The sequence below is a fragment of the Nocardia sp. BMG111209 genome (assembly GCF_000381925.1).
Lineage (GTDB): Bacteria > Actinomycetota > Actinomycetes > Mycobacteriales > Mycobacteriaceae > Nocardia.
This window is the reverse complement of the sequence record NZ_KB907307.1, coordinates 4,251,412-4,366,754: the sequence shown is the minus strand read 5'-3', so window position 1 is coordinate 4,366,754 and position 115,343 is coordinate 4,251,412. Positions and strand designations below refer to the sequence as shown.

Sequence of the window (115,343 nt, the reverse complement as noted above, 5' to 3'; positions counted from 1 at the left end):
TTCGTAGCACGCGTCGATGGGCAGCAGGACACAGCCGCCGTCGCCGCCGCCGCGTTCCGGCATCCGGATCAGCAGGGCCTCGACATCGTCGGCGACCGTGTCCAGTTGCGGGTGCCGGTCCAGGATCGCCTGCCAATGTGCCAGCGGCAGTTCGGATTCGGTGGCGCCGGCCGGGCCCGGATAGACCGCGACGGTGCGGTCCAGGGTCGAGTTGCGGAAGAAGAACGCCAGTCCGACCGGGATCTCCAGGGCATTCCAGGCGGCCTGATCGACGACGACCTCCGGGAAGGCGCGGCAGCGATCGGGCACGGCCCGGTAGCGCAGGGCCGCGTCCGGGTCGGTGAACAACAGATAGCAACCGCGGCACACGCACATCAGTTGCCGCCCTTCGAGATCCACGACGTGCTGATGGGCGTCGCCGATCGACTCGGTACACATCTCGCAGCGTTCCCCGGCGGCGGTGGCGGGGGCCGCGGCGGCCAGCCGCCGCAGCACACCGAGCGAGGCGCTCACCCCACCACCTCCGCGGGGACCGCGACCGACATCTGCCCGGCCCGCACCAGCATCGGCAGCGGATCGAGATGACCGTCCCCGTCCAGCCGGGCGCCGGCGTGCACCGCGTCGTACTGTGCGGGACATCCGGGGCAGCGCAGCACGCTGTCATCCGCGGGAGAGTCCGGGCCGCCGTGCAATTCGGCTCCGGCCAGCGATCGCTCGCAGGCCGGGCAGCGATCCCGGTACACGTACAGGTCCGTGCCGACCCGGCACACCAGCACCGGGACGCCGCCGACCGCGAATCCGCCGACCTCGCCGGGCCGCAGATCCGCGAACTCGGGGACCTCGACCCAGGCCGCGGCCGCCGGTGCGGCCCGATTCACCTGTGCGAACAGCGATTCCGCGGGAATCACCGACGTGGTCTCGGGTGCGGTGTCGACCTCGATGGTGTCGATCTCCGGCGCCGCGGCCTGAACCGCCTCGCGCACAGCCAGGTCCAGCGTCACCGAGGAGGACGGGCAGCTGCGGCAACTACCCGCCAGCCGCAGCCGCACCACCGATCCCCGTACCTCCAGCAGGGATACGTCGCCGCCGTGCGAACCCAGATACGGACGGACCTGGTCGAGGGCGGTCCGTACCCGGGTGCGCACGTCGTGCGGGTGCAGGCTGTGCACGAGCAGCAGGCTCGCCACCAGGTCGTCGCGGACCAGTTCCTCGGCCGCCTCATCGCCGAGGAGCTCCAGGATCCGCGACAGCCCGGCGCCGTACAGGTCGACGACCTCGTGTACCAGCTGCTCGGCCCGCTCCCGCGCCGTCGCGCCGTGGGCCGACATGGCATCGAGCAGCGACTCGATGCGCTCGCCGGCGGCCCGGCTGTGCGCGTCGCTACTCACCGGTCAGCGCCTGTGTCGGCGAGTGCAGGGCCTTCAGGGTCTTGCCGTCGCCGAGGTACATGTGGACGCCGCACGGCAGGCACGGATCGAAACTGCGCACGGTGCGCATGATGTCGATGCCCTTGAAGGTGTCGCGGCCGTTCTCCTCGAAGATCGGCTGGCCCTGGACGGCGTCCTCGTACGGGCCGGGGGTGCCGTAACTGTCGCGCGGGCTGGCATTCCACGGCGTCGGCGGATACGGGTGATAGTTCGCGATCTTGCCGTCCCGGATCACCATGTGATGCGACAGCACGCCGCGCACCGCCTCGGTGAAGCCGCAGCCGATGCCCTCGTCGGGCACCTCGAACTTCTCCCAGGTCTTGGTGCGGCCGGCCCGGATCTCCGCGAGCGCCTTCTCCGCGAAATGCAGCGCGCACGCCGCCGCGTAGGCCTGGAAGTAGGTCCGGGCCCGGTCGCGCTCCAGGGTGTTGCTGCCGAATTGCGGGATCTTCCATTCCAATTCGACGGGACCCTTCAGCGCGGTCTTCGGCAGGTTGATCTGCACGCTGTGCCCGGTGGATTTCACGTAACCGATGTCGACCAGTCCGGCCAGCGCCGTGGTCCACAACCGGGCCAGCGGTCCGCCGCCGGTGTCGAGGGCCAGATGATCCTTGCCGTCGAACCAGCGCGGCGACATCACCCAGCTGTACTTGTCCTCCAGATCGCGCTTGTGCGGATGCGGATTCGTGTGCTGATTCCAGGGATGGCGGCGGTCCACCGGATTGCCCAGCGGATCGCGGCTCACGAACATCTCCTGATCGGTCCAGTCGTCGTAGTACGAACTGCCGAGCAGAATGCGCAGGCCCAGATTGATGTCGACCAGGGAGGTGGTGACGAGTTTGCCGTCCACCACCACACCCGGGGTGACGAACATCTTCCGGCCCCAGTCCTCCATGTCCCGATAGCGGAAATTGCAGACCTCGGGATCCTGGAACGAACCCCAGCAGCCGAGCAGCGTGCGGCGCAGGCCCACCTGTTCGTAGCCGGGCAGCGCCTCGTAGAAGAAATCGAAGAGGTCGTCGTGCATCGGCACGGTCTTCTTCATGAATTCGACGTACCGCATCAGCCGCGTCATGTAGTCGGTCATCAGCTGGACGGTCGCGACCGTGCCGACACCGCCGGGATACAGCGTCGACGGGTGCACGTGCCGGCCCTCCATGAGGCAGAACATCTCCCGGGTGTAGCGGCTGACCTGCAGTGCCTCCCGGTAGAACTCGCCGCTGAAGGGATTCAGCGCCCGCATGATGTCGGCGATGGTGCGGTAACCGTGTGCGTCCGAATGCGGGGCGAGGGTCTTCTCGGCGCGGGCCAGTACGCCCGGATTCGTCTCCGCGACCATCTTCTCGCAGAAGTCCACGCCGACCAGATTCTCCTGGAAGATGTTGTGGTCGAACATGTATTCCGCGGCCTCGCCGAGATTCACGATCCACTCGCCCAGATGCGGCGGTTTCACGCCGTAGGCCATGTTCTGGCAGTAGCAGGAACAGGTGGCGTGGTTGTCACCGCAGATACCGCAGATGCGGCTGGTGATGAAATGCGCGTCGCGAGGATCCTTGCCGCGCATGAAGATCGAGTAACCGCGGAAGATGGACGAGGTGCTGTGACACTCGACCACCTCGCGATTGGCGAAGTCGATCTTGGTGTAGATGCCCAGGCTGCCGACGATCCGGGTGATCGGATCCCACGCCATCTCGACGAGGGCGGACGGTTCGGTCGGGTGCTGCGAGGGCCGTGGGATGATCTGGGTCATCGAAGTCCTCTCCTACCAGGTGCGAGTGGCGCCGGTCAGCAGTTCTTTCCCCTTGTGCCGCCAGTGCGGTTCCTTGTCGACGGTCCGCTCGGTGATGTGCCGCAGATTGCGGACCACCGAGCCGTACAGCCCCGATGCGACGGACGAGAATTTGCCGCCGGGCGGCTCGTCCATGAACGGCATGAACTTGTCCGGGAAACCGGGCATCGTGCAGCCGATGCAGATGCCGCCCACGTTCGGGCAGCCGCCCACCCCGTTGATCCAACCCCGTTTGGGCACATTGCATTTCACCACCGGACCCCAGCACCCCAGTTTCACGATGCATTTCGGGGATCCGTACTCGGTGGCGAAATCGCCCTGCTCGTAATATCCGGCCCGGTCACAGCCCTCGTGCACGGTCGCGCCGAACAGCCATTTCGGCCGCAACGCGTCGTCCAGCGGAATCATCGGCGCCTGACCGGTCGCCTGATAGAGCAGATAGGTCAGCGTCTCGGCGAGGTTGTCGGGCTGGATCGGACAGCCCGGCACGCACACGATCGGAATGCCCGCCTTGGATTTCCACCCCCACCCGAGATAGTCGGGCACACCCATGGCGCCGGTCGGATTGCCGGCCATCGCGTGGATGCCGCCGTATGTGGCGCAGGTGCCGACGGCCACCACGGCGGTCGCCTTGGGCGCCAGCCGATCCAGCCACGCGCTGGTCGGCATCGGCTGTCCCGTATCCGGATCGTTGCCGAAACCGCACCAATAGCCTTCGCTGTGCAACTGCTCGTTCGGGATGGACCCCTCCACGACCAGAACGAACGGCTCCAATTCGCCGCGATCGGCCTTGAAGAACCACTCGAGGAAGTTGTCCGCACCACCGGAGGGCCCGCATTCGAAATCGATCAGCGGCCAGTGCACGGCGATCTTCGGCAGGCCCGGCAGGGCGCCGAGCGCGATTTCCTCGATGCTGGGCTGGGTGGCGGCGGTCAACGCGACCGAATCGCCGTCACAACTGAGCCCCGCGTTGATCCACAGCACATGAATGAGCGTTTCTTCGGCTTCGACAGCTTCTCGAGTCGGCATGGACCGCCACCCTTCGGAAGTGCGGTTCGTCGGCGGGCGTCCCGGGGCCGGAACGCCGAATTATGACCCGGATCACATCAGCGTCCGTAGTCTAGGCACGCGCGCGATAACGGCTCAAGAGCATTCCGGAAACCGGGCCCCGACGCCGCATTTCCCACCGCGGACGCGATACCCGGCCGTGACCTGCGTCGTTCCGCCCCTATTTCGGCGCGTCCGCGCCGGCGGCGATCGTGGTCTTGCCTTGACGCCGGTGACAAGGTCTAGCGTTGCCGGGGCAACTCTCGGGAGGAGGCCACATGCTGATCGGAGAACTGGCCGAGCGCGCCGGCACGAGTGCACGCACGGTGCGCTATTACGAGCAGCACGGACTCGTGCAACCCGGGCGGTCGGCCAACGGCTACCGGGTGTACGACGAGCACGAACTCGACATCGTGCGGAAGATCCGTGGATTGCTGGAATTGGGTTTCGATCTCGTCGACGCCCGGCCGTTCGTCACCTGCCTGCGCGCGGGCCATCGATCCGGCGACGAATGCCCGGAATCGGTGGAGTCCCTGCGGCGCAGGCTCGCCGAGATCGATGACGCGATGGACGCGCTCTCCACCGCGCGGCGGGAACTGAGCGCGCGGATCAGCGCGGTGGCCGGCCCACCCCCGAAATGTGAATTCTCTCCGGAAGGCACCATCTGATGCGGTTCGCGGTCAGCTACAACGCGGCATTCAACGGCACCGACCCCGATCGCCTCGTGGCATTCGCGCAGCATGCCGAAGCGCTCGGATTCGAGGCACTGTACGTGCAGGACCACATTGCGCTGTATCCCGGCGCCGATTACGGCGCGGGCGAGTTGCCGCCGACGCTGCCGTATTTCGATCCGGTGGATCTCCTGAGTTTCGTGGCCGGGACCACCCGGCGGATTCTGCTCGGTACCGGTGTACTGCTGCTGCCGTATCGGCATCCGGTGGTCCTGGCCAAGCGGCTGGCCACCGTCGACGTGCTGTCCCGGGGCCGGATGCGCCTGCTCACCGTGGGCCTCGGCGCCCTGCCCGGGGAAGCCGCCGCGCTGGGTGTCGACTTCCGCAGCCGCGGCCGGCGAGCGGACGAGGCCATCGATGTACTGCGCCTGCTGTGGTCGGGTGGCCCGGAGGGGGTCGGCCATCGGGGCGAGTTCTTCGCCTTCGACAACCTGTGCAGCTATCCGAAACCCCACGAGACGACCGCGCTGCCGATCCATATCGGCGGCTCCAGCGCGGCGGCGGCGCGGCGGGCCGGGCGGCGCGGTGACGGTTACTTCGCCGGCGGCATGCTCACCGAAGACGAACGTGATCGCCAGATCGAACTGGCCCGCAAGGCCGCCACCGACGCCGGACGCGATCCGGACGCCGTCGAATACACCCGCTGGGGAGCGGCCGACATCACCGCCGAACGCGTCGGGCAACTCGCCGAACACGGTGTGGACCGGATCGTCGTCGGCTTCGCGGGCGCCGACCCCGGGCGACAACACGACCTGATGTCCGAATTCGCCGAACGATTCGCGTTGTCGCACCGGGACTCGGACGGTTACCGCTCCCGGACCGCGTAGGTCAGGTGGGTCACCCGCTGGGTCGGCCGCGACCGGATCTGTTCCAGGGCAATGCGACTCGCGTCCACGGCGTCGAACAGGCGGATCCCGGTGCCGAACAGTACGGGGGAGAGGGCGATCGAGAACTCGTCGATCAGACCCGCGTTCAGGTACTGCACGATGGTCGCGCCGCCGCCCGCGATGCGGACGTCCCGGTCGCCGGCCGCCGTCCGGGCCAGGTCGAGCGCGGTCTCGATACCCTCGTTCACGAAGTGGAAGGTGGTGCCGCCCGGGCGTTCCCACGGGTCGCGCTTCTCGTGCGTCACGACGAACACCGGTGTGTGGAACGGCGCCTCCGCCGGCCACGCCGTTTCGCCGGCGTCGAACATGCGCTTACCCATCACGCTCACGCCGGTGCGCTCGAACGTCTCCCGCGCGATGTCGTTGTCGGGTCCTTCCTCGCCGCCCTTACCGAGTTTCAGGCTCTCCCGGAAGAACCGCTGCGGAAATATCCACTGCTGCAGTTCCATCCACTGCTGCCCCATCAACTCCTCGGCGGATTCGGGTGCGATGAACCCGTCCACCGACATCGACACACTGAAGAAAACTTTCCCGGCCATCAGCCCTCCACTCCGTTCGCAACGATTCCGCCGATATAGGCGGCCAGGTTGCCCAGCGTCTGCCGGCCACCCTCGATGACGTGGTACTTCTCGACTGCCTCGTCGCGCAGCTGCTTGGTGGGGAACACCGTGCGCATCTCGATCCGGGTCGCCTCGCCGTCGGGCGCGAATGTCACGACCGACTCGAAGGCGTCCGGGTCGCCACGAAACTCACCGTGCAGCAACGCGATTCGCTCCGGCGGGACGATCTCGGTCCAGGAGATCCACTCCCGGTAGTCCGTCCCGTCCGGTCCGTGCATCACGAACTCCCACTCGCCGCCGGCGCGGAACTCGAATGCCCTTGTGGTGGTGGTGAATCCGTCCGGCCCCCACCACTGCGACAGATGCCGGACCTCGGTGAACGCCTCGAACACCAGATCCGGTGGGGCACCGATGTTCCGGGTGATCACGATCTCACGGTCGGCGGTATCGTCGGTCACTTCTCCTGCCTTTCCTGTCGGAGGTCCTGCACGTACCGGTCCAGCCGGTCGAAGGTCTCGTTCCAGAACTGCTCGAACCCGCCGGTCCACTCGTGGATCGGCCGCAGCCCGCGAGCGTCGAGGCCGTACAGGCGCTGTTTGCCCGCCCGGCGGTCGCGCACCAGCCCCACCTCCCGCAGCACCCGCAGGTGTTTGGACGCCCCGGGCTGGGTGATGCCCAGCTCCTGGGCCAACTCGGTCACCGGCCGCTCACCGGCCCGCAGCAACACCAGGATCTCCCGGCGCTGCGGCTCGGCGATGGCGTTGAAGACGTCCGACGTCGTCGCTAGTCGTGCCATGCGCTAGATCATATTCCTATATGGGTATGCGTCAAGTCGGCCGCCGAACGGACCGAACCGCACCAACGTGATCTGTCCGGCGGACGGCCGCGGAAAGCTCCGGGGATGTCATCATTGCGAATATGGCATCGAGAGCTCGTCGTACCGAACAAATCCGGCACAGTAACCGCCGGTGACGATTCCGGCGGTGCCCGAGCATAGATAACTCACCCGCAACGAGATCTGTAAACCAACCTTCGAAGCACGTCTACCGGATTTGGAATGGTTGATGAATACATCGGATTCAGAGATAGTTCTGTCGGTCGTCGTTCCGGTTCTGAACGAGGCGGGAAATATCGAAAGAACGCTGCGGTGTCTGGTCGCCCAGGAAGCGATCGACGAGATCATCGTCGTGGACAACGGCAGCGAGGACGCCACTGTCGAGATCGTCCGCACCCTCGGCCTCGATCATCCCGAGATCGAACTCGTCCACGAGCCGGCCAGGGGAATCACCCCCGCGCGTAACGCCGGATTCGACCGGGCGCGCGGTATCTATATCGCCCGCACCGATGCGGACACCCTCGTCGCCGAGGATTGGGCCGCGACAATTCGCGAATTCTTCACCGAGCACCGGGAGACCGGCGCACTGACCGGGCTGTGCACGTACCACGATTCACCGGTCGGTTTCTTCCTGGAATTCGGCCAATGGCTGCTGATCCGCACCGGCAGAATGGGTGGCCGGGTCGGCAACATGTACGGACCGAATATGGCGATCCGCCGCGACGCGTGGCTGCAGGTTCGCGGCGACACACAGGTCCGCAGCGATGTCGCCGAAGATCTGGATCTGGCGATATGTCTGAGTAAACACGGTATCCGCATCGACCAGTTGACGAATATGCGCGCCCGGACCTCGGCCCGGCGACGCCGTTCGAGTCCGGCGAGCCGCTGGCATTTCCACGCCGTCGGCATGCGCACCCTCCGCCACCACGGCCTCAGCGTCCGCCCCATCCACCGAGCCGTCATCCTGATCGCCTGGCTCGCTCACACCATCCAATGGCCGATCTACCTGTTCTGGGACTTCGACCGACGGCGGTTCAGCCTCCGCCCCGGCACCGACCGTATCTCCTCCGTCGGCGGCTGAAAGCCGCAGGGGCAGGCCCGGACTACGTCCTCGACCTGCCCCGCTCCGGGTGGATCGAACGCTCCCGTGGCCATCACACCGGATGCGTAGCAGCATGTTTCGTATGCAGGCCCTGTGAGGTGCAAGTGAGTGGACAGTCACGTGACCGGGGAGAGTCGTCACGGCCGGCCCGGGAATCGAAGATGAAAGTAATGGACTGGTTCGCAGTCGGATTCGCGATGCTGTTCCTGGGCTTCGGTCTGATACTCGCGATCACCGTTCTGGTGGCGGGTTTCGATCGGTACCGAGGTCTGCCGTTCACCCTGATCTGTATCGGTGGCAGCGGGCTCACGCTTTTCATCGGCGCCTACAGCGCTGCGGTACTCAGTGACCCGCAGCACGAAGACAATGTGACCTGGTCGTTCAAGCCGTTGGTGCGCCGACGGTTCAACGAGGGTTTCTTCTTCGTCTCGGCGATCGCGGGTGCGCTGACGATCCTCGCCCTGCTCGGTGCCGGCGTCGCCTGGATCTGTTCCGCGATCGCTGCGGCCTGATCCCGAACAAAGACCGAGGGCAGGTCAAGGATTATGACCTCGACCTGCCCTCTCCGGGTGGACGACGGGACTCGAACCCGCGACAGCCAGGATCACAACCTGGTGCTCTACCAACTGAACTACGCCCACCATCGCTGGTTTTCACCAGCGCGCTAGATCGTAACGCCAACCCTCGGCGGATACCTAATCGGTGCCCGTCCGGGGGGTGTTCTTGCTGGTCCCGGAGGTGCTCAGGGCGGTGGAGACGGCCGCTATCTCGGCGGTGGAGGGGCCGGGGGCGGGGACGAAGGCGGTGCGGCGGTAGTACTCGAGTTCCCGGATGGATTCCTTGATGTCGGCGAGGGCCCGGTGGGCGAGGCCCTTCTCCGGCTGGCCGAAGTAGATGCGGGGGTACCAGCGGCGACAGAGTTCCTTGATGGAGCTCACGTCGACCATGCGGTAGTGCAGGTGGGCGTCGAGGGCGGGCATGTCGCGCGCGATGAAGCCGCGGTCGGTGGCGATGGAGTTACCGGCCAGCGGGACGATTCCGGCGGTGGGGGCGTGTTCGGTGATGTACGCGAGGATCTGCTGTTCGGCCTCGGCGAGGGTGACGGTGGAGCGGCGGACCTCCTCGGTGAGGCCGGAGCGGGCGTGCATGTCCTGCACGACCGGCGGCATCGCGGCCAGGGCTTCGTCGTCGGCGTGGATCACGATGTCCACGCCGTCGCCCAGGATGTTCAGGTCGCTGTCGGTCACGAGCGCGGCCACCTCGATCAGCTTGTCGCTGTCGAGCCGGAGGCCGGTCATCTCACAATCCATCCACACCATCAATTTGTCGGACACCCGAGCAACATTACGCGGCGCGGTTTCGCGGCCACGGCGATGTCACTCGGCGGTGTGATCACCGGATATATGGTTTTCGCGAATTCGTGCTCGGTTCGGGTCGGTCGGCTACAGGCGACGGTGGGACTTCGGCGGACGGAGGATCGGCGATGACTACTTCTCAGGACAGGGCGATTGCGGCTCGGAAGGCGGCCGAGGAGGCGGCCCGGATCGCGGCGGAGGCGGCCGCCGCGGCGGAGGCTGCGGAGCGGGAGGCGGCGGCGTCCGGCGGTGCGTCGGAGAGTGCGGCGCGGGTGATCGCCGCGGGGTACGCGGTCGGCGGGGCGGCGTTGGAACTGGGGGCGGTGGTGGTGGACGGTGTGGTGGATTCCGATGCGCGCGTGCGGATTCCGATGCGGACCATGAACCGGCACGGGTTGATCGCGGGGGCCACCGGTACGGGGAAGACGCGGACCGTGCAGGGGATCGCGGAGCAGCTGTCGGCGGCGGGGGTGCCGGTGGTGCTGGCCGATGTGAAGGGGGATCTGTCGGGGCTGGCGCTGGCGGGGGACAACAGCGAACAGGTGTCGGCGCGGGCCCGCGAATCCGGGGATGCGCAGTGGTCGCCCAGCGGATTTCCGGTGGAATTCGTCTCGCTGGGCACCGAGGGGATCGGGGTGCCGATCCGGGCCACGATCACCTCGTTCGGGCCGGTATTGCTGAGCAAGGTGCTCGGGTTGAACGAGACCCAGGAGTCCACGCTCGGGCTGATCTTCCATTGGGCCGATTCGCAGGGGCTGGCGCTGCTGGATCTGAAGGATCTGCGCGCGGTGATCCAGCATCTGACCAGTGCGGAGGGTAAGGCGGATCTGAAGGGTATCGGCGGGGTGTCGGCGGCGACCACCGGTGTGATTCTGCGAGCGCTGGTGAATCTGGAGGCCGAGGGCGGGGATACGTTCTTCGGGGAGCCGGAGCTGGATCCCGCGGATCTGCTGCGGACCGCCGGTGGTCGCGGGGTGATCACCGCCTTCGAACTGGGGGCGCAGTCGGCGCGGCCGGCGTTGTTCTCCACCTTCCTGATGTGGGTGCTGGCCGATCTGTTCCAGACGCTGCCGGAGGTCGGTGATGTGGACCGGCCGAAGCTGGTCTTCCTGTTCGACGAGGCGCATCTGTTGTTCCGGGACGCGTCGAAGGCATTCCTGGCGCAGGTGGAGCAGACGGTGAAGTTGATCCGGTCGAAGGGGGTGGGTGTGTTCTTCTGCACCCAGTTGCCGACCGATATCCCCAATCCGGTGCTGTCCCAACTGGGTTCGCGCATCCAGCATGCGCTGCGGACGTTCACGCCGGAGGATCAGAAGGCGCTGTCGAAGACCGTGCGCACCTATCCGAGAACCGATGTCTACGACCTGGAGCAGGCGCTGACCTCGCTGGGTACCGGTGAGGCGATCGTGACGGTGCTCTCCGAGCAGGGTGCGCCGACACCGGTCGCGTGGACCCGGTTGCGACCGCCGCGGTCGTCGATGGCCGGACTCGGTGACGATGCCGTTCGTGCTCGGGCACAGGCGGGTCCGTTGTGGGCGAAGTACGGCGAGACCGTCGATCGGGAGTCGGCCTACGAGATCATGGCGGCGAAAGTCGCTGCGGCACAACCGGAACCGCGACCGTCGGCGCGGCCCGAGGAGTCCGGGTCGTCCGCCGCCGACCGGATCATGAGCAATCCGGCGGTCAAGAGCTTCCTGCGCTCGGCGGCCACCGTCGCGGGGCGGGAGATCGGCCGCTCCCTCTTCGGCACCCGCCGCCGCTGAACCGGCGCCGGGGCGAACCCGGCGCCGGGCCGGGTCAACCCAGATCGCGGGCCAGGAGGTCGGCGGGGGTTTCGCGGCGGATCAACTGGCGGCTGCGGCCCGCGGTGACGGCGATGATCGGGGGGCGGCCGACGCCGTTGTACGAGGACGCCAGGCTGTGGTGGTAGGCGCCGGTGCAGGGGACGGCCAGCACCTCGCCGGGGCGGAGGTCGGCGGGCAGGATCACGTCGTGGGCGAGGATGTCGCCGGCCTCGCAGTAGCGGCCCGCGACGGTGGCGGTCATCCTGGCGCCGGTGGGGTGCCGGTTGACCAGGACCGCGTCGTATCGGGCCCCGTACAGCGCGACGCGGGGGTTGTCGTTCATGCCGCCGTCGACGATCACGTAGGTGTGGCCGCCCTGGATGTGCTTGATCGCCATCACCCGGTAGAGGGTCACGCCGGCGCGGGCGACGATCGCGCGGCCGGGTTCCAGGGCGATCCGGGGGCGCGGGAAGTGGTGCAGGGAACAGGCCGCGTCCAGCGCGTCCTCGACGATGTCGGCCAGGACCGGCAGCGACATCTCCGGGTCGCCGCCGCGGTAGGCGACGGCGTGGCCGCCGCCGAGGTCGAGTTGCGGGAGCAGGATGCCGTGCTCGCGGCGGACCCGGGCCATCTCGGCGACCATGCGGCGGACCGCCTCGCCGTAGAAGTCGGCGTCGTGGATCTGCGAGCCCAGATGGCAGTGGAAGCCGACCAGTTGCAGCATCGGCTGGCGCAGGATGCGTTCGATCGCCTCGGTCGCCTGGGTGCTGCCCAGCGGGAAGCCGAACTTCTGGTCGACGACACCCGTGCGGACGGCCGGGTGGCCGTGCACGTCGATATCGGGGGACAGGCGCAGCAGCACCTGCTGGGGGCGGGTCGCCAGGGCGGCCAGCAGCGTGATCTCGGTGAGGGAGTCGATCACGATGCGGCCCACACCCGCGGCGACGGCGGTCTCGAGTTCGGCGAACGGCTTACCGCTGCCGTGCAGCACGATGCGCCGCGGGTCCACGCCGGCGGCCAGCGCGATGGCGAGCTCACCGGCGGAACAGACGTCCACCGACAGGCCCTCCTCGGCCACCCAGGTCGCCACCGAGCGGATCATCAGGGCCTTCGCGGCGTAGATGATCTCCGCGTCCGGGAAGTATTTCCGATAGGCCCGGCAGCGGCGGCGCACCTCGCCCTCGTCCAGCACGTAGGTGGGGGTGCCGTACTGGTCGGCGACATCGCTGAGCGCCACGCCGCCGAGCGTGACGCGGCCCAGCTCGTCGTAGTGGGTGTCGCACGGCCAGACGCCGGAGTCCAGCCGGGGCGACGACATCCCCGCGCGCAAGGACGGGCAGATCTCGAGCAGTGTCAAGGTGTCTCCTGCTGTTCGCCCCGCTTTCGATGGTGCTGCGGGGTCAACGCCAGAACTACGCCTGGTAGTCGATCATCGGATCGGCCGGATACGGTCCTTTGATACGCGAGCTTGCGATCTTGACGCGCTGCTGACGACGGTGTGTTACCGGCCACCCATCCGCTTGTAGATCGCGCCGACCACCGGCGCGGTCAGCGCGCGCGGCGCGTACTGCCCGGTCACGCTCATACCCTTGCTGATCAGGCCCGGGACCACCCGCATCTTGTTGCGGGCCAGCGAATCGATGGACAGTTTGGCGGTGTGCGCGGCCGATACCCAGACGAATTCGGGGATCTTGGTACCGACGTCCTCCTGATTCGGATTCTGGGTGCGGACCGGGCCGGGAGCGAGCAGGGTGACGTTGACGCCGGTGCCGCCGAGCTCCCCGCGCAGCGATTCGGAGAACGAGTTGGTGAACGCCTTGGTGGCGGCGTAGGTGGCGTTGTTCGGGACGGCCATGTTGCCGGCGACGGAGCCGGTGATCAGGATGCCGCCGGAGTGCCGGGCCAGCATGCCGGGCAGCACCGACAGGGTGAGGTCGTGCACGGCGACGGAATTGAGCTCCACCAGGGCGCGTTCGTAGGCCGGGTCGAGCTTCGAGATCGGGCCGAAGGTGGCGACGCCGGCGTTGTTGCAGAGGATCGCGATCTCCCGCTCGGCCAGCTCGTTCGACAGCGGCGCGCGCTGCTCGCGATCGGACAGGTCGACGGCGCGCACCTCGGCGGTGACGCCGTAACGGTCGCCGAGCCGGGCCGCCAGCTCGGTCAGCAGTTCCTTGCGGCGGGCCACCAGGATCAGCGAATATCCGCGCCGCGCAAGCTCTTCGGCGAGCGCGGTACCGATGCCCTGGGAGGCTCCGGTGACGACGGCACGGTTGTCGGCGGTGGGTGCAGGCAGACTCACGCCCGGCAGCCTACCGTGACGTGCGGCGGTACTCGACCGTCGCACGGTGCGGCGACCGGCGAACGTGTGCGACCGGCGCCGTTCTCATCGGGGTTTCGGCTCCAGAAATGCGATGCCCCACTCGAGATGGCCGTGCCACACACTGGCGATGCGGCCACCCTGGACGGCGGGTTTCGGATCACCGATCGGGCCACCGGCCGCCCGGACCGCCGCGACGGTGGCGTCCAGGTCGGTGGTGCCGAAGGCGATCCCCGCCAGGATCGGCGGCCGGCCGGAGGAGACCACCTCCAGGAACGGCTTGCCGACGCGGTAGAACGCCATCTCGGGGCTGGACGGGCCGCGGGGATGGAAGCGGCGGCGCGGTTCGGTACCGAGCACGGCGTTCAGCGCGGTCACGGCGTCGTCCAGGTCGGGCACCCAGTAGACGAGGTGATCCACATAGCTCGAATGGTTGGGATGGCTTGCGGGCGGGTCGATTCCGGGCGGCGTGCTCGCGGTGGGGATCCGGTCCGGCACCGGAATTCCGAGCACCGCCGGATCGGCGTGCACCACGTCGAAGCCCCAGGCCGGTTCGGCGCCGACGGTGCAGGTCACCGCGCCGAGTGCGAAGCCGCCCGCGGCGAGGTCGAAACCCAGTGCCGTCCAGGCACTCTCGTCGCCGGGCAGGCCGATCCGGTCGAGCAGTGGTCCGGCGGTCACAGGCCCGCCGCCAATCGGGTGCCCTGGTCGATGGCGCGCTCGGCATCCAGTTCGGCGGCCAGTTCGGCGCCGCCGATGAGGTGGGTGGTGATGCCCGCGGCCGCCAGCGGCTCGACCAGATCGCGCACGGATTCCTGTCCGGCGCAGACGATCACGTTGTCGCAGTCGATCACGCGGGGATGCTGCCGCTTCTCGCCGAAGCTGATGTGCAGGCCCCGGTCGTCGATGCGCTCGTAGTTGACGCCGCCGAGTTGCTCGACGCCCTTGGCCTGCAACGCCGCCCGGTGCACCCAGCCGGTGGTCTTGCCGAGACTCTTCCCGAACGGGCCCGACTTCCGTTGCAGCAGCACCACTTCCCGAGCGGCCGGGGCGGGACGTGCGGTGGTGAGCTGTCCCCGCGCCTCGGGATCGTCGGCGGTGACGCCCCATTCCTCCTTCCACTCGTCGAGTTTCAGGGTGGGATGTCCCTCGACGGTGAGGAATTCGCTGACGTCGTAACCGATTCCGCCGGCGCCGATCACCGCCACCTTGCGGCCGACCGGTTTCTGCTCGCGGATCAGTTCGGCGTAGGTGAGCACCTTGGGATGGTCGATGCCCGGGATGTCCGGGATACGCGGGCGCACACCGGTGGCCAGCACCACGTGGTCGTACCGGCCCTCGACCAGTTCGGCCGCGGTGACCCGCCGGTTCAGGTGCACCCGGACGCCGCCGACCTCCAGTTTGCGGGTGAAATAGCGCAGGGTTTCGGCGAATTCCTCCTTGCCGGGGATGCGGCGGGCGATGTCGAACTGGCCGCCGATCCTGTCGTCGGCCTCGAACAGGTCGACCTCGTGGCCGCGTTCGGCGAGGTTCACCGCCGCCGACAGTCCGGCCGGGCCGGCGCCGACGACGGCGACGCGCTTACGCCGGCGGGTGGGCAGCAGCAGGAGTTCGGTCTCGTGCCCCGCGCGCGGATTGAGCAGGCAGGACACCGTCTTTCGCGCGAACGCGTGGTCCAGGCAGGCCTGGTTGCAGGCGATGCAGGTGTTGATCTCGTCCTCGCGGGTGTCCAGCGCCTTGTTCACCCAGTCCGGATCGGCGAGCAGCGGCCGGGCCAGCGACACCAGGTCGGCGTCGCCGCGGGTGAGGATCTCCTCCGCGGTCTCGGGCATGTTGATCCGGTTCGAGGCGCAGACCGGAATGCTCACCTGCGCGGTGATCTTCGCGGTGAACTCGGCGAACGCGGCGCGCGGCACCGAGGTGACGATGGTCGGTACCCGGGCCTCGTGCCAGCCGATGTCGGTGTTGAGGATCGAGACCCCGGCGGCCTCCAATTCCCTTGCCAGTTCCAAAATTTCGGTCTCGGTCTGGCCGTGCTCGACGAATTCCGCCATGGACAGGCGGAAGACGATGAGGAAGTCGGCGCCGACCGCGGCGCGGATGCGCCGCACGATCTCCAGCGCGAAGCGCCGCCGGTTCGCGGCCGTACCACCCCAGCGGTCGGTCCGTTTGTTGGTGCGCGGCGCGAGGAACTGGTTGATCAGGTAGCCCTCGCCGCCCATCACCTCGACGCCGTCGTAGCCCGCGAACTGCGCCAGCCGCGCGCAGCGCACATAGTCCTCGATGGTCCGTTCCACGCCGCGGTCCGACAGCGCCCGCGGCCGGAAGGGGTTGATCGGGGCCTTGATCGAGGAGGCGGACACGCTGAACGGCACATAGGCGTACCGGCCGGCGTGCAGGATCTGCAGGGCGATCCGGCCGCCCTCGGCGTGCACCGCCGCGGTGACGGCGCGGTGCCGGTAGGCCTCGGACCGGCCGGTGAGCTTGGCACCGAACGGCAACAGCCAGCCCTCGCGATTGGGGGAGTAGCCGCCGGTGATGATCAGCCCGACGCCGCCGCGCGCGCGTTCGGCGAAATACGCTGCGAGCCGGTGGATATCCCACGCGCGGTCCTCCAGCCCGGTGTGCATCGAGCCCATCACCACGCGATTGCGCAGGGTGACGGAGCCGACCGGCAGCGGTTCGGACAGGTGTGGATAACGGTTCACTGGTTCACCTTTCGCCCCGGGGCGGTAGTGCGGCGAGTACCTCGTCGCACCATTCGACGAAGCCGGCCTCCACCCGGACGCCGCCGCGCAGCACCAGATATTGGTGCAGCGCGGTGCCGGACAGGTTCGCCGGATCGGGGAAATCCCGTTTCTCGATGAGTCGGTAGACCTCGAGGCGCTGCGCGTGCGACTCGCGGTGGCGGGCCACCTCGGCCCGCAGGGCGGCCCGGTCGCCGTGGGCGGCGCCGCGGATCTTGACGCCGAGCTCGCTGCGCAGCGGCCCGAGGTCCTCCGAGGGCTCGGCGATCCAGCGGGCCAGCTCGGCCCGGCCGGCCGGGGCGACCGTGTAGACCTTCTTGTCCGGGCGGCCGGACTGGGCCACGGCCTCGCCGCTGATCCAGCCCTGTTCGGCCATCCGTCCGAGCACCCGATAGATCTGCTGATGCGTTGCGCTCCAGAAGAATCCGATGGATCGGTCGAAGCGCCGGGCCAGCTCGTAGCCCGAGCCGGCCCGCTCGCTCAGCGACACCAGCAGGGCGTGCTCGAGGGCCATATCGGCGAGGCTAGCCGACGATCTCGCTTCTATGCAACCAGGTGCATAGGGACAATTGGTAGTCGTTGGGTATCATCGGCTCCGGTGCTCGCACCATCTCGGATACGGGAAGGGCGTCGGACGGATCCGGGAGATCCGTGCGACGCCCTTCTGATGTTCCGGCCGGTTCACCGGACCGCGCGCGCCGCCAGTGCGACCGCGGCCAGGACCGTGATCCCGATGGCGATCGCGGTCACCCCGATCGCGTGCGCCGCCGTCCCGGTCAGCGACAGGAATACCGAGCCGAAGCTCGCCACTCCGATCACGATGCCCAGCTGCACACAGGTCACCAGGATGCCGCTGGCATCCGAGGCCGCCGCCGGTGGCACCTTCGACAGCGCGCGAGTCGTCAAGGGGCTGAAGGACACCGCGAAACCGAGCCCCATCGCGGCGTACACCAGCAGTTCCGGCACACCCATGCCGTGACCGGCGCCGAGCCGCAGGCCCAGCACCACCATGGTGGCGGCGCCGAGCAGCAGCCCGGACACGATCATCGCCGGATGCAGCCGCGCCGGCACCCGCGACCAGGTCATGCTGGCGACCGCGAACACCGTGCCCATCGGCGCCCCGACCAGTCCCGCGTGCAGGGCGCTGTAGTGCAGGGCCTCCTGCAGATACAGCGAGATCACGAACATCCAGCCGCCGAAGGTGCACATCACCACCAGCAGGTTGGCCGCGGTCGGGACCAGTCCGGGGGCGCGCAGCACGACATCGGCGAACAGCGGCTCGCCGCCGCGCCGGTGCACCCGCCGTTCGACGAGGACGAACGCCGCGAAGGCCACCACGGCGCCGGCCAGCGCCAGCCGGGTCCACAGCGGCCAGTGCTGCTCGTGGCCGAGCACCAGCGGCAGTACCAGCAACAGCACCGCCGCGGTCAGCACGGTCAGACCGGTCAGGTCGAGCCGGCGGTGCGCGCGCACGGTGGCCGGCAGCACCGCCGGCGCGGTCGCCAGCAGCGCCAGCCCGATCGGCACGTTCACCAGAAACACTCCGCGCCAACCGGTTCCGGCGACATCGCCGGTGACGATGAGTCCGCCGACGATCTGACCGGCCACCACGCCACCGGAGATCACGGCGGCGTAGGCCGACAGCGCGCGGGCTCGTGCCGGACCGGTGAAGGTGCGCTGGATCAGGGTCATCACCTGCGGCACCATGGCGGCCGCGCCGATACCCTGGAGGAAGCGGAACACGATGAGCGCCAGCCCGTTCCACGCCAGGCCACATGCCAGCGAGGCGATCGTGAACCAGGCCAGCCCGGCCAGGAACATCGTGCGCTGACCGAACCGGTCGCCCAGGCGCGCGCCGGTGACCAGCAGTACCGCGTAGGCGATGACGTAGCCGGAGACGATGAGTTGCAGCGCCGAACCGGTGGCGCCGAGCGAGGTACGGATCGAGGGGATCGCGACATTGACGATCGAGGCGTCGAGAACTGCCATGAACTGGCCCAGCAGAACCACCGCGAGGACACCGAGAGTCCTTCTGCGCGTTGGTGTCCCGGGCCCGGCGGGGGCCGGCGGTGGGGAGGTCAGCGTGCGTGTCATGGCAACGATCCTGCGCCGGGCCCGATCCCGGTAACAGGAGCCTGCTGATACTGGTAGTGCCACCACCTGGCTACCGAACGGATTTTCGATAACGATGGAAGCATGCCGGAGACGACCGTGAGTACCGATTCCCGTCTGCTGCGCAAGGCGCGGCGCGGGGAGTTGAGTGCCTTCCTGAAGACGCGCCGGGCCCGCATCGCCCCGAGCGAGGTCGGGCTGCCTTCCGGTGCGCGCCGCCGCACACCCGGGCTGCGGCGCGAGGAGGTCGCTCAGCTGGCCGGGGTCGGGGTCACCTGGTACACGTGGCTCGAACAGGGCCGCGACATCAATGTCAGCGTGCAGGTGCTCGACGCCGTGGCCCGCGCGCTCGCGCTGGACGCCGCCGAGCGAGCACATCTGTACCGGCTCGCCGATGTGCCGACGGTGCCCAGTGCGCACGCCGAGGAGCCGATTCCCGAAGAGCTGCAAGTGATCCTGGATCATCTGCTGCCGTTGCCGGGGGTGTTGCTGTCGTCCCGGTACGACGTGCTGGCGCACAACGAGGGTTTCGCCGCGCTGTGCCCGCTGTTCCTGTCCGGTGAGCGCAACGTGATCCGGCACGTGTTCACCACCCCGGCGTGCTGTAATCCGTACGCCGCCAGCGGCCTCGAGCGGCTCACGCGGATGGTCGGCTTCCTGCGCAGCGCCTATGCCAGGAATTTGCACGACCCCGAGTGGTTGCGTTTCATCGAGGATCTGCGCGGCCGCAGCGCGCAGTTCGCGGCGCTGTGGGAACGCAACGACGTCGCGGTGCCGCTGGCCCGCAACCAGGTCATCCGCAATGTCGCCACCGGGGATGTGACGATGATCCAGACCAGTATGTCGCTGCCGAGTATCGCCGGCGCCTGGCTGCAGATCTTCACGCCCGTCGATGCGGATGCCTGGACGAAACTCCGTGCGCTGCTGGCGATGTCGCCGGAGGAGCGGGAACGTCCGTGGCGCGAGCACCTCGTGCGCGACCACGACGTGCGCGTCGGCGCCTGACCTTCCGCGACGGCGGGCCGCTCAGGACCCCGCCGACCGCCAGGCCGCCATGCCGAGGGCGATCAGCCGCACCTGCCCGACCGCGCGGGCGACGATCCCGCCGCGGTCGGCGGGCCGGGCGATGACGTAACCCGCGATGTGCTCGGCGACGGTGCCGACGATGAGATCGGCCGCCAGCTCCAGATCGTCGGTGGACCAGTTGTCCAGTGCCGGAATGCGGGACAGATCGACCACCAGTTCCCGGGTGATCAACTGCAGCTCCACCGAGATCGCCTCGCGCAGCGCCGCCGAACCGCCGTGCCGTTCGCGAACCAGGAAGCCGTACAACGCTTCCCGGCCCGCGACCTGATCGAAGACGAAGTGCACGGTCTCGGTCAGCCGCGCATCGGGGGTGCGGCGCAATTGCCGTAGCGCCAGCCGCATCTGGCGCACACCCTCGTCGACGAGGACGGTGCCGACCTCGTCCAGTGAGGTGAAGTGCCGATAGAACGCGGTCGGCACGATACCGGCGGTCCGGGCGACCTCACGCAGGCTCAGCGCCGCGAAGCCGCGATCGGCGGCGAGGGCGAGGGTGCCGTCCAGCAGGGCCTGCCGGGTGCGCTCCTTGCGCTCGCCCCGGGTCTCCACCGCCTCGCTCATGTCGGTGAGCATACATCCGTTCACGAACACCCTTCCGTTCAGATTGTTGCGCCGGTCACAACCTGGATCGGTTGAATATCCGGCCGCTACCGGGGCACACTGGGTGAGTGTACAGATGTGCACCGAAATCCGGCGGGGGAGGCGCAAGAAGCCTTCGGAGTCCGGTGTCATACGAGCGAAGATGGGAATATCGCCATGGTGGGACTCGTCGACCTGGTGCAGACGTTGACCACGCCGCATGCGATCGACCGTTACCTCGAGCTGATCCGGCCGGCGCTGACGGTGCGTGACCTGCGCGCCGAGATCGTCCGGGTGCGGCACGACGCGAACGGTTCGGTCACCCTGCGGTTGCGGCCGACCCGGCGCTGGTCCGGCCACCTCGCCGGGCAGTATGTGCAGATCGCGGTCGTGATCGACGGCGTGAAGCACAGCCGGTGCTATTCGCCGGTCACCGTCGAGGGACGGACCCGCGAGCTGGAGCTCACGGTCCGGGCGCATCCGGACGGGCTGGTGTCGCACTATCTGTGGCGCGAGGCCCGGCCGGGCATGGTGGTCGATCTGACCCCGGCGGCCGGTACCTTTGTGCTGCCGGACCCGCGACCGGAGCGGATCGTGCTGATCAGCGGCGGCAGCGGCATCACGCCGGTGCTGTCGATGCTGCGCACGCTCGCCGCCGAGGACCATCCCGGCGAGGTACTGTTCCTGCACTACGCGCGGACGCCGGAGGCGGTGCCGCACCGTGCGGAACTGACCGCCCTCGCCCGGGAGCATCCGCGGCTGCGCGTCGAAATCCGTTGTCCGGGTGCGCAATCCGGTGCGTCCGGATACTTCGATCGGGACACGCTGGCCGGCGCCGCGCCGTGGTTCCGGGACGCGCAGGTCTACGTGTGCGGGCCGGAGCGGCTGATGGCCGCGGTGCGCGCGGTCTACGCCGCCGAGGGGCTCGAAACCTCGGTGCACACCGAGGAATTCACGCTGCCGACCATCACCACGGATCCCGCGGAGGTGACCGGCGCGACGAACTTCTCGGCCAGCGGCGTCCGGACCGACAACACCGGCGCCAGTCTGCTGGAACAGGCGGAGGCGGCCGGACTCACCCCCGAGTACGGCTGCCGGATGGGAATCTGCTTCTCCTGCACCGCGATCCGACGATCCGGCTGCACCCGCAACCGGCGCACCGGCGAACTGGACAGCGATCCGGACCAGCCGATCCAGCTCTGTATCAACGCCGCCGTCGGCGATGTCGACATCGCCGTCTGAGCCGACCCGAGATATCCAGGGGAGAACCATCATGACCATCATCGAACCGACGGCCACCCAACCGGCTGTCCTCGCCGAGACCGCGGACGGCCCACTGGTACTCGGCCCGGAACAGGTCGAGGAGATCGGCCGCCTGCTCGACGAGCTGCGCGATCGGCTCACCGCCGATCTGGGGCAGCGCGATCGCGAGTACATCTATTCGATCATCAAGGCGCAGCGCGGTTTCGAGCTCGCCGGTCGCGGCCTGTTGTTCCTCGGCTTCCTGCCGCCGTGCTGGCTGGCCGGCGTCGCGGCGCTGAGCATCTCCAAGATTCTCGACAACATGGAGATCGGCCACAACGTCATGCACGGCCAGTACGACTGGATGCGCGAGCCGGGCCTGAATTCCCGTGTCTTCGAATGGGATACGGTCTGCCCGGCCGACCAGTGGAAGCATTCGCACAACTTCGTGCACCACACCTACACCAACATCCACGGCCGCGATCGCGATATCGGCTACGGCATCCTGCGCATCGACGAGAGCCAGGAGTGGAAGCCCTACTACCTGGGCAATCCGCTCTACGCCTTCGCGCTGATGATGTTGTTCGAATGGGGCGTGATGCTGCACGACCTGGAGTTCGACAACATCGTCCGCGGTGAGCGGTCCTGGGGTGACGTGAAGCGCCTGCTGCGCGGCCAGTTCCGCAAGGCGGGCAAGCAGGTGCTCAAGGACTATGTGGTGTTCCCGCTGCTGTCCGGGCCGATGTTCGTGTCCACCCTGGCCGGGAACGTCGCGGCCAACCTGGTCCGCAACGTCTGGGCCTACACGATCATCTTCTGCGGCCATTTCCCCTCCGGAGTACAGACGTTCACCGAGGAGGAGACCGCCGACGAGACCCGCGGCGAATGGTATGTGCGGCAGATGCTGGGATCGGCGAACATCACCGGCAGCAGACTGTTCCACATCTTTTCCGGCAATCTCTCGCATCAGATCGAACACCATCTGTTCCCGGATCTGCCGGCGAATCGGTATCCGGAGATCGCTCCGGAGGTGCGCGCGCTGTGTGAGAAATACGGGCTGCCGTATCACACCGGGCCGCTGCGCAAGCAGATCGGCGAGGTATGGGGAAAGATCTTCCGGCTGGCGCTGCCGCCGTCGCTCGTTCCGTCGAAATCCGGGCCCGGTGTTATCGTGAGGCGCAAGCGTGAATCGAGCGAAGCGGACGGGTGATGTTCGGAAAATTCGAGCGCAACAAGGACCTGATTCAGGAATTGACGTCGTCCGGAGCGCGGCGCGTCGGCAATATCGCCACCATCATCACCGGCACGGTCGCCGAGGTTACGCGCGAGATCGGCGAATGGGTCACGGATGCGATCGAGATGCGCGAGGCGGCCGCCGCGGCCGAGGCCGACCGCCGGGCCGCCGCGCCGGTGAACCAGGGTCGCAGCGAGCCCGACGTCCTGCTCGACGACCCGGCCCCGGAGACCCACCCGACCGCCGCACAGCCCGTCATCGACGCCGAGACGGTCATCGTCGACCCGGACGGGCACTGACCGCCCGGCTCAGAACACGGGTAACCGCCGCCGTCGCTCGACCACGTCGGTGATCAGATCCCGGTAGCCGTCGACCAATTCGGCGAGGCGCACCCAGTGCAGGCGCGCCTCGCCGCTCACGCCGTGCTGCACCAGGCGCTGCCGGACACCGCCCGGCGTATCCGCCGGGGGTTCCGGCACCGCACTCGGGAGGCCCAGGGCCTGTTGTGCCGCAACCCATTTCGCGGCCAGCCGATCGATCACGGCGCCGAGGGTCTCGGTGTGCATCGAGGCGCCCTCCCGGTGCACGATGTGCTCGGCGACCCACGAGTCGATGCGGTCCACCTGCGACGCGCGGTCGCGGTCGATCTCGTCGAGTACGTGGCGGGCGGTCGCCACCCGTAGCTCCGACGCGTCCGGCGCCTGCGCGGCCTGCTGCGTGCGCCAGCGCAATTCGTGGCAGCGCGCCAGCCGGTGCGCGGCCTCGAGCAGCTGATGTCCGGAATGCCGATCGCCGGTCGGGCGGAATGCCTGTAGCACTTCCGTCGTGGACGGCAGCTCACCGGTTCCGGCGCGCACGCCGGGATACTCGGTCGCCATGATTTCCCACCCTCGAGACAGCGATCGACTGGATACGCCAGGGCCGAGGAGGTTTTCGGGGGAGGGGCGCTCCTCGGCTCCGGCGTAGTCCCGCGTGGTCCGGACACGATGACCACCCAGCAAACGCTCACGGTGCAGAAACCGGGAAATCCGCGACGATGCGGGAGGACGATCCGTCATAGCAGGACATAATCAGGAAAGCGCGTCGCACGGACCGGCGCAACGGGTCACCGGCGCAAAAGCCGAAGCTGCCTGGCAATCGTTATAGTCCATTACGGCACGGTCACATGATCGCCAAGAACGGAGATCGCCGCCCGGGGCGGGTCCCCGAGGGATTCCCCGGAGTGGTCCCGCCGAAACCGGTTTCGCTCGCCGGCTGGGCCCGGCCGGTCCGATAGCGTGGATCCTCGTGCCCGCCTACGTATCCTCGCCGGAACTGCGCTTCGGCTTCCTGTTCGCGCTGGAAGATCCGGAGCGGATCGCCGAGGTGGTCCGGAGCCTCGTGGAACGCCGCGCGGTATCGGTGTTCCGCCTGGCCCACATGTCCGGCGCGGACGGACCGCCGGAGCGCTACGTGGTGAATTGGGCGGCCGTCGGGTACATCTCGATCACCACCGCCGCCCCGGCGACCGAACAGCTGGCCGCGGACGGCACCATGCTGGTCAACGCGTTCCTGGGCGAGAGCGGGGAGGTCTCGCTGTACTCGTCGGACGGGCCCGGCGGCCGATGACGCCGGACCCGGGTCCGCTCAGCCGATCCGGGCCTGGGTGCCGGAGAGTCGTTGCAGCAGTACCTGTTCCAGCAGGGCCACCAGCACCTGCTTGACCGACTCCCGGTTGCGGGCGTCGCATTCGATCAGGCACAGCTCGTCGTCGAGGTCCAGCGCCTCCCGCACCTCGTCGAGATCGAAGCGGGAACCACCCTCGAACTTGTTGACCGCCACCACGAACGGGGTCTTGCGCTGCTCGAAGAAGTCCAGCACCGGGTAGCAGTCCTGCACCCGTGAGGTGTCGACGATGATGACCGCGCCCAGTGCGCCGTCGGCCAGGTCGTCCCACAGGAATTCGAAGCGTTCCTGGCCCGGTGTGCCGAACAGGTACAGCACCAGGGTGCGATCCAGGGTGATCCGGCCGAAGTCGAGTGCCACCGTGGTGGTGGTCTTGTTGGCCAGCACACCGGGATCGTCGACGCCGACCGACACCTCGGTCATCGCCGCTTCGGTGGCCAGCGGCTCGATCTCGGAGATCGCGCCGATGAAGGTCGTCTTCCCCACTCCGAAGCCGCCGCTGATGACAATTTTCACCGACGACGTCGTCGGCTGTGGTGGTGTGGGGCTGTCAGAGTGCCCGTACAAGGTCCCTGATCCTCTCGATGGCGTCGATGGACAATTCGTCGGCGGCGCTGACCGACACATATCCGGAGGTCACCAGATCGCTGACCACGACGCGGGCCACACCGATCGGAACGCGGAGCGCCGCGGAGACTTCGGCAACGGAGTGCGGCTGTTGACACAACCGCACCACCGCATGTTGTTCGAACCGCAGCGGCGCCGACAGCGCGGCGGGTGCAGCATAGACCATGGATTCCAGACGCAGACCATCGACCAACGGAATGGTCCGGCCACCGGTCATCAGGAAGGGACGGACCACGGGGCCCTGTTCCCCGGGCGCATACTCATCGTCCTGATCCGGTGCGCCGGACCAGGTTTCGGGACGACCGGGTGGACTCATCCGGGGGTCGGGCAGCCGCGGTGGCTCGGTCATCTGCGCAGGGACTCCCGGAGTTCGGAGATCAGGGCGGGGGTGAGCAGCGCGCCGGCGCGGTCGGCCAGCACCGCCATCTGATAGCCGATCAGCCCGACATCGCCCTCGCTGTCGGCGATCACGCCGATGCAGCTGCCGTCGGCGATCGCGGACACCAGCAGGAAGCCGCGGCGCATCTCGATCATGATCAGTTTCAGGCCGTCGAACTCGTAACTGCGCGAGGCACTCCGGCCGAGGCTCACCAATCCGGACACCATCGCGGCGAGGCGATCGGCGCCGGTGCGGTCCAGGCCGTCCGACATGGCCATCAGCAGGCCGTCCGAGGAGACCGCGACGGCGTCGCGAACTCCCGCGGTGGTACGGACGAAATCGGCCAGCAGCCAGTTGAAGGTATGCGGACCGGAGTCCTGGAGGTGCGTGGTCACCTGGTTTCCTCCTGGGTCGTCGAAGCAGGAATCCATTGCCGCTCATCGGCACGCGTGTCGGGCGCACCGGTGCGCTCGCCACGTTGGTGACCGGCCCGGAAGTCCGCCAGCATACCGCGTATCTGCTCGGGGGAGCGATCCGCGGCAGGATCGGCCGGCGGCCTAGGCGTACGCACAGTCCGGTCGGTAGGTACGTTATCGCGATTCTTCTTGGCGCGCTTGACGAGACCGTTGCGAGTTCGGGCGACGTCGGGGCCGCCCGGGACGCCCACGGCCGGCCAGGAACCGGTCCGGAACGATTCGGCCTCGTGCCGTTGCGTGACAGCGGCTTCCAGCTGGTCCTTGAACGGACCCGCGGGCATGGTCGGGAACGGATCGGGGCGGGGTCCGCGATCCGGATGAACGTGTCCGTTGATCGCGGGCACGGTGTCCTTCCGTGGTCGGTCCTGCGCTTGTTCCTGGTGTGGCCGATCCGCCAGCGGCGGTGCGTGGTCGGGGACGCGGTGGATGGCCTCGTCGTGCACGGTGAATCCGGTGGCGTCGATGACGAGCGCCTCGCCCGGCACGATCGTCCCGGCCGGGGATGCGGGTACGGGATCACCGAGCGGGGACAACGGTATCCCGGCGCGCGGCGGAACCGGCTCCGGCGCGGCCGGATTCGCGGCGGCCGGCCTCGGCTGGGGCCCGGGGCCGGCCGCGTGCGGCTCGGATGCGGCGCCCCGGTGCGGCTGGGCCGCAGTGGTTTTCCGTGGCTCGGACGTCGCGGACCGGTACGACCGGTCGGCAGCGACTCCGGGCGACTCGGCCGTGGTGGCGGTGCGCGACTCGGGTGCGGTCGCGGTGCGCGACTCCGGCACGGTGGTACCGCGCGATTCCGGCGCGGTGACGGCCCGCAGTTCGGCCGCGGTCGCGGCACGCAGCTCGGAGGCGGTGGCAGCGCGGGGCTCCGATGTCGTGGCACTGCGCAACTCCGCCGCGGCGGCGGTGCGCAAATCGGTCGCGGTGCCGTGGCGCGGTTCCGCCGCGGTGACCGATCGCGGTTCGGCCGCGGCGATTCTGCGGTGCCGGTCCGGGCCGGCCGGCTCGGTCCGCGCCGGCGGGCTCGACGGCGGCGCCGCCGGGATCGACTGCGGTTTCGCGATTCCCGGGAGCGACTCGGCCTTCACGCCCCGGAGCGGTTCCGGCTTACCCTCGGTGACCGCGGGCGGTTCGGCCAGGAGCTCGGCGGGCAGCAGCATCCGGGCCACCACGCCACTGACCGGCGACACCGTCAGCTCCACCTCCACCCCGAGCCGGGCGGCCAAGCGGCCGACGACGTAGTGGCCGAGGTAGCGGGTGGGCGCCAGCAGGAAGTCGGTCTCGCCGCGCAGCCGGGAGTTGGCCTCCGCCAGCGCCTCCGGCGGCATGCCGACGCCGTGGTCGACCACCGCGAGCATGTACTGGCGGCCGAGGCGGCGACCGTAGATCTCCACCTCCAGATCCGGTGGGGAGAAGGCCAATCCGTTCTCGATGAGCTCGGCGACCATATGCGCCAGCTCGCTGACCGACGAACCCGCGACCGGCACGTCGTCGACGCGGCGCAGGATCACCCGGCGATAGTCCTCGACCTCGGACAGCGCGGCGCGGATGACATCGGTCAGCGCGATCGACTCGGTCCAGCGCCGCGGACTGGCCTCACCCACCAGCACCAGCAGGCTTTCGGCGTTGCGGCGCATCCGAGTTGCCAGATGATCGAGCTCGAACATGTTGGCCAGGGCCTTGGGATCGAGCTCCTCCTGCTCGAACTGACTGATCAGGCCGAGCTGGCGGCGGACCAGATTCTGGTTGCGCCGCCCCAGATTCGCCAGCGATTCGGAGGTGTTGTGCCGCAACAACGCCTGCTGCGAGGCGAGTTCGAAGGCGGTGGTCTGCACCCGGTCGAGTGCCTGTGCGACGGAGGCGATCTCGGCGGAGGCGCGGGCCTTCGTGCGGATCGGTTCCGGTGGCGCCGGTTCGGCCTCGGCCTGCCAGGCCGAGATCAGTTCCGGCAGACGGTGGCCCGCGACCTCGTCCGCCTCGTTCGCCAGCGCGGTGAGCGGCCGTGCGATCGAGCGCACCGTCGCGATGGTCACCGCGATCTGCGCCAGCAGGGCCAGCAGCGCCACGGCCAGGCAGCCGATGAGCTGGATACCGGCCAGATTGCGCAGGTGCTCGGCGCGGTGCACGGTGTCGGCGGCGACCGAACGCTGCACGTCCCGTTCGGCGTCGATGAGCCCGGACATGTTGGCCCACCAGATGTTCGGGTCGATCGACCGGGTCAGCGGGCCGTCCGAGGAGGCGATCGCCACGCCCTCGGAAGCGGCTGCGCGACCGGCGTTCTCGCTGCGGAACACGGCGTCGAGCCGGGCCCGCTGCGCGGCGGTGGCATCGCGGACGAAATCGGCCTGCGCGGCCTGCCGCAGACCGCGGATATCGCTGAACTGGACGTATTCGCCCTGGTCGAACCCGTCCTTGGCGAAGACGCCGTTGAGGAAGCCACGGGTCTGGCCGGTGTACTCCTTCAGATCGCCGAGGGCGTACAGCGCCTGCAGATCCCGCCACAGATCGGTGTCGCGGGCCAGGTCGGCGCCCGGCCGCACCCGCTGCACGGCGGCGATGGCGTCGGTATAGAAACGGAAGACCCGGGTGGCGTCGATGCGATGGGTGTCGAGATCGGCCCGGGTGGCGGTGAGGCCGGCGAACTGCTGCAACGCCGAGCGCACCTCCGAGTTACCGGGCACGCCGCCGTCGGCGAGGGCGGTGTCGAGCGCGCGGCGGGCGGCGTCGACGGCGCCCCGCTGGCCGATCAGCTGGTCGTGCATCGAGTTCTGCCCGTCGGCCACGCCGACCGACAGCCCGCGCTCGCGCTGGGCCTCGTGCACGAAATCCTGCACCGCGGAGGCCAATCCGATCGCGCGCACGGTGTCCTGCGAGGCCCGGTAGCGGCCGGACACGTCCACGACGATCACGGCCAGCAGGGCGAGCACCAGCACCACCGACACCATCAGCATCCGGGTCAGCTGACCGCGGATGGTGGGCAGGCGCCTCCGCCGGCGGTCGCCATCGGCCGGCAACAGAGGTGCTCGACGGAATTGCACGTGTTCTCCTTGTTTCCCGCTGATACACGGCCTCCGGTCGCCCGGTCCGGAGAATCAGAAGCAACCTGACACATGCGGGTCGGATTTGCAAGACAGGCACCTCACCCGGGCCGAAGGCCCATGTGACACACTGAACTCGACACGCCGGACGCTATGGGCACAGTGCGGTGTCGACTGTGGCCGACCCGGTGTAGTGCGCGCGGGAATGCGAAACAATTGATTTCGCACGCGGGCTCATCGTCGAGCCCGAAATCCCTGGAGGTGCGCGATCATGTCTTCCGGCAGTCCCGTCTATCCGATTCGTGTCCGCGGTGATCTCGATCCGGCGCTCTCGCGCTGGCAATGGATCATCAAGTGGATTCTGGCGATTCCGCACATCGTGGTTCTGATTTTCCTGTACATCGCCTACTTCGTCGTCACCGTGATCGCGTTCTTCGCGATTCTGTTCACCGGCCGTTACCCGCGCGGCCTTTTCGACTTCAATGTGGGTGTGCTGCGCTGGAGTTGGCGGGTGCGGTTCTACGCGGGGGCGCTGGGCACCGACCGCTATCCGCCGTTCAGCCTCGGCGCGCGCGCCGATTATCCGGCCGATGTCGAGGTCGATTATCCGGAACGGCTCAATCGCTGGCTGGTCCTGATCAAATGGTGGCTGCTGGCGCTGCCGCAGTATCTGATCGTCGCGGCGCTCACCGGGGGCGGCATGCGCTGGATGGGCGGCGGCCACCATCATCATCACCACGGTGGCGGCGTTGCGATGATCTCGCTGGCGGCCGTGCTGTTCCTGGTGGCGGGATTCGCGCTGCTGTGCACCGGCCGGTACCCCGGTGGTGTCTTCGCGCTGCTGGTGGGCGTGTATCGGTGGTCGATCCGGGTGCGCGGCTACGCCTCGCTGTTCACCGACGAGTATCCGCCCTTCCGGCTGGATCAGGGCGCGCGTGAGCCGGCGCCGGAACCGGCGCAACCCGGGCCGGATACGACCGAACCGACTGAGCAACAGTAACTTTCGTCTACCTCCGCGCCCCGGTTCGCCGGGGCGCGGTCGTGTCGCCGGGCGGATTCAGCCGTGCGGCCGGCCCGGCGCGCGCAGCGGGGCGCGGGCGGCCGCGGCGGTGGCCACGGGCGCGACGATGCGGGCCGGTCGGAGGTCCGGCATGCGGGATTCGTAGATGCGCCGCACCACATCGTCGATATCGGGCTCCTCGATGGACAGATCGCGCACCTCGGCGCGTGCCGATACCGCGGTGAGAAGCTGTGCGGCGGTGGTGGTTTCGGCGTCGAACGCCAGCCGCTGCCGGATACCGCCGCCCTCGCTGGCGATCAGCTGGGCGCCGGGCAGGCCGTCGAGTTCGGCGGTGGGGCCGGTGAGGTCGACCACCAGCACCCGGCGCACCCCGACGGTGCGCGCGAGTCCGGTCAGCGTGCCGTCGTAGACCAGGCGGCCGTGGTCCACGACCAGTACCCGCTCGCACAGCCGCTCGATATCGCCCATGTCGTGGGTGGTCAGCAACAGGGTGGTGCCGCGCTGGATCCGCTCGTAGCTGAGGAATTCGCGTAGTCGTTGTTTGGACAGTACGTCGAGTCCGATGGTCGGCTCGTCGAGGATCAGTAACTCGGGCGAATGAAGAAGCGCCGCAGCGATTTCCGCGCGCATTCGCTGACCGAGCGAGAGCTGGCGGACGGGGGTGTCGAGGGTTTCGGCCATCTCCAGCTGCTCGACCAGTTCGTGGGTGCGCTTGCGGGCGCCGTCGGGTTCGAGCCGGTGGATCGCGGCGAGGATGGTGAACGATTCGCGCAGCGGCAGATCCCACCACAGTTGTGAGCGCTGGCCGAACACCACCCCGATCCGGCCCGCCAGCTCCCGGCGCTGCCGCACCGGTTCCAGGCCGCAGGTGTGCACCGTCCCCGCAGTCGGGACCAGGATGCCGGTGAGCATCTTGATGGTGGTGGACTTGCCGGCGCCGTTGGCGCCGATATAGCCGACGGCCGCGCCGGATTCGACGCTGAAGCTCATCCGGTCGACCGCCGTGATCGTCTCACGGCGCCTGCGCCTGCGCCCCTCGTCCCGTCGACGCAACACGAATTGTCTGGTGAGTTCCTGGATCTCGATAGCGTTCACCCGCCGCCTCCCTGATAGTGCCGTACACCCAGCTGCCAGAACGTCAGTGCAAAAGCCCAGATCCACAGTGCAGCACCCGGAGACGCCCACGCCAGTCCGGCGGGCAGCCAATCGGGGCCACGAAGGCCGAGCACGGCGATCGTGGGCAGATACGCGATGAAGGCGACGGGGACGGCGAATCCGAACAGTATCGCCAGCGGGAGGCCGAATACCGAGGTCGGCTGCTGGGCGGCGAAGGAACCGCCGTAGGTGAAGCTGTTGGTCAGTTCGGCGCCGTCGATCAGGAAGAACTGCAGGCCGGCGGCGGCCACGAACAATCCGGCGAAACTCGCGACCCCGGCCGGCAGGGAGACCGCCAGGAGAGCGAATTTGCTTACGGTCCAATGGATGTCGTTCTCGGCGAGACCGGCGGAGAGGACCGCCGCGGCGACCGCGGCCCGGGTGAGCCGGCGCAGGGAGATATCGCTGGTGATCAGTTGCAGCAGCAGTGGTTGCGGGCGCAGGTGGAAGGCGTCCAGGGTGCCCAGGCGGATGTAGGTGGGCAGGGTGTCGGTGTGGCCGACCGCGATCTGCGCGATCGCGAAGCTGAGGTTGCTCAGCCCGAACAGCAGCAGCATGCCCTTCATGTCCAGCCCGCCGAGGATCCGGACATTGTGGTAGATCACCCACACCTCGGCGAATTCGACGGCGCCGACCAGCAACGACGAGAGCATATCCGCCGCGAAGGACAGGGGGTAGGCCCGCTGGGACCGCATCCTGGACCGGAGCACGGCGCCGTAGGGCGTGAACCAGTTCCCGTACGGTGCCGCCGCCGACTCACCCACCCTGCACCTCCAGCTTCCGGCGGCCGGCGCGCAACAGAACGCGGCCGATGGCGAGGGCGGCGATCACCCAGAGAATCTGTACGACAAGAATTCCCGCAGCCTCTCCCCCGGTGGCATGCCCGGACAGCACGTCGATCGGTCCCTGTAGCTGGGACGGGAACGGGCTGAGGTTCGCCAGTGTACGCAGCCAGCCGGGAAACAGGTGGACGGGAACGAAAAGTCCCGCCAGGAATGTCGCGACGATCTGGTAGAGCAACCGGATGCCCCGGGTCTCCACCAGCCAGAATCCGGCCAGTGCGACGGCGAACAGCAGGAGGAACGAAATGCTCACCGCCAGTACGACACTGATCGCACCGAGCAGGTACGGCAGGATGGCGTGCGGCGGCTCCAGTTGCAGGAACAGCATGCCCGCGGCCACACTCGGCAGCCCGCGCAGCAGCAGCGTGCAGGCGGCCCGGCCGAGATCACCGGCCAGATAGCAGAATTGGATGTCGATCGGGCGCAGGAAGTCGATGGCCACGTCGCCGTTGCGGATCCGCTCGACCAGATCCAGCGGCGGGCCCATCACGCCGAGCGCGCCGAGCAGACCCTGCGACAGCCAGACGTACGCGCCGATCGAATCGGGGGTGTACCCGCCGAATCCGGCGGAGGTCCGCACCGCGGCCAGCATCACCGACGCGCGGACCAGACCGAACACCACATTGGTGAACATCCCCGCGAACATCGCCAGGCGATAGTGCCATTGCCTGCGGAAACCTGCTTCGACCAACCGAAAGTAGACGTCGGGTCGTGCGCGCACAATCACACCACGCTATGGTGCTCGGCTCGAGTTCACAACCGGTTTGCCGACTCCCGAATGTTCCGAAAGTGATACCGAGCGGTGGCCGGGGTGCGATCCTGGCGGTTCGCCGAAACTCTTGTGGCCACGCCCCGTTCAATGTTAGAAACAGGTACATTTCAGATTATTGGGGCCGGTCCCGGCTCCCGCTCGGCGAAGGACCGCCATGACCACAGTCTTCGAAGCACTCGAATCGAACGTGCGCAGTTACTGCCGGGCGTGGCCGACGGTCTTCGACACCGCCCGCGGCGCCTGGCTGCGCGACGAGAACGGCCGGGAATACCTGGACTTCTTCGCCGGCGCGGGTTCGCTCAACTACGGCCACAACAACCCGGTGCTGAAATCGGCTCTGCTGGAGTACTTGTCGCGCGACGGCATCACCCACGCGCTGGACATGAGCACCACCGCGAAACGCGATCTGCTGGCCGCGCTGCGCGATCTCGTGCTGGTGCCGCGGGGTTTGGACTACAAGGTGCAGTTCCCCGGGCCGACCGGGGCGAATGCGGTCGAGGCCGCACTCAAGCTGGCGCGCAAGGTCACCGGCCGCACCGCGATCTGGAACTTCACCAATTCCTTCCACGGCGTGAGCCTCGGCGCGCTCGCGGTCACCGGCAACGCCGCCAAGCGCGCCGCCGCCGGCGTACCGCTCGCCCACGCGGTGCCGATGCCCTACGACGGGTACCTCGGCGGCGATCCCGGCGCGGGCCCGGCCTGGATGCGGCGGGTGCTCGACGATTCCGCCTCCGGGCTGGACAAGCCCGCGGCGGTGATCGTGGAGACCGTCCAGGGGGAGGGCGGGGTGAACGTGGCGAGCGGGCAGTGGCTGCGCGCGCTCGCCGAATTGTGTTCCGCCCGAGGCATTCTGCTCATCGTTGACGATGTGCAGATGGGGTGCGGGCGGACCGGTCCGTTCTTCTCCTTCGAGACCGCCGGGATCACCCCCGACATCGTCGTGCTGTCCAAGTCGATCGGCGGCTACGGGCTGCCGATGGCGCTGGTGCTGCTGCGGCCGGAATGGGACCAGTGGGCGCCCGGCGAGCACAACGGCACCTTCCGTGGCAACAATCCGGCATTCGTCACCGCCCGCGTCGCGCTCGAGCACTACTGGTCCGGCGACGGCCTGACCGCGTCGACCCTGGCGCTGGGGGAGCGGGTGCGGCGCGCGCTCGACGATCTGGCCGCGCGGTACCCGGGGGTGTCGGCGCGTGGCCGCGGGCTGGTGCACGGGCTGGCCTTCACGGACGTGTCCGTGGCGGGCAAGGTTTCGCGGCTGGCCTTCGACCGGGGGTTGCTGGTGGAGACCTCCGGGCCCGACGACGAGGTCGTGAAACTGCTGCCGCCGCTGACCGTCACCGAGGACGAACTCGCCCACGGCCTGACCCTGCTCGCCGAGGTGGTGGACGAGATCTGCGCGGGGTCACCGGCGGTGAGCGACGTCGTGGCGACGGGGTTCACAGGCTGCAGCTAGGTTCGCCACAGCTGGAAGAGAATCTGCTCGGGCACAGTCGGCAGGCCACGGCACGGCGCCGGGCAACCGCTTCGCATCCGGCTCGGCTGAAGGACTCGCTCTCATGGCCAGATATTCCAACGGTGAATCCGTGCTCTCCCGGCTGGCGCGGTTGTTCGAGGCGTTCGGCCCGGAGACCCGGTCGTCGACGGTGTCCGAACTGTCCGAGCGCACCGGCATCCCGCTGCCGACGGTGTCGCGCATGGTCGCCGAACTCGTCGAACGCGGCTGGTTGCAGCGCGACGCCGACCGGCGGGTGTGGATCGGCGTGCGGATGTGGGAGATGGTCAGCCGGGCCGCGCCGATGCGGGAACTGTCCCGCACGGCCATGCCGTTCATGACCGAACTGCACGCCCGCATCGGCCAGCACGTCCATCTCGGCGTGCGCGAGGGGCACGAGGTGCTGATCGTCGAGCAGCTATCCGCGCCGATCGCGGTGCGCAGCGCGGTGTCGACCGCGAGCCGGCTGCCGCTGCACGCGTCCGCGCCGGGCCTGGTGCTGCTCGCGCACGCCCCCGCCGATGTGCAGGAGGCGGTGCTGGCCGAGCCGCTGCGCGCCTACACCCCGCACACCGTCACCGATCCCCGGGCGCTGCGGATGGTGCTGAGCCGGGTGCGCCGGGCCGGCGCGGCCTACTGCCCGGGGTTGATGGATCCCGTCGCGACCTCGATCGCCGTACCGTTGCGGGCCGCGGACGGCCAGGTGATGGCCGCGTTGTCGGTGGTGTTGCCCAATACCGAATCGGCGACGGCGATGGTGCCCGCGGTCCGGGCCGCCGGGGTGCGCATCTGCCGTGCGCTGGCGGATCGCCGGGTCAGCGAGCTGGCGGTGATGTCGGAGGATCCGCGCCCGCTGCGCACGGGCACATTGTGAGCTGAACCACACCGTTGCATAATTGTGACACTCGGTGAGCCGTGGGTCGCATATGTTGTTGGCTACAACATATGGCCGACGCCACATCCGTACCCGACGGGCCGGTGTTCGGCCGCCAGCTCGAAAGGTGCATCTGATGAGGACGAAAGCGCTCGGCGCCGTTGCCGTGGCCCTGGCCGGTCTGCTGACCCTGGCCGCGTGTGGTTCCAACTCCTCTTCCGGTAGCAGCTCCTCGACCGGTGGTTCCGGGGGTGGGGGCGGGAACGGCACCGTCGGTGTCATCCTGCCCGAGACCGCCACCTCGGCCCGCTGGGAGGGCTTCGACCGGCCGATGCTGCAGAAGGCGTTCAAGGCCCAGGGCTTCGACGCCGACATCCAGAACGCGCAGGGCGATGTGCAGAAGTTCAGCACCCTCGCCGACGGCATGATCGCCAAGGGGGTGAAGGTGCTGGTCATCGCGTCCATCAACAGCGAGGTCGGCACCGCCGTCGCCAACAAGGCGAAGAAGGCCGGTATCCCGACCATCGACTACGACCGGCTCAACCTCGGCGGTTCGTCGGACTACTACGTGTCCTTCGACAACGTCGGCGTCGGCCAGTTGCAGGGCCAGGGCCTGGCCACCGCGCTGAAGGACAAGCCCGGCGCGCAGGTGATCGAGATCGAGGGTGCCCCCACCGACAACAACGCCACCCTGTTCCACGACGGCCAGGAGAAGGTGCTCAAGCCGCTCTACGATTCCGGCGCGCTGAAGCTGGTGCACAGCCAGCCGATCGACGAGTGGGACAACCAGAAGGGCGGCCAGGTCTTCGAACAGCTGCTCACCGGTAACGGCGGCAAGGTCGACGGCGTCGTGGCGGCCAACGACGGCCTCGCCGGCGCCATCATCACCGTGCTGAAGAAGAACGGCCTGAACGGCAAGGTGCCGGTCACCGGTCAGGATGCCACCGCCGACGGCCTCAAGGCGATCCTGCGCGGCGACCAGTACATGACGGTGTTCAAGCCGATCCAGGACGAGGCCGACGCCGCCGCCAAGCTCGCGTCCGCACTGGTCAAGGGCGACAAGGCGAGCGCCGACGCGCTGGCCACCGCCGTCAGCAAGGACACCAAGGGCAACCGGGACGTGAAGTCGGTGCTGCTGACCCCGCACCTGGTCACCAAGGCCGAGGTCAAGCAGGTCGTCGACCAGGGCTACATCAAGGCGTCCGATCTGTGCTCCGGCGATGTGTCGGCGGCCTGCGGTCAGCTCGGGATCTCCTGAGTCGTCCGCATCGTCCATTCGAGGAAGACCATGAGCGAACCGCTGCTGCACATCACCGGGCTGAACAAGAGCTTCGGTGCCGTCCATGTCCTGCACGATGTCGAATTCACCGCTCCCGCAGGGGAAGTCACCGCACTGGTGGGTGACAACGGCGCCGGCAAGTCGACCCTGGTGAAATGTATCGCCGGAATCCATCCGGCCGATTCGGGCACCATCCGGTTCAACGGGGCCGACGTGCAGATGCGCGGGCCGAAGGACGCGGCGGAGCTGGGTATCGAGGTCGTCTACCAGGATCTGGCCCTGGCCGACAACCTCGACATCGTGCAGAACATGTTCCTCGGCCGGGAACGCGGCAAGCCGTGGTTCCTGGACGAGGCCGGCATGGAGGACGCGGCCCGGCGCACCCTCGCCTCGCTGGCGGTGCGCACGGTGAAATCCGTGCGCACGCCGGTGTCCGCACTGTCGGGCGGACAACGGCAGACCGTCGCGATCGCGAAAGCCGTGCTGTGGAACAGCAATCTGGTACTCCTCGACGAGCCGACCGCGGCGCTGGGCGTCGCCCAGACCCGGCAGGTGCTGGATCTGGTCCGGCGGCTGGCCGAACAGGGCCTGGGCGTGGTGCTGATCAGCCACAACCTGGCCGACGTGTTCGAGGTCGCCGACCGGATCGCGGTGCTGTACCTGGGGCGGATGGCGGCGCAGGTGCGCACCGCCGACGTCACCCAGAACCAGGTCGTGGAACTGATCACCGCGGGCCGCTCGGGCGAACTGGGCCTGGCCCGGCCCGAGTCCGCGGTGCTCTAGCAGGAAAGACAGTGTGATGACACAAGTTTCGGCCCCCGGCTCGAACGCCGACGGCTCCCCGGCCTCGGACACCAACCGCTCCGCGGCCTCGGACACCAACCGCTCCGCGGCAGAGCCCGCCGGTACCGATCCGGCCCAGTCCGCGATCGCCGATTTCGGCATCGACACCACCACCGTGTCCACGGCGGAGGCCGTGCGCGCCTATCTCGCCCGCGTGAGGGGCGGTGAGATAGGTTCGCTGCCTGCGATTCTCGGGCTGGTGGTGCTGATCGTGCTGTTCAGCGTGTTGTCGGATGTGTTCTTCTCGCTGAACAACATCGCCAACCTGCTGGCACAGGGCGCGGGCCAGACCATCATCGCGATGGGCATCGTGTACGTCCTGTTGCTCGGCGAGATCGACCTGTCCGCCGGCACCGCGTCCGGCGTGGCCGGCGCGGTGCTGGCCATGCACTACGTCGACAACGGGAATCTGTTGTCGGGCATGGGTAATACGGTCTTCGTCGTCTTCAATGCCCTGCTGGTGCTGGCGGCGGTGCTGGCCGGACTGCTGCGGATCTGGCCGGGTGTGGCGATGTCGCTGCTGGGTGTGGTGCTGACGGTGTGCGGATTCCATGCCAATCCGTGGATCGAGATGCTGCTGGCGGTGTGCGTGGGCACCGCGATCGGCTGTATCACCGGATTCCTCATCGCCCGGATCGGCATGCCGTCGTTCGTGGTGACGCTGGCGCTGTTCCTGGCCTGGCAGGGCGCCATCCTGCAGTTGATCGGCCAGGGCGGCGTGCTGGGGATCAGTTCCTCGCACGTGCTGGACGAGGTGGCCAACGGCAATCTGTCGGTGGCCGCGAGTTGGGTGCTGTTCGTCGTCGGTGCCGGCGGCTACGCGACGGTCACCCTGGTCGGCCACTTCCGCAGGCGGGCAAAGGGTCTGGTGACGCAGCCGACGCTGCTGGTGGTGCTCAAGGTGTCCGCGGTGGGTGTGCTGGCCGCGGTGGCCACGGCGCTGCTGTCGGTGAATCGCTCACCCAGCGCGCTGATCCGGATCTCCGGGGTGCCGTATGTGGTGCCGCTCATCCTGGTGCTGCTCGTGGTGGGCACCTATGTGCTCAACCGGACCACCTACGGCCGGCATCTCTACGCCACCGGCGGCAACAACGAGGCGGCGCGCCGGGCCGGGATCAACGTGGTCCGGTTGCGCGCCAGCGCCTTCGCGATCTGCTCCGGCTGTGCCGCGATCGGCGCCATCGTCTACTCGTCGAAGGTGGGTTCGGTGGATCCGCAGGCCGGCGGGTTGAACACACTGCTGTTCGCGGTCGGCGCGGCGGTGATCGGCGGTACCTCGCTGTTCGGCGGCCGGGGCCGGGTGGCGGACGCGGTCATCGGCGGCGCGGTGCTGGCCGTGGTGTCCAACGGGCTGGGTCTGTTGCGGCAGCCGGCGGCGGTCGTCTCGATCGTCACCGGTCTGGTGTTGTTGCTGGCGGCCACGGTCGACGCGCTGTCCCGGCGGCGGGCGGCGGCCACCGGTCGATGAGTGTGCGGGCGGCGAAACGGCCGGGGTGCCTGCGGATCGTCGGCGTTCGACCCGCCGGCACCCCGGCCGTTTCGCCGGATGCCCCGGCGGTCTTGTCCCGGTTGAGTTTTCGGCCGGGCGGTCCGCCGGGGCCCGCTCGCGTCCGGATTCGTGGTGGTGGCGGTGGCGAGATGAGGGGCCCGCAGTGCTATTGATGAGGCCATGACCGTCGCCCGTCCGGACGAGGTCCGCCGATTCAACCGGGCCAGCCTGCTGCGTCTGCTGCACACGGGTGGCCCGGCGACGCGTGCTGCGCTGGCAACGGAATTGGGCCTGAACCGGTCCACGATCAAGATGCTCGTCGACGGCCTGGCCGTCGACGGGGTGGTGGAGGAGCGGGTGCCGCGGCTGGCGCAGGGCGCGGGCCGGCCCTCGCTGCTGGTACTGCCGCAGGCCCAGGCCGTGGTGGTGCTCGCGGTGGATGTCCAGGTGGAACACGCCGGGGTCGCGCTGGTCGGGCTGGGCGGCCAGATCCTCGGCCGCAACAGCTGGAATCTGCATGGGCGGCAACGGGATCCGGAGGAGGTCGTGACGCATGTGGCCGAATCGGCCGCACTGCTGGTCAGCGATCTGGGAGTGCGCCCGGTGGCGGCGGGCATCTCGGTACCGGGCGTGGTGCGCCGCGGCGACGGACTCGTGCACGACGCGTCGAATCTGGGCTGGACGCAGGTGCCGTTCGGGGATCGGATGCGCACCGCCCTCGGAATACCGGTGGTGGTCGGCAACGACGCCGAATTCGGCGCGCTCGCAGAATATGTCCGCGGCGTCGGTCGCGGCGCCTCGGACGCGGTGTTCGTCTCGGCCGACGTAGGTGTCGGCGGCGGCATCATCGCGCAGGGCGGGCTGTTGCGCGGTTCGGCCGGCTATCTCGGCGAGATCGGCCACATGACCGTGAATCCCGGTGGCCGGCTGTGCCACTGCGGCAACGAGGGCTGCTGGGAGACCGAGGTCGGCGAGGCCGCGCTGCGCCGCACCCTCGGCCTCGACGCGATGGCCCCGCGCGGGGCGATCGTCGCGGAAATGCGCCGGCTGCAACGGGTTTCCGATCCGGCCGGCCGGCTCGGTGAATACCTCGACTGGCTGATCCTGGGACTGGTCAACGTGGTCAACATCCTGGGCCCGGAACTGGTGGTACTCGGCGACCTGTTCACGACGCTGCCCGACGCGGTGGTGACCCTCGCCGAACAGGAGATCCACCGCCGCAGCATGATCAGCCGCGCGATCGGCGGCATCCGCATCGAGAAGTCCAGTCTGGGAGCCGATCTCAAACTGCTCGGCGCGGCGGAAGCGGCCTTCGAGGACGTCCTCACCGCGGTCTGAACCCGGCTCACCGCCGGGCCCGAGTGTCACCGAAACTGTTGCGCCGCAGGACCTACGGCCATCGGGACCCGGACATGCGGACAGCCCCGCGCCACCCGGGCGCAGGGCTGTCCGCGGATCGGCTACTGTCCGGGCGGCGGCGGGCAGCCCGGCGGCGGACCCTGGGGATCACCCGGCGGGGGACCCTGCGGAGCGCCGGGCGGCGGACCCTGATGATCACCGGGCGGCGGGCCGCACTGCCCCTGCGGGGGCGGTCCGCCCGGACCGGGATCGGCATTCGCCACGGCCGCGCCGAAGCCCAGCGCGCTGAGCAACACACCACCGGCGACGGCGGTCTTCACCAGCTTCGCTTTGATAGCCATATACGTCCTCTCCTCGATCGGACCAGGTCCGAGTCCACCGGCCGACCACTGCCGCCCGGCGAACCCGAGTCTCTCGACGCCATGTCGGCCCGCACTTGGTACAAGCTGTGCAACGGTTATGGATGGCTGAGAGTCCGCTGATCCGGACACGATTCCCGGCTCAGAATTCCAGTTCGGCCCAGCGGATTTCGCTCTCGGATGCGTTCCGAGCGGCACAGCGGTGCAGGGCATCGCGTAGCGCAACCGCGTATCGGTGACGTTCGGCGTCGTCGGGATGGACTCGGACCACTCGACCTTCTGATCGGTCGGTGGCATCCTCGAATCGCTCCTCGGCGTCCCGGCGCGAGCTTTGGGTTGTGCCACGAATCGGATTCGTCGTCGCCATGCGGCAATAGCAACTGTCGGCGTGGCCGCCGATCATGGCACTCACGGACCGGCGTGCCGCGCTGTGGCGGGCGGCACACCGGTCGGTGGCTCGAACCGGATCGGCTGCGGACGGCGGCAGGGCATCGGATGGGAGAGTCGTCCTTCTCTCACGGTGTCGCCGAATCGCATTGGGCTCCTGCCGAACCGGCTCGGGTTGCTGCCGATTCGGCTCAGCCGGCGGTGGGGGGCTGGGCGCCGGGTGGGAGGGTCGGGACGTTGCCGTTGCCGAATTGGCCTGGGGCGTTGCCGAATTGGTTCGGGGTGTTGCCGGTTCGGCCGGGGGCGCCGAATCCGGGACCGCCGGATTGGTTGCCGGGGTCGGCCAGCGCGCCGTTTCCGCCTGCGCCGCGGCGGCCGGTGCCGAAGCCGCTGCCGTTACCGCCGGTGCCCTCGGTGATCGTGGTGGCGGTCGAGGTGCCGTTGGCGCCGGTGCCCAGGATGCGGATCGTGTCGCCGACCTTCACCGCCGAGGCGCCTGTGGTGGAGGCGGTGATGGTGTAGGTCTGGGTGTAGTCGTCGGCGCTCTTCGCCGTGATCGACTCCGCGGAGACCGCTGTGACGGTGCCGAGTTGGGTCGTCTCGGTCACGTAGGTGCTGCCTTCGGCCACCACGAACTGGCCGTGCAGGGCGGCGGCGAGGCCGGTGCCGCGGGCCGGTTCGGTCCGGCCGTCGGTGCCCTGTTGCCCGCGCTGGGACCGGCCGCCGGGGGCGCCGTTCATGGCCGTGCCCGGACCGCCGCCGGGGCCGTGTTCGGTGTTCGAGTGGCCGGAGGCGGCGTAGATCACGCCGGCGCCGCCCGCGGCGATGACGGCCGCTATGCCGACGGCGGCCAGGGACTTCTTCGCGGTCCCGGGGGAGGACGACTGTTGTGGGGCGCCCCAGGTTTGTTGTCCCGGGGGTGCGGGGATCGGTTCGGTCGGGTGGTGGGGGTCGGCGTATTCGGGTGTGCCGGGGCGGGGTTCGGGGCCGGACGGCTCGGTCGGAGGCTGGGTCATGGTCGTTGCTCCTCGGTTGCGGGATCGTCGCGGCATCGCCGGCCGCGCTTGGTCCCACCGTGGATGGCGAAGTTCTGCGGGTGCTGTGGCGGTCGTCCGGGTTGACTGTGCACGGCTGGGGATTCGCTGTGTGTATGGCATCCTGTGACGAGGCCCGATGTCACCACCAGGCATTTCACAGGTTGCGCACAGGTTCAGCCAAGCTGGCACCGAGCTCTCACATGAAGGATGTGCCGGGTGCCCACGAGCAGTACCAATACCCAGACCGAACGAACCGTGATGCGCCGCGCCGACGGTAGCCCGATCAGTGTTCTCGTCGTCGACGACGAGCCCATGCTGGCGGAGATGTTGTGCATGGCATTGCGGTACGAGGGCTGGGAGTCCGCGAGCGCCGGTGACGGACGATCGGCGATCTCGAAGGCCCGGGATCTGCGGCCCGACGTCGTGGTGCTGGATGTCATGCTGCCGGATATGACCGGGCTGGATGTGCTGCTGCGGTTGCGCAAGCACATCCCGCATCTGCCGGTGCTGCTGCTCACCGCCAAGGATTCGGTCGAGGACCGGATCGCTGGGCTGACCGCGGGCGGCGACGACTACGTCACCAAGCCGTTCAGCATCGAGGAGGTCGTGCTGCGGCTGCGGGCGTTGCTGCGGCGGACCGGCATCAGCGGCCGCGACGCCGGCGCGCAACTCGTGGTCGGCGATCTGGTGCTGGACGAGGACAGTCACGAGGTGACCCGCGACGGTGAGCCGATCCAGCTCACCTCCACCGAATTCGAACTGCTGCGATTCTTCATGCGCAATCCGAAGCGGGTGCTCAGCAAGGCTCAGATCCTGGACCGGGTGTGGAGTTACGACTTCGGTGGCCGCTCGAACATCGTGGAGTTGTATGTGTCCTATCTACGCAAGAAGATCGACAACGGCCGCGAGCCGATGATCCACACGCTGCGCGGATCCGGCTATGTGCTCAAGCCGGCCGGCTGAGTTCTCGCGCCGCTTCCGGCTCTGGCGGCCCTGGTCGCTGCGGCTGCGCCTGCTGATCGGGCAGGTACTGCTGCTGGTCGCCGTGGTGACCGGGGTCGGCGCGGTGACCGAGATCGCGTTGCAGCAGTTCCTCGTTCATCAACTCGATGTGCAGCTGTACGACCTGCAGAATCCGTCGCTGATGGATGTCGGCGGCGGTCCCCGGCTGGGACCGCGGCCCACCGAACTGCCGTGGCCTCCGGCGCCGGCCGCGGAGACGCAGACCGCGACGGTCGCACCGGCCGGGCCGGCGTCGCCGGCACCGGACACCGCCGAGGGTTCGGAGCCGGCCGCGCCGCCGGGCGGGGTGATCCGGCAGCCTCCGCTCGTCGGCGGGGATTACGACAACGGGCGGCCGCTGCCCCCGGATCCGCCCGGTGGACGGTCCGATGATCAGGCGAACGTGCCGCCGCCGGGAAATTCGCCGCCGGGGCGGGGCGGTAATGCCGGGAACGGTAACGGCGGTGGTTCCGGGAACGGCTCCGGCAATGGCGGTGGTTCGGGGAACGGTGGTGGTTCCGGCAACGGCGGCGGTTCCGGGAACGGTGACGGCGACGGGAACGGTTCCGGCAGTGGTGGTTCCGGGAACGGGGGCTCCGGGAACGGCGGCGGTTCCGGCGGTGGTGGTTCCGGGAACGGGGGCTCCGGGAACGGCGGCGGTTCCGGCGGTTCGGGCAACGGCGGGGGCTCCGGGCTCGGGACAGGAAGCAATCCCGGCCAGACAGGACCGGGCCTCGGCCCCGGCGGATTCGGATCCGTGCCGGGTGGCGGCCACGGCATGCCGGGTGGCGGTATGCGGGGGATCATCGCCGGTTCACCGGCCCCGGCCCGCACCGTGCCCGCCCAGGTGTCCCCGGACCCGAAGCCCGCGAATCAGCCTGTGCGCAGCGGTAATTCGGGCCCGTCCTTCCTGCATCGGGGTGGCATCCAATCCGGTTCGGTCGGCGCGATCCTCGACCACGGCATCGTCACCGCCGCGGGCCGCATCGGCGTCGACGGCACCCAGAGCGATCTGTCCGCCGCCGCGAAACGGCAACTCGCGCAGATGCCCGCCGACAGCGTGCCGATGACCGTGAGCCTCGACGGCGCCGGTCGCTACCGGATCATCGCCGACCCCACCTGGGACGGCACGGTGGTCGTCACCGGTCTGCCGATGGCCGGTGTGGACGCGATCCTGATGCGCGCGCTACTGGTGACCGTGGTCGTCACCGCGGTCGCGCTGAGTATCTCGATCACCCTCGGCGTCTGGCTGATCAGCCGGTCGCTGAACCCCCTGACCCGGGTCGCGGTGACCGCGTCGAAAGTCGCGGACCTGCAGCTGGATCGCGGTGAGGTGGCGCTGCCGGTACGGGTACCGAACGGTGACGCCGATCCGGCCACCGAGGTCGGCCGGCTCGGCGCCGCGGTGAACCGGATGCTCGATCACATCGCCGACGCGCTGTCGTCGCGGCACGCCAGCGAGACCCGTGTCCGGCAGTTCCTCGCCGACGCCAGCCACGAACTGCGTACCCCGCTGGCCGCCATCCGCGGCTATACCGAACTGGCACAACGGGATCGGCGCGACATGTCGGCTCAGGCCGCGGATGCGATGGACCGGGTCGACGCCGCCGCCCGCCGGATGTCGGCGCTGGTCGAGGACATGCTGCTGTTGGCGCGGCTGGATTCCGGCCGATCCCTGGAATGCGGTCCGGTGGATCTGTCCCAGCTCACCGTCGACGCCATCAGCGATGCCCACATCGCCGGTCGCGGGCATCGCTGGGATCTGGATCTGCCCGACGAGCCGGTGGTGGTGGCCGGCGACGGCGCCCGGCTGCATCAGGTGCTGTCGAATCTGCTGACCAACGCGCGCGTGCACACCCCGCCGGGGACCACGGTCACGGTATCGCTGGACTTCGCGGGCGACGGTGCGGTGTGGCGGGTGTGCGACGACGGTCCGGGCATTCCGGAGCATCTGCAACCCGAGGTGTTCGAGCGTTTCGCCCGCGGTGACTCGTCGCGGTCCCGCCAGGCCGGCAGTACCGGACTGGGGCTGGCCATCGTCGCGGCGGTGGTGAAGGCCCACGGCGGCACCATCGCCGTCGACAGTGTGCCCGGCGCTACGGCCTTCACCGTCCGGTTGCCCGGACAGGCGGGATCACCGGATTCGAATTGACCGGGGCTCACAGGGAACGCACAGCTTCGGCGCAGCCCGGTGGCACGAATCGTCCGCAGGATCGTGGATGTGACGACGACTGTATTGGAACCTGTGGCTCCGCCCGCCCGGTCGCCGCGGCCGGTGCGGGATCGGACGGCGATGTGGCGGCGGCTCTCGGTGACCGCGCTGCTCCTGGCTACCGCGGTGCTGTATCTGTGGGACCTCGGCGCCGGCGGCTGGGCCAACCAGTTCTACGCCGCGGCGGTGCAGGCGGGGTCGACGAGCTGGAAGGCCATGCTGTTCGGCTCCAGTGACGCGGCCGACGCGATCACCGTGGACAAGACCCCCGGCGCGCTGTGGGTGATGGATCTCTCGGCGCGCCTGTTCGGCTTCAACGCGTGGAGTCTGCTGGTGCCGCAGGCCCTGGAGGGCGTCGCGGCGGTGGCCGTCCTGTACGCCGCGGTGCGCCGGGTCGGCGGGCACGGCGCCGGGCTGCTCGCCGGCGCGATACTGGCCCTGACACCCGTGTCGGCGTTGATGTTCCGCTACGACAATCCGGATTCGCTGCTGGTGCTGATGCTCACGGTGGCGGCCTACTGCGTGCTGCGGGCGGTCGAGAAGGACGCCGCCGCATGGTGGTTACCGCTGGCCGGTGCGGCGGTCGGCTTCGCCTTCCTCGCCAAGATGATGCAGGCCTTCCTGGTGCTGCCGGCCTTCGCCGCCGCGTATCTGCTTGCGGCACACGGTGGTTGGGGTAAGCGGATGTGGCGCTCGGCGACCGCGCTGGCGGCGCTGGTGGTGTCGGCGGGGTGGTATCTACTGCTGGTGGCGCTGTGGCCCGCGAGCTCGCGGCCGTATATCGGCGGCTCCCAGCACAACAGCGTGCTCGAATTGGCGCTGGGTTACAACGGCGTCGGCCGCATCACCGGCAACGAGACCGGCGGATTGGGCAACACGAACTTCGACGTCGGCTGGGACCGGCTGTTCGGTGACGAGATGGGCGGCGACATCGCCTGGCTGATCCCGGCGGCGCTGATCCTGGGTGTGGCCGGACTGTGGGTGCTGCGCAAGGCGCCTCGCACCGACGTCGCGCGGGCGGCGCTGGTGCTGTGGCTGGGCTGGCTGCTCGTCACCGGCGCGGTCTTCAGCTACGCCAACGGAATTCTGCATCCCTACTACACCGTCGCGCTGGCACCGGCCGTCGGCGGCGCGGTGGGTGTGGGTGCGTACCTGATGTGGCAGCGCCGCAACGATATTCGTGCGACCGCCGTACTGTCGGGCACGCTGGTGGTGACGGTGGTGCTGGCCGACGTCCTGCTGCGCCGTACCCCGCAATGGAATTCGTGGCTGATGCCGGTGGTGACCATCGCGGGAGTCGCCGCGGCGGTGGCGGTGCTGTTCGCCGGACGGCTGCCGCGGGTGGTGGCGGCGATCGCGGTCCTGCTGGCCGTCGGCGCGGCGCTGGCCGGCCCCGCGGCCTACTCGATCGCGACAGCGGCGACGACCCACGGCGGTCCGATCCCGTCGGCGGGCCCGGGTGGCTTCGGCTTCGGCGGCCGGCACGGCCCGCCCGGTGGCGGCAATCGGAACGGCAACTCCGGCAAGGCTTTCGGTGGTTCGCGCACCGGCGGTGGTACGCCGGGTGTACCCGGCGGCCCGAATTCCGGCGGTGGTGCGCCGGGTGCGTCCGGCATCGGTGCGACCAGCAACGGCACAACCGGGCCCGGTGGACCGGGCGGGCCGATGGGCGGCATGTTCGGATCCGACAAGGCGAACACGCAGGTGGTCGCGGCGCTGGAAGCGAATGCGGGCGACTACACCTGGGTCGCGGCCACGGCGGGCTCCAACAACGCCGCCACCTATCAGCTGGCGACCCGTGATCCGGTCATGGCGATCGGCGGTTACAACGCCACCGATCCCGCCCCCACCCTGGATCAGTTCCGGAACTACGTGGCGCAGCACAGGATTCACTACTACATCGACGGATCGGTGATGGGTGGTATGCGCGGCGCGAACAGCGGCGGCAGCACCGAGTCGACGGAGATCGCCGCCTGGGTGAAGGCCAACTTCACCGCGCAGACGATCGACGGCGTCACGATCTACGACCTCACCACGGGGTCCTGACCGGCCGGACGAAAATACGGCGGCCCCGGAAGCGCGATGCTTCCGGGGCCACTGTGTGTGCGAGCGGATGACGGGATTCGAACCCGCGACCCTCACCTTGGCAAGGTGATGCGCTACCAACTGCGCTACATCCGCATGTCGCCTTCCGGCAACGAGAAAGAACGATAGCCCAAGCGCGAGTGAAACCGCGAATCACCAGGTCGCGCTGGTTCCCAGCGAACTCTCGGCGCGGACAAATCTCGGCCGTAACCGGCGGGCCGACGATGGAGTGGACGCAGGAGAGGACCTGATATGACGCTCATCGAAACCCCCGTGCGGCGGGCCCGTCCCGCCGATCCGGCACCCCCGCGACCGACCCGGCCGCGCCACCGATGGTTCTTCGGACCACCCGATCAGCCGCGCTGGGCACGGCCCGGATTGTTCGGCCTGCTGGTCGCGACCGCGACGCTGTATCTGGTCGGTCTCACCCGAAACGGTTGGGGCAACGACTATTACGCGGCCGCGGTGCAGGCCGGGACGAAGAGCTGGAAGGCGCTGCTGTTCGGTGCGCTGGACGCCGGCGACTCCATCACCGTCGACAAGCCGCCCGCGGCGCTGTGGGTGATGGGCCTGTCGGGCAGGCTGTTCGGATTCGGCTCCTTCGCCATGCTGCTGCCCGAGGCGCTGATGGGGGTGACCTCCGTCGCGCTGGTGTACGCGACCGTGCGCCGCTGGAACGGACCTGCCGCGGGCTTGCTGGCCGGTAGCCTGTTGGCGCTGACTCCGGTGGCGGCGTTGATGTTCCGGTTCAACAATCCGGATGCGCTGCTGGTGTTCCTGCTGTGCGCCGCCGCGTACTGCACCGTGCGGGCCACCGAGACCGGCAGCGGCCGCTGGCTGGCGCTGACCGGCGTGGCGCTGGGCTTCGGATTTCTGGCGAAGATGATGCAGGCGTTCCTGGTGCTGCCCGCCTTCGGCCTGGTGTTCCTGCTCGCCGCGCCGACCGGCCTGCGGCGGCGGGTGTTCGCCCTGGCGGGTGCGGTGCTCGCGCTGGTGGTGTCCGCCGGCTGGTTCGTCGCGCTGGTCGAACTGTGGCCGTCCGCGTCGCGGCCCTATATCGGTGGTTCCACCAGCAACAGCCTGTGGGAACTGGCGATGGACTACAACGGTCTCGGCCGGGTGTTCGGCGGATCGGGCAATCACGGCGGCGGTGGCGGTGGTGGCGGCAGTTTCGGCGGCGCCACCGGTCCGACCCGCCTGTTCGCCGACCAGATCGGTACCGAGATCTCCTGGCTGCTGCCCGCGGCGCTGATCGGCCTGGTGGCCGGGCTGTGGTTCACCCGCCGCGACCCGCGCACCGGACGCACCCGGGCCGCGCTGCTGCTGTGGGGCGGCTGGCTGATGGTCACCATGGTGGTGTTCAGCTACATGCAGGGCACGATGCACCCCTACTACACGGTCGCGCTGGCGCCGGCCATCGCCGCGGTGCTGGGTGTCGGCCTGACCGAATTGTGGCGTGGCCGTGCGACTCTCGGCGCGCGGGTGGTACTGGGCGCGATGCTCGCGGCCACCGGGATCTGGAACTGGGTGCTGCTGGACCGCACCCCGGACTGGTATCCGGCGCTGCGCTGGATCGTGCTGATCGGCGCGATCGTGGTCGCCGCGGTGACCATCGTGGGACTGCATCAGCTGGGCCGGTTGACGGTGATCGTGGCCGCGGCCGGACTGCTGTTCGGGCTGGCGGGATCGACCGCCTACACGATCGAGACGGTGGCGACCGCGCACACCGGCTCGATGCCCTCCTCGGGACCGAGCACCGGCCACGGCTTCGGCGGACCCGGCGGAATGGGTGCGCCGGGGGGTGGCACGGCACCCGGCGGTGGCAGCTCGAATGGTCCGGGCTCGAACAACGCAGGCACCGACAACGCCGCCGCCGACGGTTCGACCGGCACCGGTGCGAGTCGCGGCGGCTTCGGTGGCCCCGGCGGCAGCACCGACAACGCCGCCGTCGAGCAGTTGCTGACGAATTCCGGCGGGTTCCGCTGGGCGGCCGCCACCATCAGCGCTCAGTCCGCGGCGGGGCTGGAGCTGAACACCGGCGCCTCGGTGATGGCGATCGGCGGTTTCACCGGCAGCGACGCCTCGCCGACGCTGGCACAGTTCCAGCAGTACGTGGCCGACGGTGACGTCCACTACTTCGTCGCGGGCGGCGGCATGGGCCCCGGCGGTGGGTCGGGAGTGGCGTCCCAGATCACGGCGTGGGTGCAGCAGCACTACTCGGCGACCACGGTCGGCGGGACCGCGGTCTACGACCTGACCGCGCCGGCCTCCTGACGGCCGACGACACGAGGCCCGGCGCTCCGCGAGGAAGCGCCGGGCCTCTGGCTGTGGCGAGAATCAGAAAGGCAGCGGAATCCAGGTACCGAACAGCGAGAAACCGTGTCCCGGCTGACCCTGCGGCTGCAACTGCGGTGCCTGCTGGCTCGGCTGACCCGGCTGCGCCTGGCCCTGCTGCTGCGACTGACCCTGCTGAGCCTGCTGGCTCTGCTGGTCCTGCTGCTGGTTCGGTGACGACTGCTCCGCGTTCGGATCGGCGACGGCGATGCCCGCCCCCATCCCCAGCGCCGCCATCGCCACTCCACCGGCCAGGGCGGTTCGGGCAAGCGTCGACTTCACCTTCATGCACACGCTCCTCTTCATCGGTAGGACGTTCACAGCTACTTATGAGCTAGATGCCGATTGTGCCGATCCGAGCGGCATATGCCCATCGACTCGCCGAAGCGCTGGTAGCCGACGTAGCGATCTGCGTCACAAAAAGGTAACGGAAGGTGCTAGATTGCCGAATACTTGCCAGAGAGTGCCGGTCGAGGCTCGGTCCGCCGGTGCGTCCAAACGTCACACCGCACGGGTCGATTTTTCCGCCTCCGGAGTGTCAGCCGCGGCGTGTTGAAGTGAAAGGTCGACGAACGGATGCAGATGGGGAATTTCGACTCCACTCGGCGGCGGAAGCTGCCGAGAGTACGAGCCTGGGTATACGCGCTGGTGCTGGCGATGCTGGTCCCGGTGACCACGGCGCTGGTCGGATCGGGCACGGCCCTGATCGGCGCGGGTACCGCCGCGGCCGCCCTCGATCCGGACGGATTCGACTTCTACGTCGACTCCAGCATGGGTCCGATCAAGTCCCGGATCTTCCGGGCCGCGGACGGCAACACCAGCCGGGTGGTCTACGCGCTCGACGGTATGCGGGCCCGCGAGGACCTGAGCGGCTGGGAGATCAACACCGAGATCGCCCGCACGCTGACCGCCGCGAATATCAACGTCGTCATGCCGATCGGCGGCCAGTCCAGCTTCTACACCGACTGGAACGCGCCGAGCAGCTTCTTCGGCACCGGCTCCGGCAGCGGCTCGTCCGGTGGTTCGGGCAACGGCTCCTCCTCGGGGTCGTCGTCGGGCTCCGGCGGCCTGCAGGTGCTGGCCAACACCGGACCGGGCAAGTCCTACACCTACAAGTGGGAGACCTTCCTCACCCAGGACCTGCGCAACGCGCTGCGGGACCGGCTCGGCTTCGCCGCCGCCCGCAACGGCATCTTCGGCCTGTCCATGGGCGGCAGCGCCGCGCTGACCCTGGCGGCCTACCACCCGGACCAGTTCAGCTACGCCGGATCGTTCTCCGGCTACCTCAACCTGTCCGCACCCGGTATGCGGGATGCGATCCGGACCGCGATGATCGACGCCGGCGGCTACAACGTCGACTCGATGGCCCCGCCGTGGGACAAGAAGTGGCTGCGCATGGATCCGTTCGTCTTCGCACCGCAGCTGATCCACAACGGCACCCGAATGTGGGTGTCCGCGGCCAGCGGCCTGCCCGCCGCCGGTGACGGCCCGAACCTGAACACCGTCAACGGTATGGGCCTGGAGGCGCTGGCGCTGGTGAACACCCGCGCGTTCCAGGTGCGGATGGGCACCCTGGGCGGCTCGAACATCACCTACGACTTCCCGGCCGCCGGAATCCACGAGTGGAACAACTGGGCGGGTGAGGTCAACCGGATGGTGCCGGACCTGTCCGCGAACATCGGCTGATCACCCCGGCGCATCCGCCCGTCGCACCATCCGGTGGGTCGGGCGGATACGCGGCGCGATCCCCCTGCTGTCGTGCGGGTCGACGCGGTCGACGCACCTGCTCGTATCCGCGGACGGCGACATGTCCGAAGCAGAGCTCATACGCGGAGTATGTGAGATGACTCTGCGTAGGTCAATGCTGGACCGATGAGTATGCTTGACCCGTGTCGAACGTGAAGAGTCGTCGCGAGCTGTACTCCGAGGCCACCCGGGAAGCACTGCTCGACGAGGCCACCCGGTTGTTTGCCGAGAAGGGTTTCGCCGGTACCTCGCTCGACGAGATCGCGACCGCCGGCCTGCTGACCCGTGGTGCCGTCTATCACCATTTCGCAAGTAAGAAGGCGCTTTTCGAGGCGGTGCTGGATCGGCTGGGTACCGCGGTGGTGCAGCGCGTGACCCTGGTGGCGGCACAGTTCCCGGAGCCGGTGGTGGCCGCGACGGCCGCGCTCGACGCATTCCTCACCGAATCGTGCGATCCGGTGTACGGCAAGCTGGTCTGGCAGGAGGGTCCGCTGGCGCTGGGCTGGGAGGGCTGGCGCCGATGCGAGCACGAACATTCCTACGCCCTGGTCGAGGCGTTCGTACTCGCGTTGATGAACAACGGATATCTCGAGCGCCGGGCGGAGACCACCACGATCCGGTTGTTCTACGAGATGATCGGTGGCGCGGGCCTGGTGATCGCGGAGGCGGACCCGGCCGAGAAGGAACGGGTCCGCGCGGAATGTTCGGACGTGATGCTCCGGCTGCTGGGTGGGCTGCGCCGGACGGAGTGACGGGCGGGCCGCGCCGATCCCGGCCACCGGCGGATCACGGAATCCGGCTCGGCGGGTTTGCAGAATGGCTGTGGCGCAACGTGTTTCGCGACAGGTTCAGCCGTGTACGGTACTGTTTCCGGTAGGAGACAGGAGCTGCCGTGGTGAGCCGTTGGTTTTCGTTGTTCGTCTTCGTCTGGCTGATCCTCGGCCTCGTCGCCGCGCTCCAGCGCGGATATCTGACCCATCCGTCCGACAACTGCGCGGATTTCGCGACCGTCCTGCTGAATGTGGTAGCGGGACCGTTGAACTACATCGGCATCCACCCGAAGATGTCGGAATGCGTGCTGCCGCAACCGAGTCCGTAACAGTCTCGATTCCTTTGTGCTGAAACGCTTTTCGCAAACTATTGCGGAAGGCCCACGGCGGCCCGCATGGCGGCCCGTCCGCGTTCGGCCGCGTCGGGCTCGTCGAGCAGCTGGATCTCCTGGTTGACGGCCATCGAGATGCCGATGAGCACGGTCGCGGCCTCGTCCGGCGAGCGGTGCGCGGATTCGACTCGGGCGGCGGCGATTTCGCCGGACAGCCGGGAACGCCAGGTGGTGACCGCGGTGCGCAGGTGATCCCGCAGCGGTCCCGGCCGGCCGTCGAATTCGGTCGAGGCGGCGGTGACGAAACAGCCGCCGGGGAACGGACAGTCGGCGAGATAGCCGATCCACGCGTCGATCAGCCGGGCCAGCCGGTCTGGACCCGCCGGCAGTCCCGCCACCGGTTCGATCACCGCCGCCCGGAAGATTCCGCCCGCGCGGTCGAGCGCCTCGATCTGCAACTGCTCACGGGAGCCGAACGGGCCGACGATCCCGGACTTGCTCATGCCGAGCCCGTCGGCCAGGGTGCCGATGGTCAGCCCCTCCAGCCCGACCCGCGACGCCTCCGCGACGGCGTATCCGACGATCCGGTCGCGGGTGCGGGCGGCCTCGGCGAGGGAATGGCGGGGTGACATGGCTCCACTATAGCGTTCGATCGTTCGCTAATGTTAGATGGAGAACGACCGTACGCTATTTCTCCGAAGGTGGACCATGACTGCCCTGCTGCGACTCGACGCGACCGCCCTGGCCCTGATCGCCCACGATGTGGCGATGCTCACCGAGGCCGAACTCGACCGGCCGACCCCCTGTACCGGCTGGAACGTCGCGGATCTGCTGCGGCACATGAACGAGCGGCACGAGGCCGTCACCACCGCGATATTCGCCGATACCGCCGACGACGCCGCGGATCCCCGGGACGGATTCGCCCGTGTGGGCGGGCGCTGGCTGGCCGCCATGGAACGCACCGGTGACACCGTGCCGCTGCCGGACCGCGGCGCCGTGCCGGTCGATCGCGTGCTGTCGATCCATGTCGTCGACATGCTCGTCCATCGCTGGGACATCGCCCGCGCGCTGGATCGTCCCTGTCCCGTACCGGACCGGCTCACCGCCGCGGCGTTGCCGATGGCCCGTGTCGCGACCGCTGCGGGAAGTCCGCTCAACGGTCCGGACGGTGTCTACGCGGCGCGGCTGGCCGAGGATCCCGACCGCCCCGCGATGGACAACATCGCCGCACTCCTCGGCCGCGATCCGCGGTGGAGTGCGGTGACCGTCTAGCGGCCGAGGACGCGCTGGAACAGGTTCTTACCTGGGCCCGCCGCCGGGTGGCCGGGGCACCACTGCTCGGCCGGGACGGCGGCCCGGACCTGGTCGACGTGCTGGCCGCAACCGGCCCAGGTGGTCTTGCCACAGGTGGTGCAGGGAACGGGTTGGCACATGGAGATGAATCCTCTCGGCTCGGTCGGGGCGTCGCCCGCACTCGTCCCAGCCTGCCACGTCACCACGGACGAACGCGACGAACACCACGCCGGACCGGCCGATCACATGCCCTTGCACTCGATCAGCGGCGGCGGATACGACGGCGCCGCCATGGGTGCGCGCCACGGCCGGTGCACCGCGTCGTCGGGGACATCGGCCAGCTCCGGGATCCACCGGCGGACATACGCACCCTCGGGATCGTGCCGCTGTGCCTGCAGGATCGGATTGAGCACCCGGTTGGGCCGGGTGTCGGTTCCGGTGCCGGCGACCCACTGCCAGTTCAACTGGTTGTTGGCGACATCGGCGTCGACCAGCCAGTGCAGGAAATGCCGCGCGCCGACCCGCCAATCCACGCCCAGGGATTTGGTCAGGAAGCTGGCCGCGATCAACCGGGCGCGACCCGGCATCCATCCCTCGGCCCGCAATTGCCGCAGGCCCGCGTCGACCACGGGATATCCGGTGCGGCCCTCGCACCAGGCCGCCACGGCCGTGGGATCGGCGCGCCACCGGACATCGCGCGGCCGGTAGTCGTGCCAGGCCACCTCGGGCCGCGCGGAGAGCACCTGGTGATGGAAGTCACGCCAGGCCAGCTGCCGGACGAACGCCTCCGCGCCGGGCTGCGCGGTGTCGGCCCGGGACACGATCTCCGTCGCCGACAGGCAGCCGAAGTGCAGATACGGCGACAGATGCGAGGTGGCGTCGGCGCCCAGCTCGTCGTTGCGGGTGTCGTACTCCTCGATCGGGCCCGCCAGCCAGCGGTTCAGCAGTTTGCGACCGGTCGCCTCGCCGCCGACCCGGAGGCCGGGCGAACTGCCCTCGGCGCCGTCCGCGAAATCGGGCAGCGGATCCGACGGTATGCGCGGCACCACCAGGTCGTGCGGCGGCCGCATCGGTTTGCGCAGCGGGATCTCCTGCCACCGCCGGTAGTACGGGGTGAAGACGGCGAAATGATCCCGGCCCGTCGCCGGGGACAGGTCCGCGCGGTCCACGGCGGTGATCGACGAGCCGTGGGTGTGCAGCAGGCAGTTGCGCTCCTCCAGCCGTTCCCGCAACCGCTGCTCGCGGTGCCGGGAGTACCGGCTGACATCGATGGCGATGTGCACGCTCTCCGCATGCGCCTCCGCGGCGACCTGGTCGACCACGTCCACGACGTCGCCGTGCCGGACCACCAGGTGGCCGCCGTGCGCTCGCAGCCCCTCGTCGAGTTCGGCCAGCGCGGCGGCGAGGAATCGCATCCGGTTGGGTGCGGCGGCGGTGCGCTCGATCAATTCGTCGTCGACGACGAACAGCGGGACCACGGCGGCGCCCTCCCTGCATGCCGCCGCCAGCATCGGATTGTCGTGCACCCGCAGATCGCGGGTGAACAGGGCGATGGTCACGCACATCGACGTACTTCCTTCCGGGATTCGTTGTGCGGCCGGGGCGGGTGATCATGACGCGGATCCCGTCTCGCCGACGCGGTGCGGCCCGTGCCTGGACTCGACACCTCTGCTCCACCATAGCGCACTATCGATGCACAAACGATGCGTCCGTTCGGGGAACCACATCACCGGCCCGCAGGCACAATGAAGGCATGCCCGCCGGTTCCGTCTCAGATCCACGCGCCGGGTACACCGTCGGCGCGGTAGCCGAGCGGCTCGGCGTCCCGACGGCGACGCTGCGCAGCTGGACCCAGCGCTACGGCATCGGCCCCTCCGGACATCAGCCGGGCCGACACCGCCTGTACACCGAGACCGATATCGCCGCGCTGGAGCGCATGCTGCAGCTGGTCCGCGCCGGGGTCAGCCCCGCCGGCGCCGCGGAGGCGGCCCGCGGTCCGCTACCGGTGGTCGGCGACCACACCGCCCTGCTGGCCGCCGGATTCGCGCTGGACGCCGAGACCGTGACCCGGTTGCTCATCGCACACCTGCGGGCCTACGGGGTGATCGACACCTGGGAGGGCTTGTGCCGCCCGGCATTCGGCGAGATCGTCGCCGAACAGGCCCGTGGCACAGGCTGTATCGATGTCGAGCACCTGCTGTCGTGGTGTATCGCGTCGGCGTTCCAGCAGACCTTCCCCGCGTCGCCGGCGCGCACGGCGGTGATCCTGGCCTGCACCAGCGGCGAAACCCATTCGCTGCCACTGGAAGCGCTGCGCGCCGCGCTGGCCGAACGGGAGGTCGCCGCGCTGATGCTCGGCGCGAACGTGCCCACCGAGGCGCTGCGCGACGCCCTCGGCCGCACACCCGGCCCGGCCGCCGTACTGCTGTGGTCCCAGCAGGAATCGACGGCCCTGGTCTCGGCGATCCGTGCCTGCACCGATACCGGCGCGCGGGTGCTGGTCGGTGGGCCGGGCTGGTCGACGGCGCTGCTGCCCGACGGTGTCCGGCCGGTGGGATCGCTGCTCGAGGCGGTCGAATATCTGCTCTGAAGCCGGTGCGGCTCAGTCGTTCTCGTGCCGGGTACGGCCGAACAGGTGGCGCAGGGCCGGTTCGAGTTCGGGGGTGCGGAACCGGTGGCCCGCGGCCTGCAACCGAACGGGCAGCACCCGCTGGCTCGCGGTGGCCAGTTCGGCGGCGCCCTCCTTGCCCAGCAACAGTTCCGGGCCGAAGGACGGTACCGGCAGGACGGCGGGCCGGTGCAGCACCCGGGCCAGGACCGCGGTGTACTCGGAATTCCGAACCGGGTGTGGCGCAACGGCATCCACCGGGCCGGACAGGGATTCGTCCCACAGCGCGCGGTGGTAGACGTCCACCAGATCATCGATACCGATCCAGGGCAGCCAACCGCGGCCGTCCCCGATGCGGCCGCCGAGCCCGGCGGTGAACAGCGGTCGCAGCAGGCGCAGGGTGCCGCCGCGGGGTGATTGCACGATGCCGGTCCGTACCGTGACGGTCCGGACATCTCCGGCGGCGCGGGTGGCGCGCTCCCAGCGCTGGACCACGTCGGCCACGAAACCCGAACCGGGGGAACTGGTTTCGTCCAGCGGCTCGTCACCGCGATCGGCGCCGTAATAGCCGACCGCCGACGCGCCGACGAACACCCGGACCCGGGCCTCGGCCGCGCGGGCGGCCAGCCGTTCGGTCGGGCCGATGCGGCTGTCGGCCACCGCGCGCTTGTGCGCCTCGGTGAACCGGCCCGCGATGGACGCCCCGGCCAGGTGGATCACCGCGTCGACGCCGTCCAGGAGATCGGGTGCCGGATCGGCCGGATCCCAGCGCCGCTGCCCGGGCCCGGCCGGCCCGCGCACCAGGCGGATGACGGTGTGCCCGCCGGTGGTCAGGAAGGCGGCCAGTGCCGTGCCGACCAGGCCGGACGCGCCGGTGATCGCGATCGTCGCCGGTCCGTAGCCGTGTTCGGCCGCGGCCCGATGAGCGGCCAGATCATCCGCGAGCTGCCGATGGCGGTAATCGAACATCGGCCGCAGCACCGCGGCGGGTACGGGTGTCTCGACGCGATCCGATACCCGGGTCCGGTCCGGGCCGAGTTCGTCGAATTCGTGGATGTGCCGCCAGGGCAGCAGTCCGGTGGGTGCGGAGGCGATGTCGCGCACCGTGATCCGGTCGGCGAAGCGATGCGGCGGGTCGTAGTCCGCCGCCAGATGTTGCGCCACCCACCGCAATCCGCCGGGCAGGCGTAACACCGCGACCCCGTCGGCGAGCGAATCCGCTTCGGACGCAACGGTAACCGGCTGCCAGGGTGGCGCCAGCCGGGTGAACGCGCCCGGCCGGGTGTGCCAGGCGAACACCTCCGCCCGAGGCTCCGCGACGACGCTGGAACATTCGATGCCCACGAGCCGACTCTAACGCCGATCGGCGCTCATGAGTCGATTCTGCATCGATGGATGCCGATTCTTGACGCGATTTCAGTCGAAGGTGCAATCCGGCACGGGCTTGCCGTCGAGCCGGTCGACGATGTAACCGATCGCGCCGTTGGTGCCGTACCCGTCGATCAGTTCGGGTCCGAAGTGATTGGGCAGCGTGAAGCCGGGCAGGATCGGCGGCAGATGGTTCGTCCGGAACGTGACGGTGGCGCCGCTGCCACACCAGTCGGTGGCCAGTTGCCGGGCCTGGCCGTACGGGACGGTGTCGTCGTTGATCCCGCTCGTGATCAGGACCGGCGCGGTGGGGGTGCGGTCGCCGATGCGCTGCTCGCGCAGGATCTCCATCGCCGCGGGGATATCGCTCAGTTCGTCGAGCATCGGCCGGTGGTCGACGGTGATGGCGGTGGTGTGCTGGAAGGGATGCTCCAGGATGACATCCCCGATGCACTCGCCCTGCAACTCCTCGAGCAGTGCGCGGCCCTCGGGGGTGACGCGCTTGTCGAGTTCGGGTTGCAGTTCCGGATAGCGGGCGAGGAATCCGTTGAGGGCGTAGCCGGTCACGCCGCCGATCAGATTGCCGTCGACCTGTCCGAGCACCGCGGCGAGGTCGGCGACCGGCGCCCCGGCCCACACGCCCTTCAGCGCGAGTTCGGGTGCGTACGAGGGCTGCAACTCCGCCGCCGCGGCGGTGGCCCCACCGCCCTGGGAGTACCCCCAGAACGCCAGCGGCGTCTCCGGTCCGGTGCCGGAGAGGTTGTCGGCGGCGCGTGCGGCGTCGAGGACGGCGTGCGCCTCCTCGGCCCGGTTGACGTAGGTGTGCACGCCGGGGGTCCCGAGTCCGATGTAGTCGGTCACGAACACCCTGGCACCCAGCGCGTTCCACGCCAGCGCGGACAACGCCTCCTGGTTCGCGGAGATACTCGGCGGCGTGATCTGTGCGTAGAGCCCGGTGGCGAAGGCCAGCGAGGGGGCGCACTGCCGGCCCTGCCCGACCGTGCCGGGTGCGACGACGATCGTGGGCCGCGGTCCGGTGCCCTGCCAGGGACGGGTCGCCTCGATGTAGGTGCCGCTGACCGCGACCGGTACGTCGTCCTGGGTGCGCGAGGTGTACATCACCTTCTGCGCGTTCAGCGGCCACGGCCCGATACCCGGGGGAGCGAGGAAGATCGGCATCGGCTCGGACTTGATGACGGATCCGGGGTCGGTCGCGAATTGTGCCGGGGGAGTGTAGAAGTCGTCGATCGGGGCCGCCTCGCCCGGTCCCGTCGACACACCGGTCAGCGCGGCGCCGGCGCAGGCGGCGACACCGAGGGTCAGCGTCCGGCGCAGGCGTGCCCGGCGTCGCCGGGTGGGCTTCGAGGTGCTGCTCACCGATCGTCCCGGCAGTCCGGTCATGTCACGTCGCTCCGTTGCGTCGATCGAATCCGCCTAAATTACTGGGCGGTAGGAATTGTCGTCAACATATCGCCGGGGCCATTCGGGTACCAAGCGGTTCGTTACATCCGACAATTCGTGGTCGGGCGATTGGTTGCGGGCCACAGTCGGGCGGCCGTGACGGGTCCGCGCATCCGGTGGCGGGCCGGTCGCCCGGCGCGGCACATCCGGCGGGTCATCGTCTGCCGCCGGACCTCGGAAGTCCGGATGAACCTACGCCGGCCCGGATCTTGCGGCGGGTGAAGTCCGGGAATGACTCCGGCGACGAATATCGCGCGCATCCGGTGAATGACTTCGCGGCGAATCCCGCGCAGGTGGGAATGCGGTGCGGTTGCCGATATTCCGTCATCGGCGCGAACGCGTCGGGCAAACTCCCTCGGTGACGAACGTTCGCGTTCATGGGAAGTGCTGAGCAGCAACGTCGTTGTTGCTGCTCGAGGCCACGTGCGCCCCCGGCAGGAATCGAACCTGCGACCTAGGGATTAGAAGGCCCTTGCTCTATCCAACTGAGCTACGGAGGCAGTGTGCAAACACCAAACCACCTTGCCGCGTCTGTGGCTTGGTTGTCCAGCGGGTTGATTATAGCGACCGTCCAGATCATTCCCCGCAGTTTGCGGGCGAACGTTCGGCATGTCAGCTGGGTCACACCCCGGAACGAATTCCGCGCGACCCACAGGGTCGGCCCCGGACCACCGAACTAGGCTGAATCGCATGTCGTCACCGCAGGACCCGTCCGCCGCACCTGAATCACAGGCCGTCCGGTCCGAGTCCGCGGCGAGCCTCCCGGTACTGACGGTCCTGGCACCGGCGCTGACCGCCCTGGTCGCACCCCTGGTCGTGGCGCTGTCGGCGGCTCAGGCGCTGACGTTGCTGGGTATCCCCGACCCCGGTCCGCTGACCACCTACGGGCTGCCCGCCGTGCGCGCGCTGGCCGATCTGGCCGGTGCCGTCGCGGTCGGATCGCTGTTGTTCGCCGCGTTCCTGACCCCACCGCAGGCCGACGGGCTGCTGGACGTGGCCGGTTTCCGGGCATTGCGGCGAGCCGGGGTGGCGGCGCTGGGCTGGGCGGGTGCGGCGGTGTTGCTGCTACCGCTGACCCTGTCGGACACCAGCGGGCAACCCCTGCGGAACACGTTGCGACCGGAGCAGATCTGGGATGCGATCCCGAAGGTGGCGGTCGCCGGATCGTGGCGGACGACGGCGATCATGGCGCTGCTGCTCGCGATCGGCTGCCGGTTGGCGCTGCGCTGGGGCTGGATGCCGGTGCTGTTCGGCTGGTCGCTGCTGTGCCTGATGCCGATCGCGCTGACCGGGCACTCCTCCGCCGGCGGCGCGCACGATCTCGCCACCAACAGCCTCATCCTGCATCTGGTCGGGGTCGCGGTCTGGGTGGGCGGCCTGTTCGCGGTGCTGGTCCACGCGCTGCGCGACGGCGCGCACACCGGGCTGGCGGCGCGGCGCTTCTCGGTGGTCGCGGTCTGCGCCTTCGTCACCGTGGCGGCCAGCGGCGTCGTCAACGCCTGGTTGCGGGTGCCGTTCGGAGATCTGTTCGGCACGACATACGGCCGGTTGGTGCTCGGTAAGGCCGCGGCGCTGGGTGTGCTGGGCGTCCTGGGATATCTGCAGCGGCGTCGCGCGATTCCCGCGCTCATCGCCGACGGCCGCGACCGGTCGGCGCTGATCCGCTACGCCGGGGTCGAGATACTGCTGTTCGCGGCGACGATCGGGCTCGCGGTCGGCCTGGGCCGTACCCCGCCGCCGGATCTGCGGCACGTTCCCGCGCCGGACGAGGTCGCCCTCGGCTATCACCTCGCCGGGCCGCCGGCGGTCACGCGGCTGCTGTTCGACTGGCGTTTCGATCTGATCTTCGGCACCCTCGCCCTGGTCCTGGCCGGGCTGTATCTGGCCGGGGTGCGGCGACTGCACGCCCGCGGCGACGCCTGGCCGATCGGCCGGACCGCCGCCTGGCTGTGCGGTTGCGCGGCGCTGCTCATCGCCACCAGTTCCGGGGTGGGCCGGTACGCGCCCGCGATGTTCAGCGTCCACATGTTGCAGCACATGCTGTTGTCCATGCTCAGTCCGATTCTGCTGGCGCTCGGCGGACCGGTGCTGCTGGCGTTGCGCGCGCTGCCGCCGGCCGGGCGGGACGGGCCACCGGGACCGCGCGAATGGGTGCTGGCCGCGGTGCACAATCCGGTGTCGCGGGTGCTGACCCAGCCGGTGGTGGCGACGGGGCTGTTCGTGATCGGTTTCTACGCGCTGTACCTGGGCGGGATCTTCGACTCCGTCGTGGGTGAGCACGGCGCTCACCTGCTGATGAATCTGCACTTCCTGCTGTCGGGTTACCTGTTCTACTGGGTGGTCGTCGGGATCGACCCGAAGCCGCGGCAGACGCAGCCGCTGATGAAGGTCGGCATGGTGTTCGGTTCGCTGCCGTTCCATGCCTTCTTCGGGGTGGCGCTGATGAGTATGACCACGGTGCTGGGCGGCTGGTTCTACCGTTCGCTCGGCCTGACCTGGAACAGTGACCTGCTCGGCGATCAGCGCACCGGCGGCGGCCTGGCCTGGGCGCTGGGCGAGGTGCCGCTGGTGGTGGTGATGCTGGCCCTGCTGACCCAGTGGTCGCGCAGCGACGAGCGGCTCGCGGTCCGCCTGGATCGGGCGGCCGACCGGGACCACGACGCCGATCTGGCCGCGCACAACGCGATGTTCGCGCAGCTGGCCGAGAATGATCGGGAGACCCACCGGTGACCGATGCGGCCGCCGAGCCGAAGGTGAAGCGGCTCTACCGTTCCGATGTCCGGGCCGCCCGGCTGCGGCTGGGCCGCCGGATGCGCGTGACGCCGGTGTTCCATACCGAGGTGGTCGGTCCGCACGGACCGCTGCCGGTGACCTTCAAACTCGAATATCTGCAGCACGGCGGCACCTTCAAGGTGCGCGGCAGCCTCAACGCCCTGCTGGAGGCGCGCGACGACCAGCGGCCGGTGGTGATCGCCTCCGGCGGCAACGCCGGGATCGCCGCCGCACTGGCCTGCGCGATGCAGCAGCGGCCCTGCACGGTGGTGGTGCCCGAATCGGCGCCGCACACCAAGGTGGCCGCCATGTGGGCCAACGGCGCGGAAGTGCAGTGGTTCGGCACGAACTACGCCGAGGCGTTCCGGCGCGCCACCGAGGTGGCGGTCGAGCGCGGGGCGTTGCAGTTGCACGCCTACGACCTGCCGGCGGTGGTCGCGGGCGCCGGGGTGGTGGGGCTCGAGATCGAGAATCAGGTGCGCGGCCGGCCGCCGGTGCTGGTGGCCGTGGGTGGTGGCGGGCTGGCCGCCGGGATCGCCGCGGCGCTGGGCCTGCGCGGCCGGGTGGTCGGGGTGGAGCCGAAGGGCGCGCCGACCCTGCACGCCGCACTGGCCGCCGGGCGGCCGGTGGACGTGCAGGTGTCGAGCATCGCGGCCGACGCGCTGGGCGCCACCCGGATCGGCAACATCGCCTTCGAGATCGCGCAGCGCTACCGCATCACCTCGACGCTGGTCGCCGACGACGCGATCGCGATGGCCCGCGAATATCTGTGGCGCGAATTCCGGATCGTGGTGGAACCGGCGGGTGCCGCGGCGCTCGCGGCGCTGCAGACCGGCGCGTACGTACCCGAGCCGGGGGAGCGGCCGGTCATCGTGCTGTGCGGGGCGAACACCGATCTCGGCACGCTGTAGACCGGTCCGGAACATCCGGTGTCCACATTCGAATTTTCATCCACATTCTGCGATCCGGCCTGGTGCGGGCCGGTGCCGCTGGGCAGGCTGGAGGAGTCCTGGTCACAGCGCATCGGTCGAGGGGTGGAGTCATGTACGAGGCGAACACGGTCATCGTCGGCAATGTGGTGACGCATCCGGTGCGGCGTACGCTGCCTGGTGGGGATCAGGTGGTCACGTTCCGGATGGCCAGCAACTCCCGTCGGCTCGATCGCATCAGCGGGCAATGGGTGGACAACGGCACTCTGTATCTCACCGTGAACTGCTGGCGGCGGCTCGGCGAGGGGGTGGACGGATCGATCCGCCGGGGCGATCCGATCATCGCGTACGGTCAGCTCCGGTCGCACGAGTACCGCACCAAGGACGGCGTGGAGCGCCACGATCTGGAGATGCGGGCCTCCGCGCTCGGCCCGGACCTGAGCCGGTGCCGCGCGACGGTTCGTCGTCGCAGTCCCGTCGGTCACCTCCCGGGGCCGTCCGTGGCGGAGCCGAGCCCGCCCGGCCCGCCCGCCGAGGCCCCGGTAGAAGCCCGATAACCAGGTATTTTTCCGCTGGGCGGGAGGCGGTGGCTCCGCCTCTTCACCCACATCCCGACACGGATAGGCTTTCGAACATGGCTGAGTTCATCTACCAAATGCGCAAGGTTCGCAAGGCGCACGGCGACAAGGTCGTTCTCGACGATGTGACCTTGAATTTCCTCCCCGGCGCCAAGATCGGCGTAGTCGGTCCGAACGGCGCCGGTAAATCGAGCGTGCTGAAGATCATGGCCGGACTGGACCAGCCGAACAACGGTGACGCATTCCTCGCCCCCGGCGCGACCGTCGGAATCCTCCAGCAGGAGCCGCCGCTGAACGAGGAGAAAACCGTTCGCGGCAATGTCGAGGAGGGCCTCGGCGAGATCAAGTTGAAGCTGGACCGCTTCAACGAGATCGCGGAACTCATGGCCACCGACTACTCCGACGAGCTCATGGACGAAATGGGCAAGTTGCAGGAGGACCTCGACCACGCCGATGCGTGGGATATGGACTCGCAGCTCGAGCAGGCCATGGACGCGCTGCGCTGCCCGCCTCCGGACGAGCCGGTCACCCAGCTCTCCGGTGGTGAGCGCCGCCGGGTGGCGCTGTGCAAGCTGCTGCTGAGCAAGCCGGACCTGCTGCTGCTCGACGAGCCGACCAACCACCTCGACGCGGAGAGTGTCAACTGGCTGGAACAGCATCTGGCCGCATATCAGGGCGCCGTGCTGGCCGTCACCCACGACCGGTACTTCCTCGACAATGTGGCCGGCTGGATCATGGAGCTCGACCGCGGCCGGGCCTATCCGTACGAGGGCAACTACTCCACCTATCTGGAGAAGAAGGCCGAGCGGCTCGAGGTCCAGGGCAAGAAGGACCAGAAGCTGCAGAAGCGGCTGAAGGAGGAGCTGGCCTGGGTGCGCTCCGGCGCCAAGGCCCGTCAGGCCAAGAACAAGGCCCGCCTCGGCCGTTACGAGGAGATGGCCGCGGAGGCCGAGAAGATGCGGAAGCTGGACTTCGAGGAGATCCAGATTCCGGCCGGGCCGCGACTGGGCAGTGTGGTGGTCGAGGTCGACCATCTGGACAAGGGCTTCGGCGACCGCCCCTTGATCAAGGATCTGTCGTTCACGTTGCCGCGCAACGGAATCGTCGGCGTGATCGGCCCCAACGGTGTCGGCAAGACCACGCTGTTCAAGACGATCGTCGGGCTGGAGTCGCCGGACAGCGGCACGGTCCGCATCGGCGACACGGTCAAGCTGAGCTACGTCGACCAGAACCGCGCGGGTATCGACCCAGCCAAGACGGTGTGGCAGGTGGTGTCCGACGGCCTCGACTACATCGAGGTCGGCAATCAGGAGATGCCTTCCCGCGCTTATGTTTCCGCGTTCGGCTTCAAGGGCCCGGATCAGCAGAAGCCGGCCGGGGTGCTCTCCGGTGGTGAGCGCAACCGGCTGAACCTGGCGATGACCCTCAAGCAGGGCGGAAACCTGATCCTGCTCGACGAGCCGACCAACGACCTCGACGTCGAGACCCTCGGCTCGCTGGAGAACGCGTTGGAGAAGTTCCCCGGCTGTGCCGTGGTCATCTCCCACGACCGGTGGTTCCTGGACCGCACCTGCACCCACATCCTGGCGTGGGAGGGCGACGACGCCAATCCGGCCGAGTGGTTCTGGTTCGAGGGCAACTTCGAGGCCTACGAGGCGAACAAGGTGGAGCGCCTGGGTGCCGAGGCGGCCCGGCCGCACCGGGTCACCCATCGCAAGCTGACCCGCGACTGATCGTCCGGGGGTTCGGACCGTTCCGGAGCGCCGACACGCTCCGGAACGGCCCCTTCGATTACCTGGCAGCAAACCGGTTATCGGCCGGTTACCATCAGGCGAATTGTGTTGTTCGTCATATGTCGGACGTGCGCCAAAGTCGTATCGGCGCAACGTTTGTCGCTCGCTACCTGGTATTTCGGGTAGTGCGTGGGTGAGGTCGTACCGACCGGTCCGTCTTGATAACTGAACGACACCCCAGCTTTGGAAAGAATCCACTCCGCCTGCCGTGTCGCACAGCTACTCTCGACCCCGGCGTCACTTTGTTACGGAACCGAGTCCGAGGAGCTGGCGAAGAATGACAGTCTCGTCCGAATTGTCCACAGCCGCATGGGTTGCCGGTATGCCCGACCCCTTGCGCGGCGATCTCGCCACCCTGGAGGAGGCGTATTTCCGCCATGTGGACGCCGGCGATCTCGACTGTGCCATCACCGGTGATTCGATGGAAGTGTTCCGACGACACCTCGAGTTAGGTATGCAACGCCGGTCGGGGCAGGTCCGCATGCGCGTGTACCACCCCGACGACGGCACCGGTCTCGGCGCCGCCGTGCAACTCGTCACGGACGACATGCCGCTGCTGGTCGAATCCGTGACCGCCGCGCTGGCCCGCCGGGCCGTCAGCGTGAGCGAGGTGATCCATCCGATCTTCGAGGTGACCCGTGACGCCGACGGCCACCTCGTCTCGGCGGCGCCGCACGAGGTCGACGGCAACGGCGCGACCGGGCTGCGGGAGTCCTGGATGCATGTGCAACTGCATCCGGCCACGAGTCCGGAGTTGTTGTCCCGCATCGAATCCGATCTGCCGGACGTGCTGTCCGACGTGCGCCGCGTGATCGGTGACACCGAGGCGATGCGGACCGTGCAGGAGCGGCTCATCGGGCTGCTGGACGCCGCCGCCGACGCCGGCGCACCCCCGTTCCCGCCGGACGACCTGACCGACTGCGCGAATCTGCTGCGCTGGCTGGCCGACGGGCACTTCACGGTGCTCGGTTATGCCAGATTCCATCGCGCCGCACCGGGCGGGCCGGCGAAATCCGTTGTGGTACCGGACAGTTGCCTGGGCGTGCTGCGCCCGGACCAGGGCCGTGGCACCGACTTCGAGGTCCCGGTCAACGGCGGCGAGCGTCCGCTGCTGACCCTGACGCAGGGCCTGGTGCCCTCGACCGTGCACCGGACGGTGTATCCGTACTTCGTCGGGGTGGCCGAATCCGATCCGTCCGGCGCCATCGTCGGCGAGCATCTGTTCGTCGGCGTGTTCACCGTCACCGCGCTGCACGAGAACGTCCTGGAGATCCCGGTCGTCGAGCGCCGGGTGCGCACCGTGATCGAGCAGAGCGGGTTCGACCTGGACTCCTTCTCCGGTCAGGCGATGCTGGAGGTGATCCAGTCCTTCCCGCGCGCCGAACTGTTCTCCTCCGATGTGGAAACCCTGCGCCGCACCGCCGGTGCGGTCCTCAACGTGAGCATGCGCCGCCAGGTGCGGCTGTTCCTGCGCTCGGATTCCTACGGCCGCTTCGTGGCCTGCATGGTGTATCTGCCGCGTGACCGCTACACCACCCGGGCGCGGCTGGAGATGCAGGACATCCTGGTGCGCGAGTTCGGTGGCGTGTCCATCGAGTACTCGGCCCGTGTGTCCGAAAGCGACCTGGCCAGTGTGTATTTCACCGTCCGGATGCCCGGTCCGGGTGCGACGGTGGACACCTCGGAGGAGAACCGGCTGCGCATCCAGACGCTGCTGGCCGAGGCCACACACACCTGGGACGATCGCCTGCGCGACGAGGCGGCCACCTCCGCGGTCCTGGATCCCGCTGTCGTGCAACGCTATTCGGATGCCTTCCCGGAGGCGTACAAGCAGGACTTCGAACCGGTCCGGGCGCTGGCCGACATCGTCCGGCTGGAGCGGCTGGGCGACGACGGCATCCATCAGCACCTGTATCGCCGGGTCGGATCGGCGCCGGGCTCGTGGCGGTTCACCCTCTACATCGGCACCGGTATCTCGCTGAGCCAGGTGCTGCCGCTGTTGCAGAGTCTCGGCGTGGAGGTGGTCGACGAGCGGCCGTACCACCTGCAGCTCGCCGACGGAAACGAGTTCTGGATCTACGATTTCGGCCTGCAGGCCCGGCCGGATCTGCTGCGCGCCTCGCTGGATCGGGACATGGATTCCGAGTTGGTGGAGACCGCCGACCGGCTCGCCCTGCTCGACGCGCGCGAGCGCGGGCTGCGGGAGCGGTTCACCGCGGCGTTCGAGGCGCTGTGGTACGGCCGGGCCGAGGCCGACGCGCTCAACGAACTGGTGCTGCGCGCCGAACTGCCGTGGCGGTCGGTGTCGATCCTGCGTGCGTACTCGAAGTACTTGCAGCAGGCCGGTTTTCCCTACAGTCAGGCGAATACCGCGCGGGTACTGCTCGGCTCGCCGGATGCCGCGCGCGGTTTCGTGCAGTTGTTCGCGGCGCTGTTCGACCCGGATGCCGCATCGGCCCAGCGTGCGGTCGAACTGGAGACCGAGGTCCGCGCGCGTATCGACGACGTGGTGAGCCTGGACGCCGATCGCATTCTGCGCGCGGTGCTCAGCCTGGTGCGTGCGACGCTGCGCACCAACTACTTCGTCGTCGACGGTGAGGGCCGCTCACGCGACTATCTGTCGGTGAAGGTCGAACCGCAGGAGATCGCCGAGTTGCCGCGTCCGCGTCCGCAGTTCGAGATTTTCGTGTATTCGCCGCGGGTGGAGGGTGTGCATCTGCGGTTCGGTGCGGTGGCGCGTGGTGGGTTGCGGTGGTCGGATCGGTTGGAGGATTTCCGGACGGAGATTCTGGGTTTGGTGAAGGCGCAGGCGGTGAAGAATGCGGTGATCGTGCCGGTGGGTGCGAAGGGTGGTTTCGTGGTGAAGCAGCCCCCTGCGCCGACCGGTGATCCGGTCGCCGATCGGCAAGCGCTGCAAGCCGAGGGCGTCGCCTGCTACCGGACGCTGATCTCGGGCCTGCTGGATGTCACCGACAATGTGGACCGGCCCACCGGCCGGGTCGTGCCGCCGGCACGGGTGGTGCGCCGCGACGGCGACGACACCTATCTGGTGGTGGCGGCGGACAAGGGCACGGCGACGTTCTCGGATATCGCCAATGATGTTGCGGGGCAGTACGGTTTCTGGCTCGGTGATGCGTTCGCGTCGGGTGGTTCGGTGGGGTATGACCACAAGGCGATGGGGATCACCGCGCGTGGTGCGTGGGAGAGTGTGAAGCGGCATTTCGCGGAGTTGGGTGTGGATACCCAGTCCGAGGATTTCTCGGTGGTGGGTGTGGGGGACATGTCGGGCGACGTGTTCGGTAACGGCATGTTGTTGTCGGAGCACATCCGTCTGGTGGCGGCGTTCGATCATCGGCATATTTTTGTGGATCCGGATCCGGTGGCGGCGAGTTCGTTCCGGGAGCGGCAGCGGATGTTCGAGTTGCCGCGGTCCTCGTGGGCCGATTACGACACGTCCCTGATCAGCCCCGGTGGCGGCGTCTGGGATCGGACGGTCAAATCGGTGCCCGTCAGTCCCCAGATGTGCGAGGCGCTGGGACTGGCCGCGGACACCGAATCGCTGTCCCCGCCGGAACTTATCCGCGCCATCCTGCACTCCCCGGTCGACCTCCTGTGGAACGGCGGTATCGGCACCTACATCAAGGCGCACGGCGAGACCAACGCCGAGGTGGGCGACAAGTCCAACGACGCGGTCCGGGTGAACGCCGATCAACTGCGGGTGCGGGTCATCGGCGAGGGCGGCAACCTCGGCGTCACGGCCCTGGGCCGCATCGAGTTCTGCGCGCACGGCGGTAAGTGCAACACCGACGCTCTGGACAATTCCGCCGGTGTCGACTGCTCCGACCACGAGGTCAACATCAAGGTGCTGTTGGACACGGTCGTGTCGTCGGGTGAGCTGCCCGCCGCCGAGCGCAACGCACTGCTGGCATCGATGACCGACGAGGTGTCGGAACTCGTTCTCGCGGACAATATTTCGCAGAACTTCCTGATGGGTATGGCCCGCACCGAGGCGCCCCGGATGCTGAACGTGCACATGCGGCTGATCGACGATCTGGTGACCCGGCGCGGACTCGACCGGGAACTGGAGGCCCTGCCTTCGGACGCCGACATGCAGCAGCGTCTCGACGCCGGGGCCGGCCTCACCTCGCCGGAGCTGTCGAATCTGATGGCGCATGTGAAGCTGGCGCTGAAGTCGGATCTGCTCGACGGCGACCTGCCCGACAGCGCCTACTTCGCGGCCCGGCTGCCGTGGTACTTCCCGACGCCACTGCGCGACCGGTTCGCCGCCGCGATCAAGAAGCATCGCCTGCGCCGGGAGATCCTGGCCACCATGATGGTCAACGAGATGGTCGACTACGGCGGCATCACCTACGCCTTCCGGCTCGGTGAGGAGATCGGCGCCACCGGATCGGATGCCGTGCGCGCCTTCGCGGCCGCCACCACCATCTTCGACCTGTCCGCGGTCTGGGACCGGATCCGCGAGACCTCGGCACCCACCAAGGTCAAGGACGAACTGGAACTGGAGACCAAGCGGACCCTGGACCGGGCCTCGCGCTGGCTGCTGTCCAACCGGCCGCAGCCGGTCGCGGTCGGTGCCGAGATCCACCGGTACGCGGGCAAGGTCGCCGAACTGGCGCCGAAGGTGCCGGGCTGGCTGCGCGGCCACCATATCGACAGCCTCCAGCAGCAGTCCGCGGAACTGATCGCCCAAGGCGCCCCGGCGGATCTGGCGATCGAGGTGTTCGGGCTGCTCAACCTGTTCTCGCTGCTGGACGTGATCGATATCGCCGACATCACCGACCGCAGCGGCGAAGAGGTGGGCGCGCTGTACTACGCGCTCAACGAGCACCTCAAGATCGACTGGCTGCTGGCCGCGGTCAGTCATCTGGAACGCGGCGACCGGTGGCATTCGCTGGCCCGGCTCGCGCTGCGCGACGACATGTACGGGTCGCTGCGCTCGCTCACCCTCGACGTGCTCTCCGGTGGCGATCCGGAGGAGACGGCGGAGGAGAAGATCGCGTACTGGGAGTCGAAGAACCAGTCCCGGCTCGGCCGTGCCCGCGCGGCGCTGTCGGAGCTCTTCGAGTCCGGCACACACGATTTGGCGACGCTCTCGGTGGCCGCGCGGCAGGTGCGCAGCATGGTCAGCGGTGTGGGTGCGCAGTCCGAGGTACCGCGCTGACCTCACCCCCACGGGAAACCTTCCTGCGCCACCGCCATACTGGTGAGCCGTAGGAAGGTTTCCGGCCACTGCCCCGCCGGGACCGTCGGCGTGTGCCGTTTCCTGTGCACTGTGGCACGAACCGCGAATTGTCGAGCGGGGCGGTGATTTCATGGGAGGTAACGCATGTCGAATGTCGGTGCTCCGGTGACGAACGGACACGTGGCGAGCACTGCCCTGCTGCCCCAGCGATACCACGCCAAGGTCGAGGTCCGCTGGTCGGATATGGATGTGTTCCAGCACATCAACCATGCCCGCATGGTGACGCTGCTGGAGGAGGCGCGAATTCCCTGGCTGTTCGAGGACGATCGCCCGACCGCCGGTCTGCGGTCCGGCTGTGTGCTCACCGATCTGCACGTCCGCTACCGCGGCCAGCTCCGGCACCGCGACACCCCGCTGGACATCGCGATGTGGGTGGAGAAGCTGCGCGCCGTCGACTTCACGATCGGTTACGAGGTGCGCGCCAACGATGCCGCGCCGGATTCGCCGGCCGCGGTGATCGCCACCACGCAGCTGGCGGCCTTCGACATCGATACCCAGCGGTTGCGCCGGCTCACGGTTCCGGAGCGGGATTATCTGTCGTTGTGGAAGGTGTAGTGACACCCACCCTGTCTGTGCACGACCCCGCCGAACGGGAGAATCTGGCCACCTTCGCCGGTCACGCGGTGCGGCTGGATCCCGCGGCGGTGATCCGCCTCCGCCGTCGCGGAGAGCATTATGTCTCCGCTTGGGCGGCAACCGGTTTCGAGGTTCTCGCGGTCCGGACCGTGGTGGGTGAGCTGGCGCCGGACGACATCACCGTCGCCGGCGACGTCCTGCTGTCGAGTTTGTCCGGCCCGGCCGCGGGCGCCCCGATCGACCTGGGCTATTCGATGGATTCGGCCTGGCGGACCTCACTGCCGCCGGTGTCGGGTTTCGCGCACGTCGAGGATGTGCCGGCCCGCAGCCTGATCGAATTGGCCGAGCGCGGTGCGGAGGTGGCGGCAGAGCACGCGGGCGGTCACGGGCCGCCCGCGTCACTGCTCGATCAGATGGTCCTCACCGTCACCAACGGTGAGGATCGGGTCGAGGTGCCGATGCGCGTCGTCTTCGCCCTCACCGCCATGGATTTCATCCCGCACGGTGGCGACCGCACCGATTCCCGCCGGATCCCGGCCGACGAGATCGTCCGGGTCCGATCCACCACCGCGTGGCTGCGCCTGGACGCCCGCTACGGTTCGGTGGCCCGCCGCCGCGCCGGTGCCGGCCCCTCCCTGCGCGTCCTCAGTTAGCCTCCGGCAACCGATTCCATCGGCGCCGGTCCGGCAACGACCCGTGTCCGGGCTCCGACAGCCACTCGCTGTGGTCCATCTCCACGGCCGCGGCCCGGGTCGGTCGTTCCCGTGTTCCTCCGGCGGTCGTCCGCGTCGGCCTCAGGGCACTCCGCAGATGCGAAGCAGCGCAGTCGTTGCGGCCGCGGCGAGTACGACCACGATCAGTGGCACCCGCCGCCACGCCAGTACACCGGCGACCAGAACACCCGCGGGAAGGGCGAATCCGGCCCGATGCCCGCCCGCCGGCACGATCAGGGTCGCGGCCAGGGCCGTCAGCAGCACGACCGAGCCGATCTCCAGCAGTCGCGTGACCCGCGCCGGAACACTCATGCGCCGCCGCGCCATCGGCCCCGCGAACCGAATGAGGTACGTCCCCATCGAGAGCGCGGCCACCCCGGCGACCACCGGCCCGTTCATTCGCCGCCGCCGATGCCCGATCCAGTGCCGGGAACGGTGTTGTGCGCGAGCGTCTCCCGCTGTCCGTCGACCTCGGCAGGCACGGATTCACCTGCGGCCGAACATCTTTCATTGCACCGATCCTCCGGCGCCGCCTCCGCTCGGCCCGGGGCCGGGTTGCGGGTGAGCGCCACCGCGACCACCAGCGCGATCGGCAACGCCACCAGCACCGGCAGTCCGGCGGTCAGCAGCGGAACGGTGGCCGCCGCGACGGCGGCCCCGAGCAGCGCCGGCCATCGCGTGGCACGGTCGCCGCGGATCGCCGGAAGAACCAGCGCCACCAGCACCGCGGGGAAAACGGCGTCCAGCCCGAACGCGTCCGGGTCCGGAACCGCGGCGCCGATGGCGACGCCGAGCAATGCTCCCAGTGGCCAGACCAGCAGCACCCCGAGCCCGCACATCCAGTACGCCGCCCGCCGCCGATCCGGGTCGGGCTGGGCCAGCGCCACCGCGACCGCCTCGTCGTTCATGATGTGGGTCCCGAGCAGCCGTCGCCGGCCGGTGCCCACCACATCGGGCAACGACAGCCCGTACGGCAGATGCCGCGCATTGACCAGCAGACCGGCGAGTACGGCCGCGATCACACTGCCCCCGGCGGCCACGATGCCGATGAACAGCAACTCCGAACCGCCCGCCAGCACCAGCACGCTGAGCACCAGCGGCAGCCAGAACGGCAGACCGGACGTGACGGCCGTGGCGCCGTAGGACACGCCGATCATCCCCACCGCCAGGCAGACGGCGGCGATACCGGTGAGATCACCCCGATCCAGTGTTCGCCATATCGAACGCACGACTTCTATAATGAACATGCGTGCCGGGTTCGTCAACGTGGTCCCGGGCTCGTCCGGGTACTGTCGACAACCACCATGAGCGTGCCTGAAACCGCCGGGGGCCGGACCCCGCAGGAAGTGATCGCCGCCGCGCTGCGCCGCGAGCGCACCCGGTCCGGGCTGTCGCTGACCGAGGTGGCGCGCCGCGCCGGGATCGCGAAATCCACACTGTCACAACTGGAGTCGGGCTCCGGTAATCCGAGCATCGAAACCCTGTGGGCACTGTGCGTGGCGCTGGGCATCCCGTTCTCCGGACTGCTGGATTCGCCGCAGCCGACCGTGCAGGTGATCCGCGCGGGCGAGGGCCCGATGCTGGGATCGTCACAGGCGGACTACCACGCGACGGTGCTCGCGGCCTCCCGGCCCGGCAGCCCGCGCGATGTCTACCGCATCACCGCCGAACCCGGCGGCCGGCGCGTGTCGGACCCACATCAGCGCGGCGTGGTCGAACACGTGGTGCTGGCCGCGGGCCGCGCGCTCGTCGGCCCGGTGGACGCGCCGGTGGAACTGCGTCCGGGCGATTACATCTGTTACCCGGGCGATCTACCGCACGTCTTCGACGCCCTGGCGCCGGGCACCTGGGCGGTGATGGTCAGCGACTACCCGTGACTAGGCGGCACCCTCGCCCAGGTACTGCAGCCACACGGGGTCCAGATCACTGGTGGTCGACAGCAGTCGCCAGTGCGGGCCCTTGGGCGAGACCAGGGGTTGGTGGAGGGTCCAGCCCAGTTCGCTGAGCAGTTTGTCGGCCTTGTGATGATTGCAGGGCGCACACGACGCGACGCAATTCTCCCAGCTGTGGGCGCCGCCCCGGCTGCGTGGGATCACATGGTCGATGGTTTCGGCCTTACCGCCGCAATAAGCGCAGCGATATCGGTCACGATGCATGAGCGCGGCACGGGTCATCGGAACCCGGGCGCGATACGGAACACGGACATAGGTGCGCAGGCGGATCACCGACGGCAATGCGACGGACCACTCGGCGGAATGCACGACCGGACCTTCGGGATCGTCGTGGACGGGGTCGGCCTTGTCGCAGATCAGCAACACGATGGCGCGGCGCGCGGAAAGCGCGGTGAGCGGCTCGTAGGTGGCGTTCAGAAGCAACACCCGGCGCTTCACCCAGGTAGCGGTTGGGGTCTCGAGCGTTCGATGCGGCAGGGCACCGAGATGGGAATGTTCGGACATGACATGCAGCGGAGTGGCCCCCGACCCACGATTGTGGACGTCGGCGGGCTCGAGTTGTCGATGTGCTCGCGCCTCGTGTGGTCGGGCGCCGTGCCGCTGCTTCATGAGAACCCCGAATTCGTGTTGTCCGGTTCATATGGTATCTGGGCAGACACTGTCACTCAGTTGACCATGGAACCCGAACCAATGCACCCTGATTTCACACATTGTGGGGCACATTCGGGTTAACAGACCGTGACCTGCGACTCACTTGCCACCGGCGTCGGTTCCGACCCCCATGATCAGGTTCGCGGTGATGGATCCGTCGGCCTCGCGGTTGCCGTGCACCATGATCAACGCCCCGGTCGCGATGTCGGGCACCCGGGTCGCGAGCAGGACGAGGACCTCGGTGTCGGGGGTGGTGCGAATCGTCGACACCGCGCCCAGCGCGTCCTGGACCTGCAGTTTCCGGCCGTCGTTGCTCTGAACCCGGCCGAGGGTGAAGCCGCGGTTGATCTGTACCGCCGAGGTCTGCGCGGCGGCGGCGTGCGGATGCGGACGCGCCAGCAGCACACAACTCACCACCAGCAGCACCGCGACCGCCAGCGCGGCGGCCACGATTTCCCCTCTGCCCGGCCGATGGGTCAGCGCGATCTCGACGACATCCGTCCACCTGGCCGTAACCCGCTCGGGATCCGGGGCCGCCGGTTCGTCCGGGGCTGTCTCGGTCGCCGGGACGGCGAGGAGTTCGGCCGTTTCCGGGAGCGATTCGGGGCGACTCCGCGCCGGCTCGGGTGTCCCCTCCGGGTCCTCGGCCGGTCGGGGCGCGAGCTGCCGGGAGATGGTGCGCCAGCGAGCCGTCGTCTGCAACGTGGATCGGTGCGACGCGTGCGCCCGAGCGCGCCGCGGGTCGGGGGAGTGGCTCGACCAGGGCGAGTTCTGCTCGACCGGCAACTTGTCTGCCATTGTCCGACGGTACATCGATTCGCGGCACGCCATCCGATGGTGTATTGCCTCCGCTGGGGGTAGGTCCGGCCGCGCGGGCACAATGGACTCCGGCGGACGACGGCAACGGGAACGAGAGGGTCGATGACTTCCGGCGAGCAGACGGCGACATCCTTCTACGCGGCGATCGGCGGAGCGGACACGTTCCGGCGCATCGTGGCGGCGTTCTACCGCGAGGTGGCCGCGGACGAGGTACTGCGCCCGCTGTATCCGGAGGAGGATCTGGGCCCCGCCGAGCGGCGGCTGCGGATGTTCCTCGAGCAGTACTGGGGTGGTCCGCGCACCTATTCCGACGAGCGTGGCCACCCGCGACTGCGTATGCGGCACAACCCGTTCCGCATCGGCCCGATCGAGCGGGACGCCTGGTTGCGCTGTATGCGGATCGGCGTCGCGGAGATCGAGCCCGAGGTGCTCGACGACGAACACCGACGGCAGTTGCTCGGATATCTGGAGATGGCCGCCGACTCGCTGATCAATTCACCGATCTGAGGTCGCTGCGCCGTAGTCGGAAAGTTTTGGCACTATGGCCGGTGTGGTCACCTCCTCAGCAGTACCAGCCGCGACCGGATCGGACGCCTGGTGGCGCGCGGCGGTGTTCTATCAGGTCTATCCGCGCTCGTTCGCCGATGCGAACGGCGACGGGGTGGGCGATCTGCGCGGGCTGCGCGACCGGCTCGACTATCTGAAGGCCCTCGGGATCGACGCGCTGTGGCTGTGCCCGGTGATGCGTTCGCCGATGGCCGACGGCGGTTACGACGTGAGTGATCCTCGCGACATCGATCCGTTGTTCGGCGATCTGGCGGTGATGGACGATCTGATCGCCGCGGCCCACGAGCGCGCGATCAGGGTCACCATGGACCTGGTCCCGAATCACACCAGCGAGAAGCATCCCTGGTTCGCGGCCGCGCTGGCCGCCGGGCCGGACAGCCCACAGCGGGCCCGCTACATCTTCCGCGACGGTCGCGGGCCGGACGGCGCCGAACCGCCCAACAACTGGCCCAGCGTCTTCGGTGGCCCGGCCTGGACCCGGGTGACCGAGCCCGACGGCACACCCGGCCAGTGGTACCTGCACATCTTCGCGCCGGAGCAGCCCGATCTGAACTGGGCCGAGCCCGAGGTGCTGGCCGATTTCGAGCGGACCATGCGGTTCTGGCTCGATCGCGGCGTGGACGGATTCCGCATCGACGTCGCGCACGGTATGGCCAAGCCCGACGGCCTGCCCGATATGGCCACGGTCGACACCCGATTGCTGCTGCACGACGACGATGATCCGCGGTTCAACAATCCGGCCGTGCACGAGATCCACCGGCAGCTGCGCAAGGTGCTCGACCAATATCCCGACGCGGTGTCGATCGGGGAGGTGTGGGTCGACGACAACGTCCGGTTCGGCGAATACGTGCGACCGGACGAACTGCACCTGGCCTTCAACTTCCGCCTCGTCGACACCGGCTTCGACGCCACGGAAATCCGTGCCGCCGTGGACAATTCGATCGAGGCGGTGGCCGCCGTCGGCGCCTCGCCGACGTGGACGCTGTCCAACCACGACATCGAGCGCGAGGTCACCCGCTACGGTGGCGGCGCGCTCGGCACCGCGCGGGCGCGGGCGATGCTGCTGCTGGAACTGGCCCTGCCCGGCACGGTCTTCCTGTACAACGGGTCCGAACTGGGCCTGCCCAACGTCGACGATCTGCCCGACGAGGTTCTGCAGGATCCGGCCTGGGAACGATCCGGGCACACCGAACGCGGCCGCGACGGTTGCCGGGTGCCGATGCCGTGGGGCGGCGAGGCCCCGGCGTTCGAATTCACCACCGGCCGGCCGTGGCTGCCGATCCCGCCGCAATGGTCGGAACTGACCGTGGCGGCCCAGTCCACCCGGCCCGACTCGACGCTCTCGCTGTATCGCCTGGCAATCGAAATGCACGGCACGCGAACGGAATTCGCCGGTGAATCGGTCGAGTGGCAGGCCGCTCCGGCGGATTGCCTGGTGCTGCGGCGGCCCGGCGGGCTGCGCTGCGTCCTCAACGCGTCGGACGCGCCGATCCCGTTGCCGGCCGGCGAGGTGCTGCTCGCCAGCGCGCCGCTCGTGGACGGGCTGCTGCCGCCCGATGCCGCGGCCTGGGTGGTCTGACGGTCCGGGTCACGACGACGACACGGGTACGGAGGCTCACCGGTCGAGCACCCCTCGGAGGCATCGTCTACCGTTGGGCTGTGACCATTCTCGAGACAGTGCTGATTTTCGGCGGCATTCCGCTGGTCATCTACGTGGTGATTGCCGGGTTGTCGTACCTCGGCAAGCCCCTGCCCGGCGAGAAGCCGGTCCACTACAACCTCGGTGATCAGTGGACGGCGGACCCGGTGCTGTGGAGTGCGACCGACGAGCAGACCTCGTTCGGTCACCATGCGGCCACTGCGCATGATGATCACGCCGCGATCACAGCGGGTGCAGACCTGATCGGAGGCCGGGCAAGTGGCAACTTCTAATTGGCCCGCGGTGATCGAATCCGATCTGCCGCACGGATGGGTCGTCACCACCAGCGGCCGGGTGTCCGGAGTGCACGAGTCCGGCGAGGTGTTCAACGAAGCGCCGTTCAGCGACAACGAGCGGCTGCTGATGGACAACACGCTCACCGAGGCCACCCGGGCCACCAAGGTGCGCTTCAACATCTACATCGGTGACCTGACCACCGATCCCGCCGCCGGCGCCGACGCGCTGTTCCCGGGCACGCCGGAGGCCGAGCGCTCGGTGCTGCTGGCCGTATCGCCGAATGCCCGTGCCGTCGAGGTCCGTTCCGGCCGCGAGGTCGCCGATCGCGTCAACGATCGGGTGTGCCAGCTGGGTGTCACTGCCGCGCTGAGCTCGTTCCGGCAGGGCGAACTCGTCGACGGTCTCGTCTCGGCCGTGAAGGTGATGGCCGCGGCCATCGGCCGGCCGAACTGACCCGAATTCCACGACCTCCGACCGGCAGCCGTTGTTGCCGGTCGGAGTGCTTTTCGCCGGACGGCGTTACGCTCACAGCGGAATTCCGGGAGCGGGCCACGCGGGGGACCGTAGGCTCCGAATGTGGGCGAGTATCCGAAATTGCGTGCCATTCCCGGCGGCCGGCCGGACCCCGAACCGGCCGCACCCGAGCCGCTGTGGCGTGAGGTGCTCGGGCAGCGACTGCGTGTGCTGCGACAGGAGCAGGGCGATACGCTCGCCGATACCGCCGGGCGGGCCGGTGTTTCGCCACAGTATCTGTCCGAGATCGAGCGCGGCCGCAAGGAGCCGTCCAGCGAGATGATCGCCGCACTGGCGGGCGCGCTGGGGACGGATCTCGGTGGTCTCACCGAACAGGTCGCCTACGAACTGCGGAGGCTTCGGACGAGTCTGTCGCCACAGCGGCTCACCGGGCCCGTCATGCTCGCGGCCTGAGCCGAGATGGTCCGGCACGTCGCGGACGGTGCGGGTGGGCGCGTCCGGTCCTCGGTCCCGGCCGCGTCGGAATACGTTCTGTCGCATCGTGTTCGACGTTCCGGATCGTTTCGGCGAAGGTAGGTGATACCGTCCGGATCGGGCGGTTCGGGAGTCGCCGCGACTGTCGAACGGGCGCACGGTCGTTCGGGGGTGACGTTGCCCGGCCGTACCCGAGGAGGTCGGTATGGCATACGAACCCTGGCGGATCGGCGACGTCACCATTCACCGCGTGGTCGAGCGCACCACGCGCATCCCGCTCGCCTTCCTGCCCACCGCGACGACCAGTGCCCTCGCGCCGCATCGGGACTGGTTGCGGCCCTGGGCCTTGACGGACGACGACGAGTTGCTGCTGGCCATCCAGGCGTTGTGCCTCGCAGTGGGGGATCAGCGCATCCTCATCGATCCCTGCATCGGCCCGCGGCAGTTGCCGGACGAATATGCCTGGGTGGCGGGCGATTCGGGACTGCTCGGCGAACTGACCGCCGCCGGCTTCGGCCGTGACGATGTCGACGTGGTGCTCTGCACCCATCTGCATTTCGATCATGTCGGCTGGAATACGTTGTGGGAGAACGACTCCTGGGTGCCGACCTTCCGGAAGGCCCGCTATGTGATCGGCCGCGCCGAATACGAGCACTGGCGGGCCACGCCGGAACCGGAACAGGCCGAATCCAACGTCTTCAACCTGGCCGACGCGGTCGAACCGCTGTTCGCCGCCGGACAGGTCGACCTGGTGGAACCCGGCCACCGGGTGAGCGAGGCACTGCAACTGGTGGCGACACCGGGCCATTCACCCGGTCACCTGTCCGTGCGGATCACCTCCGGCGGCGAAACGGCGCTGGTCACCGGCGATTGCGCGCACCATCCCGTACAACTGGCCGAGCCGCAGTGGTATTCGCTCGCCGACTTCGATCGCGAACAGGCCTGCGACACCCGGCGGCGGCTGGTCGCCGAATACGCCGACTCCGGCGTACTGATCATCGGCACCCACTTCCGGCCGCCGGGCGCCGGGCACCTCGTCACCGACGGTGACGCCGTGCGCTTCCGCCCGCTCGGCGCCTGACCGGTCGCCCGTCAGGCGCGCGGCCCGAGCACGCTGTCCACGAGTCCGTATTCGATGGCGCTCGTCGCGGTGAAGACCCGATCCCGGTCGGTGTCGTGCCGCAGCGTCTCCACGGCCTGCCCGGTGTGGGTCGACAGGATCGCCTCGATCTCGGCCCGCATCCGCACCAATTCGTCGGCCTGCAGGATCAGATCCGGAATCGCGCCCTGCCCGCGGGTGGCGGGCTGATGCAGCACCACCCGCGCATGCGGCAGCATCGCCCGCCGCCCGGACGCACCACCGGCCAGCAGCACCGCACCCACGGCGATGGCCTGCCCCACGCAGGTGGTCGCCACCGGGGACTGGATGTGCTGCATGGTGTCGTACATCGCGAGCATCGCCGGCAGTTCGCCGCCTTCGCAGTTGATGTACAGATTGATCTCCTGCCCCGGACTGTCCGCGTCCAGATGCAGCAGCTGGGCGATGAGCGCGTTCGCGACCCCCGAGTCGATCGGCGTGCCCAGATAGACGATCCGCTCGGTCAGCAGATGTGAATAGACGTCCATGATCCGCTCGCCCCGCGGATGCTGGGCGATCACATTCGGAATCGTGTAACTGGTCATGAGATTCCCACCCGCTGCCGCTGCGGCATCACCTGTGCGAACGAATCCACGATCCCGTCGATGAACCCGTATTCCCGCGCCTGCTCGGCCGTGAACCATCGATCGTGCAGCGAATCCTCGTAGATCCGATCGAACGGCTGCCCGGTATCGTCCGCGATCAACCCCAGCACGGTGTTCACGGTGTGCCGCAGATCGTCGGCCTGCACCTCCACCTCACCCGCGCTGCCACCGATCCCCGCCGATCCCTGATGCATCAGAATCCGCGCATGTGGCAACGCGAACCGCCGCCCGTGCTCACCCGCGGACAACAGGAATTGCCCGGCGCTGCACGCCAGCCCGAATGCCAGCGTCGACACCGCACACGGCACCAGTCGCATGACATCCCGGATCGCCAGCATCGCCGGCACCGACCCACCCGGTGAATGAATCCACAGCGAGATCCCCGCCTCCGAATCCTCCGCCGCCAGCGTCAGCAGTTGCGTAGCCAGCAACGTCCCGTTGTCGTCGTCGAGCGGTCCGTCCAGCACCAGGATCCGCTGCGTCAGTAGTTGTTCCCGTGCCCGCCAGCCGAACAGCGGGGCCTTGTCGTCTTCAGCCATGAATCCACGGTGCCTGCCTGTCCGGCCCCGAGCCATACCGCGCTGCCGTGAGCAGATCTGCTGTGAGCAGCGGGAATTCCGACGGAAACGGGTTCACCTGCCGCCGTGGAATAATTCGATTCGAGGTTCGATCAATGCGAATTTCCAACGCCGCAGAATCATTGATTCCGCTGGTCGGTGGCGGCTGGAAAGTGATGATCGGCGCCTTCCGTGCAATTTGCATCCGATGCTCCGATGGCATTATGGTGGCGGCGCTCCGATCGGTGAGCAAATAGTTGAGGGGGTTTGTAGGTGTCGATGAAACAGCTGAACACTCCACACGACAGATTGTTTCGTGCCGTGCTCCAGCGACCCGGCAATGCGGCGAGTGAGCTGCAGACTGCGTTGCCCGCCTGGGTTATTGCTGAAGTTGACTGGGATCAGCTCGAGTTGTGCCCTGGTGTCTTTCTGTCCGACCGTCTCCAGCAGCGCGAGACGGACCTGCTGTTCCGAACCCGGTTCCGGGACAGTGGCGAGCTGGTCTACCTACTGCTGGAACATCAGAGTCGTCCGGATCGGTGGATGCCGATTCGAATATCCGAATACGTTCTGGCCATTTGGAACAAGCATCGGAAGGAGTATCCGGGAGTGCCCTTGCCGATGGTGATTCCCGTGGTTGTGCACAGTGGCCACGCCCATCGGAAATGGGACACCGCCACCGAGTTGGCGGAGCTACTGGCCCCGGAGGGGCAGCGGCTGTTCGGGCCGTGGCTCTCGAGTCAGTGGTTCGTGCTCGACGATGTGGCGCTACTGGAGGTGGACGACCTGCTGCAGCGCGGGCTCGAACCGGCGGTGGTCCTGGTATTCATACTGCACAAGATCGCGCCCGGGAATCCGCGAGTGCTGGAGGATTTGGCGAGGCTCGACCATTTGCTGTCGGAGCTTTTGGGCACGACGAACGGAAGTGATGACCTACGGACGGCGGCGACGTATATTTACGGAGTCGCGGATATCGGGTTGGCAGCTGTACAACGAGTGTTGGGTAAGTTCGATCCACGAGTGACGGAGGTATTGATGACGACCGCTGAACGGCTTCGTGCAGAAGGCAGGATCGAGGGCAGGCTCGATGGGCTTCGCCAGGGCATACTTCTGGTGCTCGAGGTGAAATTCGGTCCACTGAGCGAAGTGCAGTCCGAGGTTGTCCGGGCCGCTACCGCGGAGGAACTGGATTCCTGGGCGCACAACGTGTTCGCCGCCGAACGGGTCGAGGACGTCTTCGTATCGTGAATTTCGCAGAAATGAATATTCGATCGATATTGTGATTTGCGGCTCGGGCGACGGCTCGAGCTTGTTGTCAGGTTACGAAGCCGGGGCGTGAATCCATCGAATCGCGCCCCGGCTTCGTCCCGGATCTACCGAGCGTCGAAAGCCCGTGCGCGCAGGGAGCGTTCGATACCGGCCTTACCCTCCACGACCAGGCGGCGCAGGGCCGGGGGGTGGTCGGTGGAGAGGAATTTGTCGGCGACGGCGACGGCCTCGTCGGTGATCGCCCAGTGCGGGTAGAGGCCGACGACGACGGTTTGGGCGACCTCGCTGGAGCGGCGGTCCCAGACGTTCGGGATCTCGGCGAAATACCGTTCGATGTAGGTCTGGAGCAGGTCCGACTGGCCGCTCGGGGCGAAGCCGCTGACGATGGCCCGGGCGGTGATGTTCGGGACCGTATCGTTGTTCATGGCGGTCTGCCAGGCGTTTTCCTTCACCTCGGCCTGCGGGCGGGCCGTGGCGGCCGCGGCAGCGTGGCGGCGTCCCGCGGCGGTGGGGTCGCGGTCGAGTTCGCCGTCGATGAAGGGGGTTTCGACGCCGTCGGAGTCCACCTCACCGGCCGCGGCCAGGGCCGACACGACCCGCCAGCGAAGGTCGGTGTCCACGACCAGACCGGGCAGGCCGACGGTCGCCGGGTCGGCGTCCAGCAGTTCGGTGAGAACCTCGGTGTGCCAGGCCGAGAGACGCGCGCCGGTGAGGGCGTTGACGAAGGCCAGTTGGTGATCCGAGCCGGACTCGGCCTCGCGGGCCAGTTCCAGCAGACGGTCGGCGAAGGCGGGCCAGCCGACCTGCTCCGCCCAGTCCGGATCGGCGTAGCTGCCGAGCGCGGTCTGCGCCTGCATCAGCAGGCGTTGCACCACACCGATTTCCGATTCCGCGCCGATGCCGCTCTGCACCAGGGCGATGAAGTCGCGGGCGCGCATCTCCGCCTGGCGGGTCATCTCCCAGGCCGCCGACCACGCCAGCGTGCGCGGCAGCGATTCGGCGATGTCGGCGATGCGGGTCACCACGGTGTCCAGCGACTCTGGGTCCAGCCGCACCGAGCAGTAGGTGAGATCGTCGTCGTTGATCAGCACCAGCTTGCCGCGGGCGACCCCCACCAACTCCGGTACCTCGGTGCGTTCCGCGGCGTCGAGATCCAGCTCGATGCGCTCGGTGCGCACCAGCTTCCCGTCCTGCTCGTCGTAGACGCCGATCGCCAGCCGGTGCACCCGGTGCTCACCGGCCCCCGGCGCGGCGCCCTCCTGCACGACGGCGAAGCGGGTGAACGCGCCGTCGACGACCTCGAAATCGGGGCGCAGGATGTTCAGGCCGGTGGTCTTCAGCCACTGCGAGCCCCAGTCGGAAAGATCACGGCCGGAGGACTTTTCGAGCGCGCCCACCAGATCGTCGAAAGTGGCGTTGCCGTAGGCGTGTGCGGTGAAGTAGTCGCGCAGACCCGCCAGGAACGGCTCCAGGCCCACGTACGCGACCAGCTGCTTCAGCACGGAAGCGCCCTTGGCGTAGGTGATTCCGTCGAAGTTGACCTCCACGGCGGCCAGATCCGGGATGTCGGCGGCGATCGGATGCGTCGACGGCAACTGGTCCTGCCGGTACGCCCAGGACTTCTCCACGTTCGCGAAGGTCGTCCACGCGTTGGTGTACTCGGTCGCCTCGACCTGGCACAGCACCGAGGCGAAGGTGGCGAAGGATTCGTTCAGCCACAGGTCGTCCCACCACTTCATGGTGACCAGATCGCCGAACCACATGTGCGCCATCTCGTGCAGCACGGTCTCGCAACGCCGTTCGTACGAGGCGCGGGTCACCTTGGAGCGGAACACGTAGTCCTCGAGGAAGGTGATCGCGCCCGCGTTCTCCATCGCGCCGGCGTTGAACTCCGGCACGAACAGCTGGTCGTACTTGCCGAACGCGTACGGCACCCCGAAGTTGCGGTGGTAGAAGCCGAAACCCTGCTTCGTCTGGGTGAACAGTCGCTCGGAGTCCATGTGCTCGGCCAGCGAGGCGCGGCAGTAGATGCCGAGCGGGATCTCGCCGTGCTCGTCGGTGTAGGCGTCGGTCCACTTCGCGTACGGGCCGGCGATCAGGGCCACCAGGTAGGTGCTCATCCGGGGTGTGGTGCCGAAGGTGTGCTCGACCGCGTCGCCGACGGTCCGGGTGGCGGTGGCGGCGCTGTTGGAGATCACCTGCCAATCCGCCGGTGCGGTGACGGTCAGATCGTAGGTGGCTTTCAGGTCCGGCTGGTCGAAGCAGGCGAAAAGCCGCTTGCAGTCGGCGGTTTCGAACTGGGAGTACAGGTACACCTTGTCGTCGGTCGGGTCGACGAACCGGTGCAGGCCCTCGCCGGTGTGCGAATACTCGCAGTCGGCCTCCACCACCAGCTCGTTGCGCTCGGCCAGCCCGGTGAGGGTGAGCCCCTTCGACTCGTCGTAGTCGCCCACCTCGATCGCCGCGCCGTTGAGCACCGCCGACCGGACGCCGGACGCCACGATGTCGACGAAGGTCTCCGCACCCGGCGAGGCGGTGAACGTCACCGTCGACCGCGAGAAGAACGTCTCCGCGCCGGCGGTGACCGGACCGGTCAGATCGAGTTCGACACGATAGTTCTCGATCTGGACCGTCGCGGCACGTGTGACGGCTTGCTCGCGGGTGAGGTTCGGTGCGGACATGGGACTCCTTCGCTCGTCGGCGATACGGATCGCGGCCAGAGCCCAGAATGCCACGTTCCGTTCGCCGAGTTCTCGTCGCGCGGAAGCCGCCCTGTTGAAACCTGTGTGCAGGGTTCCGGAGCGGACCGCCGCGGCGGCGACACCGCCCGGTGCCCGAGCGGTGTCGGAACCGGCCGGTAAGGTGACCGCGACAAGGGTCGTCGGCGGCGGATTCGGAGGAGCGGCGTGAAGCACATCCATGCAGGCAAGGTGCGCGACCTGTATGAGGACGGCGACTCGCTGATCCTGGTGGCTTCCGATCGTGTGTCGGTCTACGACGTGGTGCTGCCCACCCGCATTCCGGACAAGGGCGCCCTGCTGACCAAGCTGTCCGACTGGTGGTTCGAGTTCTTCGCCGATGTGCCCAATCACATCGTGTCCACCACCGACGTGCCTGCCGAGTTCGCGGGCCGCGGGGTACGGGTGAAGCCGCTGAAGATGGTTGCGGTGGAGTGCATCGCGCGCGGCTACCTCGTCGGCTCGGGTCTGAAGGAGTACCAGCGCACCGGCGCGATCTCCGGGGTGACGCTGCCGCCGGGCCTGCGCGAGGGCGACCGGCTGCCCGAACCGATCTTCACGCCGACCACCAAGGCCGCCGAGGGGCACGACGAGTTCATCACCTTCGACGACGTGATCGCCCAGGAGGGCCGCGAGGTCGCCGAGCGGCTGCGCGAATTCACGCTGGAGATCTACACCCGCGGTGCGGAGCACGCCGCCGGCCGGGGCGTCATCATCGCCGACACCAAGCTCGAATTCGGCTGGGACGGGGATGTTCTCACCCTGGGCGACGAGGTGCTCACCTCCGACTCGTCCCGGTTCTGGCCCGCGGACGAATGGGAACCGGGCCGGGCGCAGCGCTCCTTCGACAAACAGTTCGTCCGCGACTGGGCCACATCGACCGGCTGGGACAAGGAACCGCCGGGTCCGGAGATCCCCGCAGAGGTGGTCGCGGCGACCCGGCAGAAATACGTCGAAGCGTACGAACTGGTCACCGGCGACACCTGGGAATGACCACTGTTGCGGCGAGTCTCAGTGACGCCTCGCGAACGCCGCGCCGGGACAGTGCATTCGGCATTACCGTGATTCCACACGCACGACCGCGGCCGCCGGCCCGGGTGCCGTGCGCGGCGCGGACCGGACGGTCTGCGCAGTGGAGTTCGAGGTGAGGTGAGCACGACCATGGACCATCCGATGACCGGCGCACAGACGGTCGCCACGTTACTGGCGTACTGGGCGGGGGAGACCCCGTCGGCGCCGTTCCTGGTGTTCGACGATCTGGCGGGGAACATCGAATTGGTCGACTATCGCGGCACGATGGCGCTCGCCCGGCGCGGCGCGGCCGTGTTGTCGGGGCTGGGGGTGGGCCGTGGCGACCGGGTGGCACTCGTATTGGACAACAGTGTGGAGTTCTTCGCCTGCTGGTTCGGTGCGACGCTGACCGGATCGGTGATCGTTCCGCTGTCGCCACAGCTGCGGGCCGACGATCTCGGCTACGCGTTCGAGCATGCCGGTTGCGCGGCGGTGGTCTGCGGACCGGCGCAGGCGGGACCGGTGCGCGCCGCGACCCAGCTACCGGTGGTGGTGACCGGCGCCGATTTCGACCGTCGCGCGGCCGGTCTGGTGCCGACACCGGTACGGGTGCGGCCGGAGGATCCGCTGGCGATCCTGTACACCTCCGGGACCACCGACCGGCCCAAGGGCGTGATCGTCACGCATGCCAACTATCTGACCGCCGGACTCACCGTCGCGCACGGGCTGCGGATCCGGTCCGACGACCGCTGGCTGGTGGTGCAGCCGCTGTTCCACGCGGATGCCCAGTACTACTGCACCATGTCCGCGCTGGTGTCGGGCGCGTCGATCGCGGTGACGGCGCGCTTCTCGGCGACCCGCTGGGCCGCCCAGGCGTGTATCCACGGCGCCACGCTGACGAGTCTGTTCGCCTCGTCGCTGCGGATGATCCTGGCCGCGCCGGAAACGCCGTACGACGCCCAGAACCGGTTGCGCGCGGCGCTGTTCGCGCAGAACATCTCCGAGGCCCAGCTCGTCCGTTTCCGCACCCGCTTCGAATGCCCGCTGCGGCAGTTGTACGGCATGACCGAGACGGTTGCGCCGCCGCTGCTCAACCCGTTGTTCGGCCCGCACGACAACGCCACGCTCGGCCTGCCCACCGCATCCGGCCGGGTGCGGGTGGTGGATCCGGACGGGGTCGACGTGGTCCCCGGTGAGGTGGGCGAGCTGCTGGTCGGCGGCCTGCCCGGGTACACGCTGATGGCCGGCTACCACGACGACCCCGAGGCGACCGCGGCCGTGCTGACGGACGGCTGGCTGCGCACGGGCGACCTGGTCCGGTTGCGACCGGACGGCTTCATCGCCTTCCACGACCGTGCCGACGATGTGATCCGGCGCCTCGGCGAGTACATCTCCGCCGCCGAGGTCGAGCGAGTTCTGGCCGATCATCCGACCGTGACCGACTGTGCCGTGATCGGTGTGCCCGTTCCGAACGGGGAGGAGTCGATCGTCGCCTACGTGGTCTGCCATCAACCGGTCCCGCACGTCTCGGAGCTGCTCGCGCACTGCATCGAATGGCTGCCGCGAGCGAAGGTTCCGGACCGGATCGAGGTCGTCGGCACCCTGCCGCGCACCGTCATCGGCAGGGTCCGCAAACAGCTGCTCCGCGTCGGGGCACTCGCCGCCGAGCCGGCGGCCGGCTGACCGCTACAGCTCGACGTCCGGGTCGGCCAGCCGCTGCGGATCGGCCGGTCGGCCCGTGACGATCAACTCCCGGATGCGATCGGTGACGTCCCAGATGTTCACATTCATCCCGGCGAGGATCCGGTTACCCGAATCCAGCCAGAATGCGACGAATTCGCGGCGGCCCGCGTCGCCCCGGATCACGATCGAGGCGTCCTGTCCGGGGGCGACGTAACCGCTGTACTCCATACCCAGGTCGTACTGGTCGGTGAAGAAATACGGCAACCGGTCGTAGACTGCGGGACGGCCCAGCATGGTCGCCGCGGCGACCTCGGGCTGATTGAGGGCATTCGCCCAGTGCTCCACCCGGATTCGGCGGCCGAGCAGCGGATGCTGCTGATCGGCGATATCGCCGACGGCCACGATCGCCGGGTCGGAGGTGGCGAGGCTCTCGTCCACCAGGACGCCCTCACCGGTCGGCAGGTCGGCGTCGACGGCCAGTTCGACATTGGGCCGGGCGCCGACCGCCAGCAGCACCGCGTCGGCCTCGATCACGGTGTCGTCGGTGAGCCGGACGCCGGTGGCGCGCCCGTCGGTGGTGACGATCTCGGCGACCCGGGCGCCGCAGCGCAGGTCGACCCCGTGCTCGCGATGCAGGTCGGCGAACACCTCACCGATCTGCTTCCCGAGCGCGGCCTGCAGCGGGACATCCTCGGCCTCCAGCACCGTGACCTCGAGACCGGCCTCCCGCGCCGCCGCCGTGACCTCCAGGCCGATCCACCCGCCGCCGATGACGACGAGCCGATGCGCCGCGCCGAACAGGGTGAGCAGCGCATCGGATTGTTCGATGGTGCGCAGCTCGTACACGCCGGCGGCATCGGTGCCCGGAATCGGCAGTCGTCGTGGCCGCGAGCCGGTCGCCAGTGCCAGGCGATCGTAGGGGACGGTCGAACCATCGTGCAGCACAACGGTTTTCGTGGCGCGATCGATGGCGGTGACGGTGGCGCCGAGGCGCAGATCGACATCGTGCTCGCGATACCACTCGGCCGGATGCACGGTGAAGTCCACCAGCGCCTTCTTGCCGAGCAGATGGTCCTTCGACAGTGGCGGCCGTTCGTACGGCGGATGCGACTCCGCGCCGATGAGCGTGAGCGCTCCGGTGTACTCCTGGGCTCGCAACTGCTCGGCGAGCTTCGCCGCGGCGAGCCCGCCGCCGACAATGACGAACCTGGAATCCTCGGTCATGTGCGGACCTTCCTGCGCCGGCCGTGCCGCGGGCATCGTACGTACTCGGTGTGGTCGAACCTCTGTCGTCGGTGATCTGTCGGGGACTACCCGACCCTGCCCGATCGACACTACTGGGCGGCACCGACAACCCCGGAAATAAAGGGAAGTTTCCGGCGTTGATGTCGGTCGACGGCCGTAGTGTGCCGCCACACAGACATCAACCTCCGGAGAGGACTACCGACGTGACGACCGCACAGACCGGTGCCAAGGACCGTGTCGACTTCTGGTTCGACCCACTGTGCCCGTGGTGCTGGATCACCTCCCGCTGGATCCTCGAGGTCGAGAAGGTTCGCGACATCGAGACCCGCTTCCACGTGATGAGCCTCGCGGTGCTCAACGAGGGCCGTGACCTGCCCGAGCAGTATCAGGAAATGATGAAGTCGGCGTGGGGCCCGGTGCGCGTGGCGATCGCCGCCGCCCAGGAGCACGGCGAGAAGGTGCTGTCCCCGCTGTACACCGCGATGGGCACCCGCATCCACAACCGCAAGGAGGAGTACGAGCGCGAGGACCGCGCCGAGACGTTCGCCGCGGTCGTGGCCGACGCCCTCGCCGAGGTCGGCCTCCCCGCCGAACTCGCGCAGGCGGCCGGCAGTACCGACTACGACGAGGAACTCCGCGTCAGCCACCACGCCGGCATGGACAAGGTGGGCCCCGATGTGGGCACGCCGACCATCCACATCAACGACGTGGCGTTCTTCGGACCGGTGCTGTCCCGCATCCCGCGCGGCGAGCAGGCCGGCAAGCTCTGGGACGCATCCGTGATCCTGGCCGCCTACCCGCACTTCTACGAACTGAAGCGCACCCGCACCGAGGGCCCGCAGTTCGACTGACCCGCACCGCGGTGGCTCGCATCCACGCCGGATGCGAGCCGGACGGCGCTGGGCCCCAGCGAAATTCGATGGACGGCCCGGCTCGTCGCCCGCGACCATGAGCGAGTGGATTTCGACCTGCGCACCGCCGACCTCGACGCGATCAACAGCGCCACCAAGTACCCCTCGATCCCGACCTACCACGGACTCGGCGAACGCGGATCGCTGACCGGCGCCGTCGTCGAGTTCCGCGGCCCGGTACTGGGCACGGAGAAGGTCGACGGCACCAACTCCCGGATCATCGCCCTGCCCGACGGCTCCTGGCTGCTCGGCAGCCGCGAGGAACTGCTCTGTGCCCGAGGCGATCTCATCGGCAACCCGGCCCAGGGCATCGTGTCGGCCCTACGCGACCTGGCCGACGCCATGCCCCCGGCCGACGGCGTGGTGCGCGTGCTGTACCTGGAGTTGTTCGGCGGCAAGGTCACCGCCGCGAGCAAGCAGTACACCGGCGAACGCGCGGTCGGATTCCGCCTGTTCGACATGGTGGTACTGCGCGAATGGGCGAACCTGTTCACCCGCCCGCTCGCGGAGATCTCCGCCTGGCGCGAGTCGGGCGGTCAACCCTTCGCCGCCGAGCCGGAATTGACCACCACCGCAACCGATTTCGGCCTGCAACTCACGCCCCGCCTGTTCACGCTGGACGCCGCCGAACTGCCGACCGACATCGGCGCGATGCGCGAATTCCTGGGCGAGCGGTTGCCGGAGACCCGCTGCCGGCTCGACGCCGCCGGCGGCGGCCACCCGGAGGGCATCGTCCTGCGCACCCCCGACCGCGCCACGATCGCCAAGGCCCGTTTCGAGGACTACGACCGCACCCTCCGCCGCCGCACGGCCTGAGCTAGTGGCCGGTGCCCTCCAGCGCTCGGACGACGATCGCGCCGAGGGTCCGCTTCGTCAGGTACCGGGCGGCGTCGTGCGGGCTGGAGCCGTTGTCGATCGTGTCGATGGTTTCGGGCTTGGTGGTGTGGCCCGCGACGGGTTCGAAGTCGAGATCGAGTTCCGTGGCGACGAGGTCGTCCCGGTCGGCAATGTTGTACCAGCGGGTCATCGACGAGGGGACGGTCGGAGGCTGTGGCCGCAGCTTCGGGTACACGATGCTTCGCAACCCGAGCGGCGAGCCCAGGGTGACGAAGGTGACCGGCCGGTCGGTGCGGTGCAGCGCTTCGTAGGCCACGACCGAGCCGAGGGAATGGGCGATCACCAGGCGGGTTTCGGAGCTGATCAGGCCCAGGACCCGCTGCTGGGCGTACTCGCGGATCTTGTCGTCGGTGAGGTATCCGGTGACCTCACCCAGGGCCTTGAATACGAATTTCTCGGCGGTGGCGATACCGAACGGTGCGAACCACCGTAGCCGGGACAGTGCTCGGGCCGCCGGCCGCAGGACTGCGCCACGCCCCTGGGCGCCTGTGGGAGGCGCGCTGAGGAGGTTCAACTCGCGTTCGGCATCCTGGCGATCTCGTCGGTCGCCGGCGCGCCTCGCCGCCTCGGTCAGCCAGGCCAGTGCGAGTTTTTCGGTGAGGTCGATCCCGCCGTCGCCGAGGCCGGTCGAACCGCTGTCTCCTTGCGCGCCTGGATCGAGATAGATATCACCGTAGAAGGCCATTCTGGTTTCGAGATCGCCGGGCCTGCTCTGCCGCCAGATCCGGTCGGCGAGTTCGGGTGCTCCGGCATTGCGAACGCCGCCTGCCAGATCCGGGATCCAATCCTTTTCGAGCGCATCTGCGCTTTTCTGGGACTGTGCGATGCCGTGTACCAGAACGATCGTGGCCAAGACCCACCCCCGTGCTGATCGGATTCGTCTGACAACATCCGGCGAACATTCTCGCACGATGCACACTGCCCTGTCTCGATTCGCGGGTACGTTTGCATTCTGTTCACAGGACGCGCAATTCGAACCGCAATCGGAAATCGCCTCGGTCGATGCTTCGATCCGCACATGTTCACCGGAGTGGTTATGAATACACACCGGTCGGTTGTTACCGTGAAATACTAACGAACGGCCGCTTCGTATAGGTTGTCCGCAGGCACCGGACATACCGGTTGTGAGTTCGTCCGATGAGGAACGTTTTCGTATCTGAAAGGCAAGTAAATCATCCTGTAAGGACTCGTATGAACTCGAATGGGACCATCTGTACTCCGGCCGGATTACGGTGATATTCGACAGGACGGGGAGGCTGTGCGACCGTAGGATTACGGAGTGGGGAAACGGCTGGCTCTCGTCGTCGCATCGGAATGTAGTGATCCCGGCAAGCGTCTGGGATTTCCGGCGCCATTGGCGGCCGAACTGGCATCGATGCTCGCGGAATATGGGGACTGGAATCCGGTGCTCCCGGACAGAACCGTTGTCACCGATCCGTCCGCGAAGGACCTGGAGAGCCGGCTGACCGACGCTGTCCGGATCGCATCCGCGGAGCAAGCGACCCTGTTGCTCGCGTTCATCGGGCACGGAGAAACCACCGCCGACGGCGACTATTTCTTTCTCTGCGCGGATTCCGATGCCGATCGGCCGCTGTCGGGAGTGGATCTGCCGGATACGATCCGGAAACTGGTCGGCGGCTCGAACGGGCTGGACGGGCTGATCCTGATACTCGACACCTGCCACACGGAGACGGTCGTGAAGCGCGCCGGCCGTGACTGGACAGGAATCCTGGCCCCCGCGGTCGGAAGGGCCGAACTTCTCGTTGCCACGGGTGCGGACGCCGCGTACCGAGGGTGCTTCACCCGAGAACTGATCGGTACTATCCGCACCGGTCTCCCGGGCAAGGGTGTCGACATCTCGGTGTCGAACCTGGCGGGACCGATCGCCGAACAGTGCCGCGACCAGGTGCCCCGCTACCTGACATTGGGATTGGGGCAGCGTTCCGCGGACGACGCCGGTGACCCCGGTCTGTGGCTGGCTCGCAATGTCACGCCGATGGTCGACGTCTTGTCGAGAAGGCCGGACTCCGACACGGTCAATGCCCTGACCCGGCGTCTGGTCGTCACCGACACGATGCGCGATCTCCTCGACGACATCACCGATCATCCGCGTGCGCGCCTGCGACTCATCATCGGGCCGAGCGGCAGTGGCAAGTCGACGTTGCTGGCGTTGCTGTTGCGACCGTATCTGGCGGACACCGGCGCCAAGGCCGTGCATGCCGCGGTGTTCCTGACCGGAACCAGTACGCGCGAGACCTTCACGTCGGAACTGGCCCGTCAACTCACAGGCGCCCACGACGCCACGGCCGACGGTCCGGGCACGGCCGACGACGGCATGCCGCTGCCGCTGCCGCTGCGCACCGCGCTGAATCGACGCGACGTGACGAGGACATCGCTCACAATCCTCGTCGACGGGCTCGACCATCCTCAGGAGGGCAGGCGCGAGCAGATCATCGAAACCCTCACCGCGCTGCTCGAATACGAGCAGATCAGGATCGTCGCCACTGCGTGCACCGATACCGACGCCCCGCTGCTGCCGCAGGTGCCCGGGATGCGAATCTTCGCGGTGCCGATGCCGTCGGAAGCCGATGTGCGGCAGTATCTGAGCGCGCACGTCGTCGACGAACGGTCGGCGCCCTGGCCGGAACGCGAATTCACCGCATTGTGGAACGCTGTCACCCCCGCCGACGGTAATCCGACCGCGGCCGGCGGCGATCGTCCATGGCCGGTACCCGGAGGGTGGTTGCTGGCCCGGCTGATCGTCGAGGTGGCGCCTCGCCTCGATGAATCCGCGCTCGCGGGTCGGCTGAGCCTCGACGCTCTGGTCCGGCACCGGATCGATATCGCTCGCGGCGCTCTGGACCTGTCGGAGAATTCCGCCACGGTCGAGGCGCTCGACATCTTCCTGAGCGTTCTGCTCGACACTCCCGCACCGGGCCCCGTCCTGCCGATCGATGTCCTCTGCCGTGCGGCACTACTTCTCGTGCGAGAGAGGAAGATCGAGCGAGAATTCCACGCGCCGTTGGCCAGAGATCTCGCGGTGTTCCTCGGCGTCCTGATCAGCCGGCGCGCCCCCGGCTCACCCGCAGAACATCTCGGCATCGCGCACACCACGCTCCGACCGTCCCTCGAAACGGCGACGGGGCAGCATCGCGTGCCCTCATCGCGCGTGCATCTGGCAATCCTGGTGGCCGCACAACAATCCGGAACCGCCCATGCCGAGGCCTACCGGCAGGTGGCTGCCATTCACCACTATCTCGGGGCCGGCGATCCCAACGGCGCACTGACCTTCCTCGCGGGCATCGGCACCGCGAGTGCCGGTGACAAGCTCGCACTGTGGCAGTCATGGCTGCCGGCATTCGGCGCTGCCCTGGGTTCCGAGCATCCGGTCACCCGCGAGGTCGAGGCCACCATCGAGCGGCTGCAGGTCCGCCGCGGAACGAGTGGCAGCCGGGCGGTGAGCCGTATTGCCATCGTGGCCGCGACATTGCTGATGGTCGCGCTGATCGCCGTATGGATCGCGGCGTCACCACCGGACGAGGCATTGGGCCTGGGACGCGTCGTACCGGTGACCACAACGACGGAACCGGATCCGCCCACCGCCTCGAGCGAGATCTCTACGACGCGGAATGCGGCGCAACAGGTTCCGATCATCTCATCGACGACCACCACCACACATCCGATCTTCATGACATCGACGAGAACCGTCACCGAGACCACGACGACCACCACGACGACTACGACTACGACGCCACCACCGGGTCCCTGCGTACCCGACCCGCATCCGTCCGCGCTCGCTTTCGGCCCGGTCCCGATTCACACCAGGTCGGAGAAATCCTTCACCATCACCTGGCGGCAGTGCATTTTCAGCAAGACGATAACTTCCGCGGCCTACAAGGTCGTCCCGGAGGACTCGACCTGCGCAGCGGGTCATTACGACACGCCCTGCACGATCAGCATCGGCTTCACCCCGGTACAAGCCGGCTCCGAATACGACGCACTGCTGATCTATGCCGACAACAACGGGAATCCGGTGAGCGTCATAAAACTGACCGGAGCCGGGCAGTGAACCGCACGGACAATGGATCATCGACGAGGCCGGACAGCCATCCGGGTGAACTCCGGTGGCCCGGCCGAGTCGGGATGACAGGATTTGAACCTGCGACCCTCCGCTCCCAAAGCGGATGCGCTACCAAGCTGCGCTACATCCCGGGGGGTGGGCCGGAGCGTCCCGGGGGACGACTGACGGTCCCACCAGAGCGGGCGACGGGAATCGAACCCGCACCATCAGCTTGGAAGGCTGAGGTTCTACCATTGAACTACGCCCGCGCGCATCCGACACCGATGGGATCGCCACGATGTCGTCTGCGCCTGAGACTGTACCGAACGTCACTCACCGAACGCCAATCGACCTGGCCGTGACGGGTGGGAACGGGTGAAGCGGGCAATTGTGGCGGGGGTTGTGTCCGGTTCGATTGTTTTCCGGCGTGGCGCGCTGCGACACGCTCAAGAACCCTGTAACGCCAGGTCGGCTGTCACGATCTCATCGGCGAATCGCCATTCGCGAGGTGCCGAACAGGCTGTGAAACAGCATTTTTCGACACCGGGTGGCTTGCTAGGATCCTTTTTGCCGGACGGGGGTATCTGGAAAGGGGGCGGTGAGCGTGCGCCGAACAAGGTGTGCCGTACCGCATGACAGTGAGCACGACCGGGAGGGCGTGACCGGCCGGAGGGCCGGCACCGGCATCGTCTGCGCGGGGTGAGGGGCCATGCGTACCGAGCTCGATACGCAGATCGCCGCCACCACTCGCGACTGGGCCCGTGCCGTGCGTCCGGGTAGTGGCATCGCCGCGTCGGCCGAGGAGCTGGAACGCAGATTCGGCTCCTTGATCGGCGAATTACTGACCTTGGCGGGTTCGGAACCGTTTCCGGTGGCCGCTGCCCGGGCGATCGGGCGGCGGCTGGCGGAGGAGCCGTTCGAACGGACCCGGATGCTGGCCCCGGCGTCGCGTGCGTTGCTGGGTTTCGCTCCGGGCGAACCGGGTTCGCTGGTGGCGACCCGGTGGCCGTTCGTGGCCAGCCACGCCATCGACAGCTATGCCGAGGCGCTGCAACAACGCGCGCTGGCGCTGCAGGAGCGCAACCTGAACGCCGCCGTGTCGGTGCGGGTTCAGGAGATCGCCGCCCTGCAGCACCGGTGGCGGCACGAGGCCACGCACGACGCGCTCACGGATCTGGCCAATCGCTCGCTGTTGCAGGAGCGGGTGTTGTCGATGGCGGCCGACCGGTCCCGCGGGGTCGGGCTGTTGCTGATCGACCTGGACGATTTCAAGCAGGTCAACGACTGCTACGGCCATGCCGTCGGCGACGAGGTGCTGGTGGAGATCTCACACCGGCTGCTCTCGGCCGCGCCGGCCGACGCGGTGGTCAGCCGGTACGGCGGTGACGAGTTCGTGGTCGCGCTCCCGGCCTGGCGGAACACGTTGCGGGAGACCGCGATGCGGGTGCTGTCCTCGTTGCACGAGCCGATCCGGACCGCCGTGGGGCCGGTCCCGGCCTCGGCCAGCGTCGGCACCTCGTTCTGTCCGGCGAACCGCGCGTGTGACTTCGCCGACCTGCTGCGCAGCGCCGATCGGGCCATGTATTCGGCGAAGACGGCGGGCAAACGCCGGTTCGCCCTGGCGCCGGTGGAGGACGACGAGGAGGACATCGAGACCGGCGGCCTGCCGACCGTCGCATTGCGCTACGGAGCCGCCGTGGCGGGATGAGCGGGCGGTATTCAGCAATTTCCGGGCGAAATTCGGACTCGCAGTACTCTGGACGGCGTGGCGCTACTGCTGATACTTCTGGTTCTCGTCCTGCTGGTATTCCTCGCGACGACCTTCGTCAGCCGGGGCAACCGCACGCGGGCGGCCACCGCGCTGGCCGACGCGAAGGCGGAGGCGCGGCGGCTCACCGAGCGGCTCGGCGGTCAGGTGTACAACCTGACCGGGACCGACGAGGCCTCCAAGCAGGCCCTCGCCGATGCCGGTGAGCGGTTGAACGCCGCCGGATCGCAGATCGACCAGGCGACCACCGTCGCACAGGTTCGACTCGCGAAGGAGTCGGCGCTGGAGGGCCTCTACTACGTACGCGCCGCCCGGACCGCCATGGGCATGGATCCGGGCCCGGCGATCCCGGAACTGGACGGCCAGCGGTCGGCCGGCTCGGTCACCGAGGACCGCAGCATCGACTTCGAGGGGCGGCGCGTCGAAGCGTCCCCCAATCCCACTCAGCAGACGCCCAACTACTATCCGGGCGGTATGGTCTCGGGCCGCCCCGTCCCGGCCGGTTGGTACTCCGAACCGTGGTGGAAGACCGCGCTGGTCGCTGGCGCCTGGGGCGTCGGCTCGGTGCTGCTGTTCGACGCCCTGTTCAGCGGTATGTCCGGAGTGGCCTACGGCGCCACCGGTTTCGAGGGTGGTTACGGCGACGGCGGCTACGACACCGGGTATCAGGACGGCTTCGACGCGGGCCAGGGAGACTACGGCGGCGGCGACTACAGCGGTGACTTCGGTGGCGGCTACGACGGCGGTGGTTACGACTCCGGCGGATACGATTCGGGCGGCTTCGGCGGCGGTGGCGATTTCGGTGGTTTCGACGGCGGCGGTGGCGGTTTCGACGGCGGCTTCTGACCCGTCACCGGACGCCGTCCGCTACGTGCCGTCGGGTTGACAAGTGGGGCACCAGAACAGGTTTCGAGCCTCGAGTACAGCGTGGCGGACAGGGGTGCCGCAGATCCGGCAGGGTTCGCCGGTGCGGCGATAGACGTAGGTGCGGGGTTTGCCCTCGGCGTAAGCGGGTGCGCCGCGGTCGTGTTCGGGCCGGACGACGACGATCTTGCCGCGGCGGACACCCAGTCGCATGAGCTCGACGAGGTCGGTCCACATCGCGTCCCATTCGTCGCGGTGCAGGTCGCGGCCGGGACGATGGGGTGAGATGTGGTGGCGGAACAGCAGTTCCGCGCGATAGACGTTCCCGACGCCGGCGACGACCGACTGATCCATCAGCAGCGCCGCGATCGAACGCGCCGAGCGATGGATGCGGTGCCAGGCGCGGTCCGGCTCGGCGTCGGCGCGCAGCGGATCCGGGCCGAGCCGCCCGGTGAGCGCGGTCACCTCCGGCCCGTACAGGACCTCGCAGGCGGAGGGGCCGCGCAGATCGGTACCCCACAGCGGACCCGCCGTGCGGCCGGTGCCGATCATCCGCATCCGCACCTGACCCACCGGATCACCCAGGGGCCCGGCTGTTTCCGTGAAGGTGCCGTACAGACCCAGATGGACGTGCACGAACAGGCCCGACTCGTACCGGTGCAGCAGATGTTTGCCCCACGCCTCGGCGCGCACCAGGACGTGACCGTCCACCAGCGCCGCGCCGTCGGCGAAGCGGCCCTGCGGGCTGGAGACCCGCACGACCCCACCCGCGAACCGCTTGTGATGCAGCCGTGCCAGGCGATGCAGCGTATGCCCTTCCGGCATGCGGATCAGCTCGGGACGACCGGTGCCACGCCCGTCTTCTCGTAGTCGGCGAGGATATCGATGCGCCGCTGGTGCCGCTCCTCGCCCGACCACGGGGTGGCCAGGAAGGCGTCGACGATCTGCAGCGCGTCCTCGGTGCTGTGCATCCGGCCGCCGATGCCCATCAGTTGGGCGTTGTTGTGCTGGCGGGCCAGTCGCGCGGTCTCGACGCTCCAGGCCAGCGCGCAGCGGGCGCCGGGGACCTTGTTGGCGGCGATCTGCTCGCCGTTGCCGCTGCCGCCGATCACGATGCCGAGGCTGCCCTCGTCCGCGACCACGCGCCGCGCGGCATCGATGCAGAAGGCCGGATAATCGTCCAGGGCGTCGTATTCGTGTGCACCGCAATCGAATACGTCGTGGCCCGCGCGCTGCAGATGATCCTTGACGTTGTTCTTCAGCTCGAAGCCGGCATGGTCGGCACCCAGGTATACGCGCATGGGTACCGATTGTGTCAGGCGTCCGACACGACATTCGCCGCGGGATCACGGCTTCGCGACCCTCGATAGAGTCGAGATCATGTCCGACGAGCACTGGCGTCCACCGGCCGTACCGCCGCCACCACCGGGCTGGAATCCCGTCACCGGGATGACCGGCTGGGATCCTCGGCTGGGACCGCCGGGCTGGGCGCCGCAACAGCCCTACGCGCCACCGCAGATCCCGCCGCACCAGCGGGAACGCGGGTTGTCGCCGTTCGGGATGCCGGCCCGGCACAGCTGGGAGATCCCGCTGCTGGTGGTGGTGATCGTGGTGACGATCCTGGCGTATCTGGTCGTGATCCTGCTGGCGTTCTACGGCCACATCGATCAGTACGGTCTGCTGCTGTTGTTCGCGCCGGTGCTGTTGTGGGCGGGTCGTGGCATGAACTATTCGCAGCAGCGCCTGAACGCCGTGCAGATGTCGCCGACCCAGTTCCCGGAGGGCTATCGGCTGGTGGTGGAGGCGGCCGGGCGGTTCGGGATGGCGAAGGTGCCCGATGCCTATGTGGTGCTGGGCAACGGGCAGATCAACGCCTTCGCCTCCGGTCACGGTTTCCGCCGGTACGTCTGTGTCTACAGCGATCTGTTCGAGGTGGGCGGCGCGGCGCGCGATCCCGATGCGCTGGCGTTCATCATCGGCCACGAGGTCGGTCACATCGCCGCCGGGCACGTCTCGTACTGGCGGCAACTGGGCATGTTCGTCGGGCCGTTCCTGCCGCTGCTCGGCTCCTCATTGATCCGCGCGCAGGAGTACACCGCCGACAATCACGGGTACTGCAACCGGCACGTCGGCGCCCCCGGCGCGATGCGGACGCTGGCCGCCGGCAAATACCTGAACAGCCTCGTGCAGTTCGACGAGATGGCCGACCGCGCACCCCGGGAGAAGGGATTCTTCATCTGGGTCGTCAATGCGATGGCCTCGCATCCGGTGCTGACCTGGCGCATGTGGGCACTGCGCGATCGCAGCCGCCACGGCAAGTTGTTCCTGCGCCCCAGCGCGCCTGCGCCCGTACGGTTCACGGGCGCACCGCCGGGCTATCCGCCGCCGGGTGGTCCGTACGGGGAGGTTCCGCCGTATCGTCCGCAGTGAAACGATTGGCGGACAAGGGGATTCGAGGCGCGCCGGAGGGTCGGTACCGCGCCGCGCCGGAGTGGGGCAGACTGCCGGGGTGAGTATGAGGTTCAGCGCGGGAGTCCTGTTGTTCCGGCGGCATGCCGAACTCGAGGTCCTGCTCGGGCATATGGGCGGTCCGCTCTGGGAACGGAAGGACGCCGCCGCCTGGTCGATCCCGAAGGGCGAATATCTGCCCGAGGAGGAGACCGCGGCCGCGGCCGCCGCGCGCGAGTTCGAGGAGGAACTCGGCCTGCCGGTGCCGGCGGGGGAGTGGGTGCCGCTGGGCGACGTGCGGTACGGCGCCGGGAGCCGCGCCAAACAGGTGACGGTCTGGGCCGTCGAGGGTGATCTCGATCCGGCACTGGTGGTGCCGGGGACCTTCGAGATGCAGTGGCCGCCCCGATCGGGTCGTATCCAGTCCTTTCCCGAGATCGACCGGGCGGCCTGGCTCGGGCTGGCGGCGGCCCGGGAGAAGCTCGGGGTCGGGCAGCGGCCGTTTCTCGACCGGATCGCCGCCCATGCCGACGGCACGCTGCCGCGCTGACCGCGCGTCCAGCTTTCTCCCAGGTTGAGTGCGGAACAATGGGGTACGTGAACAGCCCGACGTCGCATGCCGACACGCCCGCCGCCGAGAATCCCCGGCTCGCCACCGATGGGCTGCCGAGGACGAGGCGCCGATGAACCTGCACCGCACGCTGCGGCGCCGGGTGTCCTCGATCCCGCTGCGCATCGGTCTGGTGGTCGCGATGGTCACCCTCACCGGGCTGGTTCTCCTGGCGTGTGGATTCGCGGTCACCTCGTCGCTGTCGAAATCGCTGACCGCTCGCACCGACGATCAGATCACCGATGCGGTGCAGAGTTGGGCGCGGCCGCGGCCGATGAAGCAGGTGGACACCGTGAACGGGACGCGCTGGGTGCCGGCCGATCTGCAGGGACCACCGCCGCCGCAGCCGTCGTCGAACGCGGAGCAGCCGCGGCGGTTCTTCGAACTGCGGTTGTCACCCAGCGGGGACATCTATCAGCAGGAGGGACCGCGGGTCTCCGCGCCGAAGCTGCCGGAGAAGCCGGTGCCGGGACCGGTCACCGTCCCCTCGGTGGACGGGACCACCACCTGGCGGATCGTCACGATGAGCAACCAGTACGGCTCGAACACCGTGGGCCTGCCGCTGACCGACAATCGCGACACCGTCTCGCGGCTGATCGCCTTCGAACTCGGCACCGGACTGGCCGGGCTGGCCCTGCTCGGCGCCGCCGGATATCTGGTGGTGCGGCGCAGCCTGCGCCCGTTGCGGCAGGTCGAGGAGACCGCCGCGGCCATCGCGGGTGGCGATCTGAACCGGCGGGTGCCGGTCCGCAACGTGGAGACCGAGGTCGATCACCTCGCCCAGTCGCTGAACGCCATGCTCAGTCAGATCCAGCACGGTGTCACCGCGACCGAGGCGTCGGAGGAGGCGGCCCGGCGGTCCGAGGCGAAGATGCGGCAGTTCGTCGCCGACGCCAGCCATGAGTTGCGCACCCCGCTGACCACGATCCGTGGTTTCGCGGAGCTGTATCGGCAAGGCGCCAGCCAGGATCCGCGACTGGTGCTGGAACGCATCGAGGGCGAGGCCGGCCGGATGAGCCTGCTCGTGGAGGATCTGCTGATGCTGGCCCGGCTGGACGCGCAACGGCCGCTGGAACGCAGGCCGGTCGACCTGCTGACCCTCGCCGGCGACGCGGTGCACAATGCCCAGGCGATGGCCGCGCAGCAGGCCGGCCCGGACAGTCCACCCCGCCCGATCTCCCTCGAAATCGCTTCCGGCACCGGCACTCTGGAGGTTCGCGGCGACGAGCCCCGGCTGCGGCAGGTGCTCGCGAACCTGCTCGGCAACGCCTTGGCCCACACCCCGCCCGGTACGCCGGTGACGGTGCGGCTGACCCCGGAGGTGGAGCGGGTGCGCATCGACGTCGCCGACAAGGGCCCCGGGCTGTCCGAGGAGGCCGTGGCGCGGGTGTTCGAGCGGTTCTATCGCACCGACGCCTCGCGGACCCGATCCAGTGGCGGGAGCGGGCTGGGGCTGTCGATCGTGCGGGCACTGGTGACCGCGCACGACGGCGAGGTGAGCGTATCCAGCGAGCCGGGCGCCGGCGCGACCTTCAGCGTCGTGCTGCCCCGCTGACCTCGGCACATACGGCACAGCGATCTCCCAGAGTTTATCCAGTGACGCTGCAGCATCGGGCCCGATGCTTGAGTCATGACCGAGATTTCAACCGTTGTTCCCGCTTTCGATCGCCGCGGTGCGGCGGTTACCGCACCTGTGGTGGACGTGGTGATTCCCGTCTACAACGAGGAGCGTGATCTCGGCGTCTGCGTGCGCCGGCTGCACGAATTCCTCCGCGGCGGTTTCCCGTTCACGGCCCGGATCACGATCGCCGACAATGCGTCGACCGATGCCACCCTGGAGGTGGCGCGGTTGATGGCGGCGGAGCTCGACGGGGTCCGGGTGGTTCATCTGGATCGCAAGGGCCGGGGCCGGGCGCTGCGCGCCGTCTGGGAGGCCTCCGATGCGGAGGTGGTCGCGTATATGGATGTGGATCTGTCGACGGATCTGAACGCGTTGCTGCCGTTGGTGGCGCCGCTGGTGTCCGGGCATTCGGATCTGGCGATCGGTACCCGGTTGTCGCGGTCGTCGCGGGTGGTGCGGGGGCCGAAGCGGGAGTTCATTTCCCGGTGCTACAACCTGATTCTGAAGGCGTCGTTGCAGGCGCGGTTCTCGGATGCGCAGTGCGGGTTCAAGGCGATGCGGACCGAGGTGGCGCGGAAGTTGTTGCCGTTGGTCGAGGACGGGGAGTGGTTCTTCGACACCGAGTTGCTGGTGCTGGCCGAGCGGTCCGGGCTGCGGATCCACGAGGTCCCGGTGGATTGGATCGATGATCCGGATTCGCGGGTGGACATCGTCGATACCGCTCGCAAGGACCTGCTGGGCGTCTGGCGGGTGTCGAAGGGTCTGGCCACCGGAGCACTCCCGGTGGACGAGTTGCGCGCCGCGATCGGGCGGGAGCCGCTGGTCGACGGGGTGCCGCTGGGTATGGTCGGGCAGTTGGTGCGCTTCGGCATCATCGGCGTCGCGTCGACGCTGGCCTACATGCTGCTTTATGTGCTCCTGCAGCCGCTGGCGGGGGCCCAGGCGGCCAACTTCCTGTCGTTGCTGATCACCGCGGTCGGCAATACCGCCGCCAACCGGGCGTTCACGTTCGGGGTGCGGGGATCCTCGCGACTGGTGTCGCAGCATGTGCAGGGTCTGCTGCTGTTCGTGTTCGCCTGGGTGGTGACCAGTGGTTCGCTGTTCGCACTGCATCGCTGGGCGCCGGACGCGGCGGTACACCTGGAACTGGTCGTGCTCGTGGTGGCGAACCTGGTGGCGACCGTCACCCGCTTCGTCGGGCTGCGGTTCGTGTTCCGCAACGAAGTGCCCGCCGACGCGGTGCGCAGCGAACAGGCCGCCGCCGACCGACTGGACCGCGTCTACGCCGACGTGTGAATCCGCCCCCGACCTGGAGTCCGGCTCGCCTGCGAGCCGGGCTCCCAGTGTTCTCCCAGCTTCGTCGCAGCGGCGGACGGAGTACGTCTGCGAGGCTGGGCGCCATGACCGATACCGCGATCGCGCCTAGCCGCGCTGCATCCGGACCCCCGGAGCCGGATCGACCCGCCGACCGGACAACCTCGATCCGCGATTACGCCGCATTGGCGTTGTTGCTGGTGGGGACGGCTGTCGCGTATTTCTGGAATCTGAGCAGCAACGGGTGGGCGAATTCGTTCTACGCGGCGGCCGTACAGGCCGGGGCGAAATCGTGGAAGGCGTTCTTCTTCGGGTCCTCGGATTGGGGTAACTCGATCACGGTCGACAAGACCCCGGCCTCGTTGTGGCCGATGGAGATCTCGGTGCGGGCGTTCGGCCTGCATTCGTGGAGCCTGCTGTTGCCACAGGTGCTGCTGGGTGTCGGGTCGGTGGCGCTGATCTGGGTGACGCTGCGGCGGACCGTGGGACCGGCCGCGGGCCTGCTCGGTGGTCTCGGGCTGGCGGTGACGCCGGTGGCGGCGTTGATGTTCCGGTTCGACAACCCGGATGCGGCGCTGGTGTTCCTGATGCTGGCGGCCGTGTGGGCGATGACCCGTGCGCTGGCCGACGGCCGGTGGCGCTGGCTGATGCTGTGCGGGTTGTTCGTGGGACTGGGGTTCCTGGCGAAACAGTTGCAGGTGATGCTGGTGCTCCCGGCATTGGCCCTCACATATCTGGTGGCGGGTCCGCCGCGGTGGGGAACGCGCTTGCTGCAACTGCTGGCCGCGGGTGCGGCGTTGGTGGCGGGTGCGGGCTGGTGGGTGCTGGCGGCGCAGTTGTGGCCGGCCCGGTCCCGTCCGTATTTCGGTGGGTCGGAACACAATTCGACGATGGAGCTGGCGTTCGGCTACAACGGACTGGATCGGCTGGGAGTCGGCGACAACAGCGGATTCCCCGGACCGCCACCCGGGGGTGGTTCCGGTCGCCCGCGCTTCAACTTCTTCGGCTCCGAGCCGGGATTGCCGCGCCTGTTCAGCGAGACGGTCGGCGGTCAGGTCGCCTGGCTGATCCCGGCGGCGTTACTGCTGTTCGCCGTCGCGATCGTCCTGCGCGGCAGGGCACCCCGCACCGACCCCCAGCGGTCCGCCCTGCTGCTGTGGGGTGGCTGGGCCCTGGTGACCGGACTGGTGTTCAGCTTCATGCGCGGCATCTTCCACCAGTACTACACGGTCGCACTGGCCCCGGCCGTCGCCGGGACACTCGGCCTCGGTGTCGTGCTGACCTGGCGTGAACGCGAAAAGCTCTGGGTGCGTGCGGCTCTCGCTTCGGCGATGGCTCTGACCACTGCCACCGCAGTCGTATTCCTCTGGCGGACACCGTCGTTCGTGCCCTGGTTGCGCTGGATCGTTCTCGTGGCAGGCGTGCTCGCCACGATCGCACTGCTGATCCCGAACCCCCGGCGCCTGGCCCTCGGCTCCGCGGTACTGGCAACCGTAGCCGGGCTCGCCGCCCCGGTCGCGTATTCGATTCAGACAATTGCCCTTCCGCACAACGGCGGCATCGTCCTCGCGGGTCCCCGCACGGGCAACGGCTTTCCGTGGGGGCCGGGGCCTGGTGGGCCCGGTGGACCGAATGGTCAAGCGGGTCCGGGTGGGCCTGGTGGTCTTCCCGGCGCGGGAGGCGCAGCACAGCAACCGGCGCCGGCCGGCAATGGGATACCCGGCAACGGCCCCGGTGGCCCGGGTGGTTCCGGTGGGCGGCGCGGGTTCGACGGACCCGACGATCAAGTGGTGGCGCTGCTGCGTGCGGGTGGCTCCGGATATACCTGGGCCGCCGCCACGATCGGCTCGATGAGCCAGGCGGATCTGCAGTTGGACAGTGGGCAGGCGGTCATGCCGATCGGCGGCTTCGGTGGTGGCGATCCGTCGCCGACCCTCGAACAATTCCAGCAGTACGTGGCTGCGCACCGGATCCATTACTTCGTGACCGGTAACGGCGGACCGGGCGGTGGTGGTCCGGGCCGCAACAAGGATTCGGCGGCGGCGAAGATCAGCCAGTGGACCAAGGACCACTACACCGGGACCGTAGTGGGAGACAGCACGGTCTACGACCTCACAGCTCCCCGAATCTCGTAACCCGAGCGCGAAACCCGCCGGGCCCAAAGGGTTTCGCCGCGTGCGCCCGAACCCGGGAACACACGGCGCACCGGTGTCCGGCGATCGGGTCGGCATCATCCCCGACGGTCGGTCCGGCATGTCCCTGACGGTCACGCCAGCCGTAGCCCGGCGGTCGGGTGGCGTGTGTCCGACGGTAAAGCGGTGCGTGTACAACCCGTCGGGCGTCGTGTGTCCGGCGGTCGGGCCGGTGTGTTCGGCGAACCTGGCCGGTTGTGCCGGGCCATCGGGCCGGTGTGTGGTCGATGGCCCGGCTGCGGCTGGGACGCGGATACTTCAGAGGCGGGGGTCTACCGGTTCGGACTCCAGGGCGAGGATTGCGAAGACCGCTTCGTGGATGCGCCAGAGTGGTTCGCCTGCGACCAGGCGGTCCAGGGCTTCGAGGCCCAGGGCGTATTCGCGTAGGGCCAGGGAGCGTTTGCGGCCCAGGCCGCGGCTGCGTAGGCGGGTCAGGTTGTCGGGGTGGCGGTACTCGGGGCCGTAGATGATCCGGAGGTATTCCGGGCCACGGCATTTCACGCCCGGTTGGACGAGACGGTTGCTGCGCGTGGCGGTTCCGTGGACCAGGGCATCGGTCGGCTTGACGACCATGCCCTCACCTCCGGCGGTGGTCAGGGTGGACCACCAGGCGGTGGCGGCTGCCTCGCTGTCCGGATCGGTCAGGTCCACCAGGATTCTCGCGGTGGGTGTGAACAGGGCCGGGTCGGCCGTGACCAGGGTGTCCAGCTGGGACAGGTGCCAGGGGTGGTCGCGGACGGCGTAGTTGACGCCTTCTCCGGCCAGGATCTGGAACGGTGCCAGGCGGACGCCCTCCGGGCCGTCGACGGTCCAGCAGTAGTGGCCGTAGGCGGCGGTGAAGGCGTCTGCGTCTGCTCGTCTGGTCGTGGTGCGGGTGGCTAGTTCGGCGACGTCCACGCCTCGGGTGGCGGTGGCGGCGAGTACCGCCTCCGCCGCGGTCAGGGCGGTGCGGGCGGCGGCGCCGACGGCGGCGTACTGCTCGCGCAGCAGACCCATCGCCTTTGCCGACCAGGGGAGCAACTCGGTGTCCAGGACCAGCCAGGACGTGTCCAATGTGTCGAACAGGCCGGCGCTTTCGGCGGCGGCGCGCGTGCGGGACAGGAGCGTCTCGGTCAGTGCCGGGTCGTCGAAGAACGGGCGGCCGGTGCGGGTGTACAGGGCGCCGGTGGTGCCGTCGTCGACGCCGAAGCGGTCGCGGGCGGCCTCGGCGGTGCGTGCGAGTACCACGATCGCGCGCGAGCCCATGTGCTTCTCCTCGCACACGACCGTCGTCACGCCTTCCGAGCGGAAGTAGTCGAAGGCCTGGGCGGGATGTTCCAGCAGGTCGCCGGAGTTCGTGGTGGCGCACGGCGACATGGTCGGCGGCAGATGGACCAGCCAGCGCGGGTCGACGGCGAACCGGCTCATGACTTCCAGTGCGGCGCCGGCGTTCTCCTCCTGGACACTCACCCGGCCCAGATACCCGGTCTCCACCACGCGGCGGCCGATCACGTCGTCCAGATCGAGGACACCGGGGTCGCCGTGGCGGACACCGTCCACTCCGGTCGATGCCAGCGGGCGCACCGGCTCATACCAGACCTGTTGTGCCGGAACGGATATCGGCTCGCGCTCCGGGTATCGCAGTGCGGTCAAGCGGCCGCCGAACACCACGCCGGTGTCCAGGCAGAGGGTGTTGTTCACCCAGTGCAGGTCGGCGACGGGGGTGTGGCCGTACAGGACGGTGGCGCGGCCGCGGTATTCCTCGGCCCACGGATGGCGTACCGGCAGACCGTATTCGTCTGTCTCGCCGGTGGTTTCGCCGTACATCGCGAACGAGCGCACCCGGCCGGAAGCACGGCCGTGGTACTCCTGCTTCAGGCCGGCGTGGGCGACCACCAGGTTGCCGCCGTCGAGCACGTAGTGGCTGAGCAGGCCGTGGCAGAAATCGCGCACGGTGGACCGGAACTCGTCGGACTCCCCGTCCAGCTGGCTCAGCGACTCGGCCAGGCCGTGCGCCACGGTGACCTTGCGGCCGCCCAGGGCCCGCACCAGCTTGTTCTCGTGATTGCCGGTGACGCACAGCGCGTTTCCGGCCCCGACCATGCCCATGACCAGGCGTAGGACACCTGGTGTGTCGGGGCCGCGGTCGACCAGATCGCCGACGAACACGGCGGTGCGGCCGTCGGGGTGGCGCGCGTCGATTGCCCGGCCGTGGTCGTCGCGGTGCAGTCGGTAGCCGAGTGTGCCGAGGAGGTCCTCCAGTTCGGCCCGGCAGCCGTGCACATCGCCGATGACGTCGAAGGGGCCGGTCAGCTCACGCTTGTCGGTCCAGGCCTTCTCGTCGACGACGGTGGCGGCATCGATCTCGTCGACTCCGCGCAGTACGTAGACGCGGCGGAAGCCCTCTCGCTCCAGGCCCCGCAGGCTGCGCCGCAGATCGCGCTGGTGCCTTGCGACGACATGGGCGGTGAGGTGGCTGCGTTCGGGGCGCAGCGTATTGCGTTGCAGGCACACCTGTTCCGGGACGTCGAGCACGATCGCCACCGGCAGCACATCGTGGGCGCGGGCGACCCGGACCAACTCCTGGCGGGCACTCGCCTGGACATTGGTGGCGTCGACGACGGTGCGCAGGCCGCGGCGCAGCCGCACCCCGGCGATGTGGTGCAGCAGCGCGAAGGCCTCGTCGGTGGCCGACTGGTCGTTCTCGTCGTCGCTGACGATGCCGCGGCAGGTATCCGACGACAGGATCGCCGTCGGCCGGAAGTGCTTGCGCGCGAACGTGGATTTGCCCGAACCGGTACTGCCCACCAGGGCCACCAGGCACAGTTCGGGAATGGACAGTTCGGTCATCGCCGGGCCTCCTCTGCCATGGTCGTGGCACGCTCGGATGTGCCGAACACCGCCAGCTGGGTCGGCGATCCGAGCGCCGGATCCTCGGGACCTACCGACTCGATGCGCACCGAATAGCCGTAGTTCCGGCCGATGCTCGCGGCCCAGCTCGCGAATTCGGCCCGGCTCCACTCGAATCGGTGATCCGTGTGCCGGAATCCGCCCGCGGACAGGTTTTCGTAGAGCGAGTTGTACTCGCCGTTGGGTGTGGTGACCACCACGGTCGCGGGCCGGGCCGCACCGAACACCGAGTGTGCGAGGGCCGGCAGCCGTGGCGGATCGATGTGCTCGATCACCTCCATGAGCACGGCGGCGTCGTAGCCGCGCAGTGCGGCGTCGGTGTAGGTCAGCGCACCCTGGCGCAGCTGGATCCGGTGTGCCATCGCACCCGGCATCCGGTCGAGCCGCCGTCGCGCGATCTGTAGTGCTCGCGTCGACACATCCACTCCCACGATCTCCTCGAACATCTTGTCTGCCAGCAGGTCTCGCAGCAGCACTCCTTCACCGCACCCGAGATCGAGCACCCGCCGCGCCCCGGTGGCCCGCAACGCGCTCATCACCGCTCGCCGCCGCAGCACCGCCAGCGACACCGGGGCCGGTTGTGGTTCCGGCAGAGGCGACCGCGTGCCGTCGTGGCGGGGTGCCGGATGGACATCGGTCACCGGCCCGGTCGAGTCCGAGCCCGCGTCATCGGCCACCTCCACCTCGTCGACCGCATCCAATTCCTCGGGTGCGGCGTCGTCGATTTCGGCGAGCCGGGCCAGCGCCGTGCGGACGAGTGACTGGCGGCGGGCCAGGTAACGGCGGGTGATCCAGTCGCGTTCGGGATGGGCCGGTAGCCAGTTCGCGCCGGCGCGCAGCAGTTTGTCGATCTCGTCGTCGGCAAGCCAGTAGTGCTTGCCGCCGTCGAGGACCGGCAGCAGGACGTACAGATGGGTCAGGGCGTCGGCGAGGCGCAGGGTGCCCGCCAATTCCAGTCGTACGTAATGGGAATCGCCCCACTCGGGAAATGCGGGGTCCAGAACGACGGGTGTGGCCGTGACCGACCAGCCCAGGGGTGCGAACATCCGCTCGGCGCGGTCGGGGCCGCCCTTGCACGGAACGGCCGGTAGTTCGATGCGCAGGGGCAGGATGGTATCCGGTAGCTCCGGGCGACGCGCGCAGCGGCCGTGCAGGGCGCTGGAGAACACCGTGGAGATGGCCACCGCCAGTAGCGACGTCGCCGCGTAGGGGCGGTCGTTGACGTACTGGGCCAGGCTGAATTCCGGTGTGCCACGGGTCTTTCCGCGTACCAGCCGGACCGGGTCGATCTCCAGCAGCAGCGCCGCGGTGCACCGCTGCTCGGTGGCCTCGGGGTAGAGCACGTGGGCGGTGCCGTAGGACTGATCGAACACCTGCGCGCGGTCCGGGTGCTTGTGCAGCAGGTAGCCGAGATCCGTTGCCGCCCAAGCGGCATCGTCGGGTCGCGTGCAGGTGATGGTCAACAGCATGTCGAGATCGTCACCCGGGAGCGACGGGTGTGGCAAGCTGTTTCCGGTTCTCGCACCCCGCTGCCGAGGACTCGCCGGATCAGGACACGGCGAACCGATCAGACCGCCGTGCCGAGCGGGGCCAGCCGGTCGAAGACGGCGGTCGCGGGCTGATACAGCTGGACCGAACGCAATTCGTGCACGTGCAGGTGGCCGTCGAGGCGTCGGACCGCCCAGTTCGGCGGCCGGTTGCGGCGGCGGGCGGCGTACGCGGTCATCAGGTCGCGGGCGAGCTGGGGCGGTGGCACGCGGTACGCGGCGCGCCGGTGCAGGTTCAGCACCAGTACGTGTTCCGGTAGCGCGTCCAGGTCGGCCGGGTCGCCGAGCAACCGGAACGAGCGGGCCCCGATCGGGCCGTCGGTGTCGCGGCCGAGGAATTCGGTTATCGCGGCTGATGATTCGGCGGTGGCGATCAGCCGCGGGACCAGGTCGGGGACCGGATTCGCAGCGCCGTGCCGACCGGCGCGCAGCGGTTCGTGCCGGGCGATCAGGTCGGCGAGCGCGTCCCGCAGCCCCACGGCGTAGAGGTAACCGGTGAAGCGCAGGGCGAAGGAGGTGGTGATGCCGTGTGACGGTGCGGCCGGCCGCGGGGCGGGGGCCACCGCGGTGGTGCTGCGGAGCTCCATGTTCGTCCAATCCTCATCGGCGTCCCAACCGGTTTCGTCGTCGGGAGTGATGCGGAGCCTATACCTCCGAAGTGGGTTAAGCGGATGTGTTTCATTCTTATTGAGTGGACTCACGAATCGCCAGGTCAGACCCTTCGTCAGCTGTGCGGTAGCTAGTGTTTCACTTTGTGCCACTGGCGGATTGCGGCCATCCGGATCGGCCGTGTTGACATCGCTGTTGTCGGCCGGGCCGTGTAGGTTCGCCCCGGCGGCCCGGCGGGGTCGCCGAACGGATGTGCAACGACATCGAGGAGGTGCGCGAATGCGCGGAGTGGGCAGGATCGGATCGGTCGCGGCCGCGGTGGTCGCGACGGCGGTACTGGCCGGGTGTGGCAGCAGTGGCGATTCGTCGTCGTCGGCGGCGACGAGCGCCGGCGCAACCGCCGCGCAATCGCAGGGCGGCGGCCACGGCCGCGCCTGCACCGCCGACGACGTCAAGGTCGACGGCGGCTTCGGCGCGACGCCGAAGATCACGCTGCCCGACAGCTGCGATCCGCCGACCGGTCTGGTCACCAAGGACCTCGTCGCCGGCAGCGGCCCGGGAGCCGAGGCGGGTCAGCAACTGCTCATGAACTACTCCCTGGTCACCTGGTCGGACAAGCAGAAGCTCGACAGCTCGTTCGACCGCGGCCAGCCGTTCCCGCTGACCCTCGGCGCGGGCATGGTCATCCAGGGCTGGGATCAGGGATTGGCCGGCATCCAGAAGGGCACCCGCCGCCTGTTGATCGTGCCGCCGCAGCTGGGCTACGGCCAGGGCGGCAACGGTGTCAAGCCCAACGAGACGCTCGTTTTCGTGACCGACGCGGTCCAGGTCGGCAGCTGACCGATGCCGTGCGGCCCCCGGCCGGGAGTACCGGGGTCGGTCGACTAATCTGGTCCGGATGCGATCGGGGGGACCCTGACGCCGACCGGACGATGTCGGCCGACCCACAGAACGTCAAACGGAAAAGTACAACGAACAAGGAGCATGTCCGTGAAGAGCACCGTCGAGCAGCTGAGCCCGACCCGGGTCCGCATCAACGTCGAGGTGCCCTTCGAGGAGCTGAAGCCGGACTTCGATCGGGCCTACAAGGCGCTGGCGAACCAGGTGCGCATCCCCGGCTTCCGCCCGGGTAAGGCGCCCGCGCGACTGCTGGAGGCGCGACTGGGCCGCGGCGCCATCCTCGAGCAGGTCGTCAACGACGCGTTGCCGGCCCGCTACAGCGAGGCCGTCTCCACCGCCGACGTGAAGGTCATCGGCCGCCCGGAGATCGAGATCACCAAGATCGAGGACGGCGCGGAGCTGGCCTTCACCGCCGAGGTCGACGTCCGCCCGGAGATCACCCTGCCCGACTACAGCAGCATCGCCGTCACCGTCGACCCGATCACGGTCGGCGACGAGGACATCGAGCAGCAGCTGCAGTCGCTGCGGCAGCGCTTCGGCACCCTGAAGAACGTCGAGCGCCCGGTCGCCGAGGGCGATTTCATCTCCATCGACCTCTCGGCCACCGTCGACGGGCAGGATGTCGAGGAGGCCGCCACCACCGGCCTGTCCCACGAGGTCGGCTCCGGTCAGCTGATCGCGGGCCTGGACGAGGCCGTGACCGGCCTGTCCGCCGGCGAGTCGAAGGAGTTCACCTCCACTCTGGTCGCCGGTGAGCACGGCGGCAAGGATGCGGTCATCACCGTCACCGTGCAGACGGTCAAGGAGCGCGAGCTGCCCGAGGCCGACGACGAATTCGCTCAGCTGGCAAGCGAATTCGACACCATCGACGAGCTGAAGACCGATCTGCGCGGCCGCGTCGAGCAGGTCAAGAAGGTCGAGCAGGCCGGCGAGATCCGCGACAAGGTGCTCGAGGCGCTGCTGGAGCAGACCGAGGTGCCGCTGCCGGAGGGCGCCGTGCAGGGCGAGATCGACGCCGTCACCCATGACGCGGTGCACGGTTTCGACCACGACGAGGACGCGTTCGCCGCCGCCCTGGCCGCCGAGGGCTCCTCCCGCGAGGAGTTCGACAAGGATGCCAAGGAAGCCGCCGAGAAGTCGGTGAAAACCCAGCTGCTGCTGGACGCGATCGCCGAAGCGGAGCAGACTCAGGTCGGGCAGCAGGAACTCACCGAGCGGATCCTGTTCCAGGCACAGCGTTACGGCCTGTCGCCGGAGCAGTTCCTGCAGCAGGTCCAGCAGGCCGGTCAGCTCGGCGCGATCTTCGCCGACGTCCGTCGCGGCAAGGCCCTGGCCGGCGTGGTCGGCCAGGCGACGGTCACCGACTCCGAGGGCAACACCGTGGACACCGAGGAGATGTTCGGCACGCTGGAGGCCGACGACGAGGCCGTCGAGATCGTCGACGACGAGACGGCCGGCGAGTCCACCGAGGCGAGTGCGGAGTAACGAGTTGCGTTCGCGGCGCTATTGTCACGGGATGATGAGCGGCGTGCCGCGCGTCGGCGAGGTTCGCCGTTAGCGAAGCGGGGCGGTACCGGGAGTTCGGTGCCGCCCTGCTTCGTTAGGGTTTGTGTCAGCGAACAAGGACAGGGTCGAGCGATGGGCACCGAGGAGACGGCTTGCGTCACCACGACACGCCTCTGGGAGACCGTAAATGGGATCAAGGCAGTGCTTGCGAGCACCGAGCCGGTGAGAGAGGGCAGGTATCCGTGACAATCAATCAGGCAGGGCCGGTCATGACATCCGCGACCGCTGGTCTCAACCTCAGTGATTCGGTGTACGAACGCCTGCTGCGGGACCGCATCATCTTCCTGGGCACCCAGGTCGACGACGACATCGCCAACAAGCTCTGCGCGCAGATCCTGCTGCTGGCCGCGGAGGATCCGAGCCGCGAGATCTCGCTGTACATCAACTCGCCGGGTGGGTCGGTCACGGCGGGTATGGCGATCTACGACACCATGCAGTTCGCCGAGTGCGACATCTCGACGATCGCGATCGGCCTGGCCGCGTCGATGGGGCAGTTCCTGCTCACCGCCGGCACCACGGGTAAGCGATACGCGTTGCCGCACACCCGGATCATGATGCACCAGCCGTCGGCCGGTATCGGTGGTTCGGCCGCGGACATCGCGATCATGGCCGAGCAGTTCGCGCACACCAAGCGCGAGCTCAACGAGTTGCAGGCGCTGCACACCGGCAAGTCGGTGGAGCAGGTCACCGCGGACGCCGACCGCGACCGCTGGTTCACCGCCAAGGACGCGCTGGAGTACGGGTTCATCGACAAGGTGATCACGCACGCCCGGCAGGCCTCCAACGGCAGTGCGAACTGACCTGCGCCGCACAGCGAAACGAGCTCAACCCCACCGACTTTGGAGACGAAGATGACCCTCATCGATCCCCGCGCCGGCCTGTCCGGGATCGCGCCGGCGAGCCCGCAGGCGCGGTACATCCTGCCCTCCTTCATCGAGCACTCGAGTTTCGGCGTCAAGGAGTCCAACCCCTACAACAAGCTGTTCGAGGAGCGCATCATCTTCCTCGGCGTGCAGGTGGACGACGCCTCGGCCAACGACGTGATGGCGCAGCTGCTGGTGCTGGAGTCGCTGGATCCCGACCGTGACATCACGATGTACATCAACTCGCCGGGTGGCTCGTTCACCTCGCTGATGGCGATCTACGACACCATGCAGTACGTGCGGGCCGACGTGGCCACCGTCTGCCTGGGTCAGGCCGCCTCGGCCGCCGCCGTGCTGCTGGCGGCCGGCACTCCGGGCAAGCGGGCCTGCCTGCCCAATGCCCGGGTGCTGATCCACCAGCCGTCGCTGGAGGGTGGCATCCAGGGCCAGGTGTCCGACCTGGAGATCCAGGCCGCCGAGATCGAGCGCATGCGCCGGCTCATGGAGACCACCCTGGCCCGGCACACCGGTAAGGACGCCGACACGATCCGCAAGGACACCGATCGGGACAAGATCCTCACGGCCGACGAGGCCAAGGAGTACGGGATCATCGACACGGTGTTCGACTACCGGAAGCTCAGCGCTCAGAAGAAGTGAATATGTGGCGAATCCCTCGTCGGCGCCGTTCGGCGAGGGGTTTTCCGGAGCAGAAGTGGCAGGCGTGACGTACCGGGACACTCCCGTGACGAGAAACGTGCTCAAGTTGTCGACCTCGATCGCGCGTTCCGGGTACGGTCACACTAGGGACCTTTGCTCATGGTTGCCGAATGGAGTCGAAGGCGAACCTGTGCCCACCCCCATCTGGCCGCGCCGAAATGTGGCCGGCGCGAGATACTGATGGTTGTGCGACGGGTAGCGTTGTTCGCAGATGGCTTGTCGGCAGCCGGGACAGACGGTTGCACGCGGACAAGGAAGTAGGGACCCACGAGATGGCGCGCATCGGTGATGGCGGCGATCTGCTGAAGTGCTCGTTCTGCGGAAAGAGCCAGAAGCAGGTCAAGAAGCTCATTGCGGGACCGGGGGTGTACATCTGCGACGAGTGCATCGATCTGTGCAACGAGATCATCGAAGAGGAACTGGCCGAATCCAGTGAGGTGAAGCTCGACGAGCTGCCGAAGCCGCAGGAGATCCGCGACTTCCTGGAGCAGTACGTCATCGGGCAGGATTCCGCCAAGCGCACCCTCGCCGTCGCGGTGTACAACCACTACAAGCGCATCCAGGCCGGAGACAAAGGCCGGGACAATCGCGGCGAACCGGTCGAATTGGCCAAATCGAACATTCTGATGCTGGGCCCCACCGGCTGCGGTAAGACCTATCTCGCACAGACTTTGGCGAAGATGCTGAA

General features: G+C 68.6%; 103 protein-coding genes, 5 tRNA genes and 1 pseudogene (2 of these 109 only partly in view). 58 read left to right on the top strand and 51 right to left on the bottom strand.

Annotated elements, in window-relative coordinates:
* The 4 genes in view from G361_RS0120145 to G361_RS0120130 are tightly spaced (at most 12 nt apart) and all read right to left on the bottom strand, a layout consistent with a single transcriptional unit that may run on beyond the window.
* On the bottom strand, positions 1-513 hold the 5' portion of the coding sequence (locus G361_RS0120145; RefSeq protein WP_019928911.1) for a DUF5947 family protein. Its footprint begins 117 nt before the window's first position; only the first 513 of its 630 coding nucleotides appear in the window; its start codon is at positions 511-513; its stop codon lies beyond the left edge, outside the window.
* The gene (locus G361_RS0120140) at positions 510-1,388 is read right to left on the bottom strand and encodes a NifU family protein (RefSeq protein ID WP_019928910.1); all 879 of its coding nucleotides are present in this window, start codon (positions 1,386-1,388) and stop codon (positions 510-512) included. Before G361_RS0120140 ends, G361_RS0120145 begins: the two co-directional genes overlap by 4 nt.
* Entirely contained in the window at positions 1,381-3,177 is a 1,797-nt protein-coding gene (locus tag G361_RS0120135; protein ID WP_019928909.1) for a nickel-dependent hydrogenase large subunit, read from the bottom strand. The genes G361_RS0120140 and G361_RS0120135 overlap by 8 nt, the downstream gene beginning before the upstream one ends.
* A 12-nt stretch (positions 3,178-3,189) precedes the next feature.
* Positions 3,190-4,245, bottom strand: coding sequence for a hydrogenase expression protein HypE (locus G361_RS0120130; RefSeq protein WP_026343278.1), 1,056 nt, complete (start codon positions 4,243-4,245; stop codon positions 3,190-3,192).
* Positions 4,246-4,541: 296 nt separating this feature from the next.
* Between G361_RS0120130 and G361_RS0120125 the strand changes: the two genes are divergently transcribed.
* Both G361_RS0120125 and G361_RS0120120 read left to right on the top strand, forming a co-directional pair.
* A complete protein-coding gene (locus tag G361_RS0120125; RefSeq protein WP_019928907.1) occupies positions 4,542-4,931 on the top strand; it encodes a MerR family transcriptional regulator in 390 nt (129 codons plus the stop codon).
* Positions 4,931-5,821 (top strand): TIGR03619 family F420-dependent LLM class oxidoreductase, encoded by an 891-nt coding sequence (locus tag G361_RS0120120; protein WP_019928906.1) that lies wholly within the window; start codon positions 4,931-4,933, stop codon positions 5,819-5,821. The genes G361_RS0120125 and G361_RS0120120 overlap by 1 nt, the downstream gene beginning before the upstream one ends.
* Here G361_RS0120120 and G361_RS0120115 read toward each other — a convergent pair.
* The 3 genes from G361_RS0120115 to G361_RS0120105 are packed head-to-tail and all read right to left on the bottom strand — an operon-like array spanning position 5,800 to position 7,237.
* On the bottom strand, positions 5,800-6,420 hold the full coding sequence (locus G361_RS0120115; protein WP_019928905.1) for a dihydrofolate reductase family protein: 621 nt from the start codon (positions 6,418-6,420) through the stop codon (positions 5,800-5,802). The two genes, G361_RS0120120 and G361_RS0120115, sit on opposite strands and share 22 nt — an antisense overlap.
* On the bottom strand, positions 6,420-6,899 hold the full coding sequence (locus tag G361_RS0120110; protein WP_019928904.1) for an SRPBCC family protein: 480 nt from the start codon (positions 6,897-6,899) through the stop codon (positions 6,420-6,422). The genes G361_RS0120115 and G361_RS0120110 overlap by 1 nt, the downstream gene beginning before the upstream one ends.
* Positions 6,896-7,237: a metalloregulator ArsR/SmtB family transcription factor gene (locus G361_RS0120105; protein WP_019928903.1), complete on the bottom strand. Its 342-nt coding sequence runs from the start codon at positions 7,235-7,237 to the stop codon at positions 6,896-6,898. Before G361_RS0120105 ends, G361_RS0120110 begins: the two co-directional genes overlap by 4 nt.
* A gap of 268 nt (positions 7,238-7,505) precedes the next feature.
* Between G361_RS0120105 and G361_RS0120100 the strand changes: the two genes are divergently transcribed.
* Both G361_RS0120100 and G361_RS0120095 read left to right on the top strand, forming a co-directional pair.
* Complete coding sequence (locus G361_RS0120100; protein WP_019928902.1) at positions 7,506-8,357, top strand: glycosyltransferase; 852 nt, start codon at positions 7,506-7,508, stop codon at positions 8,355-8,357.
* A 191-nt stretch (positions 8,358-8,548) separates the two neighbouring features.
* The gene (locus tag G361_RS0120095) at positions 8,549-8,890 is read left to right on the top strand and encodes a hypothetical protein (RefSeq protein ID WP_019928901.1); all 342 of its coding nucleotides are present in this window, start codon (positions 8,549-8,551) and stop codon (positions 8,888-8,890) included.
* Positions 8,891-8,946: 56 nt separating this feature from the next.
* Here the strand turns inward: G361_RS0120095 and G361_RS0120090 are convergent.
* Positions 8,947-9,019: transfer RNA gene (locus G361_RS0120090), tRNA-His, on the bottom strand.
* 54 nt (positions 9,020-9,073) lie between these two features.
* On the bottom strand, positions 9,074-9,712 hold the full coding sequence (gene orn, locus G361_RS0120085; protein WP_026343277.1) for an oligoribonuclease: 639 nt from the start codon (positions 9,710-9,712) through the stop codon (positions 9,074-9,076).
* Between the two features lie 149 nt (positions 9,713-9,861).
* Between orn and G361_RS0120080 the strand changes: the two genes are divergently transcribed.
* Entirely contained in the window at positions 9,862-11,496 is a 1,635-nt protein-coding gene (locus G361_RS0120080; protein WP_026343276.1) for a helicase HerA-like domain-containing protein, read from the top strand.
* A gap of 34 nt (positions 11,497-11,530) precedes the next feature.
* Here the strand turns inward: G361_RS0120080 and lysA are convergent, their stop codons facing one another.
* The 6 genes from lysA to G361_RS0120050 all read right to left on the bottom strand — a co-directional run bounded on the left by lysA (position 11,531) and on the right by G361_RS0120050 (position 18,675).
* Positions 11,531-12,874: a diaminopimelate decarboxylase gene (lysA, locus tag G361_RS0120075; RefSeq protein WP_019928897.1), complete on the bottom strand. Its 1,344-nt coding sequence runs from the start codon at positions 12,872-12,874 to the stop codon at positions 11,531-11,533.
* Positions 12,875-13,018: 144 nt separating this feature from the next.
* Positions 13,019-13,816 (bottom strand): mycolate reductase, encoded by a 798-nt coding sequence (gene cmrA / locus G361_RS0120070; RefSeq protein WP_019928896.1) that lies wholly within the window; start codon positions 13,814-13,816, stop codon positions 13,019-13,021.
* Between the two features lie 84 nt (positions 13,817-13,900).
* Positions 13,901-14,515, bottom strand: a complete 615-nt coding sequence (locus G361_RS47080) for a VOC family protein (protein WP_019928895.1) — start codon at positions 14,513-14,515, stop codon at positions 13,901-13,903.
* The gene (locus tag G361_RS0120060) at positions 14,512-16,542 is read right to left on the bottom strand and encodes an NADPH-dependent 2,4-dienoyl-CoA reductase (protein WP_019928894.1); all 2,031 of its coding nucleotides are present in this window, start codon (positions 16,540-16,542) and stop codon (positions 14,512-14,514) included. Before G361_RS0120060 ends, G361_RS47080 begins: the two co-directional genes overlap by 4 nt.
* Positions 16,543-16,546: 4 nt before the next feature.
* Positions 16,547-17,095, bottom strand: coding sequence for a PadR family transcriptional regulator (locus tag G361_RS0120055; RefSeq protein WP_019928893.1), 549 nt, complete (start codon positions 17,093-17,095; stop codon positions 16,547-16,549).
* Positions 17,096-17,262: 167 nt separating this feature from the next.
* Positions 17,263-18,675: an MFS transporter gene (locus G361_RS0120050; RefSeq protein WP_081635431.1), complete on the bottom strand. Its 1,413-nt coding sequence runs from the start codon at positions 18,673-18,675 to the stop codon at positions 17,263-17,265.
* A gap of 102 nt (positions 18,676-18,777) precedes the next feature.
* Between G361_RS0120050 and G361_RS0120045 the strand changes: the two genes are divergently transcribed.
* The gene (locus tag G361_RS0120045; RefSeq protein ID WP_019928891.1) at positions 18,778-19,698 is read left to right on the top strand and encodes a helix-turn-helix transcriptional regulator; all 921 of its coding nucleotides are present in this window, start codon (positions 18,778-18,780) and stop codon (positions 19,696-19,698) included.
* Positions 19,699-19,719: 21 nt separating this feature from the next.
* On the opposite strand, the gene G361_RS0120040 is transcribed toward G361_RS0120045, so the two are convergent.
* Complete coding sequence (locus tag G361_RS0120040; RefSeq protein WP_081635531.1) at positions 19,720-20,337, bottom strand: TetR family transcriptional regulator; 618 nt, start codon at positions 20,335-20,337, stop codon at positions 19,720-19,722.
* Positions 20,338-20,532: 195 nt separating this feature from the next.
* Here G361_RS0120040 and G361_RS0120035 point away from each other — a divergent pair, with 195 nt between their 5' ends.
* From G361_RS0120035 to G361_RS0120025, 3 genes are read left to right on the top strand one after another with little or no spacing between them, the layout of a single operon-like run.
* Positions 20,533-21,597 carry a ferredoxin reductase gene (locus G361_RS0120035; RefSeq protein ID WP_019928889.1) on the top strand — a complete coding sequence of 355 codons (1,065 nt, stop codon included), beginning with the start codon at positions 20,533-20,535 and terminating at the stop codon, positions 21,595-21,597.
* A 31-nt stretch (positions 21,598-21,628) separates the two neighbouring features.
* Entirely contained in the window at positions 21,629-22,807 is a 1,179-nt protein-coding gene (locus G361_RS0120030) for an acyl-CoA desaturase (protein ID WP_019928888.1), read from the top strand.
* Positions 22,807-23,130: a hypothetical protein gene (locus tag G361_RS0120025; RefSeq protein ID WP_019928887.1), complete on the top strand. Its 324-nt coding sequence runs from the start codon at positions 22,807-22,809 to the stop codon at positions 23,128-23,130. Before G361_RS0120030 ends, G361_RS0120025 begins: the two co-directional genes overlap by 1 nt.
* A 9-nt stretch (positions 23,131-23,139) precedes the next feature.
* Here G361_RS0120025 and G361_RS0120020 read toward each other — a convergent pair whose 3' ends face one another.
* Positions 23,140-23,709 carry a DUF4254 domain-containing protein gene (locus tag G361_RS0120020; RefSeq protein ID WP_019928886.1) on the bottom strand — a complete coding sequence of 190 codons (570 nt, stop codon included), beginning with the start codon at positions 23,707-23,709 and terminating at the stop codon, positions 23,140-23,142.
* A gap of 409 nt (positions 23,710-24,118) precedes the next feature.
* Between G361_RS0120020 and G361_RS0120015 the strand changes: the two genes are divergently transcribed.
* Positions 24,119-24,439, top strand: coding sequence for a hypothetical protein (locus G361_RS0120015; RefSeq protein WP_019928885.1), 321 nt, complete (start codon positions 24,119-24,121; stop codon positions 24,437-24,439).
* A gap of 18 nt (positions 24,440-24,457) precedes the next feature.
* Here G361_RS0120015 and G361_RS0120010 read toward each other — a convergent pair whose 3' ends face one another.
* From G361_RS0120010 to G361_RS47075, 4 genes are read right to left on the bottom strand one after another with little or no spacing between them, the layout of a single operon-like run.
* Positions 24,458-25,012, bottom strand: a complete 555-nt coding sequence (locus tag G361_RS0120010; protein WP_052172686.1) for an ATP/GTP-binding protein — start codon at positions 25,010-25,012, stop codon at positions 24,458-24,460.
* A gap of 34 nt (positions 25,013-25,046) precedes the next feature.
* Positions 25,047-25,472: a DUF742 domain-containing protein gene (locus tag G361_RS0120005; protein WP_019928883.1), complete on the bottom strand. Its 426-nt coding sequence runs from the start codon at positions 25,470-25,472 to the stop codon at positions 25,047-25,049.
* A complete protein-coding gene (locus G361_RS0120000) occupies positions 25,469-25,897 on the bottom strand; it encodes a roadblock/LC7 domain-containing protein (protein ID WP_019928882.1) in 429 nt (142 codons plus the stop codon). The genes G361_RS0120005 and G361_RS0120000 overlap by 4 nt, the downstream gene beginning before the upstream one ends.
* Positions 25,894-29,013 (bottom strand): nitrate- and nitrite sensing domain-containing protein, encoded by a 3,120-nt coding sequence (locus tag G361_RS47075; RefSeq protein WP_231386932.1) that lies wholly within the window; start codon positions 29,011-29,013, stop codon positions 25,894-25,896. The genes G361_RS0120000 and G361_RS47075 overlap by 4 nt, the downstream gene beginning before the upstream one ends.
* A gap of 271 nt (positions 29,014-29,284) precedes the next feature.
* Between G361_RS47075 and G361_RS0119990 the strand changes: the two genes are divergently transcribed.
* Positions 29,285-30,013: a DUF4389 domain-containing protein gene (locus G361_RS0119990; protein ID WP_019928881.1), complete on the top strand. Its 729-nt coding sequence runs from the start codon at positions 29,285-29,287 to the stop codon at positions 30,011-30,013.
* A gap of 57 nt (positions 30,014-30,070) precedes the next feature.
* Here the strand turns inward: G361_RS0119990 and G361_RS44195 are convergent, their stop codons facing one another.
* From G361_RS44195 to G361_RS0119975, 3 genes are all read right to left on the bottom strand, one after another.
* A complete protein-coding gene (locus G361_RS44195) occupies positions 30,071-31,024 on the bottom strand; it encodes an ATP-binding cassette domain-containing protein (protein ID WP_019928880.1) in 954 nt (317 codons plus the stop codon).
* Positions 31,025-31,125: 101 nt separating this feature from the next.
* Positions 31,126-31,953: an ABC transporter permease gene (locus G361_RS0119980; protein WP_019928879.1), complete on the bottom strand. Its 828-nt coding sequence runs from the start codon at positions 31,951-31,953 to the stop codon at positions 31,126-31,128.
* On the bottom strand, positions 31,946-32,752 hold the full coding sequence (locus G361_RS0119975; protein ID WP_036495261.1) for an ABC-2 family transporter protein: 807 nt from the start codon (positions 32,750-32,752) through the stop codon (positions 31,946-31,948). Before G361_RS0119975 ends, G361_RS0119980 begins: the two co-directional genes overlap by 8 nt.
* A gap of 205 nt (positions 32,753-32,957) precedes the next feature.
* On the opposite strand from G361_RS0119975, the gene ectB reads away from it, so the two are divergent.
* The 6 genes from ectB (at position 32,958) to G361_RS0119945 (ending at position 40,121) form a co-directional block, all read left to right on the top strand.
* The gene (gene ectB / locus G361_RS0119970) at positions 32,958-34,259 is read left to right on the top strand and encodes a diaminobutyrate--2-oxoglutarate transaminase (RefSeq protein ID WP_019928877.1); all 1,302 of its coding nucleotides are present in this window, start codon (positions 32,958-32,960) and stop codon (positions 34,257-34,259) included.
* 103 nt (positions 34,260-34,362) lie between these two features.
* Entirely contained in the window at positions 34,363-35,172 is an 810-nt protein-coding gene (locus G361_RS0119965; protein ID WP_019928876.1) for an IclR family transcriptional regulator, read from the top strand.
* Positions 35,173-35,308: 136 nt separating this feature from the next.
* Positions 35,309-36,430: a sugar ABC transporter substrate-binding protein gene (locus G361_RS0119960; RefSeq protein WP_026343270.1), complete on the top strand. Its 1,122-nt coding sequence runs from the start codon at positions 35,309-35,311 to the stop codon at positions 36,428-36,430.
* 30 nt (positions 36,431-36,460) lie between these two features.
* Complete coding sequence (locus G361_RS0119955; RefSeq protein WP_019928874.1) at positions 36,461-37,234, top strand: ATP-binding cassette domain-containing protein; 774 nt, start codon at positions 36,461-36,463, stop codon at positions 37,232-37,234.
* 16 nt (positions 37,235-37,250) lie between these two features.
* Positions 37,251-38,762, top strand: a complete 1,512-nt coding sequence (locus tag G361_RS0119950) for a sugar ABC transporter permease (protein WP_019928873.1) — start codon at positions 37,251-37,253, stop codon at positions 38,760-38,762.
* 201 nt (positions 38,763-38,963) lie between these two features.
* On the top strand, positions 38,964-40,121 hold the full coding sequence (locus G361_RS0119945; RefSeq protein ID WP_019928872.1) for an ROK family transcriptional regulator: 1,158 nt from the start codon (positions 38,964-38,966) through the stop codon (positions 40,119-40,121).
* Positions 40,122-40,243: 122 nt separating this feature from the next.
* Here G361_RS0119945 and G361_RS0119940 read toward each other — a convergent pair whose 3' ends face one another.
* Positions 40,244-40,483: a hypothetical protein gene (locus G361_RS0119940; protein WP_019928871.1), complete on the bottom strand. Its 240-nt coding sequence runs from the start codon at positions 40,481-40,483 to the stop codon at positions 40,244-40,246.
* Positions 40,484-41,079: 596 nt separating this feature from the next.
* On the bottom strand, positions 41,080-41,904 hold the full coding sequence (locus tag G361_RS47070) for a hypothetical protein (protein WP_019928869.1): 825 nt from the start codon (positions 41,902-41,904) through the stop codon (positions 41,080-41,082).
* Positions 41,905-42,132: 228 nt separating this feature from the next.
* Here G361_RS47070 and G361_RS0119925 point away from each other — a divergent pair, with 228 nt between their 5' ends.
* The 3 genes from G361_RS0119925 (at position 42,133) to G361_RS0119915 (ending at position 47,185) form a co-directional block, all read left to right on the top strand.
* Positions 42,133-42,888: a response regulator transcription factor gene (locus G361_RS0119925; RefSeq protein WP_019928868.1), complete on the top strand. Its 756-nt coding sequence runs from the start codon at positions 42,133-42,135 to the stop codon at positions 42,886-42,888.
* Positions 42,866-45,079 (top strand): cell wall metabolism sensor histidine kinase WalK, encoded by a 2,214-nt coding sequence (locus G361_RS51015; protein ID WP_052172684.1) that lies wholly within the window; start codon positions 42,866-42,868, stop codon positions 45,077-45,079. Before G361_RS0119925 ends, G361_RS51015 begins: the two co-directional genes overlap by 23 nt.
* Positions 45,080-45,220: 141 nt before the next feature.
* Positions 45,221-47,185: a glycosyltransferase family 39 protein gene (locus G361_RS0119915; protein ID WP_019928867.1), complete on the top strand. Its 1,965-nt coding sequence runs from the start codon at positions 45,221-45,223 to the stop codon at positions 47,183-47,185.
* Between the two features lie 62 nt (positions 47,186-47,247).
* On the opposite strand, the gene G361_RS0119910 is transcribed toward G361_RS0119915, so the two are convergent.
* Positions 47,248-47,320, bottom strand: a tRNA-Gly gene (locus G361_RS0119910).
* A 156-nt stretch (positions 47,321-47,476) separates the two neighbouring features.
* On the opposite strand from G361_RS0119910, the gene G361_RS0119905 reads away from it, so the two are divergent.
* Entirely contained in the window at positions 47,477-49,498 is a 2,022-nt protein-coding gene (locus G361_RS0119905) for a glycosyltransferase family 39 protein (protein WP_019928866.1), read from the top strand.
* Positions 49,499-49,561: 63 nt separating this feature from the next.
* Here the strand turns inward: G361_RS0119905 and G361_RS48415 are convergent, their stop codons facing one another.
* Complete coding sequence (locus G361_RS48415; RefSeq protein WP_155981512.1) at positions 49,562-49,846, bottom strand: hypothetical protein; 285 nt, start codon at positions 49,844-49,846, stop codon at positions 49,562-49,564.
* A 294-nt stretch (positions 49,847-50,140) separates the two neighbouring features.
* Here G361_RS48415 and G361_RS0119895 point away from each other — a divergent pair, with 294 nt between their 5' ends.
* From G361_RS0119895 to G361_RS0119880, 3 genes are all read left to right on the top strand, one after another.
* Positions 50,141-51,244, top strand: coding sequence for an alpha/beta hydrolase (locus tag G361_RS0119895; protein ID WP_369797904.1), 1,104 nt, complete (start codon positions 50,141-50,143; stop codon positions 51,242-51,244).
* A gap of 203 nt (positions 51,245-51,447) precedes the next feature.
* Complete coding sequence (locus G361_RS0119885) at positions 51,448-52,056, top strand: TetR/AcrR family transcriptional regulator (protein ID WP_019928862.1); 609 nt, start codon at positions 51,448-51,450, stop codon at positions 52,054-52,056.
* A 143-nt stretch (positions 52,057-52,199) separates the two neighbouring features.
* Complete coding sequence (locus G361_RS0119880) at positions 52,200-52,403, top strand: hypothetical protein (RefSeq protein WP_026343268.1); 204 nt, start codon at positions 52,200-52,202, stop codon at positions 52,401-52,403.
* Between the two features lie 38 nt (positions 52,404-52,441).
* On the opposite strand, the gene G361_RS0119875 is transcribed toward G361_RS0119880, so the two are convergent.
* Positions 52,442-53,038 carry a TetR/AcrR family transcriptional regulator gene (locus tag G361_RS0119875; RefSeq protein WP_019928860.1) on the bottom strand — a complete coding sequence of 199 codons (597 nt, stop codon included), beginning with the start codon at positions 53,036-53,038 and terminating at the stop codon, positions 52,442-52,444.
* Positions 53,039-53,114: 76 nt separating this feature from the next.
* On the opposite strand from G361_RS0119875, the gene G361_RS0119870 reads away from it, so the two are divergent.
* Positions 53,115-53,678 carry a TIGR03086 family metal-binding protein gene (locus G361_RS0119870; RefSeq protein ID WP_019928859.1) on the top strand — a complete coding sequence of 188 codons (564 nt, stop codon included), beginning with the start codon at positions 53,115-53,117 and terminating at the stop codon, positions 53,676-53,678.
* On the opposite strand, the gene G361_RS50430 is transcribed toward G361_RS0119870, so the two are convergent.
* Both G361_RS50430 and G361_RS0119860 read right to left on the bottom strand, forming a co-directional pair.
* The gene (locus G361_RS50430) at positions 53,675-53,839 is read right to left on the bottom strand and encodes a hypothetical protein (protein WP_196814512.1); all 165 of its coding nucleotides are present in this window, start codon (positions 53,837-53,839) and stop codon (positions 53,675-53,677) included. The two genes, G361_RS0119870 and G361_RS50430, sit on opposite strands and share 4 nt — an antisense overlap.
* A gap of 102 nt (positions 53,840-53,941) precedes the next feature.
* Entirely contained in the window at positions 53,942-55,264 is a 1,323-nt protein-coding gene (locus tag G361_RS0119860) for a deoxyribodipyrimidine photo-lyase (protein WP_019928857.1), read from the bottom strand.
* 188 nt (positions 55,265-55,452) lie between these two features.
* Here G361_RS0119860 and G361_RS0119855 point away from each other — a divergent pair, with 188 nt between their 5' ends.
* On the top strand, positions 55,453-56,289 hold the full coding sequence (locus G361_RS0119855) for a MerR family transcriptional regulator (protein WP_019928856.1): 837 nt from the start codon (positions 55,453-55,455) through the stop codon (positions 56,287-56,289).
* 12 nt (positions 56,290-56,301) lie between these two features.
* Here G361_RS0119855 and G361_RS0119850 read toward each other — a convergent pair whose 3' ends face one another.
* From G361_RS0119850 to G361_RS0119835, 3 genes are all read right to left on the bottom strand, one after another.
* Entirely contained in the window at positions 56,302-57,651 is a 1,350-nt protein-coding gene (locus G361_RS0119850) for a TIGR01777 family oxidoreductase (RefSeq protein ID WP_019928855.1), read from the bottom strand.
* A 72-nt stretch (positions 57,652-57,723) separates the two neighbouring features.
* Positions 57,724-59,076 (bottom strand): lipase family protein, encoded by a 1,353-nt coding sequence (locus G361_RS0119845; protein WP_019928854.1) that lies wholly within the window; start codon positions 59,074-59,076, stop codon positions 57,724-57,726.
* 486 nt (positions 59,077-59,562) lie between these two features.
* Positions 59,563-59,636 (bottom strand) — tRNA-Arg (locus G361_RS0119835).
* A gap of 190 nt (positions 59,637-59,826) precedes the next feature.
* Here G361_RS0119835 and G361_RS0119830 point away from each other — a divergent pair.
* The 7 genes from G361_RS0119830 (at position 59,827) to G361_RS0119800 (ending at position 71,700) form a co-directional block, all read left to right on the top strand.
* Entirely contained in the window at positions 59,827-61,866 is a 2,040-nt protein-coding gene (locus G361_RS0119830; RefSeq protein WP_019928852.1) for a cytochrome c oxidase assembly protein, read from the top strand.
* Positions 61,863-62,819: a serine/threonine dehydratase gene (locus tag G361_RS0119825; RefSeq protein WP_019928851.1), complete on the top strand. Its 957-nt coding sequence runs from the start codon at positions 61,863-61,865 to the stop codon at positions 62,817-62,819. Before G361_RS0119830 ends, G361_RS0119825 begins: the two co-directional genes overlap by 4 nt.
* Positions 62,820-62,950: 131 nt before the next feature.
* Positions 62,951-63,394 (top strand): single-stranded DNA-binding protein, encoded by a 444-nt coding sequence (ssb, locus tag G361_RS0119820; RefSeq protein WP_019928850.1) that lies wholly within the window; start codon positions 62,951-62,953, stop codon positions 63,392-63,394.
* A gap of 77 nt (positions 63,395-63,471) precedes the next feature.
* Complete coding sequence (gene ettA / locus G361_RS0119815) at positions 63,472-65,148, top strand: energy-dependent translational throttle protein EttA (RefSeq protein ID WP_026343265.1); 1,677 nt, start codon at positions 63,472-63,474, stop codon at positions 65,146-65,148.
* Positions 65,149-65,485: 337 nt separating this feature from the next.
* A complete protein-coding gene (locus G361_RS0119810; protein WP_026343264.1) occupies positions 65,486-70,390 on the top strand; it encodes an NAD-glutamate dehydrogenase in 4,905 nt (1,634 codons plus the stop codon).
* A 165-nt stretch (positions 70,391-70,555) separates the two neighbouring features.
* Positions 70,556-71,026 carry a thioesterase family protein gene (locus tag G361_RS0119805; RefSeq protein ID WP_019928847.1) on the top strand — a complete coding sequence of 157 codons (471 nt, stop codon included), beginning with the start codon at positions 70,556-70,558 and terminating at the stop codon, positions 71,024-71,026.
* Positions 71,026-71,700, top strand: coding sequence for a hypothetical protein (locus G361_RS0119800; protein WP_019928846.1), 675 nt, complete (start codon positions 71,026-71,028; stop codon positions 71,698-71,700). The genes G361_RS0119805 and G361_RS0119800 overlap by 1 nt, the downstream gene beginning before the upstream one ends.
* A 141-nt stretch (positions 71,701-71,841) precedes the next feature.
* On the opposite strand, the gene G361_RS0119795 is transcribed toward G361_RS0119800, so the two are convergent.
* Together G361_RS0119795 and G361_RS0119790 are read right to left on the bottom strand one after the other, a co-directional pair.
* Complete coding sequence (locus G361_RS0119795) at positions 71,842-72,159, bottom strand: AzlD domain-containing protein (RefSeq protein ID WP_019928845.1); 318 nt, start codon at positions 72,157-72,159, stop codon at positions 71,842-71,844.
* A 194-nt stretch (positions 72,160-72,353) separates the two neighbouring features.
* Positions 72,354-72,989: pseudogene (locus G361_RS0119790) on the bottom strand (AzlC family ABC transporter permease); the annotation flags it as partial.
* A 75-nt stretch (positions 72,990-73,064) separates the two neighbouring features.
* On the opposite strand from G361_RS0119790, the gene G361_RS0119785 reads away from it, so the two are divergent.
* Complete coding sequence (locus G361_RS0119785; protein ID WP_026343263.1) at positions 73,065-73,637, top strand: helix-turn-helix domain-containing protein; 573 nt, start codon at positions 73,065-73,067, stop codon at positions 73,635-73,637.
* On the opposite strand, the gene G361_RS0119780 is transcribed toward G361_RS0119785, so the two are convergent.
* Positions 73,638-74,321: an HNH endonuclease gene (locus G361_RS0119780; protein ID WP_369797903.1), complete on the bottom strand. Its 684-nt coding sequence runs from the start codon at positions 74,319-74,321 to the stop codon at positions 73,638-73,640.
* A gap of 141 nt (positions 74,322-74,462) precedes the next feature.
* The gene (locus G361_RS0119775) at positions 74,463-75,161 is read right to left on the bottom strand and encodes a hypothetical protein (RefSeq protein WP_019928841.1); all 699 of its coding nucleotides are present in this window, start codon (positions 75,159-75,161) and stop codon (positions 74,463-74,465) included.
* A gap of 123 nt (positions 75,162-75,284) precedes the next feature.
* On the opposite strand from G361_RS0119775, the gene G361_RS0119770 reads away from it, so the two are divergent.
* The 6 genes from G361_RS0119770 (at position 75,285) to G361_RS0119745 (ending at position 79,714) form a co-directional block, all read left to right on the top strand.
* Complete coding sequence (locus G361_RS0119770; protein ID WP_019928840.1) at positions 75,285-75,689, top strand: globin; 405 nt, start codon at positions 75,285-75,287, stop codon at positions 75,687-75,689.
* A 34-nt stretch (positions 75,690-75,723) separates the two neighbouring features.
* Entirely contained in the window at positions 75,724-77,328 is a 1,605-nt protein-coding gene (locus G361_RS0119765; RefSeq protein ID WP_019928839.1) for an alpha-amylase family glycosyl hydrolase, read from the top strand.
* 80 nt (positions 77,329-77,408) lie between these two features.
* A complete protein-coding gene (locus G361_RS0119760; protein ID WP_019928838.1) occupies positions 77,409-77,681 on the top strand; it encodes a hypothetical protein in 273 nt (90 codons plus the stop codon).
* Positions 77,668-78,138 carry a DUF5130 domain-containing protein gene (locus tag G361_RS0119755; RefSeq protein ID WP_026343262.1) on the top strand — a complete coding sequence of 157 codons (471 nt, stop codon included), beginning with the start codon at positions 77,668-77,670 and terminating at the stop codon, positions 78,136-78,138. The genes G361_RS0119760 and G361_RS0119755 overlap by 14 nt, the downstream gene beginning before the upstream one ends.
* Positions 78,139-78,261: 123 nt before the next feature.
* Positions 78,262-78,612 (top strand): helix-turn-helix domain-containing protein, encoded by a 351-nt coding sequence (locus G361_RS0119750; RefSeq protein WP_019928836.1) that lies wholly within the window; start codon positions 78,262-78,264, stop codon positions 78,610-78,612.
* Between the two features lie 226 nt (positions 78,613-78,838).
* Positions 78,839-79,714 carry an MBL fold metallo-hydrolase gene (locus tag G361_RS0119745; RefSeq protein WP_019928835.1) on the top strand — a complete coding sequence of 292 codons (876 nt, stop codon included), beginning with the start codon at positions 78,839-78,841 and terminating at the stop codon, positions 79,712-79,714.
* A gap of 11 nt (positions 79,715-79,725) precedes the next feature.
* Here the strand turns inward: G361_RS0119745 and G361_RS0119740 are convergent, their stop codons facing one another.
* Genes G361_RS0119740 through G361_RS49565 form a run of 3 tightly spaced genes read right to left on the bottom strand, consistent with a single transcriptional unit; the run spans position 79,726 to position 81,138 of the window.
* Positions 79,726-80,316 (bottom strand): ClpP family protease, encoded by a 591-nt coding sequence (locus tag G361_RS0119740; protein WP_019928834.1) that lies wholly within the window; start codon positions 80,314-80,316, stop codon positions 79,726-79,728.
* Complete coding sequence (locus G361_RS0119735) at positions 80,313-80,915, bottom strand: ClpP family protease (RefSeq protein ID WP_019928833.1); 603 nt, start codon at positions 80,913-80,915, stop codon at positions 80,313-80,315. The genes G361_RS0119740 and G361_RS0119735 overlap by 4 nt, the downstream gene beginning before the upstream one ends.
* Positions 80,908-81,138 carry a hypothetical protein gene (locus G361_RS49565; protein ID WP_155981511.1) on the bottom strand — a complete coding sequence of 77 codons (231 nt, stop codon included), beginning with the start codon at positions 81,136-81,138 and terminating at the stop codon, positions 80,908-80,910. Before G361_RS49565 ends, G361_RS0119735 begins: the two co-directional genes overlap by 8 nt.
* Positions 81,139-81,212: 74 nt before the next feature.
* Between G361_RS49565 and G361_RS0119730 the strand changes: the two genes are divergently transcribed.
* On the top strand, positions 81,213-82,181 hold the full coding sequence (locus G361_RS0119730) for an Rpn family recombination-promoting nuclease/putative transposase (protein ID WP_019928832.1): 969 nt from the start codon (positions 81,213-81,215) through the stop codon (positions 82,179-82,181).
* A gap of 125 nt (positions 82,182-82,306) precedes the next feature.
* Here the strand turns inward: G361_RS0119730 and pepN are convergent, their stop codons facing one another.
* On the bottom strand, positions 82,307-84,883 hold the full coding sequence (gene pepN, locus G361_RS0119725) for an aminopeptidase N (RefSeq protein WP_026343261.1): 2,577 nt from the start codon (positions 84,881-84,883) through the stop codon (positions 82,307-82,309).
* 225 nt (positions 84,884-85,108) lie between these two features.
* Between pepN and G361_RS0119720 the strand changes: the two genes are divergently transcribed.
* A complete protein-coding gene (locus tag G361_RS0119720) occupies positions 85,109-85,933 on the top strand; it encodes a phosphoribosylaminoimidazolesuccinocarboxamide synthase (protein ID WP_026343260.1) in 825 nt (274 codons plus the stop codon).
* A gap of 156 nt (positions 85,934-86,089) precedes the next feature.
* A complete protein-coding gene (locus tag G361_RS0119715; RefSeq protein WP_231386927.1) occupies positions 86,090-87,634 on the top strand; it encodes an AMP-binding protein in 1,545 nt (514 codons plus the stop codon).
* 3 nt (positions 87,635-87,637) lie between these two features.
* Here the strand turns inward: G361_RS0119715 and G361_RS0119710 are convergent, their stop codons facing one another.
* Positions 87,638-88,858, bottom strand: coding sequence for an NAD(P)/FAD-dependent oxidoreductase (locus G361_RS0119710; protein WP_026343259.1), 1,221 nt, complete (start codon positions 88,856-88,858; stop codon positions 87,638-87,640).
* Between the two features lie 224 nt (positions 88,859-89,082).
* On the opposite strand from G361_RS0119710, the gene G361_RS0119705 reads away from it, so the two are divergent.
* Positions 89,083-89,730: a DsbA family protein gene (locus G361_RS0119705; RefSeq protein ID WP_019928827.1), complete on the top strand. Its 648-nt coding sequence runs from the start codon at positions 89,083-89,085 to the stop codon at positions 89,728-89,730.
* 105 nt (positions 89,731-89,835) lie between these two features.
* Positions 89,836-90,606: an RNA ligase family protein gene (locus G361_RS0119700; protein WP_019928826.1), complete on the top strand. Its 771-nt coding sequence runs from the start codon at positions 89,836-89,838 to the stop codon at positions 90,604-90,606.
* Between the two features lies 1 nt (position 90,607).
* Here G361_RS0119700 and G361_RS0119695 read toward each other — a convergent pair whose 3' ends face one another.
* Positions 90,608-91,540 (bottom strand): hypothetical protein, encoded by a 933-nt coding sequence (locus G361_RS0119695; protein WP_019928825.1) that lies wholly within the window; start codon positions 91,538-91,540, stop codon positions 90,608-90,610.
* Positions 91,541-91,966: 426 nt separating this feature from the next.
* Here G361_RS0119695 and G361_RS50425 point away from each other — a divergent pair, with 426 nt between their 5' ends.
* A complete protein-coding gene (locus tag G361_RS50425; RefSeq protein ID WP_196814511.1) occupies positions 91,967-94,756 on the top strand; it encodes an AAA family ATPase in 2,790 nt (929 codons plus the stop codon).
* Positions 94,757-94,825: 69 nt separating this feature from the next.
* On the opposite strand, the gene G361_RS0119685 is transcribed toward G361_RS50425, so the two are convergent.
* Positions 94,826-94,899: transfer RNA gene (locus G361_RS0119685), tRNA-Pro, on the bottom strand.
* Between the two features lie 46 nt (positions 94,900-94,945).
* Positions 94,946-95,016 (bottom strand) — tRNA-Gly (locus tag G361_RS0119680).
* A 440-nt stretch (positions 95,017-95,456) separates the two neighbouring features.
* Between G361_RS0119680 and G361_RS0119675 the strand changes: the two genes are divergently transcribed.
* Both G361_RS0119675 and G361_RS0119670 read left to right on the top strand, forming a co-directional pair.
* A complete protein-coding gene (locus G361_RS0119675) occupies positions 95,457-96,455 on the top strand; it encodes a GGDEF domain-containing protein (RefSeq protein WP_019928824.1) in 999 nt (332 codons plus the stop codon).
* Between the two features lie 57 nt (positions 96,456-96,512).
* The gene (locus G361_RS0119670) at positions 96,513-97,361 is read left to right on the top strand and encodes a hypothetical protein (RefSeq protein ID WP_019928823.1); all 849 of its coding nucleotides are present in this window, start codon (positions 96,513-96,515) and stop codon (positions 97,359-97,361) included.
* A gap of 21 nt (positions 97,362-97,382) precedes the next feature.
* On the opposite strand, the gene G361_RS0119665 is transcribed toward G361_RS0119670, so the two are convergent.
* The gene (locus tag G361_RS0119665) at positions 97,383-98,204 is read right to left on the bottom strand and encodes an Fpg/Nei family DNA glycosylase (RefSeq protein WP_019928822.1); all 822 of its coding nucleotides are present in this window, start codon (positions 98,202-98,204) and stop codon (positions 97,383-97,385) included.
* A gap of 5 nt (positions 98,205-98,209) precedes the next feature.
* Complete coding sequence (locus G361_RS0119660; protein WP_019928821.1) at positions 98,210-98,680, bottom strand: ribose-5-phosphate isomerase; 471 nt, start codon at positions 98,678-98,680, stop codon at positions 98,210-98,212.
* Positions 98,681-98,759: 79 nt separating this feature from the next.
* Here G361_RS0119660 and G361_RS44170 point away from each other — a divergent pair, with 79 nt between their 5' ends.
* From G361_RS44170 to G361_RS0119635, 5 genes are all read left to right on the top strand, one after another.
* Entirely contained in the window at positions 98,760-99,809 is a 1,050-nt protein-coding gene (locus G361_RS44170; protein WP_019928820.1) for a M48 family metallopeptidase, read from the top strand.
* 85 nt (positions 99,810-99,894) lie between these two features.
* Positions 99,895-100,377 carry an NUDIX domain-containing protein gene (locus G361_RS0119650; RefSeq protein ID WP_019928819.1) on the top strand — a complete coding sequence of 161 codons (483 nt, stop codon included), beginning with the start codon at positions 99,895-99,897 and terminating at the stop codon, positions 100,375-100,377.
* A gap of 133 nt (positions 100,378-100,510) precedes the next feature.
* The gene (locus G361_RS0119645; protein WP_019928818.1) at positions 100,511-101,992 is read left to right on the top strand and encodes a cell wall metabolism sensor histidine kinase WalK; all 1,482 of its coding nucleotides are present in this window, start codon (positions 100,511-100,513) and stop codon (positions 101,990-101,992) included.
* Positions 101,993-102,067: 75 nt separating this feature from the next.
* Positions 102,068-103,354, top strand: coding sequence for a bifunctional glycosyltransferase family 2/GtrA family protein (locus G361_RS0119640; protein ID WP_052172683.1), 1,287 nt, complete (start codon positions 102,068-102,070; stop codon positions 103,352-103,354).
* Between the two features lie 104 nt (positions 103,355-103,458).
* A complete protein-coding gene (locus G361_RS0119635) occupies positions 103,459-105,507 on the top strand; it encodes a glycosyltransferase family 39 protein (RefSeq protein WP_026343254.1) in 2,049 nt (682 codons plus the stop codon).
* Between the two features lie 315 nt (positions 105,508-105,822).
* Here the strand turns inward: G361_RS0119635 and G361_RS0119630 are convergent, their stop codons facing one another.
* The 3 genes from G361_RS0119630 to G361_RS0119620 form a co-directional block, all read right to left on the bottom strand.
* Positions 105,823-108,393 carry a polynucleotide kinase-phosphatase gene (locus G361_RS0119630; RefSeq protein WP_019928815.1) on the bottom strand — a complete coding sequence of 857 codons (2,571 nt, stop codon included), beginning with the start codon at positions 108,391-108,393 and terminating at the stop codon, positions 105,823-105,825.
* Positions 108,390-109,922 (bottom strand): 3' terminal RNA ribose 2'-O-methyltransferase Hen1, encoded by a 1,533-nt coding sequence (locus G361_RS44165; RefSeq protein WP_019928814.1) that lies wholly within the window; start codon positions 109,920-109,922, stop codon positions 108,390-108,392. The genes G361_RS0119630 and G361_RS44165 overlap by 4 nt, the downstream gene beginning before the upstream one ends.
* A 98-nt stretch (positions 109,923-110,020) precedes the next feature.
* Positions 110,021-110,587, bottom strand: coding sequence for a hypothetical protein (locus G361_RS0119620; protein ID WP_019928813.1), 567 nt, complete (start codon positions 110,585-110,587; stop codon positions 110,021-110,023).
* Between the two features lie 301 nt (positions 110,588-110,888).
* On the opposite strand from G361_RS0119620, the gene G361_RS0119615 reads away from it, so the two are divergent.
* The 5 genes from G361_RS0119615 to clpX all read left to right on the top strand — a co-directional run.
* Entirely contained in the window at positions 110,889-111,449 is a 561-nt protein-coding gene (locus G361_RS0119615) for an FKBP-type peptidyl-prolyl cis-trans isomerase (RefSeq protein WP_026343253.1), read from the top strand.
* Positions 111,450-111,599: 150 nt separating this feature from the next.
* Positions 111,600-112,994, top strand: a complete 1,395-nt coding sequence (tig, locus tag G361_RS0119610; protein WP_026343252.1) for a trigger factor — start codon at positions 111,600-111,602, stop codon at positions 112,992-112,994.
* A 269-nt stretch (positions 112,995-113,263) separates the two neighbouring features.
* Complete coding sequence (locus tag G361_RS0119605; protein WP_255359834.1) at positions 113,264-113,875, top strand: ATP-dependent Clp protease proteolytic subunit; 612 nt, start codon at positions 113,264-113,266, stop codon at positions 113,873-113,875.
* Between the two features lie 51 nt (positions 113,876-113,926).
* On the top strand, positions 113,927-114,595 hold the full coding sequence (locus tag G361_RS0119600; protein ID WP_019928809.1) for an ATP-dependent Clp protease proteolytic subunit: 669 nt from the start codon (positions 113,927-113,929) through the stop codon (positions 114,593-114,595).
* A gap of 332 nt (positions 114,596-114,927) precedes the next feature.
* Positions 114,928-115,343 carry the 5' portion of an ATP-dependent Clp protease ATP-binding subunit ClpX gene (clpX, locus tag G361_RS0119595; RefSeq protein WP_019928808.1) on the top strand. It continues 865 nt past the right edge of the window, so only the first 416 of its 1,281 coding nucleotides appear in the window; its start codon is at positions 114,928-114,930; its stop codon lies beyond the right edge, outside the window.

Bases quoted from the DNA above. Each gene is read 5' to 3' on its own strand.
- G361_RS0119660 (WP_019928821.1), bottom strand. From the start codon at position 98,680: ATGCGCGTATACCTGGGTGCCGACCATGCCGGCTTCGAGCTGAAGAAC.
- G361_RS0119635 (WP_026343254.1), top strand. From the start codon at position 103,459: ATGACCGATACCGCGATCGCGCCTAGCCGCGCTGCATCCGGACCCCCG.
- G361_RS0120095 (WP_019928901.1), top strand. From the start codon at position 8,549: ATGGACTGGTTCGCAGTCGGATTCGCGATGCTGTTCCTGGGCTTCGGT.
- G361_RS0120135 (WP_019928909.1), bottom strand. From the start codon at position 3,177: ATGACCCAGATCATCCCACGGCCCTCGCAGCACCCGACCGAACCGTCC.
- G361_RS0120040 (WP_081635531.1), bottom strand. From the start codon at position 20,337: ATGAGCGAGGCGGTGGAGACCCGGGGCGAGCGCAAGGAGCGCACCCGG.
- G361_RS0119945 (WP_019928872.1), top strand. From the start codon at position 38,964: ATGACCGTCGCCCGTCCGGACGAGGTCCGCCGATTCAACCGGGCCAGC.
- G361_RS0120035 (WP_019928889.1), top strand. From the start codon at position 20,533: ATGGTGGGACTCGTCGACCTGGTGCAGACGTTGACCACGCCGCATGCG.
- G361_RS0119765 (WP_019928839.1), top strand. From the start codon at position 75,724: ATGGCCGGTGTGGTCACCTCCTCAGCAGTACCAGCCGCGACCGGATCG.
- G361_RS0120045 (WP_019928891.1), top strand. From the start codon at position 18,778: ATGCCGGAGACGACCGTGAGTACCGATTCCCGTCTGCTGCGCAAGGCG.
- G361_RS0119630 (WP_019928815.1), bottom strand. From the start codon at position 108,393: ATGACCGAACTGTCCATTCCCGAACTGTGCCTGGTGGCCCTGGTGGGC.
- G361_RS0119915 (WP_019928867.1), top strand. From the start codon at position 45,221: ATGTGGCGGCGGCTCTCGGTGACCGCGCTGCTCCTGGCTACCGCGGTG.
- G361_RS0120080 (WP_026343276.1), top strand. From the start codon at position 9,862: ATGACTACTTCTCAGGACAGGGCGATTGCGGCTCGGAAGGCGGCCGAG.
- G361_RS0119950 (WP_019928873.1), top strand. From the start codon at position 37,251: ATGACACAAGTTTCGGCCCCCGGCTCGAACGCCGACGGCTCCCCGGCC.
- G361_RS0120025 (WP_019928887.1), top strand. From the start codon at position 22,807: ATGTTCGGAAAATTCGAGCGCAACAAGGACCTGATTCAGGAATTGACG.
- G361_RS0119855 (WP_019928856.1), top strand. From the start codon at position 55,453: ATGCCCGCCGGTTCCGTCTCAGATCCACGCGCCGGGTACACCGTCGGC.
- G361_RS0120050 (WP_081635431.1), bottom strand. From the start codon at position 18,675: ATGACACGCACGCTGACCTCCCCACCGCCGGCCCCCGCCGGGCCCGGG.
- G361_RS0119735 (WP_019928833.1), bottom strand. From the start codon at position 80,915: ATGGCTGAAGACGACAAGGCCCCGCTGTTCGGCTGGCGGGCACGGGAA.
- G361_RS0119745 (WP_019928835.1), top strand. From the start codon at position 78,839: ATGGCATACGAACCCTGGCGGATCGGCGACGTCACCATTCACCGCGTG.
- G361_RS0119615 (WP_026343253.1), top strand. From the start codon at position 110,889: ATGCGCGGAGTGGGCAGGATCGGATCGGTCGCGGCCGCGGTGGTCGCG.
- G361_RS0120115 (WP_019928905.1), bottom strand. From the start codon at position 6,420: ATGGCCGGGAAAGTTTTCTTCAGTGTGTCGATGTCGGTGGACGGGTTC.
- G361_RS0119650 (WP_019928819.1), top strand. From the start codon at position 99,895: ATGAGGTTCAGCGCGGGAGTCCTGTTGTTCCGGCGGCATGCCGAACTC.
- pepN (WP_026343261.1), bottom strand. From the start codon at position 84,883: ATGTCCGCACCGAACCTCACCCGCGAGCAAGCCGTCACACGTGCCGCG.
- G361_RS0119710 (WP_026343259.1), bottom strand. From the start codon at position 88,858: ATGACCGAGGATTCCAGGTTCGTCATTGTCGGCGGCGGGCTCGCCGCG.
- G361_RS0119955 (WP_019928874.1), top strand. From the start codon at position 36,461: ATGAGCGAACCGCTGCTGCACATCACCGGGCTGAACAAGAGCTTCGGT.
- G361_RS49565 (WP_155981511.1), bottom strand. From the start codon at position 81,138: ATGCAAATTGCACGGAAGGCGCCGATCATCACTTTCCAGCCGCCACCG.
- G361_RS0119675 (WP_019928824.1), top strand. From the start codon at position 95,457: ATGCGTACCGAGCTCGATACGCAGATCGCCGCCACCACTCGCGACTGG.
- ectB (WP_019928877.1), top strand. From the start codon at position 32,958: ATGACCACAGTCTTCGAAGCACTCGAATCGAACGTGCGCAGTTACTGC.
- G361_RS44195 (WP_019928880.1), bottom strand. From the start codon at position 31,024: ATGAGCTTCAGCGTCGAATCCGGCGCGGCCGTCGGCTATATCGGCGCC.
- G361_RS0119845 (WP_019928854.1), bottom strand. From the start codon at position 59,076: ATGACCGGACTGCCGGGACGATCGGTGAGCAGCACCTCGAAGCCCACC.
- G361_RS0119925 (WP_019928868.1), top strand. From the start codon at position 42,133: ATGTGCCGGGTGCCCACGAGCAGTACCAATACCCAGACCGAACGAACC.
- G361_RS44170 (WP_019928820.1), top strand. From the start codon at position 98,760: ATGTCCGACGAGCACTGGCGTCCACCGGCCGTACCGCCGCCACCACCG.
- ettA (WP_026343265.1), top strand. From the start codon at position 63,472: ATGGCTGAGTTCATCTACCAAATGCGCAAGGTTCGCAAGGCGCACGGC.
- G361_RS0120120 (WP_019928906.1), top strand. From the start codon at position 4,931: ATGCGGTTCGCGGTCAGCTACAACGCGGCATTCAACGGCACCGACCCC.
- G361_RS0119905 (WP_019928866.1), top strand. From the start codon at position 47,477: ATGACGCTCATCGAAACCCCCGTGCGGCGGGCCCGTCCCGCCGATCCG.
- G361_RS0119875 (WP_019928860.1), bottom strand. From the start codon at position 53,038: ATGTCACCCCGCCATTCCCTCGCCGAGGCCGCCCGCACCCGCGACCGG.
- G361_RS0120125 (WP_019928907.1), top strand. From the start codon at position 4,542: ATGCTGATCGGAGAACTGGCCGAGCGCGCCGGCACGAGTGCACGCACG.
- G361_RS0119960 (WP_026343270.1), top strand. From the start codon at position 35,309: ATGAGGACGAAAGCGCTCGGCGCCGTTGCCGTGGCCCTGGCCGGTCTG.
- G361_RS0119830 (WP_019928852.1), top strand. From the start codon at position 59,827: ATGTCGTCACCGCAGGACCCGTCCGCCGCACCTGAATCACAGGCCGTC.
- G361_RS0119620 (WP_019928813.1), bottom strand. From the start codon at position 110,587: ATGGAGCTCCGCAGCACCACCGCGGTGGCCCCCGCCCCGCGGCCGGCC.
- G361_RS0119810 (WP_026343264.1), top strand. From the start codon at position 65,486: ATGACAGTCTCGTCCGAATTGTCCACAGCCGCATGGGTTGCCGGTATG.
- G361_RS0120130 (WP_026343278.1), bottom strand. From the start codon at position 4,245: ATGCCGACTCGAGAAGCTGTCGAAGCCGAAGAAACGCTCATTCATGTG.
- G361_RS0120055 (WP_019928893.1), bottom strand. From the start codon at position 17,095: ATGGCCCTCGAGCACGCCCTGCTGGTGTCGCTGAGCGAGCGGGCCGGC.
- G361_RS0119785 (WP_026343263.1), top strand. From the start codon at position 73,065: ATGAGCGTGCCTGAAACCGCCGGGGGCCGGACCCCGCAGGAAGTGATC.
- G361_RS48415 (WP_155981512.1), bottom strand. From the start codon at position 49,846: ATGAAGGTGAAGTCGACGCTTGCCCGAACCGCCCTGGCCGGTGGAGTG.
- G361_RS0119730 (WP_019928832.1), top strand. From the start codon at position 81,213: ATGAAACAGCTGAACACTCCACACGACAGATTGTTTCGTGCCGTGCTC.
- G361_RS51015 (WP_052172684.1), top strand. From the start codon at position 42,866: ATGTGCTCAAGCCGGCCGGCTGAGTTCTCGCGCCGCTTCCGGCTCTGG.
- G361_RS0119780 (WP_369797903.1), bottom strand. From the start codon at position 74,321: ATGAAGCAGCGGCACGGCGCCCGACCACACGAGGCGCGAGCACATCGA.
- G361_RS0120100 (WP_019928902.1), top strand. From the start codon at position 7,506: ATGAATACATCGGATTCAGAGATAGTTCTGTCGGTCGTCGTTCCGGTT.
- G361_RS0119775 (WP_019928841.1), bottom strand. From the start codon at position 75,161: ATGGCAGACAAGTTGCCGGTCGAGCAGAACTCGCCCTGGTCGAGCCAC.
- G361_RS0119600 (WP_019928809.1), top strand. From the start codon at position 113,927: ATGACCCTCATCGATCCCCGCGCCGGCCTGTCCGGGATCGCGCCGGCG.
- G361_RS47070 (WP_019928869.1), bottom strand. From the start codon at position 41,904: ATGACCCAGCCTCCGACCGAGCCGTCCGGCCCCGAACCCCGCCCCGGC.
- G361_RS0119940 (WP_019928871.1), bottom strand. From the start codon at position 40,483: ATGGCTATCAAAGCGAAGCTGGTGAAGACCGCCGTCGCCGGTGGTGTG.
- G361_RS0119965 (WP_019928876.1), top strand. From the start codon at position 34,363: ATGGCCAGATATTCCAACGGTGAATCCGTGCTCTCCCGGCTGGCGCGG.
- G361_RS0119795 (WP_019928845.1), bottom strand. From the start codon at position 72,159: ATGAACGGGCCGGTGGTCGCCGGGGTGGCCGCGCTCTCGATGGGGACG.
- G361_RS0119895 (WP_369797904.1), top strand. From the start codon at position 50,141: ATGGGGAATTTCGACTCCACTCGGCGGCGGAAGCTGCCGAGAGTACGA.
- G361_RS0120020 (WP_019928886.1), bottom strand. From the start codon at position 23,709: ATGGCGACCGAGTATCCCGGCGTGCGCGCCGGAACCGGTGAGCTGCCG.
- G361_RS0120105 (WP_019928903.1), bottom strand. From the start codon at position 7,237: ATGGCACGACTAGCGACGACGTCGGACGTCTTCAACGCCATCGCCGAG.
- ssb (WP_019928850.1), top strand. From the start codon at position 62,951: ATGTACGAGGCGAACACGGTCATCGTCGGCAATGTGGTGACGCATCCG.
- G361_RS0119645 (WP_019928818.1), top strand. From the start codon at position 100,511: ATGAACCTGCACCGCACGCTGCGGCGCCGGGTGTCCTCGATCCCGCTG.
- G361_RS0120030 (WP_019928888.1), top strand. From the start codon at position 21,629: ATGACCATCATCGAACCGACGGCCACCCAACCGGCTGTCCTCGCCGAG.
- G361_RS0119640 (WP_052172683.1), top strand. From the start codon at position 102,068: ATGACCGAGATTTCAACCGTTGTTCCCGCTTTCGATCGCCGCGGTGCG.
- G361_RS0119665 (WP_019928822.1), bottom strand. From the start codon at position 98,204: ATGCCGGAAGGGCATACGCTGCATCGCCTGGCACGGCTGCATCACAAG.
- G361_RS0119860 (WP_019928857.1), bottom strand. From the start codon at position 55,264: ATGTGCGTGACCATCGCCCTGTTCACCCGCGATCTGCGGGTGCACGAC.
- G361_RS0119990 (WP_019928881.1), top strand. From the start codon at position 29,285: ATGTCTTCCGGCAGTCCCGTCTATCCGATTCGTGTCCGCGGTGATCTC.
- G361_RS0119870 (WP_019928859.1), top strand. From the start codon at position 53,115: ATGACTGCCCTGCTGCGACTCGACGCGACCGCCCTGGCCCTGATCGCC.
- G361_RS0119805 (WP_019928847.1), top strand. From the start codon at position 70,556: ATGTCGAATGTCGGTGCTCCGGTGACGAACGGACACGTGGCGAGCACT.
- G361_RS0120005 (WP_019928883.1), bottom strand. From the start codon at position 25,472: ATGACCGAGCCACCGCGGCTGCCCGACCCCCGGATGAGTCCACCCGGT.
- G361_RS0119740 (WP_019928834.1), bottom strand. From the start codon at position 80,316: ATGACCAGTTACACGATTCCGAATGTGATCGCCCAGCATCCGCGGGGC.
- G361_RS50430 (WP_196814512.1), bottom strand. From the start codon at position 53,839: ATGTGCCAACCCGTTCCCTGCACCACCTGTGGCAAGACCACCTGGGCC.
- G361_RS0119770 (WP_019928840.1), top strand. From the start codon at position 75,285: ATGACTTCCGGCGAGCAGACGGCGACATCCTTCTACGCGGCGATCGGC.
- G361_RS44165 (WP_019928814.1), bottom strand. From the start codon at position 109,922: ATGCTGTTGACCATCACCTGCACGCGACCCGACGATGCCGCTTGGGCG.